The sequence below is a fragment of the Leifsonia sp. 2TAF2 genome, from assembly GCF_052115085.1.
Lineage (GTDB): Bacteria > Actinomycetota > Actinomycetes > Actinomycetales > Microbacteriaceae > Leifsonia.
Genome location: NZ_JBFRFY010000002.1, coordinates 223,158 through 335,934, shown reverse-complemented (window position 1 = coordinate 335,934; position 112,777 = coordinate 223,158). Strand labels below are relative to the sequence as shown.

Here is a 112,777-nt window from a genome sequence, read left to right as displayed (position 1 = left end):
CGCATCCGCGCCGAGTTCCTCACCTGGATCGATCTCGCAGACCTGTAGGCACCAACCAGGAACACCCACGAGCGGTAACACGCCGGTCCTCATCCTTCTCCGCGTGGCCGCTACCCGGCTTTCGGTGACCAATCCGCTCCCGAGCTGCTGTACTTCCCAGTCGCGATAGGAACCGGCTTGACCGTCGGAGCAGACGGGATCGACATCAACCTTGATGGGCACACCCTGGCCGGCAGCGACACCAGCCCCAGCGTCGGCGTCGACATAGGCAGCCACTCGGGCACAGCAATCCACGACGGGACGGTCCGTGGGTTCGCGGCCGGCGCCTCCCTCAACGGTGCGCACAGCAGCACCATCAGCCGGACGGTGTTCATCAACCCGGTCGTCGTCGGCATCCAACTAGTCAACTCGGATCACAACACCATCCGCAGCACCCGGGTGACACGGGACGATACGGGGGACCCGGACTACGCCGGATTGCTGCTGTTCCACTCCGACTACAACGTGATTACCCTCAACAACCTGACACGTAACGGCGACGGCGTCTCCCTCGACGCAGCAAGCCACAACACAATCGTCGGAAACACGTCCTCGGACAGCGGCTCCGGGATAGCGCTCGTGAACAACTCCACCAACAACACCCTCACCGCCAACCGCACCGACCGGAACTTCGACTCCGGCATCCTCCTGGACCAGCACGCCGACGCCAACCGAATCGCACTCAACACGGCTGCCAGCAACGGCTTCGGCGGCGTCGTCGTCGGCGCCTCCGACCACAACTCGGTCCTCCTCAACACCACGAATCAGAACGCCGGATCCGGTGTAGTCATTACCGACAACGCTCAAGGCACGACCGTCCAAGGGAACCGAGCGAACGGCAACGGGTTCACCCCTCCCGGATGCACCCCCGACTGCCCGCTCCTCAACGACGGCATCCACATCGACGCAGCACCCACAATCGTCCGGCTGAACTTCGCCGACGGAAACGCCGACCTCGGCATCGACGCGGCACGAGGAGTCATCGACCGCGGCGGCAACGAAGCGCACGGGAACATGAACCCGCTGCGATGCGTGAACGTCCTCTGCCGACGCTGACCCGCAGGTAGAGACGATACTGCCGGTCCTGTTAGTTCCCGCTTCGGTGACGGATCTAGGTCGGGCTGCAGTAGTCGCCTAGCTGTCCGACACCCAGGTGCGCGTTCGTCGCTGCAGAGTGTGGATAAGGGGGTTGGTGTCCAGCGGATCCGTGATCAATTCGTCGACCTGGTCCAGCCCTATGATCGGGTAGCGGGAGATCGCCCCGATCTTGTCCTGGCTCGCGCGCTGCGGCCGTGATGCGAAGTCAACTCTACCGGAGGACCTCACAGCCCCGGCTTCCGGCCGACATTGTTTGATTGCGCGCTGCCCGTGCGCAGCTTGGTCGGTACCGCGAGCGCCATACCCAGGTAGGCATCCACCGCTTCTGATGCGGTCGCTTCGTCCAAGTACACGCCGATCACCTCGGGGAAGATGTCGCCTGGAAGGACGACAACCCAAACGTCAACATCCATGGACTCAGTCAAGTCGACATACGCTGTCGCGTGTACCCGTTGACGAACAAGAAAAGGGGGATACCCCACCGGCGACCCGAGCCGATACCGTCGCAGACCCGGCGACGTGGTCGTCGTGCAGTTCTTCGATGAACTTCTTGGGCCTATCTCTCATCCCGCTCGCGGCTTCCCGGACACGGTGGACTCACCGACGGGCTGGTGGAAGTATCTGTCTCTACGAGCTGCCAGAAGGGATCGCGCAGATGACGTCGGAAGACACCCCCCATCAGGAGCGGCGAAGGAACCCTGTGATGGTCCTGCTCGTTGCCGAATTGGTCGCGTTGGTGATCCTTTTATTTGTCTTTGTGTTTACAGTCAACGCTTCTGTCACGTATTTCGGCGCTGCAACCGGGTGGGTCGTGCTGCTGAGCTTTCTGGTCGCGGCTGTGGCGCTGGCCCTCTTGTTCACATTGGTGGTCGTCCGAACACGCCGAAGAGTGTGGGTGAGGGTGCGGGATCTGGCGCAGCGCTTTCCCGGCGCGGAGGTAATTCCGGCCTACTGGAGCGCAGCACTTCTGCAGCCGTCGTTCGTCCCGGGCCCTTGGCTCCGCGGTGTTGGCTCTCGGGGATTCCCGGTAACACTTGTCCAAACGGACGAAGGTGTCGCCTTCTGGCGAAGCAAGGGCGACTCACCGCTGGCCAGTATCCCGGTCAATCTCATCCAAGAGGTAACAGCAATCACGGTTAGAGCGCCTATTGGAGGGCGGCAACTGCCTGCCATACAGATGGATCTGCGTCAGCCGACAGAGCGAGTTCTGGAGCGAGTCCAGCTTTTCCCGACGGACAATGTGGGCACTGATTTGCGCGATCCTGCACTCGTACAGCGGGTGGCAGCGAGTCTTCACGGCTCGAGCAGCCACTCGGGCCTGCCAGACTCCCTCTGATCTTCTTCAGCAGGTGAGACAGATGGGATTTCATACTGCACGCTGATCGATCGGCGACTGTAGCGTCCCAAGCCCGAACGAACTATTCGGGCCACCCTGTTGCCACGAGCGCCAGGATCCGCCCATCGGCTACCGGATAGTGACGAATTGCTCGAGCACCACCAGGGACGTGTCGGTTAGCTCGAAATCCTCTCCGAGTTCGGCGCGCATGGCCGCCGCGGTCCAATAACGGGTGTGACCTTCGCGCCAGTCCGACACCGAAGAGAATCCCTCACCCTCGGCAAGCGCGTGTTCCAGCGGAACGTCTTGGAGGATGACGATCTCGACTGCCGTGATCTCAATCACGGCCAACCGGTGTCCGTTTGAGTCGCCGACTGCGCCTCGGTCTCGAACAGCAGGCAGAGCCTCAGCACCGACCTCGTACTGGCGCAGGAGCGAACTTGTGGAGGTCTTTGCTACGACTGGATGGCAGTGATCAAGAGTCACGCAGCGGGCCGGGAAGGGCGAGTTCGATGGAGGTGCTCGTCATCCATCGCAACAGTTAAGCAGGTTCTGGTCTGCCGCGAGCCGATCCGCTTTCGCTCTCTGCCTATCAGTTCACGGGCCGTGCCATGCTTCCTCTCATGCATCCAGCGCGCGTCGTCGCACTCAGCTTGGCCGGCCTTTCGTTCGCTGCGATCATCGCTGGCTTGATTTATGGCGCAATGACCCCGAGCCCGCAGGACGAAGCTGGAGGGTGGACGATTGGCATGATCGCAGCGGTCTGCGCCGTCGGCGCCGCCATTTCTGCTCTCATTTGGTGGCGCTCGCGAAAATCGCCGCCGAGATAGCGCCCCGGCTTGCGCGGGTTGTGAAGGCGTCTCAGCGAAGGTTTGGCGTGTCTGCAACCTCATCGGTAACAGGCAGTCTCGGTATATCGTCCCCATACCAATAGACCTCAAGCGAAGAGATCAAGCCAGATTTGACCCACAGCATTAAGCCACCTCGTTCGCGCGACGCCAAGGTGAAGTACTTGTCTGAGGGCTCGTAGATTCCATTTCGGTCGGAAGCGGAGTGACACCCTTCCCCGGCTCGATCTCGAAGCTTTGATCACCCGAACCCCAGTAATCAAGGAACTTGGCTGCGTCGACTTGTACTCGCGCGAGTCTCGCTGTCCAATCCTCGCCAGCGGTGAGAAAGCGAAGGAGTATTCGCTCCTCGTCTGTGAAGTCACGGGACACACGGGCATCGTAGGAGGCGGTTCCTCTCCGGTCGTCTCGGATCAGCGGTCGGATTCGATCGCGAAGGTGTTGCCGTCTGGGTCTTGGAACCAGGCGATCCGCCCGCCGCCGGCTCTTTCGGTGATGCCTCGCGCGTCGTGCTCGAGTCGGTAGTAGCGGGCGAATCGCACGCCGGCCGCGGTGAGTTCGTCGACGATCGCGTCGAGGTCGTCGACGTACCAGGTCGCCATCGTCGCCTCGGACTTTCCCGCGGTGGCCGACTGGAACACGTTGAGGGCCACCTCGCTGCCGGAGCGATAGACGCGGCTCCCGTCGGCGATGTTCGCGCTCGGTCCGGAGTGCACCAACGGCAAGCCGAGCTTCCCCTCGTAGAACTCGACGGCCTTTCCGATGTCGGACACGGCGATGGAGGTGCGCACCGGAAAATCACTGAGCGGCATGGTGAGTGTTTACTCCCCCGGCCCCCACGAGGCAATGGCAACGTGCGGCAGGAGTGTCAGCGCTCGCTCGCTCGGCGGTAGGTCAGCAGGAGGCAGCCTCCCGAGCGCTCGCACGCCACTAGTTCGAGGGCGCGCAGCGGTGCATCGTCGGAGAATAGGCGCTTGCCGTGTCCGGCTAGCGTCGGGGCGACGACGAGCCGGAGTTCGTCCACCAGGTCGGCCTCAAGAAGGGCGCGGGCGAGGCTCAGGCTGCCGTGGACGCCGATGTCTCCGCCCGGTCGTGCCTTTAGTTCGCTCACGAGGCCGGCCGGCGGTTCCGTGACCTGCGTCGCCCTCGACCAGCCCAGCTGCAAGGGTCGGGATGAGAAGACCAGCTTGGGCGTGGAGTTGATGAAGCCTGCGAATGGCTCGACGTCGGCGGTCGGCCAGTACGGCGCCCACTTCTCGTAGGTCCGCCGGCCGAGAAGGATGGTGTCCTGGGTGGCGATGGTGTCGCTGAGGAAGCCGCCGAGCCCGTCTCCTGTGTCGCGGAGCCATTTCCCCTCGCCAGGATCGTCTGCGAACCCATCGAGGGACATCAGTTCGTAGAGCACGACCCGCCGCGTGCTGTCTGAGTGGGTCTGCAGTTCCGGTTCTTCCATGGGTACCTCCTCCGATCGTGCCGCCCTCTGCGGCTTCGATCGGACGCTACCGGTCGGTATCCGCCTCCGTCTTGTACAGCAACGACAACGGCCGCGCCTCTCCTGCTGCCGTCGCCAGCTCGGTCGCTGACCGCCCGACGAAGCGGCGGAGGGCATGGGCGAGATGCGGCTGGTCGAAGTAGCCCAGTTCGTGGGCGACCATCGACGGAGAGTCACCTGCCTGCAGGCGCACCGCCGCATGCGCGGCGCGCTGGATCTGACGGCGAGTGCGGTGCGGAAGCCCCGTCGCCGCTAGGGTGCGCCGCTGCCGCGTTCGCTCGCTCGCAGCCGCGTCACGTCGCGGGTCCGCCCGGGACACGACCCCGTGACGTGCGAGACCGAGAACCACATCCTCGGCGGTCTCGAACCGCGGGAACCGTACCCGTGTCCCTCCCAACCAGAACGAGCGTCCGTCCCCGGGCAGCGGCGCGAACCTGTCGACGAGCTCCGGCACAGGAAGCTCAGGGAGGAAGGCGCCCAGGGTCAGGCGCACGCCCAGGAACTCCGCCTGGGCCGGAACCGGAGCCTCCGACGCTCGTGACTCGGGTCCCTGAATGCCGGCGTGCATTCCGTCGGCGTCCTCCCAGAACACCAGATCCCAGTGGATGCGGGCAATCGACGTCATCGCCGTCGTGTCGGTACTGCGGCTGCGCCAGACCCGCTCCACCCACGCGGACTCGGACGGCCGGTGCTCAAATTCGAGGGTCATGCGCGCCCTCCTTGGTATCCCGGCGACGGTCAACAAGGTGTCACAACGGCTGGCAATTCTGCAACGTTCGCCGAGCTACGCCGCGGGACTCCAGGCTCATACGGATAGCGGACCTTACGACCGTTTGGGGGCGGGCTGATCGTTTCCTGGGTGTTTTTCGCGGTCCTCCGGGCGGTTGTCATAGACCGCCAGCCGTCGTGCGGACTAACCGATTCAGGGCCGTCCCCATCCGCGCGATGGACCACGAAGGTTGCCTCAGTGTGATCGCCGTTCCGCCCGAGGAACGTGGCCGGATAGGCATGCGGAAGTTCGTACGAGGCCTGCACCTGCCCTCGGCGCGCAACTCGCTCCACGGCACCGTGACCGGCCGGAAGGAACTGCTCTTGGTCGGCGACGCGAGCGACGAGACCTGTACGACCGCGAACCGTACGTCGGGGTGGCCATGGAGCGGCGCACCAACTTCTTCGGCCACAAACTCACCGCCGGGAAGTAGGCGAGGGGCGATTCAGCGGGTCGCCCGGCCAGAGGCTGATGTCACTCTTTGCGACCCTTGCGGACGGCACGCTGTGGCAGTAAGGACACTGTCGGCGGCATCTAACCGGACTTGTATGGAGATGCCTTACGGCTGCCCGAGTGCACGCGGCGCATCAGAAGCGCAGCGCGGTTACCCATGATCTGCATCAATGCGCCGGGCCGGCCTACGTCGCCCACACAATCTCCACGCGAGTCGGGTCTAGAACGCGTGCACCCCTCGGGCGCGGTTGGATGACCACAGAGCTTAGGATCGTCCGTGCGACTTCTCGTTGCCGAGCCAGTGGGAGCCGTTGCCACGCTGACATCTGAGCCGCATCCTCACTGGCCCAGCCATTAAACAAGCGGGTGCCGGCAACCCCGTCAAGACGTTTCAACGCCCTGGTGTGGCGGACATCGCCTGCCTTACGAGCTGCCAAAAATTCGGCGCGAGTAATCTCCCCCGCCCCCAGCATCGTTGCAAGGTCAAGCATTGCCTGATGCGCGCGCACGACTTCTCCCAGCTGCTCGGCATGTTGGCCGGGATCTGCTCGGGCAACGAGGAGAGGCCCGATCTCGGGTGACTCCAGCCGGAGCACGATGGCCGGGGCGATGAAGTCTTCGAGCATGGAAGCGTTGATGGAGAGCTGCCCACATCCGCTGGATCCTGGTGATCTCGTGCACGTGTAGCGGCGCACGCCCCGTGGCGATGTAGTTACTAGGGTGTTGCCGCAGCGGCCGCACCGGAGCAGGCCGCTGAGAAGGTACAAGTGCGGCGGCCGCCGCTCGACGTGCCTAGAAGCGAACGTGGCGAGCACCGTCTCGTGCTCCTCAGCAGTGATAACTCCCGGCCACACCGCAGGCCCCACCGTTATTCCGTGGTGGTCACGCAGCCCGGCGATGCGTCCACTAATCAAGATCGGACGCAGGGTGCGGACACTCCATGACCTCGCCACCCCGGATGTCGGGATTTCCTTCTCATTCATCCAGCGGGTCAACGAGTTCAAGGACTCGCCAGCGAGGTAGCGGGAGACGACTTCCCGGATAATTGCCGCTTCGCCGTCCCGAATGGTGACCCGGTCAGATTCGTATCCGAACGGTCGATTGGCCCCACCGTTGGGTTTACCCATTTGTGCGTTTTGCAGCATCTTGCGACGGATCCGGGCTGACTTCCGTCCCGACTCCGCCGCCGCCATGGCACTGGTGATCCGGGCAATCAGCAGCCCGTTGTCGTTTTCCAGCCCAACATCCCCGGTAACCGTGGTGACATCCACGCCCGCAACGGTGCACACGTCGATGAAGTGCTCTAATTCGACCGGCCGCCTTGTGAGCCGGTCCAAGTGATACACCAGAACCGCGTCGATGCGCCGCTCGACAATATCTCCCACCATTCGCTCGTACGCGGGGCGCGGTTTCCCCGAATAGGCGGATACATCGTTGTCGACGTACTCGCCGGCGATCACCCAGTCCCGGTCGCGGGCTAACCGGCGACAGTCCTCAAGTTGACGTTGCACACCCAACCCTTCCCCCGTTTGGTCGGAGGAGATCCGCGCGTAGATCGCTGCGGCAGTCATCTTTGTCATGGCCGCACGGTAAGCGACCGCCATCCACGGAACATCGGTCCCTGCGAGCACGGCAGCCCCCCGTGACCCTGGCGCGCGGCACATGTCTTGTCTATCGCGGGCGACGCGCCCGGTCGTAGAGTCCAGCCACCCCCGACCGAGGCAGCTGATGCGCGAGATAGTCGCCATCCTGGTCTCCCCAGACCCGGACGGTGAAGCAGAAATCGTCACCCTTCAATCGCCGGACGCCTTCGACGTGCCGCCGATCGTGATCCGCCGACCCATCGACGCCCCCGACGGGGCCATCTTAGAAGTCTGGGAGCGCTGCAGCATCGCCGATAATCACACGGCGATGTACCGCCTGGCTCGCATCGAGCCACGTCGCTGACGCGCTGCGAAATCGGACCTTCCCGCAGGCGGCCCGTCGGGTGCACCATATGCCCACCGCTGGAACTAGGGTGCGGTGCACCCGCCGGCGGGGAAGGGGGACCTAATGGCTGATGACGTGGACTACCTCCACCCGCCCCACCCGCCACGGTTGAGGGAGCACATCGGTTTGATCCGGTGGGTGCATGAGTCCGATGGCGTCTGGGTGAGTGAAACCGTCACCGGACAGTTCGCCGGCGGCGATTCACACCGATGGGTGGTGCGGCTCTACTCCGGGGAGGAACTGGAGTACGACCTCGGCTGCTGGTCAGTGTTCCAACCACACTTGTGAGGAACGGGGGCCATCCGCACTAAGAACACTCGGCGCCCCCGTTCGCCCTGAACGGCTCGGGATAGACGACCGCCTTCCGAACGCAAACCCGTCGAGCCATCGCCTCGAACGTCACACTGTTGCAGATCACGGATCGCCGCTGGCCTCGGGTTCGGCTCTCACCGTCATCCCTTGGCCTTGGCTGGCGGAGTCCAGCAAGGCCTCGACCCATTCGCGATTCAGGGTGGGATGCCGGGAACCCGTGTAGTGGAAATGCAGCGGAACCCCGTTATCAACCCAGACTGTGTGTCGCCCGCTGCCCATCTCATGCTGCACGGGCCAGGTGAGGAAGAAGTTCTCCCGGCGCCGTAGCTTGGTGCTGATGGCGATCTGCAGGTGAAACAGGGTTCGGTCTTCGAGCTCGTAGCTCTTGCCGTCGTACTCCAGCGTTCCCACGTCGGCCTCTTCCGGTCCAATTTCGGCAACTCCTGCCGGAAGGATAAGGCTCTCGAGGCAATGTGGCGCTAGCGCGCTCGATGCTCGCTGCCGTCAACGACGCATCCACGCCCGGTCACTCCTCCTCACCCTGATCGAGGCTGACCTGCGTCGAGGGCCGAAAGCCACCGTTCGGGCCAGTGTCAAGGGCCTCACCTGCCCCCACTCCGAGAGCACGCTCGGAGCATGCGCAGAATCACCTATGCCGGCACGTGATTCGATACCGGCGACGACATCGCAGACAGCATCCTGGAGTACTCCAAGGCGTTGGCCCACAACAACACCGCCCACACCATCAGCGTCCCCGGCAGAAGCTGCACCGGAGACGTCTGGATGGTGGAAGTCATCATCGGGCCTGCCAGCCAGATCGTGGCCGCCCCAATTGCGTCGTGCACCGGTGAAGACCAATTCGATGACGCAGCGGTGGTCACCCAGCTGAGACAGAAGACCGCTCACTTGCAGCCGCGGCGCCCGCTCACAGAGCCGCATCCGGAAACCGCTCACACACACCTGGAATAAGTCGGGCCCCAAACACAGGCCTATTCACCTCAGGCCTGGAACCTTCCATGGGACCCGCGCGCATACCAGCTGCTGCGGTTACTGACTGGATGGAGCCGCGAGCGGCACCCTGCATATTGAGGTTGTCCGCCTGCCTGGCCAGCTGATCGTAGGTCGCTGCGGCGGCTCCGTTCCGGGCTTTCGCGGCATATCCTCGCTGCGCTGCGGTATTCCACGGACCCGGCACTGCACCGTCTCCGCTTCCGTTCCGATCCTCTTGCCAAACAGGCGAACCAAACCAGTTGATCGGAAGAAGCAAAGACCATGAACGACACCACAAGCGTCACCGGGACCATCCAGCACCTGGACCCGCACACCCTCCTGTTGGAAGAGAACGTGCGACTCACCGCACCCATCACCCCCGCGTTCGTACAATCCATCCGCGAGAACGGGGTCCTCACCCCCGTCCTCGCCCACCACAACCCCGACGGGACCATCACCGTCCGGGCCGGGCAACGGCGCGTCTTCGCCGCCCGCGAAGCAGGGCTCGCCACCATCCCCGTCTATCTCGTGGAAGCGGATGACGTGGCGACGGAGCGCATCGTGCAGCAAATGGTGGAGAACGACCAGCGCGAATCGCTCAGCGACGGTGACCGGGCGGCCGCGTTCCAGCAGCTCGCGTTCGAAGGGCTCACGATCACCGCCATCGCCCGCCGCACCGGCTCCAAAACCCGGGAAGTCAAGACCGCGCTTGCGGTCACCGAGAACCCCGCCGCCGCGTCCGCGCTGCAGGAGCACCCGCTCACCCTGGACCAAGCGGCCGTGCTCATCGAATTCGACGACAACGAAGAGACCCGTGCCGAGCTGATCCAGGTCGCGACCACCAACCCGGCGCAGTTCCCGCACGCGGCCCAGCGGGCACGCGACGAAAAAGCCCGCGCCCAAGCCAAGGCAGCCGCCGAAGCCGACCTGATTGGGCGTGGGTACGAAATCCTCCACACCGACTCCGGCTACAACGACACCCAGTACACCCGGATCAGCGAACTGCTCACCGCCGAGAACGAGAGGGTCACGGTCGAACACATCGAGAACGTCGCAGGGCGTGCCGCGCATGTTCGCGTCTACGCCGACGGCGAGCCGAGCGTCACCTACTACCTCCACGACGCCAAAGCCGCCGGACTCCACACCTACGGCAGGGCCGCGTCCCAGAGCGGGCCGATGACCGAGGAACAGAAGGCCGAACGGCGCACCCTGATCGCCAACAACAAGGCCTGGGCCTCCGCCGAAGTCGTCCGCCGCGACTGGCTCACCACCCTCCTCACCCGCAAAACACTCCCCAAAGACACGGGACTGGTCATCGCACGAGGGCTCACCGTGCACCGGCAGGCGATCAGCAGCGCCACCCGGGACGGCAACGAACTCGCCCACCAACTACTCGGTGTCGAACCCTCCGGCTACTTCCAAGCCGACAAGCTCGCGGCCCTGCTCGAGCAGACGTCGGGCAAAGCGCAACACGTCGCTTTGGCGATCGTGCTCGGGGCGTGCGAAAGCGTCACCAACAAGCAAACATGGCGCACCCCGTCCCCGACCGATGCCGCCTACTTCACCCAACTCGCGGCCTGGGGCTACACCCTCAGCGACGTCGAACGCATCATCACCGGCACCGACAACCCGAGCGCAACGGACAACCCGGACTCCAAGCAAAAGGTCGCCGACGGCGGCGAAGACTGAAACGCGGGTAGTGGGTCCCGCCACGGAGGGCGGGGCCCACCACCGCGTCTCGGCGCCCAGGTCAGTCGAGTCCGTGCAGGTGCGCGCCGGCCGTCGGCGCTGCGATCACCGCACCGCCAGCCCGACGAACCCGATCCAGTGCCAGGAACGGAACGCACGCCGTCTCGGCGGTCAACGCTGCAAGGTGCCCGATGGCGGTGTGAGGGTCGGCGGCGATCGCCCACCCATCCACCGCATACCGGGACACCGTGTCCACGCATTCCTTCTTCTCTTCCGGTGTCGGGGTGGTGGAGCCGACCACCCCGATCAGCCCCCGTTGCAGTTCCGGGCCCATGTGCGTGGTGTCGATGATGAATACCCGCATGATCGTTCACTCCCCTGCTCGATCGTTTTGTTTGCCTTTCCGGCGGAGAGATCGAGAGCGAGTGGGAGCGGCGTGAGTGCCGGGACCGTGGAATACCGGACTGGAGCGAAGCGGAGGGAGGATATGCCGCGAAAGCCCGGCACGGTAAGCCGCGGGAACGAGCTACGATCGCCCCGCGGAAAGACACACAAACCACAAGGAACAGTGCCGCCGTAGGCGGCTCAACAGGTTCCAGTCGGCGGACGCCTGGAGTGGTTGCAGCTGATCCCCGACGCCCCACGGCGCTTATTTCGGGCGAGATCGGCTGGCGCTGCGGGACGCGGAAAGAGCGGCGGTAGCTATCCAATTGCTCCTGTGATTCATTGGGGAGGAAGTCGACGTTGGGGCGCAGGACTCGGCGTTGCCGCGCGCCGGCTGACGGATTCGCTTGCGGGAGTTGGCTTGCGAGACGATGGGAACGGTCGTCGAGTGCGCCAATCAATCTGTGTTCAGAGCGCTCGCCTTAGAATGTCTTTCGTCCGCCCTAGTCCCCCGTGTAGGGTTCGATTCCCGTCACTTACTGCAGACTAGGGTCCCCACCATCGCGGAGCGGGTCTATCTCGCGCACCATGGCGGAGACCTGCGCATCCAGCAACCCGGTAGCCTCTTCAACGGAAAGGCCTTCCCTCGGCGCGATGAGGATGTCGAACAGACCCCCCATCCCGTAGGCGCGCGAACGGGCCTCCAACGCACGTTCGCGGAAGCCCGATCGATCGCCCGAGGCACGAGCATCCGCCAACTCCTGGCGAATCGCGCGCATTCCGTCGGCTTCGAGTGCGCGATCGAGGTCTGAGAGGGCGTCGACCACCGCATCGACGGCGGCGATGATGGAGTCCTGGCTCAATGAAGCGCCTCTTTGGACCGTTGACGCGGTCGAGATATCACTGATCGTCGTTGCGTTCGCGGATGTTGTAGAACTCCCAAAGTCCGATCTCCCCCACCCTCATAGCCACGCGTTCCCAACTCGTATCTTCGATGTCGTTGATCGTTCGCGTGAGGAATCGTTCGACATCGTGATAGTCCCAACTGTCGACGATCAGAGTGTGATTGACGAGCTTCAGCGAAAAGTTGGTCAGCTGCGACGCAAGCCACGGGATATTACACACGAGCAGCTCGAATGACTCCTCGCCGCGCTCGCCGGCCGGACCAACGTACAGTTGAAGAGGCAAAACGAACGGTTCGCCTTCAGCAGGAGCGAACGTTTCGAGATCGGCGTCCGTTGTGTCGATCAACCGCAGTTCCGCCCTCACTTGCCACCGCCCACGATGTTCATGTGTCCATTGTTGACGTACTTCCCGCTCGATGCCTCACGCCAGCCGAAATTCGCTTGAGTGACACCCTGCCGTGGCTTGAAGGATGGAGGCCTGAAGGTTCGCAACCCATCCGCGCTCGTGAATGCCACTCCATTCTTGGAAAGTGTCGCGCCGGGGCCGACCCAGGCCTCACCGATGGCCATCGCCTGCCAGTAGGTACCCTGCTGCAGGTCGAAGTTTCCTGTGCCCGCGCGGATGTCACGGAGGGTTCCGCTGACATTTGCCCAGTCGGAGCTCGCCTCCTTGATTGCGGCCTCTGCCCCACTTGCGCGCAGCGCCCCACTTCCCGTCTTCGCCAGGGCGGCGGCCGTCTCGATGTCGCCGCACGCTGGGCTCGTGAAGTCAGCCATGCAGACGGAGAACAGCATGTCCCCAGCTCCGGCAGCGGCGTCCAGCAGCCCCGCGATCTGCTGGTCGGAGGCCGCACGCTCAGACTGATTGCATGAACCTACCGGTCCGTAGACCCGCGCAGCCTGGCATAGGGCGCTCGTCAAGCCGCCGCCCGAACCCTCGCCTGGCGACGCCGAACCCGAGAATATGTCGCTCAAGTCCAACGTGTTTGCGAGGTTATCGACGACGTCCTTGATGACCTGGGCCACCACTCTCTGGAGTTTGTTCCAGGTCGGGTAGTAGCTCTGCTTGTTGTTTCCCCCTGCGGAGGGTCGTTGGGGCGCCGCTCCGCCCTTTCCGCCACCGCAGTTGTTGTTCATGTTCAGCGCGTCCGGCGACCCCTTACCTGAGACGTAGCAGTCACCTCCCGGGTCGCTGCTCGTGACCGGATCATTCGCGCTGTAGCTGTATCCGTTGTTCTGCGCGGGGTTGAGGGGAGCGAGGATGGCATCGACGGACAAGAAGCGCCCGAGGTTCGGGTCGTAGGCTCGGACACCCAGCTGGAGCAGACCAGTCGCGCGTGATGTCGACGCGTTGAGGTAGCCGTGATCGTTGTTCCACGGGCTGGCGGTGCCTCGCGAGAGGCCAAACGGGTCGACGTAGCGCCGGGTGAGGGCACCGCCGGACGAGCCGATAGCGATGTCCTGCGTGCGGTTCGCATCCCCCGAAACCCAGGTCAACGTCGTTTGAGCGATTCCAGCTTTCGTCGCTCGCTCAGCGACGGGAACTCCTCCGAGCGAATATGTGCGAAGCGCGGAGGTCGTCCCTCCAGGTGCGACGCGCAACTCCGTATCACCAAGGTCAAGGGTGGTACCACTCGTCGGGTCGCTCTGAAGGAGCAATGCGCCGGACGTGTCATAGACACTCGTCTGAGTGGTACCGCCAACCAGCACGGAGGCCAAACTCCCCCTGGCGTCCCAGTTCAGGGTCTGCCCCGGCCGCGCCACCGTGTTCCCGCTCGCGTCGTACGCGTAACTGTCGGTAGCCCCGGTCCCCGCGGACCGGGTCACGGTCTGCACGGCGTGCGGGTGCGGCGCCTTGCTTGCCGGGTAGGTGTACGTGTCGGTAGTCGCCGACGCTGCCGCATTGGTCGGGTTGTGTGTCACCGAGGTGCGGTTTCCCGTCGCGGGATCGATCGCATATGACGTCCAATATGGCGCGGCCCCGCCAATCGTCGACGCGGTGGGCGTCGCACCACAGTCGTTGCTCGCGGGCGTCCACGCCAGGGTGAGGTCGTGCAGATAGTCGTAGCCGAAGCACTGGGTGTCCGTTCCCGCCGCTCCGGTGGTCTTGATGGCGGTCACGTCGCCGGAGTCGTTGCGGCTATAGGTGCGGTCCGCTTGGACCGTGAACGTTGTCCCCGCCTTGGTGGTGTCCTTGATGTCCAGGAGAGCGGTGGTCGCCGGGTCGTACCCGAACCCGGTGTAGAGGCTCGTTGTTCCCGTCCGTGTGATTTGGGCTAGCTGACCGATTGGCGTGTAGTTCGCGACGCCGTAGACGTCGAGGCCGTCGATGCTGGTGAGGTTGTTCTCGCTGTCGTAGGAGTAGAAGAGCGTCTCCTCGGGGATCCCGCCCATGGCGGGCAGAGTCTTGTTGAGGATGGATCCGTCGATGTCGTAGTAGCTGCTGGTCGTGAAGCTACTGCCGCCGAAGGCTGGCGCACCGCTCGGGATGCTCACGGTGTTCTGCGTGACGTTGTAGAGGTCGTCGTAGGAGTCCACCGTGGATCCGTATGCCAGGCCGGGCGTGCCGGGCACGGATCCTACGTACGAGGTTGAGCTGGCGAGCTGCCCCTTGGCGACGGTGTCGTAGGTCCAGGCGGCGAGCAGCGAGCCGGCGGTCGTGCCCTGGTACTGCGCAGTCTTCCGGTTCAGTGCGTCGTAGGTGTAGCTCACCGTCACGCCGCGGGCGTCTGTGGTCGAGAGGAGGTTCCCGGCGTCGTCATATGTGCTCGACGTCGTCCCGCTGTCGGGATCGTCGGCGCCGACCTGGTGGCCGAGGACGTCGAACCGCCACGACCAGCTGTTGCCGGCCGGATCGGTCATGGACGCCATCTTGCCCTGGGCGTTGAAGCCGTATGTAGTCGTTTCCGTCTGGGCACCAGACGCGGGAGCCGCAGCCAGGTATTGCACGAGGGCCGTCTGCTGCCCCTGACTGTTCGTGAGCGTCGTGGTCGGCGTCCCGCCCGAGGGCGGCGTAGTGTCAACGCGGTCGGCGCCGAGGTAGGCGATTCCGGTGTGGTAGCGCTCCGCGCCCAGCGAGTTCAGGGTGGTCCTTACCGTGCGATCGACCGCGTCGTAAGCCGTGACGGTTTGCGATGGCACTTGAGAGAGCGCGGTCGGCACGAACAACTTGGTCGACGGGTCAACCGACGGAGTCCAGTATGGGGCGTCGGTGAAGGCTACGCGACCGTGCGCGTCGTAGGCGTTGTCGGTGACGACTGTGCCCCCGCCCTCCGCGGGCGCTTGCGTCTGGATCGGCTGACCGAGTCCGTCGAACAACGCGAAGGTGCTGATGCCGCCTCCGGCTGTGAGCGTCTTCGTGGTGACCGCCGATGCGGCGGTCTGGGAGACGAGATAGCTGTATGAGACGGACGGATTGTTCGGCGCGCTCGCCTTCGGGTTACTCGGTAGCCAGACCGCGGTCCGGCGCCCCAGCGGGTCATAGGTCGCGGTGGTGACTTCGCCGTTCTGGTCCGTGCTGCTGAGCTCGCTTCCCCGTGTGGGGTCGAAGGTCGTCGTCGTGGTCCAGCCGAAGGGAGCGGTGGCCGTGGAGACGACCTTCGTCGTGCCACCCGAACCGGCCGGAGCCCCGGCGGCTGGCGTGTACGCCGTTCCGGTTGTGTGCTGAAGGACATCGACGACGGAGGTCGGACGGCCCATGCTGTCGTACGCGGTCGCCGCCTGGGTGACCCAGTGCGCGGACGCGAGCGTTCCGGCCGGGTAGCCGTCGACGATCTCGACCTTGGTGGCATCCCCCTTGGTGGGCGAAGCTCCGTACGCCTGGCCGTCGTAGCTGGTGCGCACATCGCTGATCGCATCGCCCGGAAAGTGAGCGTCGGGCAGAGACGCACAGGCGACCCCAACCTTGGACACTTCTGCCAGTGCTCCGACGATGCCGGCGCCCGTGTTCGACGTCGCGTAGGTCATGGTGCTGCAGGTCGCCGTCGCATCCGACGGTTCGACGCTCGTCTGCGTGATCAGACCGGTGGCTGCGTCGAACGAGCTCTTTGTGTGGACGGAGCGTGTCCCACCGGTCGATACCGGCTCAGTCTGCAAGGTATCGGCGTCACCGGTGAAGCGCGCAGCGTTGACGCCGTTGCTGGCGGTCGGGTTGGACGCCCACGGTGTCGTCAGCACGTCGGAGACGATCGGGCCGGCGACGCCATTGAGCGTCTTGGCCTCCCGCGTGTGGCCGGCCAGCCAAACGGCGTCGACGATGCCTCCGACACTCACCGACTTGGCGCCGCCGCTCGCGGACGCGCGATCGCCGTCCATGCCCTGAAAGAAGGTGTAATCGGTCGTCTTCTGGCTGGAGGGCGAATCGTGGTCACCGATTCGGACCTCCACACTGCTGTAGCCGGCGAAGACGGACCAGGTCTTCTTGTCGTCAGGGACGAGGGGCGACGTGTCGTAACGCCACGCGGGCGTCCCTGTGTAGACGTAGTCCGTTTCCTGCGGGGCGTCGTTGCCCCCACCGGTCTTGGGGTCGGCCATGACGGTTGTGACGACGTACTTGTGGAACAGGTCCTTCTGGGCCGGCTGCGGCGGGGCCACTTTAGGCGTCCACCACTGGAGGAAGCACCGATTGGTGTTCGACTCGGGTGCCGCCTCGATTGCGGCAGCGTTTGACGGCGTGCACTGCTGCGGTGAGTAGCTGACGCTGAGGAGTCCGCCCAGGGACGTCTGGATGCTGGTGATGCGGTACTTGTCGAGCGGCGCCAGGCCGTCGAAGGCCCAGACGCGGTTCTGCATCGTCAGGCCCCCAAAGGTGGTCGTCGGCTCGGCCAGGCTCGTGCTCCCGCTGTAGCCCGTGTGGTCGATTTTTGTCAGCCAAAGGGCTGCGGCGGTCGTGTCTCCCGGGTCTGGGAAGGAGTGGCCGAGCGTCCACGCATCGACAGTGGCGTAGGAGCCGGACACCAGTGCCTTGGTGGTGACGGTCGACAGCATGGAGGTCGTCCAGAAGGTGGGGGAGATCAGGCCGGGGCAGGTGGCCGCCGTGCACGACTGGTCGAACGGCACATCGGGGTACGCCGTTGGGTGGGCCGGGGCGGTGGCGTTGCCGCTGACCGGTTGCGCGGTGCAGTTGGCGTGGGTGGCGTCCGAGCAGCGGCCGTACGGGTCGTAGCCGAATTGGACGCGCCCACTGGCCGCGTTTGCCGCGTAGGCGTTCCCGGTGACGAAGCCATAGTCGATGTGGTCGAGCTCGCCGCCGCGCGTGTACCCGCTGACGGTCGTGTTGTTTGCCGTGTACTTGTTCGTCTGGGCGTTGTAGTAGAACGCTTCTGCGTTGCCGTGGATGTCGACGATGTAGTCGAGGTTCCAGCGCCACGCCTGCGCGCAGGACGATGCGGCGAAGGTCGCTCCGTGGCACGGCTCGCCTGCGTCGTTGCCGTATACCGGTACCGTCCATGCCGAGTTCGTTGTCGGCTTTCCGCTGCTGAATCCTGGGAGCTGGTTGAGGCCGAAGTAGTACTTCGTGCCGTCGGTCGTCGTCATCCGCCAGCAGTCGGTGTCGTAGGTGCCGTTCGCCGCGCATCCGGCAGCGGTGCCCACGAGATGCTCGAATCTGGTGCCGTCATCGGACTGCAGGCGCCAGGTACCGCTCGCCGTGTCCTTGATGATTTGACCCGAGTGGCCGGCGAAGGAGATTGTGGCGTTGTCGGTCTTCCAGCACAGGTCGCCGGAGGTGGTCACGGGGCCCGAAGCGCCGTTGTCGGTGGCGCAGGACACGTAGGTGCGCTCGATGAAGCCAGCACCCGCGAGACTCCAGCCTTCGCCGACCACGGAGGGCTGGTTGTTGGTGGAGCCGGTCTCGCCGTCGACGGATTGGGAGTCGTAGGAGAAGGACAGCTGTGGGGCCGGGCCTGCGGGAGCCGGCGGCACCTGCAGGGGGTACGACCAGGAGAAGTCGCCGGTCTGCGCAGAAACATCCCACGTCGACGACGGCTTGAGAGAACTGGCGGTGAAGGTGCCGGTTCCGCTGGCGGAGACGGGGGTGGCAGTAGCCGCGAGGAGGACGCTGTGCTCGGAGAGCGTCGGAGTGAGAAGTGTGGCGCCGTCCGCGTCGCGAGCGGAAGGAACCTCTGCGGTTCGCGCCTTGGCACCGGATGCGTCACCGTCGAGCTGTCGCCATTCGACGCGCGAGCCGTAATCCGCTCCGTACACCGAGTCCAGCAGCGCGCGCGGGATGCGGACGGCGACTGGGGCGCCGTCGGTGCCGGCGTCCGCTCGGCTCAGCGAGAGCACGAGTCCCTTCAGACCCTGCTTCTTTGCCGTCTCCGGGGCCACGACCTCGGCCGTCACCCGGGTCACGTCGGCATGGACCGTGCCCTTGGTCTTGGAAACGAGCGCTTGGCCGCCGGCCTGAGCGGCGGCGACCTGGATGCCGGTCGCCCCGACATCGTGCCAGTCGCCCGCGATCGTCGCCGACTCTTTTCCACCGGATTTCGTGGTGAATGGATGCGGGATCAAGTGCGCCGGGATCGCCACGGCGTAGCTCCCGGGACCGGGAAGGCTCCCCAGGTGGGGCGCGACGGACATCGAAGAGGCCGGGTCCTTTGACGGTGCGAGCTCGGCGGCCGATCGCCCGTGGACGGGGATGCCTCGGTCTGGGTGGGGTGGTGCAGCGGCCGCGGTCGTGCCGAGAAGTGCGGTCGCCGCCACGGCGATCGCCGTTGCGACGGCGACCAACGGCGAGGCGGTGCGCGTGCGGGCGCTCTTGCTCCGAGTGCTCATGACTTTCCCCAGGGTCGATCGAACGAGAAGAGAAGTGGCGCCTGGGCGTAGTCCAGGCGCCACTCGGCTTATGGCAGGTTGGACAGTACGTCCGCCGGCAGCGACTTCAGATCGGCTGCCTCGGTGGCCCAGGGATACTGGATGACTACCCAGTACTGATCCTTGAACACCTGGAGTTGGCCGTTGCTGAAGTAGGCCAGGTCACCGATGCCCGGAGCTGCCGTGCCGGTTGCCGCAGCGGTCTGCAGCTGCGTCATCGTCCCGAGGTCGACGATCTTCGCGACGGAGATGTCCAGGCTGACATTGCCGGTCTCCCGGAGCCAGCGGCAGGCGACACCGTTCCACGCGAGCGCCCTAGCCTGCAGGCTTCCCGCAGCGGGGACGTAGCCGGTTTGCCCCGACAGGTTCGGGTCGAAGTTGTACATCTGCTGCGGAGTGGCTACCTGGTCGCAGCGGAGGTTGACGACGCTTCCGATCGACGTGTCCGGCGGGGCAACCTCGGTCGGTGCCCTCATCAGCGAGAGATTGAGCAGTTGTGCCGTGGAGACCACGCCGGGAAACACCGACGGGCGAGCGATCTTGCCGACCCACGGCGCGGACGTGGTCAGCGATCCGGCGAGGGGCCACGTGCATGCCCCTCCGACGCAAAGCGCCCCGTTCGCGCTGGAATCGTTGGCGGCCGATGGTTGCGAGGTGAGGACTGCAGCGGAGATCTGGGCGTTGGTCAGGACCCGGAGGTTTTGGTTGACGGAATCCCAGATTCCGGTGAGGAGGGTCCACTTCCCCGTCGGGAACGACGTTGCGGACGCGGTCGCGCAGCCCTTTGCTCTAGTCACGACGATGGTCCGGCAGAACTGCGCGTTGCCGTTGACGTCGGTCCCCAGCGTGAACGCCGCGATCGAGTCGGCGCTCTGCGAGAGCGCGCTCGAGTATTCGGAGACTGCGACGTGCGCACCAGCCGGAGCGAGCGGGTCGAGGTAGAGGTATGCCGAGACTGTGAAGCTGCCCTTAGTGTCCACCGCCTGCCGCTCGGAAGTGCTCACTGTCGAGGCGCTCGAGTAGCTCAGGAAACTCGTCGGGATCCCGCGGTAGCTCCTGTCGTTGACGATCGTGAGCGGTCCGCCGAGCAGCTGCCGGGTGGTCGTCCCAACCGATCCGGCGTTGACGTTCAAGTCCGGTACGGCCGTGGCCGAGGTCGCCAGTTTGGCGGAATCCCAGATGTGCCCGTTCGTCGTGCTCACGTTCGCGTTGTCATCGTTCGCACTTACCGCAAGCCCGGCAGTAGAGAATCGCCCACTGCTGTCGAGCGAGGGACGACCGGCCTGGTTGTAGCTGACCACCCACAACGTTGAGAGCGAATCGATCGGAGCGACAGGGAGGTCGGCCGTCTTCAGGCTCCCCGCGACAGGGCACGCATAACGCACAGGACCGGATGCCGAGTTGCAGGGCGGGAGGGGCTGGTTCTCCACGACGGGTGTCAGAGCCGGGCTGGCCGCAGGGGCGGGAGCACTCGACGGCGCCCACCAATAGGCGAACAGAACCGCGCCGTCGCTCGCCGCACCACCGAGTTGCACCGTCATCGGCGCACCAACGACCGGCGGGGCGGTCGACGTCTGCGTGATCGTCGGAATGCTCGGACTGGCGTTCGTGGTCCGGAAGTAGCAGCTGACCGAGACCGGACTGACGCCCCCCGTGTTGTCATTGGTCTGCGAGTCCCACCGATAGTCGCCCGGCGGAAATGCCCCCGCCCCGAAGGAGACGGCTGCTGCAGTCGATGTCGACGGACCGAAAGACTTCGTCGTCGCGAAACCGGTGTTCGTGATCCCGTGGACCCCGAAGAACGTCGTCAGGCCCTGGCCCGCGTCCGCGTCGCCCACCGTGTCGGCCAGCGTGATCGGCTGAGTGCTGTCCAGCAGGGTGGGGTTGTTCTTGTCCGTGGAGCAGGTGCGCGGCGGGCTGGTGTACTTAAGCGCGCCCGGGGTGTTCGGGATTGTGTCGTAGGTAACGGTTAGCGATGCATCCCACCGGTAGTGCTTGCGGGTGTACTGGTTACCCTCGTTGGCGGGGGCGATTCGGAGCCCCAGCTGGATGTATGCCGAGCGGTTGGCTGCGGCAGATTGCGCCGCGTGGGTCGCCGTGAAACCGACCCGCGTCGCGTTCGGTGCGCACGGGCCCCCGTATGGGTTGCCCTGCTGATCGATCGCCTGCCACCACTGGTTGGGTTCCTGGTTCCAGCTGAAGCCGGGCGTCGTAGAGCCGCCGTACTCCCATAACTGGACCAGCGTCGTGTCGCAGCTGTTCGCGTAGGTCTGCGTGATGTTGAAGTGCGCGCTGCTGACGATCTTGCCGGAGAGGAAGTCGGTCTGGAACTGGAAGAACGCGCGAGAGAGGTAGCCGACTCCACCCTGGATGCCATATCCCACGCTGTCCTCGGGGGGGTCGAGGTAGTGCTGGTCGGGGAATGCTCGGTCGGTGTACCAGTCGGCTTGCAGGTAACTGCTCCAGTCGGGGTCGATGTACAGCGGATACGTCGGATTAGTCGCGGTGATCTGCTGGACCTTCAGGGCGACGCTGCTGTCGGTGCTGGTCATCGGGACCGCAGTGGGCTCATCTGCACCCGGTGAGTCTGCGTCCGCCGACTTCTCGGAGGAATCCCACCAGAGGGGCGTGGCCGAGGCCACAGGCTCTCCGGACTTCGTCGCGGCCGTCAGAGTGCGGGTCCCGGCCTTCTGCTCGATGACGGCCCCTTGCACGGCGAGCGTCAGATCTGCGAGCTTCCGGTTCTTCGCCGCTTCTGCGGTCTTGACGATCAGGACTTCCGACATGCCGGCGTTCGTGGCGGTGAGCCGGAGGTCGACGCCTGGGAAGACGCCAGGGTAGATCGCGTGCGAACCGGAGACTGTTGGCCGCGGCAGCTTTCCGTACGGCCACGTCTCTGTGAACCACTGCCCGGACTCGGACTGCACCTGAGCGATCGTGCTCGAGCCGCCGGCGGTGAACTTGACCCCGGCCGCGGTGACGCGTGGGGCGAGCCAGCCATCGTCCGTCGCTCGAAGTGAGGTGTCGATATCCGTCCAGAGCCCGGATACCTTCGCGCGTTGCGGCACGATACTCGACGTGGCCTGCATGCTGCCGTCCGGCAATGCCTCGATCAGCTGCGTCGGCGTCGTCTGATCGTCCACCGCGACGCGGTGATGATGGGCGGCAGCGATGGCACGCGCCCCGGCTTCGGTAGCACTGTGATCTGCGTCAGCCGGAACCGATGGCGCACTAGCCACCGAGAAGGTCGGGCGCGGTGGCGTCGGCGCTGCCTCGGCCGGCGATGCGACCGCCAAAAGTCCGACCGCCAGAAGAACCGTTGTCGCGCCGGAGATCCCGATTCGCGCGCGCAGCGTTATGTTGTGCATTTCCCCCCAATTCAGCCGCCCCCCAGTGGGCTCGAACCGAGGTTATTGATGTGCGTCAGCTGAACGGAACCCATTTGTCTGAGCCTTCATACAGGAACGCGTTCTTCCTCTACCCCAATCTGGGGGGCGCTTTACGTGGGCGATGAGGCTCCGAGGTCCGCCTCCCTAGTCGAGTACTGAAGGTCGCCCACACGGTGTCGGAGACTCCTCCACATTCGTGACCAAGCACGCACGCAAGTACCCGACCCTCTTGGGGCGGGGCTCTCGTGGGTCGGGTCGAAGCCCCTTCTTTAGGACGGCCCAGGGGAAGACGAGCAAGAGAAGAAAAGTCAGCAAAAGATCGATCGAGAAAGGAGATAAGGAAAGAAAGACAGACGAGCGAAGAGATCAGGAGTAAGCGAGGGGTGATACGACACAAAGAGCAGACACAAGAGAAATGCGCGTAGGCGCCGGGCAAGTCGAGGGTCAAACGGACGAGTAAAGGCCAACGCGGCTGCGCTGAGCGGCGCGTCATCTCACCTTCTTGACCCGGGTGACACTGAGGGCGCCGAGCACGCCGAACACGGCACCGCTGAGGAAGAGGCCCGGGTACCCGAACGCGGCGATGAGAGCGGGCGCCGCGACCGGGATGAGCGACTGCGGCAGTGATTGGGCGAGGTTGGCCACGCCCAAGTCCTTCGCCGCCGTGTCGGGGCTCGGCAGCACGTCGGTGAGGAGGGCGAGCTCCACGGCGAAGAAGGCTCCGAGGCCGGCGCCGAGGACAAGCTCGCCGAGAAGCACGACCGGGATGGAAGGCGCTAGCGCGATGATCGTAAGACCGACGACGGCGATGATCGACGACAAGATGACGAAGGGCTTGCGGCGGCGCAGCCGGTCCGAAAGCCAGCCGAGGACCGGGGTGATGAGCAGAATGCCGACCGCGTTGGCCAGGATAGCCTCGAACACCAGCGTGGGGGCCTGAGAGTCTGCAACCCCGAACTGGGAGATCAGGAAGTACGCCAGGTAGCTGGTCGCAGTGAACTGCGTGGTTGTGAGGAAGAAGCGGGTCAGCCACGCCCAGCCGAAGTCGGGATGCTTTCGGGGGTTGAAGACGAAGGCGCCGAAGAACTCGCGTGCGTTGAACGGCTCCTTCGGGCCGCGCACGGCGATGCGGTCCTTCACCGGCAGCACCATACCGATCATGAGCGCGACGCCGATCAGGCTCGGAACCAGGCTCTGAACCAGCCCAACGGGGAAGAGCTGGACCAGGAAGGTCGCGGCGACCCCGCCGACGTTCTGCGCCAGACTGATGAAGGAGGCGGTGCGGCCGCGCCGTTCGGGGCTGATCTGGTCCGGAAGCATTGCGACCAGGGCGGCGAGCGCGAAGTTGAGGCCGACCTGGGCGATGATCCACCCGACCAGCACGAGTGCGACGTTGGGGGCGACCGCGATGACGGCGATTCCCACATATCCGACCAGGCCACCGGCGACAATCCAGGGTTTGCGCATCCCGAACCGGCTGGTCGTCCGATCGGAGATGCGACCGGCGATTGGGTTCGCGATCAGGGAGAAGAGCGCGCCGATGCCGAGGACGATGCCGAGATCGGCGGCCGAGTTGGCAAGGTCCAGCTCGCGAAGCCTCAGTGCGATCGTGATCACCAAGGGAGGAACCAGAGTAATCGAGAAGCCGAGGATCGCGAGAGGAATCGCGACTGTCGGGTAACGCGAAGCACGCCCCGGACCGGCCGGCGATGAGTCTGCCAGGCCGGAGGGGGCCACGTGTGCACCGGACGCGGCGGGGACAGTGAGGGGCTTGGGCTCGTCCACGTTGACTTCTCTCTGCAAAACGGTTCCAGGGGCGAATGCCCCCGACAGAGATCAAGATAACACCAAAAGCCCCACATGGAACTTTTCGGTGCTCACGAATGGATCGGCCGCAACAACTGCTCGTAGAGCAGCATGCCGGCATGGAGGTCGACCTGCGGGTCCAGCAGCCACTGTGTGGACAGCCCGTCCATCGCGGCAATCAGAAGCGCGGACGCAGACTCCAGCGAGATGTCCTCCCGAATCAGGCCGGCGCCTTGAGCGAGGTGCAGGATCTCGAGCGCATCGGCGCGAAGGTGCTGATATCGCTCCACGAAGAAGGCCCGCGAGAACTCATTGCCCGGCTCCAGCGCGCGCGCAACCATGCTGTGACGAAGCGACATCAGACCAGGGGCCCCTGACGCGTACGAGTCGAGGTGGCCGGCGAAGTCGGTGGACGGGCGGCCGCTCTCCTGGGCGTCGATTAACGCCTGGCGGTCTTTCTCGCGCAAGATCTCGAGGAAGAGCTCTTCGCGGGTCTCAAAGTAACGTCGCAACGCCGCGTGACTCACACCGATGGCTTCACCAATAGCCCGCAGACTCGTCCCCTCCAGGCCCAGCTGAGCGAAGACCTCGATGGTGCGGTCGATGATCTGCTGCCGCCGCATCACACCCTTGGGATAGCGGCCGCGCGAACCCGGCCCTTTAGCTGGGGTGGTCGTCACCGCGTCAGCCCGTTCTGCCCCCGCTTGCTTGCTTTGCATGGGCACAACGGTACCAATCAAAGAATGTTCCATGCGGAACTTTCTGTTACCCTGCCCCTCATGACAGACGATCTCGACCGGGTGGAGCATCGCATTGCGAACGCCGTCCGCGACCAGCTAGCGCCCTCGCTGCACCGCCGCAGTGCACCCCTCACCATCTCCGCTTGGGAGGTTTCGGACGAACCGGTCCCGTTCACCGAGGCGGTCCAGCAGGTTTTCGAGCCGTTCCAGGTCGGACAGAAATGGAGCAAGCCCTGGGGCACCACCTGGTTCCACCTCACGGGTGAGGTCCCGGCCGAGTGGAGCGCGGACTCGGAGGGGACGACACTGCAGGTCATCGTCGACCTCGGCTTCTCCGGCCTGGTTCCCGCATTCCAGTCAGAGGGGATGTTCTACCGGCCGGACGGCTCGATCATCAAAGGCCTCGAACCGTTCAACAACGGCATCGACATTGATCCACACGGGCGGGTGATCGACCTCTACGTAGAGGCCGCTTCTAACCCGAACATGCTGGCGCATTTCTTCGTGTCTCCCCGCATCACTTCCGACGGAGGCGCCGGGTTGCCGGGCCCATTCATGCCGGCCCCCAGGCCGCCTGTGTCACACTTCGGCGATAAGGCCACCGCCGGTTCTGAGCCGATCTACACCCTCCAGAACGTGGCACTGGTCCAGCGCAACCGGCACGTAAGCGAGTTGCTTTCGGATGTGTCCGTGCTAACCGGGCTTGCCCGCCAGCTCGACCCCGGGCTTCCGCGTCGCGCCGAGATCATCCGCGCCCTGGACCGAATGTGCGACGTTATCGACCCGGACGACGTTGTGGGCTCGGCGACTGCCGCTCGGGGCGCCCTCGCGGGGGCGCTCGGCGCACCGGCCTACGCCTCTGCGCACTCCATCGTTGCGATTGGCCATGCGCACCTGGATTCCGCCTGGCTTTGGCCGACGCGGGAGACGGTACGCAAGGCAGCCCGTACCTTCTCCAACGTCCTCGATTTGATGGACGAGGATCCCGAGTTCGTCTTCGCCGCCTCCAGCGCACAGCAATTCGCCTGGGTGAAGGAGCACTACCCGGAGCTGTTCGAAAAGATTCGAGCCCGGGTCGCCGAGGGGAGGTTCGTCCCGGTCGGTGGGATGTGGGTAGAGAGCGACCTGAACATGCCGGGCGGTGAGTCTCTGGTGCGTCAGTTTCTTTACGGGCAACGATTTTTTCTGGAGGAGTTCGGGCGTATTTCCCGCGAAGCGTGGCTTCCGGACACGTTCGGTTTCACGGCGGCCTTCCCTCAGATCGCACGCTCGGCCGGCGCCGACAGCTTCCTCACGCAGAAAATGTCCTGGAACGACACCAACACACTCCCGCACCACACCTTCCTCTGGGAGGGCATCGACGGCAGCCGCATTCTCACCCACTTCCCACCGAACGACACCTACGGTTCCGACCTCAGTGGCGCCGACCTGGCGAAGGCGCAGCGGCAATTCGCCGAGAAGGGGACTTCGGATGTTTCCGCCACTCTCTTCGGCTGGTCCGACGGCGGCGGCGGCCCGACCCGCGAGATGCTGGGAGCCGCTCACCGCGCCCACGACCTGGAGGGGTCGCCGCGGGTGACGCTCGGCTCCCCCGCGCAATTCTTCGAACGAGCCAAGGCGGGACTTGAGGATCCCGCGGTCTGGACGGGGGAACTCTACCTGGAGACGCATCGCGGCACCTACACCTCGCAGGCGGAGACCAAGCGCGGCAACCGCCGGAGCGAGCACCTACTGCGGGAGGCGGAGCTGTGGAGCGCGGCCGCCGCGCTTCGCGGTCTGGTGGAGTACCCGTACGACGAGCTCGAGGCGATCTGGCGCACGGTGCTGCTGCACCAGTTCCACGACATCCTGCCCGGTTCTGCCATCGCGTGGGTGCACCAGCAGGCGGAGGCCGAGTACCGGAGAATCGAACGCAACCTCGAGTCGTTGATCGCGCTGGCCCAGCGCGCGCTTGCCGGCGTGGGCGAGAGCTCGGTGCTGTTCAACGCGTCCCCCGTCCCGCTGGAGGGGGTCGAGCCGCTGAGCGCTGCCGCGGTCGCTCTTCCAGGGCGCGGCCGCCCGTCGCCGGTGCGCACAGGCAACGGGTTCGAGCTGGCGAACAATCGGGTGCGGGCCCGGTTTGACGCCGACGGCCTGCTCGTCTCGCTGCAGGACCTCGCCTCGTCCAGAGACCTCATCCCGGCCGGAGAAGCCGGCGCCCTGCTCCAGGTGTTTACCGACCGTCCCAATCTGTTCGAGGCGTGGGACATCGACCGCTCGTATGCGAACACCGTCACGGAGCTGCGCACCCCCGACAGCGTGGACACTGTGGGCGACGCGCTCGTCGTTCGTCACTCGTTCGGTCGCTCTGTCGTCACCCAGCGCTACCGTCTCGGGGCCAGCGCCGCGGATCTGCAGGTGGAGACCGAGGTGGACTGGCACGAGCAGGAGAAGCTGCTGAAGCTGGCTTTCCCGCTGGATCTTCGTGCGGATTCCTTCACGTCCGAGATCCAGTTCGGGCATGTGGACCGGCCGACGTTCGCTAATACCTCCTGGGACACCGCCCGCTTTGAGACCGTCGCTCACCGCTGGGTGCACGTGGCCGAGCCGGGGTTCGGAGCCGTCGTGGCCAACGCCTCAACGTACGGGCACGACGTCACCCGTACCGTCCGGCCCGACGGCGGGACGACCACGTTGGTGCGCCAGTCGTTGCTACGGGCACCCCTCTTCCCCGACCCCGCGGCGGACCAAGGCGTGCACGTGTTCAGCAGCAGCCTCGGGCTCGCGGCCACACCGCTCGACGCGGCCCGCTGCGGATACGCGCTCAACCTCCCCCCGCGGTCCGTGCACCGCGCCGCCGATGCCGTGATCGACCCCATCGTCGCCGTATCCACCCCCTCGGTGCTGGTGGAATCGGTGAAGCTCGCGGAAGATCGATCCGGCGACCTGGTCGTCCGCCTCTTCGAATCCCAGGGCGCCCGTACGGAAGCCTCGCTGAGGTTCGGAATCCACTTCCGTGACGCCTGGCGCACCGACGTGCTGGAGCGGGAGAGCGGCGAGGACTACTGGACCGGCGATGAGCTCGTCCACATCAGCCTGCGCCCGTTCGAGATCGTCACCGTCCGGGTTCGTCCGCGCAGCTGACCCAGACACAAAAAAGGCCGGCCCCGCTCAACACAGGAGCAGGCCGGCCTTCTCGTGTGGCCTCGTCCGTCCGTGCGATGCCCGGGAGCAATCCGGTGAACGGGTAGCGGTTCCCGCAGTCGCTGGAAGAAATCGCCAGCGCCTCGGGTGATATCGTGCCCGCGGTTAGCCGAGCCCCCAGCTAGCCGCCTCGAGCGGGGATGCTCCCAAAATCGGACCGCCACGCTGTGCTACCCGGTCGAACGCCAGGAACGGCACACACGCCGTCTCCGCCGTCAAGGCGGCCAGGCGGCCGATCAACGTGCGCGGGTCAGCTGCGATCGCCCACCCGTCCGCCGCGTACCGGCTCACCGTTTCCACGCATTCTTTTTTCTCTTCCGCGGTCGGGAAGACCGAGCCGACCACTCCGATCAGTCCGCCCTGCAGTTCCGGAACCATGTTGCTCGTATCGATGACGAATACCCTCATCACACTCACTCCCCTGTGTCGATCGTTTTTGTTTGCCTTCCGGCGGAGAGATCGAGTGCGAGTGGGAGGGGCGGGAGTGCCGGGACCGTGGAATACCGGAGGGAGCGCTAGCGAGCGAGGATATGCCGCGAAAGCCCGGAACGTGAGCACCGGGAACGAGCTACGATCGGCCGGCGGAAAGACAAACAAAACGGCAAAGGCAGCGCCGCCGCAGGCGGCTCCGGCCAACCGGTACGGGGCAACATCGGCCCACGGTGCCCATCGGATCACGCGACAACGACGTGTCCGACTCGGTTGTGGCGCTGCTGCGCAGGGCAGTGCTTTATCACTGCGGTGTGGGCTGTCCGACCGTTCATCGTAGGTCGCTGACGCACCTTGCCGTTCCAACCGTGCTCTGACGCGCCGTCCGGGCTTATTCCGCCAGAGCACGGTTGGCACTCCCGGTGCTCCAGCTCCCACCGACTCCCTCTATCGAACAGCCCACACCCAACAGGTTGACCACCAAGGAGCGGAGATCATGAACGACACGAAGGAGCGGACCGCCGAAGAGCGGAAGGCGCAAGCCGAGGCATTACACGCGTCGATCGTCGACCAGGTACAGCAGCTCGCGGACACCGGACAGTGGCGCCGTTTCCTCGACTTCGCCCGCTCCTTCCACACCTATAGCCTGAACAACCTCCTGCTGATCCTCGGCCGACACCCGGACGCGACAATGGTCGCCGGGTTCCGGCAATGGCAGACCAAAGGCCGCCAAGTGCGCAAAGGCGAGCACGCGATCAATATTTTCGGCTACAGCTCAGAGAAGACCACCAGCACGGACGTCGGGCCCGACGCCGACCCGGAGGAACGCACCGTGCACTACTTCCCCGTCCTTTCCGTGTTCGACATCAGCCAAACCGACCCGATCGACGGCGCGACGGTGCCAGAAAACCCAACCCAACAGCTCACCGGTATGCACGACCACGGCCTCATTAGCCCGCTCACCGCGCACCTCGAGGCCACCGGATGGACTGTCGCACACGAGCCGCTCAACCACGCAAACGGATACACCGAGCCCGAAAAGCACACGGTCATCTTGCGCCGTGGCCTCGCCCCTGAACAGGCAGCGAAAACCCTCATCCACGAGACAGCCCACATTCAACTCGGCCACATCGACGACCTCGACCAATACCGCCACCACCGCGGACGCATGGAAGTGGAAGCCGAATCCGTCGCCTACATCGTCGCCGGCCTCGCCGGATTCGACACCAGCGCTTACAGCATCGGCTACATCACCGGATGGGCCAACCAAGACAGACAACTCATCCGCGACAGCGCAATCCACGTCCTCAAAGCAGCACATGCCATCGCTGGCTACATTGCCGCCTAAGGCTGGACCATCCACATGCAGCTTCAGCATGCTGCCGGGGGCCGTGTTCGACACCGGGGCACGGAGCCCCGTCACGACTGAGGCATCCGCTTGGAACATCGGCCACGACAGCGACCCGTTCAACTCCTCATCCGGACAAGCGCGCATTCGCGCGACTTGTTTTCGAGGACCAGGCCGCACTTGAACCAGTCCCGGAGACCAAGAGCACCCGTCCACAATTTGTGGACGCACGCCGCGTCATCTGCAACCGCGCGACGGGCCGCCCAGCCGGGAGCTGACACCCCATCAGCCGACGCCCATCGATCGTGGACGACGACATGGAGGCCTTGCCGCCGGAAGCGTTCACCGGCGCCCCGACGGCCTAGTGCTTGCGGCAGCAAGCATTCTAATGGTGCGGACAGACAAGCCGGGCCCGCTCCCTATATGGGAGCGGACCCGGATTCGTCGTGGTTGGTTGGTTCAGACCTGGGCGATCTCCGAAAACAACCCGGTGAAAGGGGTGCCGGTTGCCACCAGTCGCTGGAAGAACTCGCCGGCGACCGGAGTGGCGACTGCGGCGGAGGCTTCCTCGTAGCTGTCAAAGTACAGGTCGAGGGTGCGGTGCGCGGGGGTCGGGCTGCCGTCCTCCTTCGGCCAGACCTTGGCCGCCTCCACTCGACGCAACCCCGGGAGACGGCGCGCGAGGGTCTCGACGTCCAAATAAGCGTCCTCGAACGCGGCGGCGTCCGCCGGGTTGTCGATGATGAGAGTGATCTTTGTAGGCATGACGCTTCTTCCTTCTGTTATCGGTTGCTCGTGACGAGCTGTTCGGTGGTTCGGGCGCGGGTGTCGCTTCCCGCGGTTTCCAGCAGGCGCAGCCACAGCTCGCTCATAGTCGGGTACGCCGGGACGGCGTGCCAGAGCCGCTGGATCGGCACCTGCCCAGCGATGGCCACAGTGGCGGCGTGCACGAGCTCGGCAGTGTCGGGGCCGACGGCGGTGAAGCCGACGATGGTGCCTGCGTCCTCGTCGATCAGCATGCTGACCCGGCCGGCGTAGCCGTCGGCGTGCAAGGATGCTCCGGCGACAGCCCCGAGGTCGTACTCGACCGGGCGCACCCGCAGACCGGCCGTGTCCGCGCTTGCGAGCGTGTGGCCCACTGACGCGATCTCGGGATGAGTGAAGATGACCTGCGGCACGGCAAAATGATCAGCGGTCGCGGCATGGCGCCCCCAGGGGGCGTCGTCCACCTCGCCGCCGAGAGCGCGGGCGGCGATGACGTCGCCCGCGGCACGGGCCTGGTACTTGCCCTGATGGGTCAGCAGGGCGCGGCCGTTCACATCGCCCGCCGCGTACAGGCCGCCGCCGGCGACGGGGGTGCCGGATTCGTCGACCACACGGAGGGTCTCGTCCACCGTCAGCCAGCTGCCTGGCGCAACGCCGACGACCTCCAGCCCGATCTCGCCGGTGTTCGGCCGGCGGCCGGTCGCCACCAGCAGCTCGTCCGCGTGGATGGTGTCGCCGTCGGCAAGAACAATTCTCACGGTTCCGTCGTCCTCACGGGCCACCTCGGTCGGCTCGCCGCCGATGAGGAGCCGGACGCCGTCCGCGGTTAGCGCGCTCTCCACCTGTTCTGAGGCGAAGGGCTCCACGCGCGGCAACAGGCCGTCGCGGGCGACGAGCGTCACGGCCGTGCCGAACGCGCTGTAGGCCGCCGCCAATTCGGCCCCGACCACACCGCCCCCGATGATCGCAAGGCGTTCGGGGATCCGCTCAGCCGCCACCGCCTCCCGGCTCGTCCACGGCTTCGCCTCCGCAAGGCCCGGGATCGGCGGGACCGCGGCGCTCGTGCCGGTCGCGATGACGACGGCATGCCGGGCCTCCAGCACCGTGGTGGTTCCATCGGGTCTGGTCACTGCGACCGTGCGCTCCCCGACCAGCCGGCCGTGGCCGCGGACTAAGGCGATGCCGGCGCTCTCGAGCCAGGAGACCTGTCCGTCATCGTGCCAGTGCGAGGCGAACCGGTCGCGCCGCCCGAGCACGGCGGCGGTGTCCAGCCTGCCGGTGATCGCCGCGGACGCGCCGGGCAGGCTGCGAGCGGCTCGAAGGGCCGCGGCATCCCGCAGGAGCGCCTTGGTCGGCATGCAGGCCCAGTACGAGCACTCGCCGCCGACGAGCTCGGCTTCCACGATCGCCGCGGCCAGGCCGCCCTGTACCGCCCGGTCGGCCACGTTCTCTCCGACCGGGCCACCGCCAATCACGACGACGTCATACACGTCGCCGCTCATCGGGTCCCCGCCTTCGCGGCGCGGGAGAGGCGAATGGCCGACACGAGGAAGAAGATTCCGCCGAGCGTGGCGTAGCCGGCGAGGCTGACGAGCGACGCGGACGAACCGGCAGACTGCAGCGCGAACCCGGCACCGGCGAAGACGGAAATCCCGCCGCTTAGGATCATCGGCCACTGGCCGCCGAGGGAGCGTCGGGAGATGCCGACGATCAGCTGCACGATTCCGGCCGTGATCGCCCACAGTCCCCAGACCAGCAGCACCGCCGACCGCCCGGACCCGGCCGCGAACGCCAGGCCGACGGCAGCCAGCAGACTCAGCGCCATGTTGACGTATAGCAGACCGGCCGACCGGGTGCCCCGAGAGGCCCGGTGGTCGATCACGGCTGCGACGAGGTCGAAGACGGGATAGAGCACGAGGAGCGTCGCGCTCAGCGGCGTAATGGCCGCTGCGGTAAGGACGATGATGATCGCCCACACGATCGCGAAGGCGAAGCGGACGAAGTAGAGAGCCCGCAGCGACGTGGCGATCGTCGCGCGCTCCGAGTCGGGGATGGTCGTGGTCATGTGCAGTCCGTTCGTCGAGGGTCGATGTAGAGTTACTAGTAACTCTACAAAAAGTGACCATAGTAAACATTTCACGATCGCGCAAGCACTGCGGGCGAAGAATTCCGGTAGACGAACCAGTCGGTACGCGTCGGTGTAAACTGTTGGTCAGGTGCGTGGAAGCGACACGGACGGACGGACGACATGGAGAACACAGTGGCGGACGCACGAACAAACAGCTCAGGGGCGTCGACTGACGGCGCGGCCCGATCGACGCGCACACGCATCCTGGATGAGGCGGCCGAACTGTTTTACGCGCAAGGGATCCGTGCGGTAAGTGCCGACAAGATCATCGAGCGCGTGGGAATTACAAAAGTGACCTTCTACCGCTACTTCCGCACCAAACACAGCCTGGTCGTGGCCTATCTGGAGCAACAGGGCGCCCGGGAGCGCGGACAATTCGACCGGGTCCTCACCTCATCGAACGACGCCGCCGAGGCGTTTCGCGTATTTGCCGAAGCAATCGGCACCGCGAGCTGCCGACCAGGCTTCCGCGGGTGCCCCTTCATTAATGCGGCCGCCGAGTACGCCGACCCGGACAGCCCCGTTCGGAAGGTGATCGCCGATCATCGGGCCTGGTACCGAGATACCTTCGCCGCGATGCTGCAGCAGCTGGGCGTGACCGATCCCCAAGCCGCGGCGGGTGAGGTGATGATGTTGCGCGACGGGGCGATGGTGGCCGGCTATCTCGGCGACGCGCAACAGGTCGGACAGGAACTGACGGCGTCCATATTCGCGGTAGTGAAAGCTCACCAATCCGACCCCGGCGTGTAGTTCCGATCGCGCACCTGCGGTATATTCGCAGCCCCCAGGGCCCGCCTCCAGTGTGGAGGCGGGCTCTTTTGCATGGCAGCGCGTTCTGCAAGAAGCGCCGATTTGCACATCCGCCGACTTTCGCCCTACCGTGAACGAACTAGTTCGTCTACATGCGGACTCTCTACTGAAAGGAACCCTGTGAAACTCAAGTCTTCGAAGCGGCGGGCGCTCGCAATCGTCGCCGGCCTGGCAGTGAGCACGACGCTCGCACTCGGCGCCGCGGGCACGGCACAGGCCGCTACCGGCCTCCATCACGTGCAGGACTCGTCTACGAAGCCCACCGTCGTCCTCGTGCACGGTGCGTTTGCCGATTCCAGCGGTTGGGGCGGGGCCATCACCCAGCTCGAACACGACGGCTACCCGGTCATCGCAGTTGCCAACCCTCTGCGCGACCTGGCATCCGACTCCGCCTACGTTCGAAGCGTGGTCGACTCCATCCATGGGCCCGTTGTTTTGGTGGGCCACTCCTACGGCGGCGGAGTGATCACGAACGTCGCCACCGGTGCCCCGAACGTCAAGGCCCTCGTCTATGTTGCTGCGTTCGCGCCGGACCTGGGCGAAACGGTGGGCCAGTTCAACGACCCGGCCAAGTACCCGGGCAACGAGCTCAAGCCGGAATCCCTCGTGCTCCGCCCGTACCCGGGCGGCGTGGACGCCACGATCGACCCCGCGAGCTTCCGCGCGATCTTCGCCGCAGATCTGCCCGAACGACAGACCCGCATCATGGCCGCAACCCAGCGCCCTGCCAACGTGGCGGTCCTCGAAGAGAAGTCGGGCGAGCCGGCCTGGAAGACCATCCCCAGCTGGTACCAGATCTCCGCCCAGGATCACGCCCTCTCCCCCGTCGCACAGCGCTTCTTCGCCAAGCGCATGGGGGCACACACCTCGACGATCAACGCCTCGCACGCGGGGTACATCTCGCACCCGATCGAGACGGCGAACGTAATCGAGTCCGCGGCCCGCGCGACCCGCTGACCGTCACCAGCTTCCGCGGCCAACACGGAGCCCCTCCCCCATTGCAGTGGAGGAGGAGCTCCGATACACCGGGTTGTATGACGAGCTACTGCCTCAGAATTTCCGTCGACCTTCGGGCGCAGGCCGGCGCGTGACCCCACAGGCGACAGCGACTCCACTGTCGAGGACGTAACCGACAAGGAAGACTGCGCACTGCGTTCACGTGGCCCACGGAGCGCCGCTTGACAGCTTCGATCGCCCTAGAGCCACTTGTCGGCGAGGTGGTCAGCGATCACGCGACGGATGGTGCCCGACTTGGACCGCATCACGATCGACTCCGTGCGGATGATCGGGCCCTTGCGGCGGACGCCCTCCACGAGGCCGCCGTCGGTCACACCGGTCGCCACGAAGAACGTGTTGTCGCCCTGCACCAGGTCGTCGACGCTCAGGATGGTGTCCATCTTCAGACCGGCGGCGAGCCCCTTCGCCCGCTCGTCGTCGTCGCCGGGCGCCAGCGTCCCCTGCATGAACCCGCCGAGCGCCTTGACGGCCGCGGCCGTGATGACGCCTTCCGGGCTGCCGCCCACGCCGACGCACATGTCGATCCGCGACTCGTAGCGGGCCGCGTTGATACCGCCCGCGACGTCACCGTCGAGCAGCAGTCGCGTCCCCGCGCCCGCAGCGCGGATCTCCTCGATCAGCCCCTCGTGCCTCGGACGGTCCAGCACCGCCACCCGGATCTCCGAGACCGGCTTGCCGAGGGCCTTCGCCAGCGCACGGATGTTGTCGCCGATCGACTGCGACAGGTCCACGACCCCGCGTCCGGCCGCGCCCGTCACGATCTTGTTCATCCGGAAGACGGTCGACGCGTCCAGCATGGAGCCGCGGTCCGACACCGCGATTACCGACAGCGCGTTCTGGCGACCGGCGGCCGTCAGCGACGTGCCGTCGATCGGGTCCACCGCGATGTCCACCGCGGGGCCACGGCCGTTGCCCACATGCTCGCCGTTGAACAGCATCGGCGCGTGGTCCTTCTCACCTTCGCCTATGACGATGATGCCGTCGAAGTTCACCGTCCCGAGGAACTTGCGCATGGCATCCACCGCCGCACCGTCGGCCGCGTTCTTGTCGCCGCGTCCGATCCACGGCGTCGCGCGGATCGCCGCCGCCTCCGTCGCCCGCACCAACTCCATCGCCAGGTTGCGATCGGGATGCGTGAAATGGGGTGCACTGTCACTGCTGGCCATGTTGGGCCCTTCGGTTGGTGGGCGGTGCCGGGCCCGCACGGGGACGGGGTGCGGGCCCGGCGCGCGGGAGGGGGAATCCCGCGGATCGCTTCGACCGCATTGAGATACGGCGAAGCGAACTATTCAGGCTTGGATGTCGGCTCGTTCAGCTCTGGCAAAGGGCTGGAGGCGGGTCAGCTGGGTGACGTGCGCCGGAGTCAGTTCCGCCAGCGACGACACCTGGAGGAGCTTCATGGTGCGGGTGAGCTGGTCGGTGAGAATCTGGATGGTGCGGTCCACGCCCTCCCGGCCGCCAGCCATGAGACCGTACAGGTACGCCCGTCCGATCAGCGTGAACTTCGCGCCGAGCGCGTGTGCGGCGATGATGTCCGCGCCGTTCATGATGCCGGTGTCGATCGCGACTTCGGTGTGGTGGCCGACCTCGCGCACGACCTTGGGCAGCAGGTGGAACGGGATCGGTGCCCGGTCCAGCTGCCGTCCGCCGTGATTGGACAGCACGATCCCGTCCACCCCCGCATCGACGAGCCGTCGGGCATCCTCGACGTTCTGCACACCCTTGATGACCAGCTTGCCCGGCCACATCCCGCGGATGATTTCCAGGTCCTCGTAGTTGATGGAGGGGTCCATCGCCGCGTTCAGCAGGTCACCGACGGTGCCGCCGGTCGCGGACAGCGAGGCGAACTCCAGTTTCGGGGTGGTCAGGAAGTCGTACCACCACCACGGCCGCGGGATCGCGTTCACGATCGTCCCCAGCGTGAGCTGTGGCGGTATGGAGAACCCGTTGCGCTTGTCCCGCAACCGGGCACCGGCGATCGGAGTGTCCACGGTGAAGAACAGGGTGTCGAACCCGGCTGCCGCGGCCCGCTCCACCAGCCCGTAGCTGATCTCCCGCTGCCGCATCACATACAGCTGGAACCAGTTCCGGCCGTGCGGGTTCGCCGCCTTCACGTTCTCGATCGAGGTCGTCCCTAGGGTGGAGAGGGTAAACGGGATTCCCGCCGCCTCGGCCGCGCCGGCCCCGGCGGTCTCGCCCTCGGTCTGCATCAACCGGGTGAACCCGGTCGGCGCGATCCCGAACGGTAACGCCGACGGCCCACCCCAGATCCGGCACGACGTCTCCACCGTGGACACATCCTTGAGGATCGACGGGTGGAACTCCACATCCTGGAACGCCTGCCGCGCCCGCGCCAGCGACAGCTCTCCTTCGGCGGCACCCTCGGTGTAGTCGAAGGCGGCCTTCGGCGTGCGCCGCTTGGCGATCCGGGCGAGGTCCTCGATCGTGAGCGCCGACTCCAGCCGCCGCTTCTTCAGGTTCAGTTCCGGCTTCTTGAACTGCAGGAGCTCTAGAAGCTCGGTCGGGCGAGGGAGTTGACGGGTGACCATGGGGAGGGATCCTAACGGGGGTCGTAGCGGATAATTTGGGTGGTGCGGGCGACCAGGGCGCGGAGGGACTCCAGGTCGCCGGACAGGAAGCCGGCCGCGCGGGCCTGCACCAGCACGTTGCCGATCGCGGTGGCTTCGACCGGGCCGGCGAGCACGGGCAGCCCGCTGCGGTCGGCCGTGGCCTGGCAGAGCAGCGCGTTGCGGGCGCCGCCACCGACGATGTGGATGGCCTGGACCGGCACTCCGGTCAGCGTCGCGACCGTCCGCACCGTCTCGGCGAATGCGGCGGCCAGACTCTCTACGATGACGCGGACGACGCCCGCCGGGGATGCGGGCGCCCGCAGTGCGCGCTCTTCGAACCAATCCGCGATGCGCGCGGGCATGTCACCGGGCGCAAGGAAGCGCGGGTCCTCGGCGTCGAATACGTCGGTCGGGCGGGACAGCTCGGCCGCCTCCGCGAGCAGGCCGGCGAGCTCGACATGCAGGCCGCGGCGTTGCCACTCACGGATGCTCTCGCTGAGCAGCCAGAGCCCCATGACGTTGTGGAGATAGCGGATACGCCCGTCCACTCCACCTTCGTTGGTAAAGTTGGCCGCTCGGCCGTCGTCGGAGATGACGCGATTTTCGAGCTCGACGCCCACGAGCCCCCAGGTGCCGCAGGAGATGTAGGCGGCGCGGGAGGCGTCCATCGGCACGGCGACGACCGCCGAGGCGGTGTCATGCGAGCCAACCGCCGTGACGGTGGGGCCGCTGCGACTGAAACCGAATTCGTGCGAAGGGAGAAGCCGGCCAAGACGAGTCCCGGGTGAGACCAGCGGAGGAAAAACCCGCCATGGAAGCCCCAACGCATCGATAAGCGCCTCGTTCCAGGAGCCGTTATCCAAGAGAAGTCCCGTAGTGGACGCGTTGGTCCGCTCCGAATATTGAGTACCGGTAAGCCAGTACCCAATAAGGTCTGGCACCAGCAGGAAGCGGTCCGCGGCCGCGAGCGCCCCCTCCGCCGCATCAACTGCCAGCTGGTACAGCGAGTTGAACGGCAAGAACTGCAGACCACCCTCGCGATACAGTCGCGCCGGCTCGACAGCCGCGTGCACGACCGACACCCCACCCTCGGTGCGCTCGTCGCGGTAGTGGTACGGCTCGCCCACCAGACGTCCGCCACGCAGCAGCCCGTAGTCGACCGCCCACGAGTCGACGCCGATGGACGCCAGCCCCGGGTCCGACCGCGCCACCGACGACAGCCCGTCGAGCACGCTCGCATACAGGCCGGTCACATCCCAGTGCAGCGCGGCGCGGTCCCCCTCCCACACCCGAACGGGCGTGTTCGGGAACCGGGCGGCCTCGGTCAATTCCAGCGTGTCCGCGCCCACGCGGGCGTGCATCACCCGGCCGCTGGTCGCGCCCAGGTCGACCGCAGCGACGGTGCCCGTGCTAGTCATCGCAGGAAGGCGGCGGCGACCCCCGCGTCCACCGGGATGTGCAGCCCCGTCGTGTGGTCGAGGTCGGCCGAGGTCAGCACCGCGACCGCGTTGGCCACGTGCTCCGGCAGCACCTCGCGCTTGAGCAGCGTGCGCTGCGCGTAGTACTTGCCCAGCTCCTCCTCCGGCACCCCGTAGACCGCCGCGCGCTTCGCGCCCCACCCGCCGGCGAAGATACCCGAGCCGCGCACCACACCGTCCGGGTTGATGCCGTTCACCTTCACGCCGTAGTCGCCGAGCTCGGCGGCCAGCAGCCGCACCTGGTGCGCCTGGTCGGCCTTCGTCGCCGAGTAGGCGATGTTGTTCGGGCCGGCGAACACGGAGTTCTTCGACGAGATGTAGACGATGTCGCCGCCGAGTCCCTGCTCGATGAGGACCTTCGCGGATGCTTTCGACACCAGGAACGAGCCCTTGGCCATGACGTCGTGCTGCAGGTCCCAGTCGGCCTCGGTCGTCTCCAGCAGCGGCTTGGAGATCGAGAGGCCGGCGTTGTTCACGATCAGATCGAGGCCGCCGAACTGCAGCAGCGCCTCCTGGATGCCCGCCTGGATGTCGGACTCGCTGGTGACATTGGCCGCGACTCCGATCGCTACATCGGTTCCGCCGAGCTCCGCCGCCGCAGCCTGCGCCTTCTCCAGGTCGAGGTCGGCGATGACGACGCACGCGCCCTCGGCTGCGAGCCGGGCCGCGATGGCCCTGCCGATACCGGACGCGGCGCCGGTGACCAACGCGATCCGCCCGGCGTGCGATTTGGGCTTCGGCAGCCGCTGCAGCTTGGCCTCCTCCAACGCCCAGTACTCGATGTTGAACTTCTCCAATTCCGGGATGGGCGCGTAGGTCGAGAGCGCCTCGGCGCCGCGCATCACGTTGATGGCGTTGATGTAGAACTCACCCGCCACCCGCGCCGTCTGCTTGTTCGCTCCGTAGGAGAACATCCCGACGCCGGGAATGAGCACGATCGCCGGGTCCGCGCCCCGCATCGCCGGGGTGTCCGGGGTCGCGTACTTCTCGTAGTAGGCGGTGTACTCGGCACGGTACTGCCCGTGCAGCTCCTTCAGCCGCTCGATCGAGTCCTCGATGGAGGCGTCGGCCGGCAGATCGAGGATGAGCGGCTTGACCTTCGTGCGCAGGAAGTGGTCCGGGCACGAAGTGCCGAGCGCGCCGAGGCGGGCGTGCTCGTCCGACGCGAGGAAGTCGAGCACCACATCCGCATCCGTGAACGAGCCGACCTGCGGCTTGTCCGTCGACGCCAGCCCGCGGATCGTCGGCGCGAGAGCCGCGGCCTTCGCCCGACGCTCCGCCGGGTCCAGCGGCTCGTTCGCCGCGATGCGTGCGCCGAACGGCTCCAGACGCCCGTGCTCGGCGATGTAGTCCGCGGCGGTCTGGATGATCCACAGCGAGTTCGCCTCAGCCTCGTCGCTGGTCTCGCCCCACGCCGTGATGCCGTGCCCGCCCAAGATGGTGCCGATCGCGTCCGGGTTCACCGCCTTGATCGCGGCGATGTCGAGCCCGAGCTGGAACCCGGGACGCCGCCACGGCACCCACACGACGCGTCCGCCGAAGATCTCCTGCGTCAGCTGCTCGCCGTCGGCCGCCGTGGCGATGGCGATGCCGGAGTCGGGATGCAGGTGGTCGACGTGGGCCGCATCCACCAGGCCATGCATGGCCGTGTCGATCGACGGAGCCGCGCCGCCCTTGCCGTGCAACGTGTAGTCGAACGCAGCGACCATCTCATCCTCGCGCTCGACGCCCGGGTAGACGTTCTGCAGCGCACGGAGCCGATCGAGGCGGAGCACGGCGAGGCCCTGCTCGGTGAGCGTGCCGAGGTCTCCCCCGGACCCCTTCACCCAGAGCAGCTCGACCGGCTCACCGGTGACCGGGTCGGTCTCGTTGCCCTTGGCGGACGTGTTGCCGCCGGCGTAGTTCGTGTTCCTCGGGTCCGACCCGAGACGGTTAGACCGAGTCAACAGGGACTGAATCGTTTCATTTGTCATTGTCGATTCCCTTGAGAGATGGTGATTTTGATGATGGGACTGGGCGACAGCCGCTGGACTAGGCTCCCCATCCAGCCTGGGTGCCGCCCACACGATCGGCCTCGATCTTCTCCTGGTACCCGCTCGCCTTATATGCCGCCATCGGGTCGGCCGGCAGGCCGCGCGACTCGCGCCAGGCGGCCAGGTCGGAGCGCACGTCCGTGTTGAACGCATCCATGAACACCGTGTTGGCCGCGAGGACATCGTTCGCGCGCTGCGCAGCGTCGAGAGCATCCAGATCCACCAGCAGGGCCTTCGCCGTGGCCTCCTGCACGTTGAGCACCGAACGGATCTGACCCGGGATCTTCGCCTCCAGGTTGTGGCACTGGTCGAGCATGAACGCGACCTCGGGGTTCGCGTAGCCGCCGCCGCGGATCACCTCGAAGATGATGCGGAACAGCTGGAACGGGTCCGCCGCACCCACGATCAGGTCATCGTCGGCGTAGAACCGGCTGTTGAAGTCGAACGACCCGAGCTTTCCGAGCCGCAGCAACTGCATCACGATGAACTCGATGTTCGTGCCCGGCGCGTGGTGGCCGGTGTCCAGGCACACCACCGCGCGGTCGCCGAGCGCCGCGGTCTGCACATAGCTCGTCCCCCAGTCCGGCACATCCGTGTGATAGAAAGCCGGCTCGAAGAACTTGTACTCCAGCACCAGCCGCTGACCCTCACCGATGCGCTCGTAGATCTTCGCCAGCGAGTCCGCCAGGCGGTCCTGCCGGGCGCGCATGGAGTCCTGACCCGGGTAGTTCGTGCCGTCCGCGAGCCAGATCTTCAGGTCGCGCGACCCCGTCTCGTTCATCACGTCGATGCACTCGAAGTGGTGGTCGATGGCCTTCTGCCGGATCCGGTCGTCGGCGTGGGTGATCGAGCCGAACTTGTAGTCGTCGTCCTGGAACGTGTTCGAGTTGACCGTCCCGAGGTCGACGCCGTTGTCCTGCGCGTGCTTCTTCAGGTCGGCATAGTTCTCGACCCGGTCCCACGGAATATGCAGGGCGACGGTCGGCGCGAGCCCGGTGTGCTTGTGCACCTGCGCGGCGTCCGAAATCTTCTCAAACGGATCCCGCGCGGTGCCCGGGGTGCCGAACACCTTGAAGCGGGTGCCCGAGTTGCCGAACGCCCAGCTCGGAAGCTCGATCGCCTGCAGCGCCAGCCGCGAGCGGATGCTAGTAGTGAGGGTCATCCATTTTCCTTAGTCTTCTATGCGGGCTATTTGCCCGGGTGAGATCGGCCGGCTCTCGTCCGCTTGAGGACTTGACGAGCGGTGGAGACGCAACAGTGCTTGCGCGGATCACCAATTCCGGTTGATACAGGACATGTCGTGGCGCGCGGCCGGAATCCTCGGCTTCCTGGAGGAGAAGGTCGATCGCGGCGCGGGCGATGAGCTCAGTTGGTTGTCGCACGGAACTCAATGGCAGGGTCGACGAAGCGGCAAAGGTAATGTCGTCGTAGCCGACAAGCCCCATCTGCTCGGGGGAAGCCGCTCGTGTTTCGGTGAACAGCGATGCGGCGAGGCCAATCGCGAGGAGGTCGTTCGCGGCGAACACTCCGTCCGGGCGATCCGCTGCGGGGCGCTGGGCTAGCCCGCGCCCAGCTTCGCGCCCCTCCTCCACCGTCATCTCGCGTAGATGAATGTGCTCTATCGACACCGCCGCATACTTGCGCACCGCTCGGCTGGCGCCAGTGAAGCGATCGCTCACCTGCCGCATCGTGAGCGGCCCTCCGACGAACGCCAGCCGTCTGCGACCGGTGTGCACGAGGTGGTCGACCGCAATTTCGGCCCCGGCGGCGTCGTCGACGGATACGGAACTGCAGGCGGCGTCGCTGCTCGTTCCGACAAGCACGGCGGGAGTGCCTCGCTGTCGCATCTGTGAGAGTCGGGGGGTTGATTCGCCAACCGGAGAGACAAGAACGCCCCTGACCCGAAGCTTCTCGAAAAGCTCGAGGTAGCGCGCTTCTCGCTCGTCGCTGCCGTTGCTGTTCCCCACGATGACGGTGTACCCAGCCTCCGCGGCCGCTTTTTCAGCGGCTACTGCCACATCGGCGAAGAAGGGGTTGCTCGCGTCGGGAGTGATGATGCCCAGGGTGCGGCTGCGCCCAAGACGGAGTTGGCGCGCGGCCTCGTTGGGGACATAGGAGAGCTCCTCCATGGCTGCTTCGACACGTTTCACTGTCTCCGGAGCGACGAGCTGGGGTCGATTGAGAACGTTCGAGACGGTGCCGATCGACACGGAAGCTAGTGCCGCGACATCTTTTATCCCCGCGGAGTTCACCTCGCCTCCGATCTGCGTCGATGCTGTATCGCATGGATGTTGGTTGCTTGCGTTTGAATCGCGCTCACTGCGAGAGCGTGATCCTCCTCCTGGGAGAGTCCCGAAACGATGACGAACGCCTGGATAGCGTCCGTTCCCGCTTCCCAAACCGGGACTGCACCGCCGAAGGCGGCATAGCCGGGCAATTCAAGTCCGGTCGCTTCCTCGAAGGTGGTGCCGCGATCTAGCCAGAGATTGCGTTCATACAAACTTGAATGGCCAGAACGCCTGGCGGTATTCCACTTCGCGGTCACCACAACGTCGTTGAGAGAGGTCGAACCGGGCAGCCCGGCGTGGAACACGCTGCGCTCGCCCAAGCGCACCGAGATCGTCAGCGGCTGATCTTTTATTAGCCCGACCTCGGCGATGTGGTGCCCGAGCGAATAGCAGGTGGCTTCGTCCACGTGCTGGAGAACGAGGCTCTGTTCCTCCCGGAGGAGCTCCATCGGGGAGAGAAAGGTTTCATCAGACACGGCTCACCGATCCTTTCCGGGTGCCGAAGTCTTCATGACGGCAGTGACGGGCCGCGTGCTAGATCGGCGTGGATGCACCGTTGCCCCGCGGCGACGGATACGTCGGATGCTTGGTGCGAGAAGGTAGTACGCATCGATGAGAGCAACCGCGACGTTCATGGCCACGGACGGCCACACCGCAAGTGCAATGTTGTAAGCGATCAAGAGCAGCGCGGCGACAAGATTCAGCACGCGAAGTGCGAGCATGCGTGACTGTAGAAGCGACACAACCAGGAGCACACTTCCCGCCCATCCGAGGGCTTCGCGTACGATGTCGATTACCATGCCTGTTCCTGCCGTGGGGTTCTACCTGCACTCATGTGATCGCGAACCCTGCGTTACCCGCATTGATGGCCGCGTCCACCTCCGTCCACACGCTCTCCATGGTCGCCAAGGTTCGAGCAGCGCTTTGCAGGGTGGACTCATTCGGCACGTCACCAGCGGCGACGTCCCGGAAGTGCTGCAAGGCCGGGATGAATCCCATCGTTGTCAGACCGAAGTTCTCCGGCGTCGGCAGCGTGTAGTTGGGGCGCCAGACTTGCGCAGGACCGTCGACCGGGCGGTGGATGCAGGTATCGACGTTGTCGACGCGCACCGCTGATCCGTGCCCGTAGATTTCTGCGGATTCTCCTTGGTGGGCGAAGGAGGCGGTCGTACAAAAGTCGAAGGAGCAGGTGGCGCCCTCGTCTGCCTTGGCAAGAACACTCACGCTCAGGCCTACGTCCGGTACGACGTTGACCCGGGCTGTGAGCTGGCTTAGCTCGCCTAAAAAGAATCGGGCCAGGTCCACCATATGAACGGGGTTGTCGATGAGGTAGTGGCGCGGGTCAGCGAGGTACTCCTCAACGCGCCCCATGGTGAAGGAAAAGTGGGCGAGCGTGGGCGTTCCGAAGTCGGTCGAATGAATCAGCCGCCGGGCACGCTGGTATGCGGGGGCGAATCGTTTCATGTAGCCAACCACCACCGGGGAGCCGGCGGCGTCGGTTAGCGCGGAGAGTTCGAGAAGCTCACGGGCGGAGGCGCCAGCGGGTTTCTCACAGAAAACCGGTGCACCGGCAGCGATACATTGTTCGATTAGGGGCCGGTAGGCGCCGGCTGGGACCGCGATGATCACGCCGTCCAGGCCGCCCGCGGCGAGCATCTCTTCGAGCGAGGTGTGATGCCGGCTCGCCCCCCACCGTTGCGCCGTGAGCTGCGCGTGCTCCGCCGAGCGGGCGCACACGGCGACCAGTTCGAACCCGGCCTCGACTATCGCCGGGTACAGCGCACTGTTTGCGTGGCGGCCGGCGCCCAAGACCCCTATCTTCATAGTGAACGCGCGATGCTTCCGCTGGAGAGTACGTCGATTTCTGATGCCGACTCGATCAGAATGCTTTCGAGCGCGTCGGGCGCACCGTAGCCATCGACGAGGGCGCGTGACCACCGCGAAGCGACATCGAGATACTCGGGCATAGGGGTGGGAAGAACACGCGAAGTGGTTCGTAGAAGCTCCAGGCTGTTCTCCATGAAGCCGCTCCACCGGGCCGCGTCGGCGCGGAACTCTTCGTTGCTGAGCGTGCTCAGCCGCGTCGGGTTCATGTTGCCCTCGGCTACCGCTCGCGTAAGGAAAGCCGAGGAACTCGCCCATTCGATGAAGCGCCAGGCGGACTGCTTTTCCTGGGACGCGCTGTTCATCACGAGCGACCACGTCCACATGTTCGCTTCGCGCAGACCGCCTGGGCCGGCGGGCGGCTGGGTGTACGCCACCTGCCCACGCACCGCGGAATCCGGGCCCTCGAAGAAGGCAACGTAGTGGTCGGAGTCAACGATGAGACCGTAGTTTCCGGCGGCGAAGTCGCGAGCGACATCCAGCCAGTGCCCGTTCGGCCATGCCGTCGGACCGGACGCGCGAACCGCCGTAAGGAAGTCGCTGGTGGCTGCCAACGCGGTGCTGCTCGCGATAGCGCTCTGCCCATCCTGGTCGAAGTCGACCGCGCCGTACGACCAGAACTGTGTTGCGAAACCGGTATACATGGTGTGCCACGTGTCCGTACCGCGCTGGGCGAAACCGCGCACGCCAGGCACCCGCTCGGCGATCCGCGCCGCCGCCGCGAAGTACTCCTCCCATGTCGCGGGCGGCTCACTGAGGCCGGCACGCTCGAGCACCTCCGGAAGGTAGGCCATGTTGTAGGTCTCCCAGTTCACGGGGATCTCAAGCAGCGGTCCCGCGCCGAGGGCGTCACCACGGCGGCCAGTCCAACGGTTGATCTCGAGGAGCTCTGGAACGAAGTCCTCTGGGTCGTAGGCCAAGGACGCGTTCGAGACGTAGTCGTCGAGCGGCTCCACAAGCCCTTCGCCGGCCAGTTTCCACATTGAGACAGGGCCTGAGACGTAGACATCCGGCGCAGACTCGCCGCGCAGCCGCGCCCGGAGCGCATCTAACGAGTTGGTGACATAGTCGGTCTCCGCAATGATTTCAAGCGTCGCCGGCAAGCCTGTGAGCTCTTCGAACTCGTCAATGTGGCGGGCGACGCTCGCGACGTAAGCGTCGTTATCAGGGCCGATAAAACGGACCATTTCTGTACTCTCCTTATCTGCGGGCATGACCGTGGCGCCTCGCCCGAGTATGTGATGGATGAAGGTGCGGTCTCAGCCCGCGAATCGCCGTCCCGCGCGCTCGTGGAGTAGCGCCACGACCTCGTACAGCACGATCACTGTCACTGTCACCGCAACGACGTCGGCCCAAAGGCGGGAGTAGTCGAACGTCGTAGTCGCGGTCGTCATCGCCTGGGCGATACCCGTGCCCGTTACCAGCCATTCGGCCACCAGTGCCCCGAACAACGCGAGCGGAATGCTGATGCGGGCGGCGTTCAGAATGCCGGGAACTGCGCCGGGGAGTCGAACGAAGCGGAGGACCGACCAGCGTCCACCGCTGAAAACAGTCACGACGTCGATCGACGAGCGGGACCGTTCCTCCAAGGCGGTGACAATGATGATCATCGCGGGGAAGAAGACCACCAGAAGCCCGGTGACGATGATGAAAGCCGGCCCCCGACCACAGATCGCAACCAAGAGGGGAATGAACGCAATCTGCGGCACGCACTGCGAAGCGATAAGCAGCGGCAGCCCAAGGCGCAGCAGCACCGGGAAGCTGACCAGCAGACAGCCGGCAATGAGGGCGGCGGCCATCCCGACGACAAAGATCATGCCCGTATCGAGCATTGTTGTCAGCCAGTCCGAGAGCAGCGCACTCCGATGATCGGCTGCCGCATCGTTGCTGACGAGATAGTTCACGACATCGATGGGCGATTTGAATACAAGCGGGCTTGCCCCACCGAATGTGATCAGCGCGAGCCAGATCACGATCAACGCCAATGCCGGGGTCAGGAACTCAAGCGCACGCCGCAGCGGGTTGACGCCCGGGCCGGCGCCGAACGAGGCCTGTGCCTCGACCGGCTCTGCTCGCAACCAGCGCCCAACAGCGGTGATGACAGCGTACAAAGCACCTCCGAGGACGGTGGCGACAATGGCGATCCCCCACGTCTGGGCGGTTTGGAGCTTTTGCTGGCTCACAACCAGGGCCACACCGAGCCCGTTCTCGGCACCGCTGAACTCGGCGACCAGCGCGCCCAGAAGCGCTCCTGGGCCGGCGATGCGCATCCCTCCGATGATGTACGGCAGCGCGGATCGCACCCCCACCTTGAGCAGGATCTTCAGCTTTCCGCCGCCTGCGCAATAGACGATCGCAGCAGTGTCGGCAGGAGTCGCGCGGAGGCCGGCAAGAGTGCCGATGAGCATAGGGAAAAACGAGAACAGGAAGGCCATCGTTATGCGAGTGGGCTGTCCGGGACCCTGGAGGCTCGAGATGAGAGGGAGGAGCGCAGGAAGGGGCAGGCAGTAGATCGCCAGGCCCACCCGGGACACGGACCGCTCCAGCAGGCCCGTCAGCGAGCCAATGGCCCCGAACACGAAACTGACCACGACGGCGATAGCAAAGCCTTCGAGGGCCGTTACGAGGGTCGGCGCGGCGTTGCTGAGGTAGAAAGGGAAATTGGCGACCAGGTCTCCGGCAACCGCTCCTGGGTTCGGAACTGAGGCAGCGGGAAGAACACCGGAGATCGAGACGATCCACCACAACGCGAGCGCGAGCGCAAAGCCACCAACTGTCCACACGACCGCCGGCACCTGCCGTTCCGCCCGACCGTGGCGGGAAGCCTTTGGCCGGCGGGGCGAGCCGCTCGTGGCAGCTCCCCGCCTGCGTGTGGTCTCGATCGTTGCCATCAGGCGCTCCGCGTGACCGGCTCGGTGGGAGCAGCACCTGCGGCGTCCTCGAAAAGCAGCTCGCTGAGCTCATCGACCAAGCGGTGGAACTCCGGCGTTCGCATCATCTCAGGCACTCGCGGTCGCGGCAGATCGATGGGCACCATACGCAGGATGCGGCCGGGACGCGGCGTCATCACCACCACGACATCTGAGAGGAAGATTGCCTCCGACACGCCGTGAGTCACCAGCAGCGTGGTCGCAGGGCGTTCCGTCCAGATTCGCTGGAGCTCGAGGTTGAGCCGCTGCCTGGTCATATCGTCAAGCGCCCCGAAAGGCTCGTCCAAGAGCAGGACTTCCGGTTCAAACGCGAGGGCCCGGGCAATCGAGACGCGCTGGCGCATGCCGCCGGAGAGCTGGTTCGGCCGGGACTTCTCGAACCCGCGGAGGCCGACGAGGTCAATGATGTCCTGAATAGTCGAGCCGTCAGGTTTCCGCCCGGCCACTTCGAGTGGTAAGCGGATGTTGTCGGTCACCGTGCGCCAGGGCAGGAGAGCCGAGTCTTGGAAGGCGACCCCCAGTCGCCCACTCTTGCGGGCGACTGAGGGGCTACGGCCGTTGATCAATACGTTTCCCGACGTCGGGCTGTCGAGGTCGGCGAGGAGCCGGAGAATGGTCGACTTACCGCAGCCAGAACGCCCAATGAGGCTTACGAACTGATTACGGTCCACTGTCAGGCTCACTCCACCGAGTGCGTCCGTCCGCTTGCCGCGGGAAACGAAGGCCTTCGTGACGTCCTCGAGCTGGATGCCGGCGGGCGTCGTAGCGGGTGATTGGTCTACCTGTGCAGACATGACGAGCTCCTTCACTCCGAATGTGGGGACGGTCAGGGCAGCTTCTTTAACTCGGGGTGCTCCTTGTACACCTCATCGAGCAAAGAAAGGTCGAACAGATCCTTGGCACTCGTCTTCACCCCGCTGAGCGCGAGGGTTTTCACGGTGTCCTTTTGAAGTTCATCGGTGACCGTGAGGATGCCGTTTTTCTGCGTGTCGGCCGTTTTCATCAGGGCAACCTCCGCCTGGTTTGCGGCCACCTGGTTGTCCAGGTTCAGCTTCAGCGACTTGCCGTACTTGTTCACAGCCAGCTCCGCGCCCTTCTTCGGATCGGCGATGTCCGCGCGCCACCCCTTGATGTCAGCGAGGAGGGCGGCCTTCAGCACCACGCGGTTCTTGGAAATCTGATCTGTCGATGCGACGTACGTTTGGGTGACGGTGGCCCAATGGAAGTCGGAGAACATCATCACCACCGGCTCCTGACCCGCTTCCTTGAGGCTGATCGGCGAGTTCGTCGAATAGTCCAGGATGCCGTCGACTTGTCCCGCAACGAGCGGGGCCGGGTCGTACTGGAACGGGACGATATTCACGTCACTGTCCTTGAGCCCGTTCACCTCCAGGAAGGCCTTCATGAACGGTTTGTCGGCATCGGATACGGCGATCGTTTTGCCCTTGAGGTCATCGGGAGTCCTCAGCGGCTTGCCGGCGAGTGACACGATCGCACGCGGGTCCTTCTGATACATCGCTCCAATGACCCGGAACGAGGCGCCGTTCTTGTTGGCACCGACGATCTCTGTCGGCGAAGACACGCCGAATTGGGCAGTCCCGTTGGCGAGCTGTGTGAGAACCGAGACGGCCGACGGGCCGCCAGAGATGAACTTCACCGAGGAGAATCCCGCCTTCGTGTAATAGCCCTCCGTGTCAGCGATGTACGGGCCCGCCTGGGTCACGTCGTTGAGCCACGAGAACGCGTAGTTCAGCTGCCCTAGCCCTCCGTTGGAGGCTGCGCTGGAGCCCGAGGATGCCCCGGAACACGCTGAGAGCGCGACGGCGATCGCCGTCACCACACCGAGGCTGAGTGCCGTTCGGCGCATCTTGCCCCATCGGGAGCGAGCGGACTTCATTGTCATTACCGTGTCCTTACTTATCAGTTGGCGCCGTAGGCGACCGGGCGGAGGCGATCGAGTTCAGCAGTGAACTCGTCTCTGAGGCGTGCGACTGTGGCGTCGTCCGCAAAGCAGGCGTCAAGGCCTGAGAGTGCATATTTCTCCGCGTCCTGGACGGACCAGCCGAGATGCGCGGCTGCATCCACGAAGCATTCATCGAGTTCGGGCCCGATCAGGGCTGGGTCGTCCGAGTTAACGGAGAGGTTGAGCCCCGCCGCGGCCATCGCGGCAAGGTCACGACGGCGACCTTCCACTTCGAGGGCGGGCTCGTCGACGAACCAGCAGGCGGAGTAGGGGATCTGCGACGCGACCGTGCGGGCCAGGAGTTCTGGATCGAGCAAAGCCGCATACCCGTGGTCGATGCGGTCGACCTTGAGGAGGTCCAGGCACTCCCCCATCTCCGTGGAGTCACCGTGCTCCCCAGCGTGAGCGGTGAGCCGGAGGCCAGCATTTCGAGCCAAGTCGTACGCTTCGACGAACTCGGACGGCCTCCCGGCCAGTTCGTTCGAGTCCAGTCCGATGGCCACCACTTCCGGGTGCGGGTGAGCCAGGACCTCGCGTACCAATTCGACGGCGGCGGCGCCGCCGAGCTCGCGGTTGATCGCGACGACAATGCGCGAAACAACTCCGGCGTCGGTCTCTGCCGCCCGGGCGCCGGCCAGAATTCCGCCGATCATCTCCTCGTACGTCAGCTCCGGATGATTCTGCGGGTTGAATGCAATCTCTCGGTATCGCAGACCTCCGCGCGCGCCGATCGACAGGCTTTCGTACGTGACCGCTTCGAAGTCCTCGGGAGTCTGCATAGAGCGTGACACGGCTACGTAAATTGCTAGGCCCTCGTCGAAGTTCAGGAAGTGGTACCGGCCATCCCCTGCCCGTGCGCCGGCTGGAAGGGTCACCCCGTTGCGCTCAGCCAAGGCGACGGCCGTACTCGGCGGTACACACCCCTCCAAGTGACAGTGCACCTCGGCTTTGGGTAGCTGGCGAAGGTATTCGGCGGTGAGCGTCGTGGGGGCCATGCCGGAAACATTGACACGTATTTTGAGGCGTGTCAACACAATTGCGCGATTGATTTTGTGTTGTTGCGTGCGCAACAACGGCGGTATAGCCTATTCGTGACGCAATGCGCGGCGAATGGGGAAAGGTCGAGATTTGTGAGCATCCAGCAGGTAGCGAAGAACGCTGCAGTAGCGCCGTCCACCGTTTCCCGGTATCTCAACGGGACCCTGACACTCAAGGGCGAGACCAAGGACAGAGTCGACGCTGCGCTCGAGTCGACCGGCTACGTGCACCGCCCCCGGGCCAAGCGGACGCCGCCCAAGCGCCGCCCGATCGTAGGCATCATCGTTCCAGAACTGACGAACCCATACTTTGCTGTCCTCGCCGAGGAGATCATCGCCGCGGCTGATCAGCAGTCGTTGTCGACTGTAATCTTCTCGGCAACCAACCTACCCGGCAATGAACGTCAGTATGTAGAGCTCACACAGCGACTAGGTTTGGATGGTTTGCTCTATCTCGGCACCACCTTCCGCAACGAAGCACTTGATGAGGCCATCCGCTCGCAGTTCCCTCTCGTAGTCGTCGACGAGCCACAGGAGTCGGAGCTTGAGACTCACACAGTCTTCCAAGACGACTACTCCGGTGCGTTTCAGGCGGTCTCTTACTTGGTCGCGCAGGGTCACCGCGACATCGGTTTCATCGCGGGCTCCAACATGCGCACGACACAAGATAGGCTCCGGGCCTACACCGACGTCCTGCGGCAGAACGGTATCGACCCGGACCAGCAATTTCGCGGGCTCGGCTCCTTCACGGAGGAGTACGGCGCCACGGTACTCGCACAGATCATGGCGTCTGAGCGAAGGCCGACCGCCGTGTTCGTGGCTAGCGACATCATCGCCGTTGGTCTCATTGTATCGGCCTCATCGATGCGCATCCGGATCCCCACCGACCTCTCGGTCGTCGGCTATGACGACATCCCCGCGGCACACCATCTGACCCCGCCATTGACCACCGTCCGTTCACCGTTGCCGGAGATGGCGCGAGCGGCAGTAGACGTTTTGATCGAGGCCATGAACCATCCGGAAATGCCGGCGCGTCACGTCCTCGTCCCCGTCGGCATGGTCATCCGCGACTCTGCAACTGTTGTTGCGCAACCAATGGCGCAGGTCGCACCCGCGTGAGATCACCGGCGCCGGCACCTCAGAATGGGATCGCGATGCATCGGAAAGCCACAGTCGACGACGTACAGGAGGTGATAGCGATCAAACGGGCCGCCGCCGCCCTGTACGCGCAAGTAGACCTGCCCTTACAGGTCGACGAGGACCGGGCCGTGCGGCATTGGGCGGCAGCCGTCGAGTCCGCCGAAACGTACGTTTGGGAGATCGACGGACGCGTCACCGCCTATCTGGTGCTGACCGAAGTCGACGGGGCCCTCCACATCGAACAGGTCTCCGTCCACCCCGACTTCGCGGGCAAGCGGATCGGCGCCCAGCTCATCCAGTTCGCCGATCAGCTGGCGCGCGAACGGGGCGCGGGCTGGCTCACGCTCACCACCTTTGAGTCCGTTCCCTGGAACGCGCCGTACTACACCCGCCTAGGATTCGTAGTCGTGCCCGAAAGCGAGTGGACGCCCGGAATCGCTGAGCTCATGCGCACGGAGGCCCTGGGGTACCCCCCTGAGCGGAAGCGGGTCGCCATGAAGCGTCGGGTCGAGCGCGAAGGCTGAGGGCTATCCGCGCAGGCTGCTCGGAACCATTTCGCTTCGCGGTAATCCGGGGGGGATGCGGCGGTCAGACGGGTACGGCCGGCCACCACCAGGAGGGTGCTTCCAGCGCGATCCGCTGAGGATCGAACGACCACCGTTCCCTTCTGCCCGCACGTCGCGGGTGGCATCAAGCATGCCGCGCTTGTTCGAGGTGACGATCACCGCGCCCGGGGTGCTGAGGATCGCCGGGATGGCGCGAGAGGGGTCTTACCGGTTCGCGGCCCTAACCCATCCACGTGCATATCTCCCCTTCAAGGTGCCGAAGAACACGGGAACGGGTGAACAGCAGCCCGGGGTTTAGCCCGTCGATCTTGGAGCCGAGGGGTGAGGGGTGAGGGCCACGCGCTCGCCCAGAGACCTGGACACGGAAGCTCGAGTAACTACGAGGAAGGAAACCGAGACAGAGAAATAGACGAAAAAGCAGACAGGCGGAAGGAAGCCAGGAGACGGGAAGGAGCAAGAGAAGAGACGTCCGGGAACCATAAGCGAACAAGCAACCTAAAAAGCCCATACAAGCAACCTAAAAAGCCAATGCACGTAGGCACTCTTTGAGATGCGCGCGCGCGATGCGCGCCAAAAAGCGCGCGTAACCGGAAGTTCTAAGTGTGAGAGGTGGAGTGGCGCGCTGGAAACGCGGGCAGGCGGCCCAAGGAGTCAAGCAGGCGGTGCGCTACGCCTTCGGCGGGGTTTGCGACGCCACGCTCACAGCCAAGACCGCCGACGGCGCACGGGCCGCGGCCGGCTACGCGGACGCCGTGATGACCCGCTACATCGTTGAGCACGGCGCCATCCGGGACGACCTGCTCACCCGATCCCAGCTAAAGGATTGGGTCGACGGCGTGGATCCGTTGACCGGTGAGCGGCGCGGGCGGGATCTGGAGTCGCCGGTCGCGGATCTGATCTTGGATGCAACGATCAATGCGCCGAAGTCGTTCTCGATCGCGGCGATGCTGGACCCGGAGTTGGCTGCCGCATACGAGGATCTGCAGGACCGGTTGCGCGACCGGATCATTAAGCTGTGGCAGACCGAGCTCAACGCACGACGAGGAAAGCAAGGATCTATCCGCGAAGATCTGGCTCGCATCGAAGTCGTAGAGCTTCGACACGAACGGTCGCGCTCGCTGGACCCGCACAAGCACCGCCACCTCTGGCTGAACGTCAAGGTCCAGGGACTCGACGGAAAGTGGTCGAACGTCGACACTCGCGTCGCGCTCCGATTCCAGAACGTGGTGAACGCCGAAGGCGATCTCGCTTCGCGAACCGACCCAGGATGGATTTCCGCGCTGGGCGCCAAGGGCTTCACCTTGAACTCGGAAGGGGAGATTGCGCAGCTGCAGCATTTGGTGCGGCCGCTGTCAAAGCGCTCCGCGCAGATCGAATCCAACAAGGCGGCACACCTCCGACGATGGAGGGAGCGTCACCCGGACGAGGAACCCTCCCCAACCGTGTTGATGCAAATCGATCAGTGGGCGTGGGCTGCTGGCCGGCCAAATAAGCCGACGCAATTGGATGAGGAGGATTGGACGTCGTTCGTGAGGACAGAGCTACTCACTGCTGACCCGGATCTTGAGCGATCACTGCCCGAGGTTACTTTGAGGTCAACGGCCATAGGGAACCTCGACATCGAGTTTCTCGCCGCGAAAGCTATCGTCGATGCGGACGCTAGATCGACCAGCACGGGCGGGCGCTTCAGCGACCTAGATGTGCGAGCCGGAGCAATCCGCGCGGTCGCCGCGTCCGGGCTGATCGCAGAGCGCGCTCAGCTTGCGGATGTGGTTGACAAGGTGACCTCGCGGGCAATCGGAACACTCACAGTCACGCTACTTTCAGATCCAGAGATACCAGCGCACGTCAAGCGAAGAATGGCGACCTCCACCGCGGTGCTCAAAACAACCGTCGCCCAACGAACTGACTCGCTTGCAGTGCCTGGCGAAGTGGTTCCCGTCGCCGAGATCGCAGCTACTGCGAACACGATTCAGCCTGGTCGCCCTCTTGATGAGGGCCAAACGAAGGGCGCTTCCGCGATTGCGGGCACAGATAGAGTCGTCGCCATCGCGGGGGCGGCTGGGACTGGCAAGACCACAATGCTGAAGGTGGCCGGCGCCGCGCTCCGCAGTAGAGGTCGCAACATGATCATCGTTGCCCCGACGAAAAAGGCCTCGGCTGTCGCGGGTCGTGAGACTGGAAGCGCTTCGTCGTCTCTTCATCAGCTCTTGCACGACCGCGGGTGGCGATGGAAGGTCAGCCCTGCTGGCGCGATCGAATGGTCTTGCCTCAGGAGCGGTGACGTTGACCCGTCGACCGGCGTGCAATACGTCGGCCCGCGGATTGCGATACACCCCGGTGACCGGATCGTTGTCGACGAAGCCGGAATGCTTGACCTTGAGGCCGCACATGCTCTCCTGGGCGTTATAAATGAGACCGGAGCTTCGCTCGCCGTCGTGGGCGATCAACAGCAAGCTCTGCCAGTCGGACACTCCGGTGCGATGGCACTCTTCTGGCGTCGAGCCGCTCGTCAGATCGAGCTTCTAACGATCCATCGGTTCAAGGATCCGTCATGGGGCGCTCTGACCCTGAAGCTTCGCAAGCCAAGAGGTGCCGACGAAGTTATGCGCGTCGCGAAGGAATTGGTTAGAACGGGCCATGTATTGGTCGCGAACGGTGAAGTCGAGGCCCGGGTGAGAATGGTAGACGCGTGGTTCGAGGCGACGCGCCAGCGGCAGTCCATCGCGCTAGTCACAGCCACCCACGGAGAAGCTCAAGCCGTGAGCGAGGAGATTCAAGCTCGCCGCATTGCTCACGGATTGATCGACACGCGGGAGTCCCTGACGGGACAATCGGGGCAGTCGATCTTTGTCGGTGATATCGTCCAGACTCGCCGCAACGATGGGGCGTCTGACGTCCAGAATCGCCAGAACTGGGTGATTAGAAGCGTCAATGCTGGCCATGTGATGCTCGCCTCGGTTCACGACTCGAGGGACCTGAGGAGGATCACTCTTGAGTACGCCGGTTCTCACCTCCATCTGGCTTACGCCACAACGGTCTACGGCGTTCAGGGCGAGACGACAGACTTGTCGCTCGTCGGTCCTGGCGTCGACGCCGCTGGCCTCTACGTCGGCATGACTCGAGGCACGGATTGCAATCGAGCGATCGTGATTGCTACCACCGAAAGGCACGCAGCAGATCAGCTCGTCGAGGCAATGCAGCGGCAGACCGTCGAGGAAACCATCGAGAAGTCCCGCGCTGCTGCGATGGCTGAACTCAACCGTGCAGCCGGCGCGCAAGCCGGCATCATCCCAACGTCAGCTCCCCACCGCGCCACCGAGCCTGCATATAGCTGATGCTCCGCCATGTCAGCGCAGACCACTTGAGCGAAGACGACGTCCCAGCATGTTCGCGCCGTCGAGATCCCCGCCGTAGGGGTCGAAACGAAGGAGTCCAACGCCCAACGTGTCGGCATCGTCCTGAGCATCCGGGAAAACCCCTCCGGTCACGAAGATTAGGCCTCGACGCCCGTCGGACGCACAGACGCGAGCGGCCCGCTGGACCATCTCGATACCCAGGTTGCGATCGCGATTGTGCACCCAGGCCAGATACCCGCCGCTGTAAAGTTCGCAGATGTTCCGAGCATCGCCTGACGTCGCGACAGAATCAGCCGCGCCGAGGTAGACCATCCATTGACGACACAACTCGATAGCTTCTACGTCTGAGGCACCTAGCGGCCTGGGACCGGGAGCTTGCGCATTCACGACTTCAGTTTGCCTGGGTCCGCTGACGCACAACACCGGCTTCTTGGACGCCGTCCTCTGCCTGCGCGATCCTCACGCGTAGCTTCAAGACATCCGGCAGATGACGCAGGCGACCGGAGCAGCGAGAGCGATCCGGAGGCTTCGTTGACGCTGTCAGGGTGTCCAAGTGCGGCCGGTCATCCCTTAGCAGTCCGGACCCATCCATATCGTTGGCAGCGTGGAATGCATACTCGAAGAATCGCGAACCTTCATGAACGCCATCACTGAGAGTTTCCACTTGATCAATACCGCTCGCGCCGGATTGGCGCTTCTCGACACCCAGGTCGCTCGCGTTGTTGCCGCCGGCGCCCATGACAAAGTCATCGAGGCGTTGTACTCGATGCCCGATGGAGCTACAGGGCAGAACCTTCGCGCTCATGCCGCGCAGCAGCAGACGATAAAGGATCGTGCCCTCGCCGAAATGTGGCTCATGGTCGTGTTTGCACGCTACGAGGCGTGGGCAGAGAGCCTTGAGACCGAGCACAGCATCCGCGATGCCAAACGCGGTTGTCAGTTCCCGCTCCAGACTTCGGGCGGTCTCGGCTACGTCCAAGTCTTCTCGGTACTCACGCCGGACGCCCTGATGCGGGACATCTATGAATCATCGGTTGTCGCAGACCACCTGTGGTTGCGAACAGACAGCGACGCCCAGGCAGCGTTGGAGGTCTACCGCTATTACAAGGAGGTAAGAAACTCGCTCGTCCATTCAGACGGTCGGGCCAACGCGCGACTCGCTTCGGCCTCCGCTACTGCTCAGGGTGCGTTGGTCACGCTGCGCAATAACACTACCCTTCGTACAAGCTCGGTCCCGTTGGTAGCCCTAGGAGATCCGATCGTGATCGACCTGGGTCTGGTCCGCGATGTCATAGACCTACTGCGGCGCCTGGTCTTCACTATCGATGCAAAGATCCTGCTCAGCACGATCGGTTTGGACCAGTTCATCAGTAGGTGGCGTGAGAAGTACGGAAGCCAGCCACTAAACGTGAATATCGGAAAACTTGGGCGGCCAGCGTGGTTCCAAGCTGCAGTCTCCAATGCGCTCAGTGTCCCAGCACCGGCGGTAGCGGGGAGCACCACCGGAGCAACTTGGCCCGCCACATCTCGTCGCGCTCTCGTCGACTATGGCGTCAGCAATTGGCTAATTCGGAAGCTGCTCTAGCCGACGCGCCGGCCACGCGGAACTCGCTCACTTATCGAGTTCAACCCGGCGAGCGCGGTGCGTGACGATGTCTAAGAGCGAACCACGGCCTCGGGTGCGTCAAGGGTGGGCTGATCAGTGCCCTCGAGGGTCCTGCGGGTCCAGATGCGCCGAGGTGCGCGCTTGAAGGTAAGCGGTAGCTGCCTCTTGCATTCTCCCCCGCCGCACATCACTCGTTCAGCCGAGACGTGAGGATTGGGGCAGAGCAGTCGTATCGCCCCAAGTGCGGGCACTCGCGACGATCTCCTTGATCCCGGGGCTCCGGTCCCACTAGCGTACGGTCATCGCTCACGCCGCACGCACGGGTGAGTATGACGACCTTCCCGAGGCTCGCGGAATGAGGTGCAGGATGAGTGGGGACGCAAACCGGCCGTGGTCAGAGTCAACCTCTGACGCTTTTGGGCAGAGAGCGATGAACTCGACGTTCTATGAGGTCGAGGAAACGCGCATCCGGTTCTGGGGAGCGTGCCCGGCCTGTTCCCACGACTTCGTGTACTTCTGGCCACTTGAGGTGATCCGGCTCGAGTACGTGGAGGAACCCGTCGTTATGTGCCGCTGCGCCGCGGACACTCACGCTGGGCGCCCGCAGGGCGCCGAGCCCGGGTGCGGGGCCTATTGGATTTCGGGAGTGCGCGGGTGACCGGCCCACAGCGACCGGCTTCCGGCGGTGCAGCCAGCCAAAGTGATCTGGACTTCACCAAGAGGCTCCTCGCTGCTCGTGAGGCAGGCCTGGACTCAGCACGCACGAGCGCCGCGAAGTGGCATGCGGGGCTTTCGGGTCTCCTCGGAGGCGTCATCGGTGTCATCGGGATCGGTCTGCGCGATACTCTCGCCGAAATGGAGGCGGGCTGGGCAGCCAGCGTCGCGATCATCCTGATGGCTTCGTTCGTGCTCGCCTTCGTCGGCCTCTACTTCGCGCTCCGCGCTGCCGGCGGGGTGCCGAGCCTGATCAAGACGGCAGACTGGCATGACGCGGACGGCCACCTTGCTGCTACCGCGGCAATCCGGCAGCTTAGGGCGGCTCGCTGGCTGACGGCGTGCGCTATCCTCGCGTTCCTGCTGGGCATGGCCGCCACGTGGTTCGCGCCAGCGCGGGCCGAGATCGCCTCGGTCAGCAACGACACCAAAAAATCGTGCGGCTCTGTCGAGGTGTCCGGGGGCAATCTGGTACTGACGGATGCCCATGATCAAGTTCACGTGTTCAAGATGGACAACATTAAGAGGTGGCAGAAGCTGGAGTCCTGCCCTGCGCAGTGAGGACCAGTGCGTGACCTGCCCAGCGGTGCGGCGACACCTCGGCGCTGCCGCTCTCACGCCAACGCACGGCCTGGGCCTGTTGCCACGCACGAAGGCCGTCAGTAAGCCCCCATCTGTCAACGGCGGCCACAAGCTCCAAGTCGAGGTCCTCCTGTTCTGGTGCATCAACGATCGGCCATAACGTGACAATGAGGCGCTCCGCACCGCCGGACCCTAACGCCACCGGCAGGCCCGCCCATTCGTCGCCGACTCCAGCCCCGGCCGCATCGCAACCGAGGATCACCCATTCCTGCGGCACTGTCCCAAGCGCAGCTTTGAGTTCGTCGGCCCCAATCGCGGCGTCCGCGAGGACAAGCGCAGCGGCTCGAGGCCGGTGTGCGGTGCCAGGCCGAACATGTCCGCGTACGGTAACTAGCGCGCAGTCGCGGAGTGCCTCGATCACATGGTGTCGATCGGTCGTGCTCGATTCGCTGGAAAGAACCCGCCAACCGGGGAGGGTTCTGCGGCAATATCGAAGATCTCCCCTCGGGTCAGCGATCCACACTCGCTCGCCGTCGGGAACACGAGATGAGGCCGGGCCGATCGTGCCCACAGGTGGTGCGAGAGCGAGCCGGGCCTGTTCAATCCAGAAGGAACCGTGTCGTTGAAGCGCCGCCCACGGGATGCCGCCCAGCCAAGAGGGCGGCGCGAGCACCACCGACTCGGCTGTCCACGCTCGCTCTGGCAGCAACGCGGTGGCAAGGCTCTCAAGCAGGTCCCCCGTATTCGTAGTGTGACGCCCAACCCATTGCTGCGCCTCTCCGTGGAGCAGAGTGGTCTTGATTCGGGCCGCGAGCCCGCTGTCTGCGAGCATCGGTCCAGTCGCGATCCGGAAGAGCGCCGCCCGGCGCGGTGCTGAGGCGGTGGATCCGTCGGTGTCGAACAGCGTGGCGTCGGCAAGATCTGCAAGCAGGTCCGTCGGATAGGCCACCGAAGAGACCTCCACTATGTCGTCGGCGACGACGACTCTGAGCAGGGACTCGCGGTGACGCACCCAGCTCACCCAGACCGTCCGGTCGCCCCCTAGCGAACGAGCCATCGCGCAGAGGGTGCGCACCTCGCCTTCGCCGCCGATGACACGAGACCCGAATCGGGCACGCACTGGCACAGGCGGGGCGAGCTGCTCGATTCCCGGGAGTCCGGCGTCACCAAGAGTGGTTTGGGTGCGGGCCCTCTCGGCGATTGCCGCGATCACATCCGCATCATCCACCAGCAACGCCGTGTCGATAACGAGATCGTAGAGGTGCGGGTAAGTCACCTTCAACACCCCCGCACGGTCGCCGGCGCTAGCAAGTTCGTGCCGATGCCGGTCAAGGATCTCGAACGCGCTCAGAGCATCCTCAAGTGCAGCCGGATCATTTTGGTCACGGCGATTCAGACCAATGTTGAAAGTAGCCTCAGCAACCTTCACCTCCAGCCCCCACTCGCGATACCTGCGCCGCACCGCCTCGAGAATCTCCAACGCTTTGCCGGCATCTCCGCGGCGCCGCCAGATGACCGCCTGCGCGTGCCGGGCACGTTCCACGTCCACCTCCCGTCCCAGACGGGCGAACCCCGCCTCGGCCTCCAAGAAGTAGCGTTCAGCGACATCGACGTCCTGCTCGATCGCGATGTTGCCCAGGTTCATCAAGAGCTCCGGAACCCGGTCGGGTCGCGAGCGACTCAGGGCCGTCAGGACGTCGTCCTGCTCCTTCGCGGTCGGCGTCTGACTTGACAACTGCATCGCCATAATCAGGCCAACGGCCGAAGTCGCCGCCTCATCAAGGCTGCCTGCCCGCGCGAACAGGTCTCTCGATTTGGCATACCCGGTGATTGCGTCCTCGAGCCGGCCATTCCTTCCCGCGTCGGCCGCACGGGCACGGTGCAGGATGGCGAGATCAATCGGATCACTGCCCGCGGCGATGAAGAATTCCTCCGCGCGGTCATACGAATGCGATGCTAGGGCGCTCGCGCCCGTTGTGGCGTACAAGTACCCGCGGTTGTACCAGATAGTACCCAGGCGTGAAGTATCACCAGCGGCCGCGGCAACATGCTCCGCCTGCGCCAGGGCATCCAGCCCGGCTGAGCGCCCAGTCTGTGCGAGCTGGCCGCGGTACCGGGCCCGATCGAAGTGCAGTGTTGCAAGGTTCACCAGGGCCGGTACGAGCAATGTCGGTTCTTCACCCGCGGCATCAATCGCCTCATGGATGACGGTCTCTGCGTCCTCGTACGCCCCCTGTTGCTTGAGGAAGACGCCGAGATTGTTGAGCACCGCCGCCCGTTCCCGAGCCTCGATATGGCGTGCACCTTCCCTCAAGGCGGTCGCGCGCATCATGACGGCGCCAGCATCTCCCATGCGCGAAGCGGCGTCGACCGCGAGCTGAAGGAGTTCGAGGGAGGTCCCATCACTGTCCAGAAGGCGGTTCAACACGCCTAGTGCGAGCTGCGGATCGATCGGGACCAGTGCGTCGGCGAGGTCACGCCCCATTCGCGCCACCTCCCCGAGGAGCAACGTCCCTTTGGGGAGCCCGACAATCCAGTCAGCGACCACATCAAGTTCGTGCTCATCCCAGCTCCGCTGAATATCGGCCGGGATTAATTCGCTGGAGTCGGTCGCTCCCTCTGACATGCCCACACAATAGCGGTCCGCCTTCATCAGGCAGAGAGCGCGGAATACACCACCGTCATATCTCTCGGGTTCGACGGGTCGGGCGACGGACGGAGCATTACTCGACCTAAGTCTTCCAGGACCAGTTGAGTCGCGAAGCAGAGGCGGACGCGTCTTCGGGAGTGCTTCTACTGAGCGCCGCGCTCGCGACGCTGAGCGCATCACATCAGTGAGCGAGTGACCCTCGCGCGGTTTTGGCCTGATCGTCAACACTCGCTCTGGTCCACATTCGGCCATGGACCTCAAACCTGATTGTGCCGCCGTAGCTCTGCAAAGGTCGGCCGCTGAGCTCCCCACCAGTGATCGGCACCGGCACGACCTCAATCAGGTCCTCCCAGTCCTCTAGGGGCTTGATGCGGATTGGCGTTGCCGGGTGCCGGCGCAGCACCAGAGTCGGATCCAGGGTGATCTGTTCGACGATGACCGGCAGGTCTGTGTCGTTGTGGACGGCAATACGAACGCTTGTGAGTTCCAACTCACCCGCGCTTCCCTGTCCAGCACCGCCAAGCAGGACAAGATGCACGCGATTCGCGTCAGCTCGGATTCTTCTCTCTTCCGAGTCAAGAGCCGCCGCCCGATCAGCGTCGACCCGCTGCCTCTCTGCTTCACGGTGCGCCTGATCGGCACGAAAAGTCTGCACCGCCCACAGAAGCGCCAGAACTGTGGCGACGGCGCCAAACCACGTTCCCGTGGCTTCAACCCAGTCCGGCGTGAGACCGCGCACCCATACAAGAGCGATCGCCGCTCCGACCGCGATCCCGGCGAATGCCCACATCAGATGCACCAAGAGTGCTTTGCGTCGATTTCTCATGCTCGCAAAAGGCTATCGCCCTCGTCCTTCCCTGCACGTCGTGTCGGAGCATAGTCATGCTGTCGAGGCCGTACTGCACGCTCTGTGGACGACGGCGATTCACGACTCCGGCCCGCTGCCCCCCTTTGCAGGCCGGGCTGCTTCAGGGGAGGCGGCTTCGGTGCCGTCCAGTTCGAGGGTTCCCAGGTGTTCTCGCGCCGGCTTGTACCCCAAACTGAGCAGCCGACTCCAGATTTTCTTGGCGAGTTCAGTGTCCTGTTCGCTCGCTTGCGTGGCGGCCTCGACGAGGAGGCTTAGGAAGGGCGGCAGGGTTGTCCGACCCTCCAGCAGGTGCATGCCCACCTTGAGGAAGGCGGTGCTCTCCTCCCGGGGAAAGTCGTCAAAACCGTAGTAGTCGAACCCTCCTTCATCCGATGTCACAGCAGGCCCACGGATGAACAGGTCCACGGCACGATCCAGATCAATGTTGGGCAGGGTGAGCCAGTCGAGGAGCGCACGCTGTTCAGCGCCGTGTAGCGGGGGTTGATTGTCGATTCTGTGCTGCCAAAGTTCAAAGAGAAGGTCTTGGAAGTCGGGGTCGTTCCCGTCAAGGTGTCTCGCGACGGATCGGATCCAGCGTGCTCGTGTGGTCACGGGTGCAGAAGCGATGAACGGGTCAGCCCATGCGTACTCCTCTGCGGGTGTGTAGAACGCGAACTGCGCCGAGTGGACCTTGATGAAGGCTTCGGCCGAGCCGGGCAAGGAGCGCGCGACGGCGGGCCATCCAGTTCGCAGCGCCTCGCGCATGCGCCCCATCAGCGATCGGGTGAAGTAGTTGGCGGTCAGAACGCCGGCCCAGAAGCTTCGCGAACGAGGCGAATTCGTTAGTGAGGACAAAAGCGGCTGCAGGTTGCGATCAGACCATTCCGGAGCCATTTCGACAATATGTCCGGCGTACCGGGCCAGCATCATTGTGCTGGGATCTGCCGATTCGAGGCTCTGTGCCGCCAACAGTTCGTCGAAGCCGTCCAGCAGCACAGGGTCTATTGCGGCCGGGTGTTCTCCTTCCTGTGTTGCTCGCAGCGCCGTCTCGACGTACGCGTAGGCGAGCGCCCCGCGGGCCGTTGAGTGTGCTTGTGAGGGATCGGTTGGAGTTTCGTCAGGGGCCTCGAGGGTACTTGTCCGCCAGAGGCCCAAGAGGAGTCGGCACCGTTCCGCAGCGTTCTCCAGCAGTTCGCCTTGTTCATGCGACGGTCGCGTGATCGAAAAGACAATTCCGTATGCGACGGTGTTGACGTCCAGCGTGAGCCGTTCGAGCCGTGCCAGGAGGGGTTCGGCCTGCCACGTGGATCCCGGACGCACAGCGCTTTGCAGAACCACCGTCCACGCACTTGCGGAGGACAAGCCCTCAGCGAGGAACGCATCCAGCAGCTCCAACTCATGACCGGGGTGATGGTCTAGGTAGTCACGAAGCTCTCGCAGGATCGGCCCGTTGTCGTACGCGTCGTCCAAGCTCGAATCCGCCGCGAGTATCGCAACCACGTCGCAGACCGGTTTGCCGCGAAACAGCCCTTCGGCTTCTGCGGTGGCCTCCTCGAAGGCATTTACGCTGACCCAGAAATCGAGGTCGGGGTGCTCCCGCGGCCCATAGTCAGGATGTGCAGTCTGTGCTGCTGTCAATGCAGCGTGCACGGGGTCCGCACCCGGCTGACCGCTACTGAGCCACACCAGCACGTTGTAGCGCTCATAGTCGCGGATGTCGTTTCCGTTTTCGCGAACGTCAGTTTGCTCGATGTGCGCCAACAAGGCCGCCTTGACGTGCGGCGATGCATGCCGGTACGCCGCCCTGAGCAGTCGAAACACCTCCGGCTTGTACCGGAGGTCGAAGATGAGGTCGCCGTCGAGGAGCATAAGGAGATTGGCATCCGCGTACCCGCTGTGCGCCTCGCCGAGAGCATCGATTGAGAGGCGGCGGATCAACTCCGACGAACTCCTCAGTAGCCGGAGTGCTCTGTCGGTGCCCTCCCGGCGCACGAACTCACGGAGGAGGTCACGAGCAATGTCCACGACCAGGACGTAGGGATCCTCAGGGCCGTACTCCTCGACTCCGTCGACTTTCTGGCGTCGAGCAGACAGGGAGCGTCGACGGTCGCGCCCGCTGAAAAGGGCGTCCGTTGACTCGGCGCCGCGTATCAGGTCGAGAACAACTGAAAGCAGATGGTCAGGGTCCGCCAAGCTCGGCAGCAACGTAGGCCACGCATCACGGATCGACGACTGCCGCCACGCAAGAACCAGGTCGGAATCCAGCGAGTCCTGCTCACCAAGCCAGCCCCGGCGGGGACGGAACCGCAGCCGGGGGATCAGCATGTGATGCAGCAAAACTTCTGCAGCCGGTGGGTCCTTCTCGGCTACCTGGTGGAGCAGACCCGACAAGCGATCATCGTCACGAGAGGGCTGATCGGCAGCAAGCAAAAGCAGCCACTGCCTGTGGTGCTCGATGGGCTGATAGTACTCATGCAGGTGCAGCCAGATATGGAACCAGAGAGTCCCCGCCAATCTCCCGCCGTGGCGAGCCGCCACCCCTAGAAGCGTCGCCCCATGGTCCGCTGCAAAGGAGCTAACCGCCCACTGCGCCCAACCGTAGTTTCGGTCCGAATTGGCTGCGGAGGCGTCGAAGAGTTCGTCGAGCACGCCGAGCCCAGCCAGTCGCGGAATCCAGGCTGCTGCGTCGGCGTCGTGCCAGAAGTGCCGTGCGTGCTCGGTGTCGCCCATCATCCAGAGAAGTTCATGTTCTGGGACTTCTCCGCCATCTGGCCCACCAGACAGCACTGTTTGCACCCGGTCGAATCGGTCCGCCGGAGTAGCGGTGACGTGCATGCGCCAGTTCTCGATGAACAACTTCAACGAGGCATGCCGGTCCTTTTCAGGAGAGGGGTACGCGATCGGGGTGACGCCGAGGCGCTCCCACCTGACCGCCATTGTGTCCGCTTGTTCCTCTTCCATGAACGCGAACCGCGTCTTGCCGTCCGCGGGCAGAGCGCGTGCGAGATAGCGCATGACGGTGTCGTCGGCACTGTAACCAACGAAAAGAGTGACGTAACGCTCGAACATGCGGGTAAGGAACTGCGTTGCCCAACCCTCGGTGATATATGCCTGCCCGAAGTCGGTATCCGTCACTACCATCCGTTGGCCGATTGTTGGGTCGATCGTTCCGTGTAGATGGACCAACCCGCTGAAATCATTCCCTAACGGCAAGGCCGGGGCGGCGTATACAGGCATGGGTACGCCCAACTCTTCAGCACCATGCTCAAACAGCAGATCGAAGTTAGTGGTGACGATCCGGGCAGCTCCGCCGAAACTTTGGGAGATCTGGATGAGGTCCCGGTGATAAGAGTTGGGTTGTGTCGTTCCCCGGAGACGCGCGCTCACACGCGCATGCACATCATGTTGGAGCTCGTTGAGTTCGCCCATAATGGCATCGAACTGAACCTGGGCATTAGGGTCATCCGGGAGGAGGTCCGAGCGACCGAGTTCGAGGGCCACCGCCTCGACTAAGCCACGGAAGCCCGGCAGCCTAGATGGCGCTTCTGCGGAGATTCCCGCACCACAGAACAACACCAGCGTGTCTGTCTGAAGCGCCTGTTCTATTGTGGCGGGCAACGCTATCCCGTCGGACTGCCACTGTGCCCTCACACATCCCCCTACGATCGCTCGTTCGATCATCCCACCGGTCTGATGAACGACGGACCCTGCCACATCTGCGAGCGTCGACGCCGCACTGCGGTCCACGACGAATCCGAAACCAACCCGATCGCCGCCGCTCCGCCGGTCACCATATCGCGGTCGCGAAACCACCGTTGATGCGTGCGCCGCCGAGAGAGTCGAGTCACCCCTGCTAAAGGAACACTCGCCGGTCTCACACTCGCTCGACGGCATCCACCTAACGCGGTCGATCTCAGATAGCGTCCGCACATGAGCGGTGGCCACGAAGGACGCAACGTTAGACCCGCCGTGAGTGCCCGGCTCGCTCAAAGCCGACTTCGGCGAACACGCTTACATGAGCGAAGCCGGATTGCTTTGGCGTGCGATATTTGCGCGCGGCCCGGTCGCTGATGCGTCCGGGCCGTCAGCTTTTGGGGCGCGGCGGGTGACCTCTGCGGTGGTGTAGCGGAGGGAGGGGCCGACGCTGTCGGCGACGACTTCGGTGGCGGCTCGGGGTTCGCCGGTGGCTTGGTCGGTCCAGTGTCGGAACTCGAGGTTGCCGTTGACGATGACGGTGTCGCCTTTGGCGAGGCTGGCGCGGACGTTCTCGGCGGTGCGGCCGAAGACGGTGGTGCGGTGGTACTGAGTGTCGCCGTCGACCCACTTGCCGTCTTCGAGTTTACGGTCGGTGACGGCTACGGTGAACTTGGCGAATTTGGTGCCGTTCTGTGATTCGCCGTAGTCGGGGTTGGCGACGAGGTTGCCTTCGATGCTGATCGGGACTCGTGTGCTCATGATTCTGTTCCTTTCCTCTCGCGCCCGTCGGTTGGGTCGCTTTCACTTAGAACTTCCGGTTCGAGGTCGGAAAATGCGCGCAGACGGCGCGCAAGTCGCTCCGATGGGGGCTAGGGATTGGCGTGGCTTTGGCGAATCCAATCGGCCCACTCGGCCGGGACGGCGTCGTCGCCGGTTTGCGAGAGCTCGGTGTGGCTGTTGTGGCATTCGCCGTTGTACCAAGTCGCCAGGCGTGGGATGGCGACGGCGAGGCGTTCGTGCCAGCCGACGGGTCCGTAGCCGGCGTCGAGGCTGTCGTAGGAGACGAGCCATGCGGTGTAAAGGGCGGAGAGTTCTTCCACCAGGGCACCGTGTTTGAACCAGCAGGGCGGGATTTTCCGCGTAGCGATGTTGTAGCGGTGAGTGAACCAAACCACCCAGTCGCGCAGGTCGGTCCAGACCTGCGGTGCGTGTTCGTCCTCGAGGCTGCGCCAGTTGATGACGCGGATGCCGAGCATCCCGGGACTCTGTCGGGGCGCTTGGTCTTTCCATTCTTCGGCGAGGGAGGCGACGAGGTCGTCGAGTGGGGTGTCGTCGTTCACTGCTGCCCCAGGGACGCTTCGATGTAGTGGGCGATCTTGGCCTGTAGCCGGGCGATGGCCTGAATGGAGGCGGTGCGCCGGGAAACGCAGCCGGAGAGAGCGCGGTCGCGGTCGATGAGTTGGTGCACGTATTCGTGGCAGCGCGGGTGCAGCGCTGTCAGGTCCTCGTGCGGTTCGTGGGCGGTCCACCCGTGGGGGGTTTGGGTGACGCCGCGGTAGTCGAGGTGATGCAGCTCAAGGCTGCGCGGGCTGCCGGCGCCGAGACACAGCGCGCAACGTACGTGGCCCGTGCGGGTTTCTTCGTCGGCGAACCAGCGGTCGCGTCGGGCGAACCAGGCTGTCGAGTGCAGGTAGCGGCTGCGGTAATTGTTGTCCCGGCCGGGACGGCGACGGTTGGACATCAGTGTTCCTCCCCCGCTGGTCCGCGGCGGTCAAGCGCGTCTTGATACTGCTCGGCGAACACGACCTGCTGGTCGAGCTCGGTGAGCTTCTTGCCCTCACTGACCTGTCGGGCGTCGTCGCGGTCGGTCCATCCGCGCAGGTCGAGGAGGATCCCGCGTCGGTTCCGGTAGGCGAGGAGGCCAACCGTTTCCGGCATGCGGCGGATCTCGTCGATCGTCATCACGGGCACCTTCTCGTTCTGCACGTTCGTCGAGGACCCGTTGTCGTTGTAGGAGTGGCCGGTGTTCCGGACCCGGCGGAGTCCGAGGAGCGATTCGATGTCGCGGAGGTGGTCGACGTCGGACGCGCCCCCGAGGAGCAGCTTGGCCGTTGCGGCGGACCAGATTGTGTCGGCCTCGGAGCGAGACCAGGCGGTCTCGGCTTGGGATAGGGCTTGGAGGACGACGATGGTGGAGATCCCGATGCCTCCTCCGTCGGCCATGATCCTCGGCAGCGCCGGCCAGGAGAACATGTTCGCGATCTCGTCCAAGATCACAGCCAACGGGAGGCCGAGTCGGGAACCGGGCGAGGCTAGCGCTTTACGGCGTGCGGTCTCGACGATGTCGTCAAGGACAGCGCCGAGGAACCCGCCCACGGAGCCGGCGCCGGCACCGGTGCCGACGAGATAGAGGCTGTTCGAGCCGGCGAGGAACGCGTCGAGGTCGAACTGCTCCCCCGGCCCGGGCGTCATAGCGCTCCGGATCGTGGGTATGGAGAGCGGGCGGAGGGCGCCGAACACACCAAACCAGGAGTTGGCGAGCAGCTTCTCATCGCCGTTGATGATCGCGTCCAGGTCCTCTGACCAGCCCGGCGTTCCTTGGCTGGCGAGCACGCTGACGGCTTCCCGCGCGATCCGTGGATTGGATCCCCACCGCGCCAACGCGTCCGTGCCGCGGCCCGAAACAGCGGCAGCGTGCAAGAGCCGGGACAGCACATTCGAGGACACCTGCGCCCACTCCTGGTTGGTCTTGGACGCGCCGAGGGCGGTGCCGGCGATGATCGCCTGACCCCGCTGGTCCGCGACGAGCGGATCCTCACATCCGGCAACCGGCGAAATCCGCAGGCCCGAGCGAATACCGGTGAGCTCTTGAGGGTCGAAGACCGTGACCTCGCCGACCCGGGCGCGTTCACGCATCGTGGCGGAGAGATTGTCGTTGCGCGTGGAGGTCGTGATCAGCGGGCCGTCCCAGTCGAGGATGGCGTTAATGATGAACCGGTAACCCTTACCGGAACGGGGCGCGCCCTCCACGACGATCGAGTCCTCGATCGACAGGTACACGTCCTGCCCATGGGCGGTGCCGACCTTCCACCCCGCGGCGGACGGCGACGGATCAACTAGCGACGGGCGGAGGGTCTTGGCGCGGTGCAGGGCGGTGCGGGCGGACGTGTGCTTGCGGACTTCGCCCGGCTTGGCGAGCCCGTCACGCCCCCGGAGCTCGTGAATGAAGTACCGGTCCGACTGCCGGTAGCGAAGCCACCAGATCACCCCGACGGCAATCGCGCTGAGAAGGACGAATACTGCGAGCAGATCCAGGACACGGATCAACATCGCGGGTGCCGTGCACCCTGGCAGCAGAAAGAATCCGCTGGGATCGCCGCCTATCGCGAGTTGCAGGCCGGCGAAGACGCTGCCGGGCCGTCCGCCACCGCCGCAGCTGGCCGAAATCGTCGCGCTGGCGATACCCGTAGCAAGCGCCCCCGCGACGACGATCGCGAACAGGCTGTAGAGGGCAGCGTGTGTCCAGGAGGAGCCGTGGGTTCTCATGCTCGTTCTCCGCCCATCGCGTCGGTGCGGAAGATGCCGAGTTCGTAGTCGGTGCAGATGTTGCGGACCTTCGCGACCCGGTCCTGCCCGATCTGCCAGAGCCCTTCACCCTTGTGGAGCTTGCGCACGAGGTCGGCCTGAGTATCGTTCCAGCCCAGGATCTCCCGCGACCTCGCGATCTCACCGGAATGCTGCGCGTACGAGATCCGGGTCTCGCAGTCCGCAAGGAGACCCAGGGCGCGGGAGTGGAGGGCGCTATTGCGGTCGCCGAGTGCATCGAGGTCGGCGACCCGGTGGAGGAGGTACCAGTTGGAAGTGCCGAGGTGGCGGGCGACTTTCTCGTCTTCCACCCGGTCGGCGAGCCCGTCACCGCCGGAGACATCGTTGAGCAGCTCAACGGCGGCTTCCTCGTGGATGATCACCCGGGCCTGTCGGTTCGCACCGAGAGAGGACCGGCGGATCCAGTTCGCCGTCGCCAGACGGGCCAGTGCCTGCGCCTCGGGCGATGCGCCTTTCAACGCGGACGTGTCGACGACCATCATCGGGGCGTCGGCGTCGAAGCGGACGGTGGAGGGACCGTCGAAGAACCCGGTGAGGTCGCCTGAGACCATCCGGCGCAGCGAGTGCGCGAGCCGGTGGCCGGCCTCGACCACCTCGAGCGGCTGGCTCTGATGTGGGTCGACGAGACGGTCGTACACATGGGTGATGGTGACGGTCGAGTTCCCGCGGAGGGCGTCGAGGGCGACATCGAGTGCAGTGTGCTCGACCGGTTCCAGGTTCCCGCCCTCGCGTAGGCGGCGGATGATCGTCTTCACGGTCGCCCGCCGGTACTGGAGGACGTTCTGGTTCCAGTCCTCATCGGAGAACGACGCGTCCCGCGGTCCTTCGTCGAGGAGGTTGATGCGGGCGGCCTTGCCCGGGCCGACTGAGATCGAAGTGCCGCCGACATACGCGGCGACTCGCACCCACTCCCCATTCGGATCGTGCGGCACGGCGATCTTCCTACCCAACCGTGCCAGCCGCGAAGACCAGGACTTGGCCAGCATCGACTTCCCGGTCCCCTTCACCCCCAGGATCGCAACCGAGTGAGACCGGACCGCCTCAGCGGAGTACGCGTCCCACGGGTCGAAACAGAACGGCGCACGGGAGAGCAGATTCTCCCCGATGTACGCACCGGTGAGGATGTCCCCGGTCTCGGCCAGGAACGGATACGCACCCCCGAGGACTTTAGAAGAGCAGCGGTGCGCTGGCGGGGTGGCGCGCAGCGGGCCACGCAGGTTGTGCGGCTGCTTCCATCCCCAGGCCGGCATCTTCGACGTCGGCAACTCTGCAGTCTGGAGCTTCCAGTTGGAGGTCTTGTCCTCGGAGGTGGGTAGGCGGAGGCGGCCGTTGGCGCCGGGTTTCTCGTTCGCTGGGATGCGGCCGATGACGGCGGAGTGCTTCATCCTCATTCCCCTTCCAGCGGGACCGGCAGCGCCGCGGTGACAAACCCCGCGGCCTGCTGGCCTGACATGGACGCGAGCACGAGGCGGGCGGGGTGCGAGGCCTGTTCGAGGTCCGTGCGTGCCTTCCCGAGGGCATCCTTGGACTCGGCGGAGATGGTGACGAAGCCGCGGTACTGGACGTCGCCGAACCCGTCGACGAGGTCGTGCTCGCGCACGGCGAGGTCTTCCTCTTCGCGGAGATGGGTGAGCGGGATCCGGGAGGACAGCTTCATCCGGATGGTCGCGGCGGTTTCCATGTCGGACTGGGCCCGGTTCAGCTGGGCCAGCGCCTTGTGCGTGGTGACCGGGCGAACCTGGAGCGTGATCACCCGCGTCGCATCCCCGGCGTAGAGCAAGGGCTCCAGGAACCCGGTGCGGACATCGGTGCGCGGCCATTCAGCGACCCAGAACGTCTGATGCCAGGACTCGTCCACGCGCAGCGCATCCCAGCCCTCGTCGATGCCCATCACCGGCGACGGCGCGGACACAACGTTCGAGTCTTGTTCCCTCCGGGTCGCGGCTGCGACCGGGTCGGCGGACAGCGCGTTGAGCTCGTCCAGCTCGTCGGAGGTGAGCCATCCGGCGGGGGTGAGCCTGGCGTGCTCCATCGAGGTCTCGATGCCGGCGACCCGCTCCCTGAGTACAGCGGCGATGCCGACGAGGCCTTTGCCAGCGTCGCGGATGGCGCTGTTGAGGGCGGCGGTGTCAAAGGTGATCGTGATGTAGTTCGTGAACCCCATCGAACGCTTTGACGCCGCCTGCGTGAGTGCCCAGTACTGCTCGCGTAGCTCGGCGGTGACCTGCGGGTCGTGCTCGTTCTGCCGAACCACCAGGTAGTCGCGCAGCTCGTTCGAGGAAGCTCGGTCGACGCGGATCCGGATTGTGGTCTCCCTTACACCTGGGAGGTTTTCCAGTGAGCTGAGCCATTCGACGAACCCGTCGTAGGCGGCCTCCTGGGTACCTTTGTCGCGGAGTGCCCATGCGCGTGAACCGACCTTGACGGTGACCGCTGCTAGCCGTCCGCGTGCGTTGTAGACGAACGCGCCAGCGTTGGGAATCTGGACGACCTGAACGTCGCCCAGGGCGCCGGGAAGGAGGAAATTTGAGGTGACGACGGGTGCGACTGCGGCCACCTGGGCTTGGCCGACGTTCAGGGATGCCATGGTCACCCGGAGCCAGACGTCGCGGCGGAAGGCGGTCTGGCCGGTAAGGCTGCGGTAGGCGTAGCGGGCGGCCTGTGCTGCGATGACGAGCACGGGTTCGCGCCGGTAGGTGGCGAGCGCGAAGAAAACCACCACTGCGATAAGCGGGAGCATCACCCAGAACGCGTTGGGGTTGATGAGCAGCGTTGCTATCAAGATGGCGACGGCGGCGCCGATGACGACGAGCTGCAGGAAGGTGAGGCCAAGGAAGATCCCTCGTCGTTCCCGGGCGGCGAAGCGGACCCGGGGTGCGCCTTCGTCGGTGAGGATCTGGTTAGCGGTGAAGGTGGTCATGAGTTATCTCCCAACCTTGATGACGCGGGCGGCGGAACGGACCGGAGCGGCGGCGGTGTTTACGCGCGAGAACTGGTCGCGTACGGAGAACCGGTGGTGAAGGGCTGTGCCGACTTCTGCGCCGGCGAAGGACACGAGCTTCGTCGCCCACAACGGGGAGAACGAGGCGGCGATCACTGCTCCGGCAGCGACGAGGATGACCCCGATGCTGAGGCTTGCCTTTGTCAGCTCAACAGCGAGGAGCACGACGCCGGCGGCGAGAGGTTTGGCGATCAGCAGGCCGATGGTCAGGTTCATCCATCGTTGTGCCCAGGCGGTGAGCTTGGGTTGGCCGATCATCATGAGCCCGACCGGGGCCATCGCTGCGAGGGCGAGGAGCCCGAATTCGCGGATCGACATGGCGATGAAGAGGAACAGCGAGGCGATCATCATCAGCCCGACCACGAGTAGCGCCATCACGTACTCGCCGACCGAGCCGGGACCTTGGGCGCCTTGGCTGGCGATGGTGAAGATGACGCCGCCTTGGGTGAATTGGGCGTTGTGCATGACTGCGTTGGGCGCTTGCTTGGTGATGTCGAGGAGTCCCACGACCCGAAGGAGCCCTTTGCTGAGGTCGCCGCCTTGGACGGTGAAGGTGAGGCTGGTGGTCACGGCGTCGGTGACTCCCGAAGCCTTCTGCATACCCCACACGCAAATGGCGGAGAACGGGATGGCGAGCGCCGCGCCGGTGGCGGTGCGCCCAATCCGAGACCAGTCCTGCAGGATCATCGCGATCCCGATTTGCACGAGGGCCACGATCAGGATGACGGGGGCTGTAACAGCGATCCAGAAGAGGAACTGTGAGTGGGCGATCTCCCAGCTGCTCTGGTCGATGTTGGTGTTGAACGAGCCGGCGATCATGGTGGCGATGAAGTCGCCCAGGTTGCGGATGGTGGAGCCCATGAATTGGGCGAGGGTTTGTGAGGCTTGGCAGCCGAAGTCGGCCATGAAGCAGCCGTAGTTCGGCGAGAACGGATCCGGCGTAGCAGCCGCGGCGAGCACGAGCATCAGGATCACGCCACCTTCAGCGACTGACCCCAGTTGATCAGTCCCGCGATTCCGGCGGCGACGGCGACCCCCGCGACGCAGCTCACCACACCGACGATGCCCATCTTCTGAACTCGTCCGTTGCTGGAGATGTGGCCGACGACGATGAACCCAGCCGCAATGAGACCGCCGATCACGCCGAGGGTGAGCACGATGGCGAACACGACGTTCGCAATCGACTGGAGGGCGCCGACGCCGGGGCCGGAGAAGTCGGGTGACGGGTTGTTCACCGTCAGCACGTTGATCGCGCGGGAGTGCGCGGTGACAAGAGCTTCGTTGAGTGCGTTCATGAGTGAGTCTTCCTTTCGGTGCGATTGGTTCTTGGCTGAGGTTCTTGGGTCTCGATCATCCGTTTCGCTGTCAGCAGCCCGGAACCGACGATCCCGAGCAGGGTGATGCCGATGATGAGCAGGAGGCCGAGCACGTTCAGCAGGAGCTCCATAGGGTTACTCCCCGCTCGCATTCGCTGCGTCCGTCGCGGACGTGGGCAGCGGCACGGTAAGACGCAATGGCTGCCCCTCGGAGGGGACGTTCATCGTGAGCAGGAGCCGGTCGACCCCAGCCGGCAGATACCAGGCAGCGCCGAAGGACCGTGCCTTGTCGTTCGGAATCGTCCAAGCTGTCTCACCGTGGAAAAGCCCGCCCGGCAGCCACGCAAGGCCGGCGGCTTTGGCCGCGGCGGGTCCGTCGGCGGTGTCGAGGACGGCCGGTTCGGGACGTCCGTCGAACTGCGTGCCTTTGAGCGTGGTGCCGGTGACGTCCTGGTAGGTCTGGTTTCCCTGTGAGGGCTTCCATTCGCCGGTCATCGTGAACTTCACGAAGATCACGGGCGTCCGCATCGGGAAGAGTTCCTGGTTCGAATCCGGGAGGGTGCAGCGGCAGCCGTGCTTCGCCTTGAAGGTCCTCCCCGGGAAGACCTGCACGTAGACGGTGTCGACGATGCCGTCAGCTGCAGGAGTCGCGTCGCTGGACGGAGTCGCGGTCGGTGTGGCCGGTGCGACGGTCGTGAACGAAGACTTCGCGGCTGGAGCACTTGCTGCACAGCCCGTCAGGGCAAGGGATGGGAGGAGGGCCGCGATTGCGATCAGCTTCTTGTTCATCTCGTTTCACCTCGGTTTCGTATGCGCCTTCACTTGGAACTTCCGGTTCGGCGTAGCTTTTGGCGCGCACCTCCTGTCTTCGTCGGTCAGGGCAGCTGGATGTGTTGGTGGTTGCAGGTATCGGGGAAGTCGCGGGTGATGTTCGTCAAGACGCCCAGCGACACGTGGGCGCGTGCGCGGCAGTCGCTTTGCCCGGCCGATGACCCGTGTAGGGCGTACGGGTCCAGCACGTGGATCAGCTGCACCGAAAGCGTGTCTGCCCCGGTGAGGGACTGCCGGTTGATCGCGTAGAAGTCCACCGCCTTGCCCTTCCAGTGCGCGGACGCGGTACCTGCGCCGGGGGTCATGCCCGTGCAGCGCCGGTTGAGGTCGCTGACCCCGACCTGCTGGAACGACTGGACGGCGACGACGATCAGCTGGAGAACGTGGGCGTCAATGGCGCAGTCCGGTGTCGCGGTCCCGTCGGCCATGTTGATGACCTGCTGCTGGTAGCGCGGCTCGAGGAAGTTCAGCTTCTTCGCCTGGATCGCACCCACCAACACCGCAGCGGCGGCACGGGCATCCGCCGGCACCTGACAGGTTCCCGCGCTCGCGCCGGTCAGCGCCGCCAACACGTGCTCGGCGGGTGTCCAGAACGGCGCATAGTGGTTCGGGTCTGCGTTGATCTGGACCGCGTGCGCGACCAGGGTCGGAGCGAGGCTCTGCCAGTCCGGGACGTGCAGCATGCGGGTGTAGAAGGCGGCGGCCGCGGTCGCCGGGTCCATCCGCTGGGCAGGAGTGCCGTATCCAGCGCCCTGTTGGAAGACGCCGATGGTGGTGTTGTCGACAGCGTCCCCGTGATCGAGGTTCCGCAGCCCGGACTCTCCGATCGCGGCCATCACCGCGAGAGTCTGGCCGTGCAGGGGCACGCTCATTTGCTGGCCGACGGTAATGATCGTCGCCGCGATCTTCAACTGCTCCGGCCCGTACCCGTCCACCTTCAGGCCAGCCTCCGCGGACGGGGCGGACCCACCGCACACTCCCCCACCACCACCAAAACCGCTCGCGCCCATTGCAAGCACCAGCGACACCGGGACGGCGACGAGCGCGACAGGGACGATCAGGACGATGACCGCGGCGACGATCAGAAGGTTCCGGGTCGTTTTCGGATGGGCAACGGCCCGCGCGGTAGCCGTACGGACTCCGATCATGCCGCCACCTCCTGCTCTAGGACAGCCCGAGCGATCATCAGCAACCGCTTCGCGGTCGCGATCCGTGCCCGCGCCGAGCCTGGATGGATGTGAAGGTTCGCGGCAATGGTGCCGGCGTCGTCGCCGATCATCTCTGCGACCTCACGGAACCCACCTGTCTCGGGAACGCACGACACGATCACGGATCCCGTCAGCGGCAGTCCCGCGTCCGAGGCCGCGAGGGCGGCGAGCACGGTTCGTGCGGTCTGGCACACGCGGTCATGAATCGTGCGGACACTCCGCCTGGACAGCTGATGGGCTGCTGCCACCCGCTCGGCGTCACCGTCTGCCAGACTCAGGTCGCTCATCACGTGCCAGTCAGATGGGCCGACGAAATCGGCCACCAGCACCATCCACCGGTGCGCGTCGAACCGGCGGATCATCACCTCCAACGGGTCGATATCCGAGGCGGACTCGACATCGTCCGGAACGTCATCCATCGGGACGTGCTTCCGCTCGATCTCCCTCAGCACAACATGACGAGTGATGCCGAACACGAACGCGTGAGGCGACCCACGCTTGGGGTCAAACGTGGAGGATCGGTGCCAGACCGTCTCCCGGGCTATCTGTAGAACGGCGTCGACCTCATTCGGCCAGCCGCGCAGTTGAAAACGGACGTACGGCCGCAGGGTGTCGACCTCACGGAGCAACTCCGTCAGCCGGGCATCCGCACGCGTACGGACTTGGGTTCCTTCAGCCACAAGTTCACAACCTTCCTTGAATGGAGGTGGCTTTTGCGAAGGGCTCGGGTTCGGGTCAAAGACCCATTGGGACAAGCAAGCGCAGGGCGCGGCCGTGTTCGGGACGGCCTGGCTGGGTGAAGAGGTGGTGAGAGCGGTGTGGGTGGCGGCGCCAGCGAGCTAGGTCATCGGCTGGGATCGCCTGGGTGAAGCGGAGAGTGCAGCGACTTCGACCCTGAGCGCGCGGAGTCGTAGTCACGATGCGTTACCGCCGCCCTGACTCAATCTTTGAGCCGGGCGCCGCGCTCAGGCAGGTGAGAGACAGCCGCTCCATTTGTTGCCGGACGCTACCCCCGGACGGGGGCCAACTTCGGTGTGCCACGCCGGAGTGGACGGCGTGTTCTACTGACAGCTCTCGCACTGTAGGTCGTCCATGGGATCGACGGGCACTAGATAACCGTCGATGGCGATGCCGGCAGCCGAGCGGGCTCCACCATTCGCGGTCGTCACGCCAGAACTGCCGTCCCCGTCTGCACACTCGATTCCAGCCACGCGATCACCTCCGCCCGCTTGTAGATGACGCTGTGCGGCGTGGGCTTGTAGTAGCGGGGTCCCTTGCCCTTGTAGCGGAGCTGTGCCAGCGCAGCTACGGAAAGGCCGGTGATTTCGGCCACCTCGGTGGGCCGAATGAATTCTCCTGTCATCTCTTGATCCTCCGTTTCGACAACTAGAAGACTGCCTTTTTGTTGTACCGACAGTACAGCTAGTTCTCTGGTTTGACAAGCGGAAAGGCGATACTCTGTCGAAATGGCGGACTTTAGATCAGAGACGAGCGTCGGAGCGCGCATCAAGATGGCGCGCAGAGAGCGTGGATACAGAACCACCCGCGAACTCGCGGATGCCGTCGAAGGCGGAAAAGTCACGTCGGCGATCCTCGAGAACATCGAGTCCGGCCGAAAGGCCGACATCAGCGTCAGCCAGCTGTTGAACATTGCACGAGCGCTCAACGTGCCGCCATCGTTTCTGCTGGCTCCCATGGGCACTCCGGAAGCCGAGCTGGACCTGCCGAATCTCAGCGCCGACTTTCAGGGAATGACCGCTGCCGAGTTCGACTGCTGGCTTTCCGCGACGCCGGCAAGTTTCTACCGACCGCGGCTGGCGTCGGAACGCACCGATATCAACCTTCTCGGAACGCTCAGGGAACTGGGCATGCTCCAGCGCGAGCTCGAACGCTTGCAGATTGTGCTCCAGGTCCAGCTGTCCTCCGGCAGCCCCGAGTTGGTCAGCGGCACAGACGACCTGCGGGGCCGCATCCACCAGACAACCGAAGAGGCCCAGCGCCTCGTCACTCTTCTCACGTCCGCCGGTGTCAGCGGCGTGAACATCGAATCTGCAGACCGCACGGACTAATTGCGATGGGCAGCATAACGGCCTACGAGTCGGCCGCGGGGAAACGCTACCGCGTCCGCTACCGCAAGCCCGACCACTCCCAGACAGACAAACGGGGCTTTCGAACCAAGCGAGAAGCCGAGCTGTTTCTCGCCTCCGTGGAGACCAAGAAAGCCACGGGAGAGTACATCGATCCAACGGCTGCCCGAGCCACGGTTGACCGGCTCGGGCGCGCCTGGCTCGTGTCGCGCTCACATCTCAAGCCGTCCTCCGCATACGTCTACGAGTCCGCATGGCGCCTTCATGTGGAGCCGCGGTGGGGAACGACGATGATCGGAACCATCCGCCACAGTGAAGTGCAAGCCTGGATCACCCAACTCAGCGACGGCACCGATACGCAGAAGCCGAAGTCGCCGACCATGGTGCGCCGATGTCACGACATCCTCGCCGGCGTACTCGACACGGCCGTTCGCGACCACCTCATCCCTTCGAATCCGGCCCGCGGAGTCAAGCTTCCCCGGCGCAACTCGCGCGAGCATGTCTACCTCAGTAACGAACAGGTCGCCGCGCTACTGGCCGCCTGCGGTCCGCATGCGCTGATTGTCGCAACGCTCGCATACACGGGGCTTCGCTGGGGGGAAGCGACCGCGCTGAGGGTCCGCGATGTCGACACGAAGCGGCGTCGGTTGTCCGTGGTCGAGAATGCCGTCTATGTCAATGGGGCGATCGTGGTCGGCACTCCTAAGACGCACGAGCGCCGAAGCGTGCCCTACCCCCAATTCCTCTCCCAACCACTGGTCGAGGCATGCTCGGACAAAGGCCGGGATGGGATCGTCTTCGACGACGGGCGCGGCGGCTACCAGAAGACGCCGACGATGGTCACGAACTCGTGGTGGGATCGTGCACTGGCAGAGGCCGGCCTACCGGCGATGACCATTCACGACCTGCGGCACACCGCGGCGTCTCTCGCGGTCAGCGCCGGCGCCAACGTGAAGGCGGTTCAGCGCATGCTCGGACACGCGTCGGCGGCGATGACCCTCGACACGTACAGCGACCTATTCGATGACGATCTCGACGCTGTAGCCGACCGACTTCACGCGGTCGCGATTTCAAGTGTGGGCAAAATGTGGGCAAATCGTCCCGGAAACGAAGAAACGGCGGTCCGATAAGGACCGCCGTTCCCAGTGTTTATAAGGCTTGTAGCGAGGGCGGGACTCGAACCCGCGACACCACGATTATGAGCCGTGTGCTCTAACCACCTGAGCTACCCCGCCGTGGCATCTCCACGTCGCGCGACGGGGAGACGGAGCCCCCTGTGGGAATCGGACCCACTACCTCTTCCTTACCAAGGAAGTGCTCTACCAATGAGCTAAGGGGGCGTAACCGGGCGCCGGCCGGTGGGCCAGACGTTTTCGGCAACCGTAAGAGAATACCATCCGCCGCGGTGTGCTCCGTACCACTGCGGCGGGCGACGGCGCCCGGCCTCGTCCCCTCGGCTCACGCCGCCAGTGCGGCCTCCGACGCGCCCGCAAGCGCCTCCAGCTCGTCGGCGGAGAGCTCGAGCTCGACGGACGCGAGGAGGTCGGGCAGCTGCTCCGTCGTGCGTGCGCTCGCGATGGGCGCAGTGATCGTGGGCTGCGCGGCGAGCCAGGCCAGCGCGACGGACGCCACGGAGGCCCGGTGCGCGGCAGCGACCTCGTCGAGCGCGGCCAGCACGGAGCGCCCGGTCTCGTCCAGGTACTTCGCGGCACCGCCGGCGCGGGCGCTGTCGACCGTGACCCCGTCGCGGTATTTGCCGGTCAGGAACCCGGCTGCCAGCGCGAAGTACGGCATGACCCCGAGACCCTCGCGCTCGGCGATCGGGCGGTATGAGGTCTCGAACGCGCGCTCGACCAGGTTGTAGTGCGGCTGCAGCGCGACCGCGCGGTGGAGACCCTCGCGCTCGGTGATGCGGAACCACTCGTCGATGCGCTCGGGCGAATAGTTCGAGATGCCGATGTAGCGGATCTTTCCGGCGTCGACCAGCCCGGAGAGGGCGGCGACCGTCTCCTCCAGCGGCACGGTCTCGTCGTCGAAGTGGGCGTAGTAGAGGTCGATGTATTCGGACTGCAGGCGCTCGAGCGACGCGTCGGCGGCCCGGCGGATGTTGTCCGCTGCGAGGCCCTTGAAATCAGGATGCTGGGAGACCTTGGTGGCGAGCACCACCTGGTCGCGGTTGCCGCGCGCGTCGAACCACTCGCCGAGGATGCGCTCAGAATCGCCCCCGGTGTTGCCCGGAACCCACGCCGAATAGCCGTCCGCAGTGTCCACGAAGTTGCCTCCGGCGGCGGTGTAGCCGTCGAGGACGTCGAAGGACGTCTCCCGGTCGGCGGTCCAGCCGAAGACGTTACCTCCGAGCGAGAGCGGATAGACCTCGAGGTCGGACGAGCCGATGGTGCGGCGCGGTGCAGTCATTCTGATCTCCTTCTTTGTCTCTTTCTCACGGTAACGCGGTCGTCTGGGCCGTATTCCGGCTCTCCCTGAGGATGTGGAAAGAGTCCTTGTGGGCCGTACTGTGGACGGGTGCGCACCGACGAGGACACCCGCCGCGACCTGAGAGCGGACTGCTCGCGCTGCGTCGGGCTCTGCTGCGTCGCTCTCGCCTTCGCCCGGTCCGCCGACTTCGCCTTCGACAAGCCGGCCGGCGATCCGTGCGTCAATCTCGACGGCGACGACCGCTGCAGCATCCACCCGCACCTGCGCGAGAGTGGGTTCAAGGGCTGCACGGTCTTCGACTGCTTCGGCGCGGGCCAGAAGGTCACTCAGCACACCTTCGATGGAGCCAGTTGGCGCGACGATGATTCCACGAGGAAGGCGATGTTCGCCGTCTTCCCGATCATGCGTCAGCTCCACGAACTGCTGTGGTACCTGGAGGAGGCGCTCACGATCGACGCGGCCGAGCGACTGCATCCCCTGTTGCGGCGGGCTCGCGACGAGGTGCGGGCAGTCACGGAAGCACCCCCGGCGACGGTCCTGGAGACGGATATCGAGGAGCTCCGCGCACCGGCCGCCCAGCTGCTGCGCGACGCCGCGCGCCTCGCACGGGAGTCGGGCGCGATCGGCGCCGGACCTCAGCGAACGGCCCGCTCACGCATCCGCCCGGGTGCCGAACTGCTCGGAGCAGACCTCCGCGGAGCGGACCTGCGCGGGGCGGAGCTGCGCGGGGCGCTCCTGATCGCGGCAGACCTCCGCGACGCCGACCTCTCCCGGGCAGAACTGATCGGAGCGGACCTGCGCGACGCTCGTCTGGCCGGCGCCGACCTCCGCGACGCGCTCTACCTCACCCAGCTGCAGGTGGACGCGGCCACCGGCGACCGCCGCACACGCCTCCCTTCCGCACTCATCCGTCCCGGTCACTGGCGCTGACCGCTAGTACCGGCGGCGACACCAGTACGGCCGACGTAACATCTGCAAACGCTTCCACCAGAATCGCTATACTCCCCCTTGTGCACGGTCACATCCCGGCACCGGCGGACGCAAGCGCTTCCACCGAGCATGAGTGCGCAGGAGGTCGGATGCCCGGCATCGATGACGTCGCGCGCCTCGCTGGGGTCTCCACCGCCACCGTCTCGCGCGCGCTCAGCGGCAACGGACCCGTCTCGGCACCGACACGCGCCCGCGTCGTGCAGGCCGCATCCCAGCTCGGGTACGTCGTCTCGTCGAATGCCTCCGGTCTCGCATCGGGTCGCACCCGCAACATCGGCGCGGTCGTGCCGCACCTGAACCGCTGGTTCTTCACCTCGGTGATCGAGGGCGCCGAGCGCGTCCTCCTCCGCCGGGGCTACGATCTGACCCTCTACAACCTGAGTGGCGAGGGCGACGAGCGCCGACGCGTGTTCGAGCACCACCTGCTCCGCAACCGTGTGGATGCCGTGTTCGCTGTCTCTCTCGAGCTGGCCGAGGACGAGGTCGGTCGCCTGCTCGCGATCGGCAAGCCCGTCGTCGGCGTCGGCGGCCCCCTCCCCGGGGTGCCCACGCTCCGCATCGACGACGTCGGCGTTGCTCGCCTCGCGACGGAGCACCTCGTCGCGCTGGGGCACCGCCGGATCGCGCACGTCGGCGGCTCTCACGAGTTCGACCTCGACTTCCACATCCCCACCAACCGGCGCCTCGGCTACGAGCAGGCGCTACGGGACGCCGGCCTGCCCGTCGAAGAGCAGTTGCATCGCGCCTCCGATTTCACGATCCCGGGTGGCTACGACGCCGCGAAGCAGTTGCTCGGCTCGCCGCACGATCGCCCGACCGCCATCTTCGCCGCCTCGGACGAGATGGCGATCGGAGCCATCCTGGCTGCGCGTGACCTGGGGCTGAGCGTGCCCCGTGACGTGTCGGTCATCGGTATCGACGACCACCCTCTCGCCGACTTCTTCGGATTGAGCACGGTGGCGCAGCATCCGGTGCGCCAGGGCGAGCAGGCCGCAGCACTGGTGCTGGAAGCGCTCGAGACTTCTCGTGGCGCGGCAGCGGCAACTCTGCCGGAGCCCGTCAGCCACACCGCCGAGGCCGACCTGATCGTGCGGTCCAGCACCGCCGTCCACCCCTGACCACCACCGAATCGACACGAACACGAGGTGACCACCATCGCCACAACGACTCCCGTCTCCGGGACCACCCCCGACACTGCGCTCACGCCTTCGGCCCCCGGCCGCGAGTGGTGGCGCTCCGCCGTGATCTATCAGGTCTATCCGCGCTCGTTCGCCGACTCGGACGGCGACGGGATGGGCGACCTCCCTGGCATCACGCGGCGGCTGCCAGCCCTTCGCGAGCTCGGCGTCGATGCTGTCTGGCTGTCTCCGTTCCAGAGCTCTCCGCAACGGGACGCGGGCTACGACGTCTCCGACTACCGCGACGTCGACGAGCGGTTCGGCACACTCGCCGACTTCGACAAGATGCTCGCCGAGGCGCACGGCTTCGGCCTCCGGGTGATCATCGACATCGTCCCGAACCACTCGTCGAGCGATCACGCCTGGTTCCAGGAGGCCCTTGCCGCAGGTCCCGGCAGCCCCGAGCGCGCGCGGTACATCTTCCGCGACGGCAAGGGCGAGCACGGAGAGCTCCCGCCCAACAACTGGGAGTCCATCTTCGGCGGCGCCGCGTGGACGCGGGTCACCGAGGCGGACGGGCGGCCCGGTCAGTGGTACTTGCACCTCTTCGACAAGTCGCAGCCCGACCTCGACTGGGAGAACCCTTGGGTGTGGGAGCAGTTCCGCGGCATCCTGCGCTTCTGGCTCGACCGCGGGGTCGACGGGTTCCGGGTGGATGTGGCACACGGCATGGTGAAGGAGGCCGGCCTCCCCGACTACACCCCGCCCGCTCACATGGGCAGCATGGGTGGCGCGGCACCGAGCCTCGAGACCGGCGGGATCGCTCTCGAGCCGGAGATCGCCGCGCACGCCGGCAGCGAGCCGCCGACACCGCCTTATTTCGCGCAGGACGGCGTGCACGCGATCTACCGCGACTGGCACACTGTGCTCGACGAGTACGAGGGCGATCGGGTCCTGTGCGGCGAGGCCTGGGTCGAGCCGCTCGACAAGCTCGCGCGCTGGGTGCGTCCCGATGAGATGCAGCAGACGTTCAACTTCGCGTACCTGGAGACCCCGTGGGATGCGGCCGCTCTTCGCAGCGTGATCGACCGCTCCATCGCCGCGTTCAGCAGTGTCGGCGCACCCAGCACGTGGGTGCTCTCCAATCACGACGTCGTCCGGCACGCGACCCGCCTGGCGCTGGAGGGCGAGAATCTCCAGGGCCACGGCATCGGTCCGAAGACGAAGGGCCTGCCCGACCCGGTATTCGCGCTGAACCGCGCCCGCACCGCGACGGCGTTGATGCTCGCGCTTCCCGGCTCGGCCTACCTCTACCAGGGCGAGGAGCTGGGCCTCCCCGAGGCGATCGACCTGCCCGACGAGGCGCGCCAGGATCCGACCTGGTTCCGGACCAACGGCGAGCGGTACGGACGTGACGGCTGCCGTGTTCCGATCCCGTGGGAGGGCGACGAGGCGTCGTACGGCTTCGGGCCCGGCTCTGCGAGCTGGCTGCCGCAGCCGTCGGCCTGGGCGGCGTACACGCGCTCGTCGCAGGAGGGCGTGCCCGGTTCGACGCTGTCGATGTACCAGCAGGCGCTGGAGCTGCGTCGCCGCTACGACCTCGCGTTCCACGATCCCGAGTGGATCGACCTCGGCGGCGACACCCTCGCGTTCCACTCCGGTGACGTGACCGTCGTTGTCAACTTCGGTGCGGACCCGGTCCGCCTGCCCGAAGGCGACCTGCTGCTCGCGAGCGGCGCCGTGCTGGAGGACCGAATGCTTCCCCGCGACACGACCGTCTGGCTGGCCTGACCGGGCACACCGCGGGCCTTGGTCACTGTCCATCGTCGAACCGCTCGGCGTAGAAACGCTCGGCTCGCGGGTGGAGATGTTCGAAGAGGTCCGGCGCGGCCGCCACAAGTAGGCGGCGGTCGGCCGGACATCCTTCGATTCCGGCGACGCGCGCGCCGGCTTCCTGAGCGATGAGTGCGCCGGCCGCGTGATCCCAGGGGTTCAGCCCGCGCTCGAAGTATCCGTCCAGCCGGCCGGCAGCCACCGAGCAGAGGTCGAGCGAGGCGGCCCCGATCCTGCGGATGTCGCGAACATCGCCGATCAGTTCCTGCACGAAAGTCGCTTGACGCCGGCGCACCTCGGCGTCGTAGCCGAAGCCGGTCCCGACGAGAGCGAGCGAGAGACCGACGCCCTCGTTGACGTGGATCTCGGCGCCGTTGAGGTGAGCCCCTCCGCCGACATACGCGGTGTAGGCCTCCCGCGCGACCGGGTTCACCACTGCTCCGGCGAGTGCACGCCAGGTCGAGGGCTCCGGGTCGCCCTCGACGACGGCGATGCTGACCGCCCACGCCGGGATGCCGTAGAAGTAGTTGACCGTCCCGTCGATCGGGTCGACGACCCAGGTCAGGCCGCTCTGGCTCGTGTCGCCCCCGGACTCCTCCCCGAGGAAGCCGTCGCGTGGGCGGGCGGCCGCGAGGGCGTCGCGGATCAGCTGTTCGGTCTCACGGTCGGCCCGGGTCACGATGTCGCTGAGCGACGACTTCGACGCCGCGATCTCCACTCCGTCGCGGCGGCGCTGCAGCGCGAAGGCGGCAGCCCGGCGGGCGACGGTGGTGGCGATCTCGAGAAGCTCGGCGTGAGAGGTCATGCGCCCAGCCTGTCAGACGTCACCGCGCCGGAGGCCGCCGCACGGAGAACTGTGGATAACCCGGAAAACAGAACGAGCCCGGCCGTCAGGCCGAACTCGCTGCGTCGGATCCGCAGATCAGTGTGGTGGCGAGTGAGGGATTCGAACCCCCGAATGCTGAGCAGTCTGATTTACAGTCAGATCCCTTTGGCCGCTTGGGTAACTCGCCGTAGGCGCACCCGACCACCAGTTTTCTCGTGACCGAAGGCGCCAGCCAAGAATACTCGCCGCGCGCCCTCACGCGAAATCAGCGGGCGCTCAGCCGGCGCACGGGACGGTTCTCAGGCCGCGATTGCCACCACGCCCGAAGACGTGGACCCGACGGCCGGCTGCAGTTCGGCGGCCGTCCGCTCGTCGCGCCGGTCGTTCGGGCCGGGAACGAGGCTGAGCACCTGTGCGCCGTCGAACTCGGCGGCCACGTGCGTCAGCAGCTCCCCTTCGCTCAGATCGAGGACGCGGCACAGGGCGGCGAGGATCTCGGACGAGGCTTCCTTGCGCCCTCGCTCGATCTCCGACAGGTACGGTACCGACACGCGGGACGACTCCGAGAGCTCGCGCAGCGTCGTGCCGCGCTCCGTCCTGATCCGGCGGAGCACCGAGCCGATCGCGTGCCGCAGAAGCATGGGGTCAGCCTATGTCGGATGCGAGGAAAGCGCGCGTGCGGATGTTGACCGTTCTGCTCTGGGCAGAATCCCGCATCCACCGCCCCGTCATCGCGACACCCCGGCCGACTTGCCGGCGATGTCAGTGGTCGGGCGCACAATCATGGGCATGAGAACGTTGGAGATTTGCGAACGGTGCGACGGTACGGGTGCCGACCCCACTCAGCACAGCGAGGAGATCACCATCTGCGTCGAGTGCAACGGCGACGGCTGCCACGTCACCTACTACGCCGAGCTCGCGCAGACGGCCTGACCTCCCCTTCTAAGGGATGTCGACGCCCCCACTGGACGCTGCGAACCCCGCGAACGTCGCGCTGCGGTTCTGCGACACCGACTATCCGGGGGCGACCACCGTCGTCCTCGGCGGAAGTTCGTCAACCGGGCGACGAACGGCGACCAGCGATATCGACATCCTGCTGATCGCGCCGGCGGCGACCTTCGCGGATGCCGACCCGGCCGACGGCGACCGCGCTGTGTACGGCGAGGCCCGCGTCGCGCACCGTGATGGGGAGCGCATCGACGTCTTCGCGTACACCGTCGAGGGCTATCGCGATTGGGCGGACCGTGACTTCGCATCCCTGCGCCCGGTGCTTCCGTACCTCCTCACCGAGGGAGTGCCACTCCGCATCGGCACCGAGTTCGGCGAACTCCGACAGTGGTCCGCCGAGCGGCTGGCGCGCGGCCCACGACTGTCCGCCCACCAGCTGGAGCTGCGCCGCTACGCCGTGACGGACCTCATCGACGACCTCGCAGACGCCACAGACCGGCTCACTGCGGCGGCCATCCGCGCCGACCTCTTCCGGGCACTCGGAGAGCTGGCGCTCCTCACCGCGAATGCCTGGCTGGGAAGCGGAAAGTGGCTGGCACGCCGGTTGGCGGCAGCCGATCCGTCAGCGGTCGCTCAGCTGACCGACTTCGCCGCCGAGCCCGGCAACACGGAAGCAGCGGCCATCGCCTCCCGTCTCCTCGAACGGCTGGGCGGCCGAGTCGACGAAGACCTGACCCGGTGATCGAGGCGAGTGGATGCGCTCAGGCGGCGCTCTTCGCCGCCGCCAGGTCGTCGAACAGGTCGGTGTTGAAGCGGAACGCCAGCGCGACCTCGCCGATCACCCGGTCGCGCTCCTCTTCCGTCCACCCGACCGCGTCGAGCTGCGAACGGTAAGTGTCCTTGAACAGCTTCGGTTTGGCGATGTCCGCGAACAGGTAGAACCCGATGCCGTTGGTCTCGAACCCGTACTGCCGCTGCAGCAGCGTGCGGATGATCTGGCCGCCCGAGAGGTCGCCGAGATAACGCGTGTAGTGGTGAGCGATGAATCCACCGGGCCAGGTTCGACCGACCTCCCGGATCCGCGCGGTGTAGGCGACAGTCGACGGTAAGGGCGAGATCCGGTCGCGCCAGTCGTCGCCCAGAAGGAACCGGAGGTCGGCCTCGATCGCTGGCAACCGGGTCAGCTTCGGGCTGATGAACAGTGCGGCGACGGGATCGCTCGACATCCACCTTGCTGCTTCTTCGAGCGCTTCGTAGATGAAGTAGTGCTGGGACAGCAGGGAGATGTAGTCGTCACGGCAGCCGCGACCGCTCATCAGGTCCTGCATGAAAAGCGCGCCCTCGCTCTCCCGATGGACGCCGCGTGTTCCTTCGCGTAGCGCTTGGGAGAACGGGATCAGTTCAGCCATCGGGTCTCCTGACTTAGGGGAGGCTTACCTAAGCCTGGCGCACAAGTTCGCACCCGTCAAGGCGCACAGAAGGACCCATCCCGCCCTCGTACACTGGGAGAAGCTCTCTACGGGAAGGACCGAAACCATGGCAGACTCCTCATTCGACGTCGTCAGCAAGGTCGACAAGATGGAGGCGGACAACGCCGTCAATCAGGCCCGAAAAGAAGTCGATCAGCGCTACGACTTCAAGAACGTCGGCGCTTCGGTCGAGTGGAGCGGCGAGAAGATCCTGCTCAAGGCCAACACCGAAGAACGCGTCAAGGCGGTGCTGGAGGTGCTGGAGTCCAAGTTCATCAAGCGCGGCATCTCGCTGAAATCGCTCGACGAGGGCAAGCCCTACCCGTCGGGCAAGGAGTTCCGGCTCGAGCTGAGCCTGAAGGACGGCATCGAGCAGGATGCCGCCAAGAAGATCTCCAAACTCATCCGCGACGAGGGCCCCAAGAGCGTCAAGGCGCAGATCCAGGGCGACGAACTGCGGGTCAGTTCCAAGAGCCGCGACGATCTGCAGGCAACCATGGCGCTGCTCAAGGGCGCCGACCTCGACGTCGCGCTGCAGTTCGTCAACCTGCGCTGAGGTAGCCCCGCATCCACCGCGTGACTGCGGCGTACGCCGCCTTGCGCACCGGCTCGCGAGACAGAAAGACGTCGTGGATGGCGTCCTCCACCCACGAGACGGCGACGTCCGGCGCCAGCTGGAGCGAGCGCTGTGCGATGTCGCGCACGACGAGAACGACGTCGGCGCGCGCCATGTCCGGCGTCCAGAAGGGCAGCAGTGCGGAGCGCGCCGAGAGCAGCGTGAGCACCGGGGCGTCGATGTGGAGGCCCGCGGCGACGCGCGCGTGCCCAGTGAGCACCGCTGTCAGCCACGCCGGATGCACGGTGAAGCCGCGCACCGGACGCCACGCCAGGTCGTAGTCCCACTCGCCGTCCATCGTGCGGGAGACTGTCCGCGTGTAGAACCCGAGATCCACGTTCGGCATCGCCGCCTTCGGGTCGATGCGCGCACGCAGGTCGACGAGCGGAGTGAGCGCCAGGCGCCCCGCCGAGTGCGCCTGGAACTCCAGCCACGGACTGTTCAGGATCAGCGCGTGGGCGCGTCCGGGATGCCGGTCGGCCCAGAGACTCAGGGTCAGGCCCCCCGTCGAATGGCCGAGCAGGATGAGACGGCGCGAACCCGTGGCGCCCTCACCGTGGCCGATAACATCCAGCGCCGCTTCGATGTCCTCGTCGTACACGGCGAGGTCGTCGACGAAGCCCGGTGTCTGATGCTCTCGGAGGCTGCGCCCGTACTTGCGGAGGTCGAGAGCGTGAAAACGCGCGCCCTGATCGTGCCAGTACTGGGCCAGCTCCTTCTGGAAGAAGTAGTCGGACCAGCCATGGACGTAGAGGACGTCGGCGTCGCTCGCCGGCCCACGGTGGAGGCGTAGACGAGGCGGCGGCGAGAAGCGCACCAGAGTGGCGACGACGTCGCCTTCCGCATCGGGACGCAGCGGCAGCGTCAGCTGCTGGAAGGGCTCCCCGAGGACATCGGGCTGCCAGTCACGATCCCCCGTCATGTCCTCAGCGACCGGTTACTCGCCGGCCGGACCGCTCACAACGGTCTCCGCGTTGGACACGCGGACCATCTCGTCGCGAGGGACCACCTTCACCCGCACGCGCCCCCGCTCGGCGCCGAGCGCCTGCTCGTGGGAATCGAGGTTGTGCCAGCCGTCGAGCGTTGTGTACTCCACACCGCGGTCACGCAGCAGGTTCTCCACAGATTGCTCATCAGGGTCGGTGGGGGACCACCAGTTTCCCTGATCGTTGATCACATGCTTGATCGTCTCCATCGCATCCGACTTGGTGTGACCGATGAGTCCTACCGGACCCCGCTTGATCCACCCCGTCGCATACACGCCGTACATCCGCTCGTTGTCGCCCTTGCGCAGCACCTGGCCCTCGTGATTCGGGATCACGCCGTGCTTCCGGTCGAACGGAATGCCGGGAAGCGGCGAGCCGAAGTATCCGACGGCACGGTACAGCGCGTCGATCTCCAGCTCGCGGATCTCGCCCGTGCCGCGCACGCCGCCCTCGGCGTCCGGTGCCGTCCGCTCGTAGCGGAGGGCACGAACGTGTCCGTTCTCGTCCCCGACGACTTCGAGCGGCTTCGCGTAGAAGTGCAGGTGCAGCCGTCGGGAGGCGCTGCCCACCTCGCGCTGGCGCCACTGCTGCAGAACGCGGTCGATGACCATGACCTGCTTGTTGCTCGCGACGGCCGCCTTCGACTGCTCGTCGTAATCGAAGTCCTCGTCGTACAGGATCATGTCGACGTCGCGCAGTTCGCCGAGCTCTCGCAACTCGAGCGGCGTGAACTTGACCTGGGCGGGACCGCGTCGTCCGAAGACGTGCACGTCGGTGACTGGAGACTGCTTCAACCCCTCGTAGACGTTGTCCGGGATCTCCGTCGGCAGGAGGTCGTCGGCGTGCTTGGCGAGCATGCGGGAGATGTCGAGGGCGACGTTGCCATTGCCGATGACGGCGACGGTCTTGGCTTCCAGCGGCCAGGTGCGCGGTACATCGGGGTGGCCGTCGAACCAGCTCACGAACTCCGCTGCTCCGTACGAGCCGTGAAGTTCGACGCCAGGGATGTCGAGGTCGGCGTCGCGCACCGCGCCCGTGGCGAAGATCACCGCGTTGTAGTGACGCTTGAGGTCGTCGAGGGTGATGTCGCGCCCGTACTCGACGTTGCCGAAGATCCGGATGTCGCCGCGGTCGAGCACGTCACGAAGCGCCGTGATGATGCCCTTGATGCGCGGGTGGTCGGGCGCCACGCCGTAGCGGACGAGCCCGTACGGAGCGGGCAACTGCTCGAACAGGTCGATCGACACGTCGAAGTTGCGCTCGGCCTTCAAGAGGATGTCGGCGGCGTAGATGCCCGCCGGTCCGGCGCCGACGATGGCCAGTCGCAGTTTGGTCATACGTTGCTTCCTTCTGGGGTTGCTGTTCGCTCAGCTCGAGCGTTCCACGATCGTGTCCGCGAAACGGACGAGAGCCTTCTTCACGGCGCCGTCCGGCAGGGGCGCCAGCGCTTCGACGGCTTCCCGTGCCCAACGGTGCGCTTCGTCCAGCGTCTGCCGGGTCACCTCGTGCTCGCGCAGGGCGGCGATCGCCTCCACAGCGGCCGGGGTCACTTCACCGTCCTCGGCCGAACCGATGACGTCCTTCTCGAGCCGGTCGAGCAAGGCGGCCGCATCAGGATCGGTGGATGCGCGCTCGCGCAGACGGAGCACGGGCAGGGTGGCGACGCCGGCCCGCAGGTCGTTGCCCGGCGTCTTGCCGGTTTCGGCGACGCCCTGAGACGAGAGGTCGATGACGTCGTCGATCAGCTGGAATGCGACGCCGATCTTCTCGCCGAAGACGACGACCGGCTCCTCATACTCCTTCGGGGCGTTCGAGAAGACGACACCCATCTGCGCGGCGACGGCGATCAACGATCCGGTCTTGTCCTGCAGGACGCCGATATAGTGCTCGACCGGGTCCTCGCCGTCCTGCGGCCCTATCGTCTCGTGCAGCTGCCCGAGGCAGAGCCGTTCGAAGGTGTCCGCCTGCAGCTGGATGGCGCGCTCGCCCAGGGCCGAGACCAGCTTGCTGGCGCGGGCGAAGAGGAGGTCGCCGGTGAGCACCGCCACCGAGTTGCCCCACACGAACTGGGCACTGGGGACACCGCGCCGCATCTGGGAGTCGTCCATCACATCGTCGTGGTAGAGCGAGGCGAGATGCGTGATCTCGACAGCCTCCGCCGCCTGGATCACGTCAGCATTGGTTCCCGTGCCGAGCTGCGCGGCGAGCAGCGTCAGCATGGGCCGCACCCGCTTGCCGCCCGCTTCCAGGAGGTAGCGTGCGGTCACATCTGCGAGGTTGTCCGCGAAGCGCATCTCACGGTGGAGGCCCTCCTCGACCTGGCCGAGGCCGGCGTCGACGGCGTTCGCGAGCTCGCGATCCTCACCCCGGATGAAGATCCGCTCGGTGAAGCCCAGTTGACCGGTCAGCGACGCTCGTCGCACCGCCGGGACAGTTCGTGGCACTACTCCCCCTCGGACGGGACGATGGACGCAGAATCTTCGGAGCCCGCGGGTTTGGCGGATGCCGGCTTCGCCTTCGCCTTTGCGCCTGCAGCAGGCTTGGTCTTGGGTGTGGCAGGCGTGGCCGTTGTCTTGGTCTTCGCAGCGGCGGGCTTTGCGGATGCCGGCTTTGCGGCGATCCGCTTCGCGGCCGGCTTCGCAGGCACCGCAGGCCGCTCCGGTTTGAAGCCCCGATGAAGCGCGACGATACCGGCCGTGAGATTGCGATACGCGACCCGTTCGAGTCCGGCTTCGCGCATCCACACGGCCAGCGCCCGCTGGTCAGGCCAGGCCTGGATCGACTCCATGAGGTACTCGTAGGCGGCCGGATTGGAGCTCGCCAGGCGGGCGAGCACGGGCATCCCGTACTTCAGGTATGCGGCGTAGCCGGCACGGACGTGAGCCAGCGGCGGCTGCGAGAACTCGCACACGACCACCCGGCCGCCGGGCTTCACCACGCGGGTGAATTCCGCGAGCGCCTTGCGCGGGTCGACGATGTTCCGCAGGCCGAAGGAGATCGTGACGGCATCGAACGAGTCGTCATCGAAAGGCAGCTCCATCGCGTCCGCCTGCACGAAACGGATGAACGGATTGCCCTCCTGGCGGCTGCGCCCGACCGCGATCATCCCCTCCGAGAAGTCAGCGGCGACGACCGATGCCCCATTGTGGGCGAGCGACGCACTCGAGGTGCCGGTCCCGGCCGCGACATCGAGGATCGTCTCTCCGGCACGCGGCGCCACGGCTCGTGTCGTCGCCACACGCCAGAGGGCCGCGTTGCCGACCGACAGGACCGCGTTCGTCCGGTCGTAGCGCGTCGAAACCTGGTCGAACATGGCGGCGACCTGGGCGGGCTGCTTGCTGAGGTCGGCCTTACTCACTCCACCAGCTTAGGCTGCGGCGTCGGCGGCTGCATTCCGCCGCCAGGATGCACGCCGAACGGTCAGCCACCAGGGGCACCGGATGTCGGAGGGTCCCGCTCAGAACCGCTGCCCGAGCGCCTTGGCGCGCAAGGCGTCGAACTCGCCCTGACTGATGACGCCCTGGTCGAGAAGAGTCTGCGCCTGCTGGATGTCCGCTGCCGGCGTTGCCGACCCTGTCGGATGCTGCCCCCAGCTGTCGTCCTCTGCAACCGTCCCCTGGCGTGCGCGATTCCGCTCCGCCATCCCCCGACCGCGCGCGATCAGGTACACGAGCGCCCCGAGTACCGGGAAGAAGACCAGGAAGATGATCCACAGCGCCTTGCCCCACCCGCCCAGCGACGGATCCCGGAACATGTCCACCAGGATGGTGAACAAGATCATCAGGAACGCGACGAACGCGAAGATCTCGAAGGCGAACCAGAACGCACTCCAGAAAGTGTCCATCTCAGTCCTCTCTCATCGGCCACACCGTAGTGGGGGCCGACAGTTCATGGCTAGAAGGCATTTCCTGACGGCGACGGGTTTACCATGGGCGCTCCGAGAGGCCGCGGGCGAGGACGCCCAATCGGCCGGACGAGGAGGCGACAGTGGGCGACGACACCAATTGGACGGCAGACCCTTACGAGCTGCTCCGGGTGCATCCGGGCTTCCGGCTCTCCGACCAGGCGACCGACGCCACTCCCGGCTTCGACGGAGACAAGAAGGCGGGGGCTCGGGAGCTCTCCGAAGGTTCAAGCCTGCTCGCCGACCTCCAGGAGCAGCTGTTCGCGTGCGGCCGCCTCGGCGAACCGCGCTCGGTGCTGCTGGTGCTGCAGGCGATGGATACGGCGGGCAAGGGAGGCATCGTCTCGCACGTGATCGGGTCGATGAACCCGGGCGGCGTCCACTATGCCGGCTTCGGAAAGCCCACGCCGGAGGAGCTGGCGCACGATTTCCTGTGGCGCGTCTGGCGGGAGGTGCCCGCCGCAGGGCAGGTGGGCGTGTTCGACCGTTCCCACTACGAGGACGTCCTGATCGGCCGCGTGCGCAAGCTGGCGACCCCGGAGGAGATCGAGAGGCGCTACGGGGCCATCGCCGCGTTCGAGAACGAGTTGGCGGAATCCGGCACGGCCGTCGTCAAGGTGATGCTGCACCTCGGCAAGGACGAGCAGAAGCGGCGACTGGCTTCGAGGCTCGAACGACCGGACAAGCTGTGGAAGTTCAATCCGGCGGACGTCGACGAGCGACTCCTTTGGGACGAATACCAGGAGGCATACCAGATCGCGCTCGAGCGGACGAACAGCCTCCAGGCCCCGTGGTTCGTCGTGCCGGCCGACCACAAGTGGTACGCCCGCGCCGCCGTCCAGCAATTGCTGATCCGGGCCATGCAGGAGCTCCACCTCGAGTGGCCGCCACCGGACTACGACATCGAGGAGCAGAAGCAGCGACTGGCCGCGTCCTAGCCGAACGCCGCGTCCTAGCCGAACGCCTCCACGATCGGCCGGAACTTCATCGTGGTCTCCGCGAGCTCGCGATCGGGATCGGAGTCGGCGACGATTCCTGCGCCGGCGTACGCGGTCAGGTCGCCGTCCGCCTCGATCTGGGCGCAGCGCAAGGCGATCGCCCACTCGCCGTCCCCGTCGCCGCCGACCCAGCCGACCGGCCCGGCGTAGCGCCCCCGGTCGAACGGCTCCAGCTCGCGAATGAGCGCCAAGGCGTCCGTCCGCGGCGTTCCCGCGACGGCGGCAGTGGGATGCAGTGCGGCCGCGAGGTCCAGCGAACTCGAACCGTCGCTGAGCATCCCGGCGATATCGGTGGCCAGGTGCCACAGGTTCGGCAGCTTGAGCGTGAACGGCTCGTCGCTGGCCGCCAGGTCGGCGCTGTGCGGACGCAGAGCATCCATCACGCTGGTGACGGCGAAGCGGTGCTCGCCCTGGTCTTTCGCGCTCGCCACGAGCTCTGCTGCGGCCGAGGCATCGCGGGCTGCGTCCGCACCGCGAGACATCGTGCCGGCCAGCACGCGGGCGGTGACCGTGCCGTGGTGGACGCGAACGAGCGTCTCCGGCGAGGACCCGACGAGCCCATCGACGGCGAACGTCCAGCAGTCCGGGTAGCCGAGAGCGAGTTCGACGAGCGCCCGCCGGAGGTCGGACTCGAGCGGCAGGTGGCCGCGGAGGTCCCGCGCGAGAACGACCTTCGAGAGGTCCTGCTCGCGGATGCGCTCGACGGCTCCCGCCACGGCCGACCGGTACCCGTCGGCACCGAGCTCGCCCGGCAGGAGCGCCAGCCGGTACTCGTCGCCGAACGGAACAGGGCGGGGCAGCGCGCTGGGCGCCGGCTCGCCTGCGCGGCGGATCCGGGTGATCCAGCTCCGGCCGCCCCGCCGGCCCACCACGGTCTCCGGCACGATCAGCGTGCTCGTCGCCGTGCTCGCGTCGTCGAACGCGAAGGTTCCGAAGGCGACCAGGCCGGTTCCCGGCGTGCGCACGTCGTCATCGACGACCGCCGCCTCCGCGGTCGCACGCCATGCGGCGGCGGCCTGCTCGATACGGTCCGGCCCGGTGAAGTCGAGTCGGAGCACTTCTCCGATGCCCGCCATCCCGTCGCCTTTGCGCAGCCAGAGGAGGGGCGTGCGGGAATCGAGGAACGGGATGAGCTGGCGGACGTCATCGAGCGGTGTGGTCTCGGCCTCGAGGACCGTCACGCCAGTCTCCCGCCGAGCGGTCGGGGCTGATCTCACAGGTTCAGCCTACGCCCGCGACGCTGTGCACCCGTTGGGCACCGGATGTGCACTCGATGGGCGCCGGAACGGCGGCGATACAGGCCCGATACAGGGCCGATACAGCAGGCATTACCGGCGTTCGACACTCAGTACATCAACCGCTCCATCCCAGCGCCCGGATGTAACATTCATCTATGCCCGTGCCCGTGACCGGCGCCGCCAGCCCGCGCCGACTCATCCGAGATGAAGTGTTCCTTCGCCTCCTCGACGCCATCGTCGACGGCGACCTTCTGCCCGGTGAACAGCTCTATGACGCAGAGATCGAGCGATGGGTCGGCGTCTCGCGCACGCCCGTCCGTGAAGCGCTCAACCAGCTCGCGGCGATGGGACTCGTCGAGATCCTTCCTCAACGGCGCACCCGGGTCACCCCGATCGAGTCGGCCCGACTCCGCGACCTCATCGCCACCGTCGGCGTGCTCGTCGCCGGCGTCGTCCGGGATGCGACCCCGCTCCTGACCGATGCAGACCGCGAGGCGCTGCGAAGCGGGCTCGCGGACGACGCGGGATCCGCCGTCAGCACGGGCCTCTCGGCCGACGGTTTCCTCGGGGTGTTCGTCCGCCGCCTCGACAACGGCACCATCGCGCGGCTGCTGAAGCGCCACCTCCCGGAGGTGCAGCGAGCGCTGAACGCCTCCTCGTCTCCGGCCCGGCTCGAGAAAGGCCGGCCGTTCGTCAAGGCGCTGGTCGACGCCGCCGTCGCCGGAAAGACCGAGAAGGCCACACGCGCCGCCACGGATCTGTTCGACAAGGCCCTCGTCGCGATCGCCGACGACTTCGCCGCACCCACGAAGGAGACCCGCTGATGCCATTGCCAGTCAGCGACACCGCACCCGTCGAACGGCGCCTCCTGCGGGACGTGGTCTACAACCGCCTGTACGACGGCATCCTCGACGGAACGCTCGAGCCCGGCGAAACCCTTCTCGACGAGAAGCTGACGGCCTGGCTCGGGGTGTCCCGCACGCCCATCCGCGAGGCACTGATGAAGCTCGCCGACATCGGCCTGGTCGAAATGGCGCCGAACCGCTACACGCGGGTGGCCCCGATCGACCTGAAGGCCATCGACGAAGCGATCTACACGACCGGGCTGCTGCACGAGCATGCCGCGCGCACCGTCGTCCCGACACTCGACAACGCTGCCGTCTCGCGCCTCGACAAGGCTCAGAAGGAGCTCAAGAAGGCTGCAAAGGCCCGCGACCTTCCGGCCGTCGGTCACGCGTTCAACGACTTCTTCCTCGAGCTGGCGCGCGCCGGCAGCAACGACGTGCTGGTGAGCGTCAGCGAAGGCCTCAGTCCGCAGCTGCTGCGCTACATCTCCGTCTGGGAGAAGCCGTTCGGTGTCGACGACCTGCCCGGCGCGCTCGCCGGCATCCTCGCGGCTGTCAAAGAGCGCGATGGGGAGCAGTCGGGCGACCTCGTCAAGAAGCTGTACGCGAGGACGCTGACGCAGTTCCTCGAGGACTACCGTCGCAGCGACGCGAACATCGCGCAGAACCCCGTCTTCTGAGGCCCGAACTCAGACCTCGAAGTCGACCGCTGCGCGCGACGCGACCACCGAGCGGATGAACCCGGCCACCTCCAGGTGGGCCGGGTGCTCCTGGTACAGCTGGATGTCGTCAAGGCTGTCGAAGTCACTGATCAGCACCACGTCGTAGTCGTCTCCGGGTACGACGCCGATGCCGACCTGAAGTGAACGCAGCTGCGGAATGACGGCCGGCAGTGACTCCAGACCGCGCTTGATCCGGGCGGCGTGCTCGGCGCGTTCGGTCGCGTCACCGGTCGCGAGCTTCCACGAGACGACATGGCGGATGGTCATTCGGCCTCCAGGAGAGCGGTGCGCAGGCGGATCGGGTCGACTCGCCAGTACGTGTGGACACGGCCGTCGACGAGCACGACCGGGATCTCCTCCACGTACTTCTCGTGGAGCTCCGGCTCCTGCAGGATGTCGCGCTCCTCGACGGTCACCGATGGCGACCCGTCCGGAAGCTCGGCGATCACCGAGCGGATGACATCCCGAGCGTCATCGCAGAGATGACAGCCAGGCTTGCCGATGAGGGTCAGGGCGACGGTCGACACCCGTCCACTCTAGGCGCACCGCCTAGGCACGGCGCACCTCGTACGGCGCGCAAACAAGACAAGCGCCGGACCGGGTGGACCGACGCTTGAACCGCAGACTCGGGGTCTACTTCTTGTTGCGACGCTGGTGGCGCGTCTTGCGAAGCAGCTTGCGGTGCTTCTTCTTCGCCATACGCTTGCGACGCTTCTTGATAACGGAACCCACGTAGACCTCACAAAGATTCAGGGGTAAGCCGCGGGGCGCGCGGCGACACAAGGTGTCAGTCTACCCGACGTCACGCCGAGTCCGCGACGCCGCCCTCATGGACGGTGGCCGCTTGCAGCAGATGCTCGACGGCGGACTCCGGAACGCGGAAGGACCGACCGAACCGGATCGCGGGCAATTCGCCCGAGTGGACGAGCCGATACACGGTCATCCGGGAGACACGCATCATGTCGGCCACCTCGGCGACCGTCAGGAAGCGCACGTCCCGCAGATCGTGTGGCATGGTCCCGTTCCTCCCCTTTCCGGTCATCGTACTCGGGAAGGTCAGTCCTTGCGCCACTTCTTCGGGGTCACGCGCTCGGTCGCCGACGAGACCCGGTGGCGCGTGTCAGCAAGGACCTTGCCAACGGTGCTCGCGAACTCGCGCGTCTCCTCTGCGATGCGCACGCTCAGCTCCACGTCCTCTTCGGATGCCGTGAACGGAATGACCCAGTCCTCGACAGCCTCCAGCGGGCCGGCGTCGAGCCGGTAGTAGCGGTGCTGGCCTTCCTCGCGGACGGACACGAGCCCCGCCTCACGCAGCACTTTCAGGTGCTTGGACACCGTCGGCTGGCTGAGTTCCAGGGTCGCGACGATCTCCGAGACGGATATCTCGCCAGCGGAATGCATGCCATCCGCGTTGCGATCGAGGAGCACCCGCAGGATGTCGCGCCGCGTCGGGTCGGCGATCACGTCGAAGATGTCGGCCATGTCCCCAGGCTAGCCATTCCCCCGTCGCAGTACCATGTCCGAAGCCCGCCCGACATCGGAACTCCACGGGAAGGACCAGACATGAGCGCCACACGGGCGGTTCGCGGCACGGTCGTATCGCCGGTGGGACGCGTCCGAGCCGTCATCAACGGGTTCGCCGCGCGCAGCCCCTCGCGGTTCGCGATCCTCGTGTTCGCCCTGCTGATCCTCGTCTTCACGCTGCTCTTCTCGCTTCCGATCTCGTCGGCGAACGGACGCTGGACTCCCCTCGCCGACTCCCTCTTCACAGCGGTCTCGGTCATCTGCGTGACGGGCCTCGCGACCGTCGACATGGCGACCCACTGGTCGATGTTCGGACACCTGCTCGTCTATATCGGCGTGCAGGTCGGGGCGGTGGGGGTGCTGACGATGGCATCCATTCTCGGACTCGTCATCTCCCGCAAGCTCGGCCTCCGGGCGAAGCTGATGGCTGCGAGCGACAGCAATCCGCTGCGGATGCACGCCGGACCGGTTGCCGAAGGGCAGGCCGTCCGCCTCGGCGAGGTGGGCAAGCTGCTGACCACCGTCGCGATCAGCATGGTGGTCATCGAGGGCGCGGTCGCGCTCCTCCTCTTCCCCCGGATGCTCGTCGCGGGCATCGATCTCGGCACCGCCGCCTGGGAGTCGATCTACTACTCGGCCATGGCGTTCACGAACACCGGTTTCACGCCCAACCGGGAGGGCATCCAGGCGTTCGCCACGGACTACTGGTTCCTCAGCGCGCTCATGATCGGCGTCTTCCTGGGCGCGATCGGGTTCCCGGTCATCCTCGCGATCGCCTCCAATTTCCGCCAGCGTCGCCGCCGGTGGTCCATCCACGTGAAGCTCACCGTGATCACGTCCGTGATCCTCTTGGTCGCGGGCGCGGTGCTCTACATCGTGCTCGAGTACGACAATCCGAAGACCTTCGGTCACCTGGATGCGGGGCACACCGTGTTCCAGTCCTTCTTCCTGTCCACCATGTCCCGCTCCGGCGGCTTCTCCACCATCCCGATCGACGACCTCAACGGGTCGAGCCTGCTGGTGACCGACATGCTCATGTTCATCGGCGGCGGCTCCGCGTCGACGGCCGGCGGCATCAAGGTGAGCACGCTGGCCGTCCTCTTCCTGGCCGCATTCGCGGAGGCGCGCGGAGTGGAGTCGATGGATGCCTTCCGTCGCCGCATCCCGACCGACGTCCTGCGGCTGTCCGTCTCGGTCGCGCTGTGGGGGGCCACCATCGTGGCCGTGTCGACCATCCTCATCCTGCAGATCACCAAGGCGCCGCTCGATCACGTGCTGTTCGACGTGATCTCCGCGTTCGCGACCTGCGGTCTCTCGACCGGCCTGACCGAGCGCCTGCCGGACGCGGGCGTCTACGTGATGGCCGCGACGATGTTCTGTGGGCGCGTTGGTACAGTGACTCTCGCCGCGGCGCTGGCCCAGAGCCAACGCCGTCAGCTGTACCACAACCCGGAGGAGAGGCCGCTCGTTGGTTGACCGGATCAGACACAACGCCCCCGTCCTCGTCATCGGACTCGGGCGGTTCGGCGCCGCGACGGCAGGGCAGCTCGACCGGCTTGGCCGGGAGGTGCTCGCCATCGACACCGACACGAACCTCGTGCAGAAGTGGGCGGACCGCGTCACGCACACGGTCCAGGCCGACGCGCGTTCGATCGAGACGCTCCGTCAGATCGGCGCAGAGGACTTCTCGATCGGCGTCGTCGCGGTCGGCTCGTCGATCGAAGCGAGCGTGCTGATCACGGCGAACCTGGTCGACCTGAAAGTCCCGCAGATCTGGGCGAAGGCGATCTCGAAGTCGCACGGCAAGATCCTGGAACGCATCGGCGCCAACCACGTCATCTACCCGGAGGCGGAGGCGGGCGAGCGAGTGGCCCACCTGGTGTCCGGACGGATGCTCGACTTCATCGAATTCGACGACGACTTCGCCCTGGTGAAGATGTACCCGCCGAAGCCGATCCGGGGGCTGCCGCTGGGCGCATCCGGTGTCCGTTCGAAGTACAACATCACCGTCGTCGGAGTGAAGAGCCCCGGAAAGCCCTTCACTTACGCGACGGCCGAAACGGTGGTCTCCGACCACGACCTGGTGATCGTCTCGGGCTCCTCCGCCGACATCGAGCGCTTCGCCGCTCTCGAGGCCTGACCCGCCTCCCCCTCCCCCTCCCCCTCCCCCTCCCCAGCCAACAGCTCCTGAGTTTTTCCGTCTCTTCGACGCATTTCGAGCGAAAAACTCAGGAGCTGTTGGCTTGGTTGTGCATAGGTCCCGTAGCGGCGAGAACGGCGGGCAGGATGACGGCATGCAGGAGAGCTACACCATCCGGACAGCGGTGGATGAGGGGATGTCGAGGAGCCGTCTTTACCGGGATGCGGACTCCCGGCCGTTTCGCGGAGTACGGTGGCGCTCCGGCGAGCGCTTAGAACACGTGGCGAAGTGTCGCGCGTACGCCCTTCTGGAAAGGGAAGGCCACCTCTTCAGTCACCACTCCGCGGCGCTCATCCATCGACTCCCCTTATCTCACGCGCACTTCCCCAGCGAAGTCCACGTTGCAACCTTTGCTCCTGCGAAACCGCCGCAGATGAAGGGAGTCGTTGCTCATGAACTTCGGCCGGCCGGACATCGCATCGTCGACGTGGATGGTCTGCGCGCCTTCTCGCCTGAGGATGCCTGGGCTCAGCTCTCGTCGACGGTGTCCGTGACCGAGTTGGTCGTGATCGGTGACTTCATCGTGACCGGCAATGAGCCCTTCTCCGGTGATCGGAGCCACGGGACGAAGGATGACCTGGCTCGTGCGCTCCGCCACCATGCGAGACGACCAGGCATCCAGCGGCTTCGCCAAGCAATCGACCTCGTGCGGTTCGGGTCATTGTCACCACAGGAGACGCGGCTCCGACTTGCGCTTGTCGACGCCGGCCTCCCGGAACCGGAGTTGAACTTCCGAGTGCTGGATCGCGGCCGCCGGATCGCCATGGTCGACCTCGCCTACTCGGCCGAACGTGTCGCGATCGAATACCTCGGGGATCACCATCGCACCGACCAGGCCACGTATCAGGAGGACATCAACCGTCGAGAGCGGCTGACCGCCGGCGGATGGGACACCGTCTTCATCACCGCCGCCGACCTTCGCGACCCCGTTCCCCGTGCGGTGCTGCTGGTCCGTCGGGCACTCGTTCGCGCCCCCTCCCCGCGCCCAATCCAACAGCTCCTGAGTTTTTCGGGCTGAATAGGGCGTTTCGAGCGAAAAACTCAGGAGCTGTTGGATTTGGGCGGGGGAGGGGGCGGGGTCAGCCGGCGGCCAGCTCGCGGGAGCGGGCGAGGGCGGCGTCGGTTGCGCGCGCGAAGAGGGCGGGGAGGTCGACCTCGGCGAGGACCGCGATCGCACGCTCGGTGGTGCCGTTGGGGCTGGTGACGCGGCGACGGAGCTCGGCCGGGTCCTCACCGGAGGAGACCAGCAGTTCGGAGGCTCCGAGGAACGTCCCGTTCACGAGCGCCGTCGCCTGCTCCCGGGAGAAGCCCTTTCCGACCGCGGCCTCTGTCAGCGCCTCGATGAGGAAGAAGACGTAAGCAGGGCCGGACCCGGAGATGGTGCCCAGCGCATCCAGCTGCGACTCGGGCACTTCGACCACGTCGCCAACGGTCTCGAACAGCGCGCGGACGACCGCGAGGTCGTCGGGGTCGGTCCGGGACCCTGCGCTGATCCCTGTGACGGCCTTGCCCACGACCGCGGGCGTGTTGGGCATCGACCGCACGACGGAGACAGTGTCGGGCAGCAACGACTCCATGGTCGCCGTCGTCACGCCTGCCGCCACGCTGACCACGACCGTGCCGGGCCCCAGCGAGGCGCCGATCTCGGCCAGCAGGTCACGGACCATCGCCGGCTTGACCGCGACGATGACCACCTCGGCGCCATCGACCGCGAGTCGGTTGGCATCGGGCTGCGTCTCCGTCGCGTACGCGGTCACCCCGGGCGTTCCGGCGAGCTCCGAGGCCCGCGCCGCGGACCGATTGGTCACGCGGATCCCCGCGACCTGCACTCCCGGGGCGAGCAGTCCGCTCAGGATGGCGCGGCCCATCGAGCCCGCACCGAGCATCGCGATGGTCGGAAGGGTCACGTTCTGCGCGTCGTCCATGCGGCCATCCTAGGATGAGAGGCATGAGCGCATCCGGCGGAACCAAGGCGATCATCGCGGCCTTCGCGGCCAATCTCGGGATCGCCGTCACCAAGTTCATCGCGTGGGCGTTCTCCGGTTCGTCGTCGATGCTCGCCGAGGGCGTGCACTCGCTCGCCGACTCGGGCAACCAGCTCCTCCTGCTGCTCGGCGGCAGGCAGTCGCGCCGCAAGGCGGACCGCGAGCATCCGTTCGGTTACGGCCGCGAGCGGTACGTCTACGCGTTCGTCGTCTCGATCATCCTGTTCTCCGTCGGCGGCGTCTTCTCGATCTACGAGGGCATCGAGAAGCTGACCCACCCGCACCCGCTCGAGAACGCGTGGCTGCCCATCCTGGTGCTGCTGATCGCGATCGGACTGGAGTCGTTCTCGCTGCGCACGGCCGTGCGTGAGTCGCGTCCGCACAAGGGCGGCCTGTCGTGGCCGCAGTTCATCCGGCGGGCTAAAGCACCCGAGCTGCCTGTGGTGCTGCTGGAGGATGTGGCCGCGCTCACCGGCCTGGTGTTCGCTCTCCTCGGCGTCGGCCTCACCATCATCACCGGCAACAGCGTCTGGGATGGGGTCGGCACGGTCCTGATCGGAGCTCTGCTGGTCGCGGTCGCTGTCGTCCTCGGCATGGAGACCAAGAGCCTCCTGGTCGGCGAGGGTGCGACCGACACCGATCTGGCTGCCATCGAGCGAGCGGTCACCGCGGGTCCGGAGGTGGAGCGCATCATCCACATGAAGACCCTCTACCTGGGCCCGGAGGAGTTGATGGTCGCCGCGAAGCTCGCGTTCTCGGGCGAGCACCGCCTTGCTGACGTCGCGGCCGCCATCGATGTCGTCGAGCGACGCATCAGGGAGGCCGTCCCCGCAGCTCGCGTGATCTACATCGAGCCCGACGTCTGGATCGACCCCAACGAGCAGGCTCCTGCCACCGACACCATCGTCATCAAAGGACTCGAGTGACCCGCACCGCCCTCATCCTGCAGCACGACCCCAGCATCCACCTCGGGAACATCGGGCCCGTCCTCCTCGAGCACGGATACGAGCTGCGAATCGTGGATGCGGCGACCGAGGATGTCGCGACCATCGACCCCGCGGAGGCGGACCTCGTCGTCGTCCTGGGCGGCGAGATGGGCGCGTACCAGACGGACGAGTTCCCGTTCCTCGATCACGAGAAGTCGCTGCTGCGCGCCAGGCTCGAGGCCCAACGGCCCACGCTCGGCGTGTGCCTGGGCGCCCAGTTGATGGCCGGGGCGCTCGGTGAGCGCGTCTACAAGGGCGACACCATGCAGATCGGTTACAGCCCCGTGGAGGCGACCGAGGCGGGAGCCTCCTCGCCGATCCGGCACTTCGACGGGGTGCCGGTGGTGGAGTGGCACGGCGACACCTTCGAGCTGCCCGCGGAGGCGACCCTGCTGGCGTCGTCGAGTGCCTACTCGAACGAGGCGTTCGCGATCGGGGACTTCGCGCTCGCCGTCCAGTTCCACCCCGAGGTCACCGACGAGATGCACGAGACGTGGGTCGCGGACGGGTACAACGAGTTGGACGAGTACGCGATCGACCCGGACGCCCTGCGACGGGAGCGGGAAGCCCACTCCGCGCGGATGCAGGCGGCGTCGCGCGCGGCGTTCTCGGAGTGGCTGGAGAGCCTGCCCGCCTGAGCCGACTGCGCGCCGACCGAGACGTCTCAGCGCTTGGCGCGGAAGAAGTCGAGCAGCACCTCGCCGCACTCCTCCGCGAGCACCCCTGCGAACACCTCGACCGTGTGGTTGAGCCGCCGGTCGCGGAGGACGTCGTAGACCGACCCGCCGGCGCCGGCCTTCTCATCCCACGCACCGAACACGACCGTCGGGATGCGCGCCGCGAGCACCGCCCCGGCGCACATCACGCAGGGCTCCAGTGTGACGACCAGCGTGCAGCCCTCCAGGTGCCAATCGTCGCGGGTGGCGGCGGCATCCCGGAGCGCGAGCACCTCAGCGTGTGCAGTGGGGTCGTGGCGTAGCTCTCGCTCGTTGCGGCCGCGCCCGATGACCTCTCCCTGCTCGTCGATGACCACCGCCGCGACCGGCACGTCGCCGGTGTCGAAGGCGAGCCGGGCGTCCTCGAGCGCGCGGCGCATCCACTGCTCGTAGGCGGCGGGCACGGGCAGGCTCACGGGGCGGTCCTCCGGGGCTGGGTCGGGGTTACGGCCGAGGATGTTCGGCTAGCCTTGAGCCTATGCGAGTGCACGTTGCGGACCACCCACTCATCACCCACAAGCTGACGGTGCTCCGCGACAAGCGCACCCCGTCGCCGGTGTTCCGCCAGCTGACGGAAGAGCTCGTGACGCTGCTCGCCTACGAGGCGACGCGGGGCGTGCGGGTCGAGCCGGTCGAGATCGAGACGCCGGTGACCACGACGACGGGTGTCGCGCTGAGTGAGCCGCGCCCGCTGGTCGTGCCCATCCTGCGTGCGGGCCTCGGGATGCTCGAGGGGATGGTGCGGCTCATGCCCACCGCCGAGGTCGGGTTCTTGGGGATGGTGCGCAACGAGGAGACGCTCGAGCCGACCACCTACGCCGAACGGCTGCCGATGGACCTCTCCGACCGGCAGTGCTTCGTCCTTGACCCCATGCTGGCGACCGGCGGTTCGCTCGGCGCCGCGATCGAGTTCCTGTTCGCACGCAACGCAGTGGACGTGACCGCCATCTGCCTCCTCGCAGCGCCCGAGGGCCTGGAGGCGCTCGAGAAGGCGACCGAGGGCCGCAACGTCACCATCGTTCTGGGCTCCTTGGACGAGCGCCTGAATGAGAACGGCTACATCGTCCCGGGCCTCGGAGACGCCGGCGACCGCCTCTACGGCACGGTCTAGGAGCCTCGCAATATTACGTAATGATTTGACACGTCGAGTCATCGTCGGTTTTACTTTCCTCCATGACTGACAATTCGCGTACCCTGACCTCCTTCGAGGCCCTTGGGGATGCCGGCATGATGATGGCCGGCCGCGACTCCGTCATGTGTTGCCGAATGTGTCGCTGATCTGACGACCCTTCGCCGAGCAGCAGCCCTCCGACGTATCCCGTCGTGATCGGGCGCACGCTCCCCGGGAGCGCCACACTCACGCTCCCGCGCACCAGGCCCGCTCTCTAGGGGCACAACACAACACTTCCCGCAGAATCCCGCACCTCCGCCGTACCCGCGGAGGCTTCAGCACAGGGATGCGGAACATCATCACTAAGGACTCGATTCCCATGTCTCTGGCCACCATCGACACCGCCTTCCCCCGCACTTCCGCCGTTTCGCCCGTCAGCCCCATCCGTGCCGCCGCCCCCGCAGAGGCGGCCCCGGCACCGGCAGCCGCCGAGTCGGCACCCCGCATCCGCGCCGTCCCCGAGGGGACCGAGGCGCGAGGCTTCGTCCTCTACGTCGGCATCGACGAGGCGAAGGCCGCAGAGGCGGGCACCGACCTCGGCCGCATCGTCGAGGCGCTGAAGCGCCTCACCGCCGAGATCGCACCCTCGGCCGAGACCTACGCCGCGGTCGCACTTGCCCCGGCCGGCGCCGGCGGACGCGATGTGGATGTGGTCCGCCTCGCGCTGCAGGACCCGGCCGCGATCGCCAAGCACCGGCACGCGGTCACCGTGGATGAGGACGAGGACCGTGCCGCCTCCGGCGTGGTCGTGGATATCTCCCGCAAGCGCCTCGTGCTCGACAACCAGACCGTCGCGCTCACCTACAAGGAGTTCGAGCTGCTGCAGTACCTGGTGCTGCGCGAGGGGCGCACGATCGAGCGCTCGGAGCTGATCAGCTCGCTGTGGAGCGCGGCCGACGAGGACGAGATCCCGAACGAGCGGACGATCGACGTGCACGTCCGCCGGCTGCGGGCGAAGCTCGGCCGCTACGAGGACATCGTGCGGACCGTGCGCGGCGTCGGCTACCGCTTCGACCGCCACGCCGACGTCTCCATCCGCTACGCGAGCGCCCCCTCCCCCGACCTCTTCTGAACCCGTCCCCCACGCACGCACCAACAGCTCCGGAGTTTTTCGACCGATTCGGCTGAATCAGACCGAAAAACTCCGGAGCTGTTGGCTTGGGTCTTGCGTCAGGCGGAGCGCTGGTAGACGCGGAAGGCGCTGGTCGCCCACGCGGCCATGACGACCGCGAGGGCTGCGAGCAGACCGGCGTGGGCCCAGAGCGTCGCCCAGTCGGGATGCGCGCTGAGCGCCTCGCGACCGACGATCACCGCCCACTCGAACGGGTTGTACGCCGACACGTTCTGCACCCACTCCGGCGACAGCTTCGTGTTCATGATCGCCGAGCTGAGGAACATCAGCGGCAACGTGATCAGCTGCGAGATCCCGATCAGCGCCGTCTGCTCACGCGCGAGCAGTGCGACCGCGTTGGACAGCGAGCAGAACACCGCGGTCAGTAACACGACGCCGAGGAGCAACAGCAGGATGCCGACCGGCCCGCCCTCGAACCGGGCCCCGGCCCAGAACGCGATCCCCACGACGACGAGCGACTGCACAACGGCGAGGATCGACTGGTACACGAGCGTCGACACGATCATGGATGCGCGATTCGTCGGCGAGGTGAGGAACCGGTCCATCACGCCGCGGTCCATGTCCTGGATGTAGACGGTCCCGGACCACGCGCTGCCGAAGAGGGCGAGCATCATCACGACGCCGGGCGTCAGGTACTCGAGGTACGTCTGCCCGGCCCCGCCGAAGCCGGGGATGTTGATCACCGACTTGAACAGCTCGCCGAACAGCAGCAGCCAGATCACCGGTTGAACCAGGTTCATCACCAGGAAGACCGGCATGCGCCAGGCCGCGCGCAGCTGACGCCCGGTCAGGAGCAGCGTGTGCGTGAGGAAGGTCGGGCCGCTCGTGCGGCGCCGGGGTGCGGTCAGTGCGGTCGTGGTCATGATGCGTTCTCCAGGACGAACTCGGCGGACTCCTGCGCCCGCGTGAAGGTGCGGCCGGTGTGCCGCAGGTAGACGTCGTCCAGGCTCGGCCGGGCGACCGTGGCGGAGGCGACCCGGATGCCGGCGGCGTCCAGGGCGGCGAGCGCGAGCGGAAGCGTGGCCGCACCGCTGTCGGCGCGGGCACGCAGTGTGCGCCCGTCCCCGCCGATCTCGCGCAGCGCATCCACTCGCTGGAGGGCAGCGAGGCCGGCGAACGGATCCGCGTCCGGCCCCAGCTCGACGATGACGGCGTCGCCGCGGAGGTCGTTCTTCAGCTCCTCGGGCGTCCCGCCGGCGACGACACGACCGTGATCGACGATCGCAAGCCGGTCCGCGAGACGGTCGGCCTCGTCGAGGTAGTGCGTGGTGAGCAGCACGGTCAGGTTCTCGGCCGTGGTCATCCGTTCCAGCTCCAGCCAGAGCTCGGTGCGCGCCTCCGGGTCGAGCCCGGTCGTCGGCTCGTCGAGGAAGAGCACCTCCGGCCGGTGCATGAGGCCGATCGCGACATCCAGCTTGCGGGCCATGCCGCCGGAATACGTCTTCACCTGGCGGCGCGCGTGCTGGGTGAGCCCGAAGCGGTCGAGCAGCTCCCGCGCGCGAGCGGCGGAATCCCGGCCGGACATCCCCTGGAGGCGGCCGGCGAGCACCAGGTTCTCGACGCCGGTGTCAGTGGGATCGGACACGGGCTTCTGCGCGACGAACCCGATGGCCCTCCGCACACGAGCCGGGTGCCGGGTCACGTCGATCCCGGCGACGAAGGCGGTACCGGAGTCCGCGCGGGTCAGCGTGGACAGGAGTTTCATGGTGGTGGACTTGCCGGCTCCGTTCGGGCCGAGCAGCCCGAAGACAGTGCCCGCCTGGGCCTCGAATCCGAGGTCGTCGACGGCGCGGATGGGCGGCTTGCCCCTCCCGCCGCTGTATGTCTTCACGAGGTGGTCGGCGGCGAGCGCCGGAGATGTTGCGGTTGCCATGGTGGCTTCTCTCTTTCTCATTCGGTCAGCCACCGGCGCGGGTATCCTTGAAGAAGCCCTCGGTGACTGTTGACGCAGGTTCCTTGACGGAACGACTGAAGGTGTGGATGGCCGGAGAGTTGCCGCTCTCCGGCCATCGTTCATGATCGGCCATCGTTCATGTTCGGTACAGGTCGGCCGCCTCCTCCCCGAAGGCACCGGCGGCGATGCGCGCGCTCAGCTCCTCCATACCGATTCCGTCGGCCAGCAGCTGATGCAGCTGCTCCCACGAGTCGTAGCCACCGATCGAGTGGTCCCGGATGCGGGAGGCCAGGTCGGCGACGAAGGCACGCTCCGCTTCGAGCACCGCCACGCGGTAGTGGAACTCGACCATGAACAGTTCCGGCAGCCCGGCCGCCTGCGCTTGCAGCTCTCTGCGCGCGGCAAGGTCGTCGTCGATCCGGTCGCGCCTGCTCTCGAGCAGGCCTGCGGCGACGTCGGGCGGCAGCATCGGGAGGAGCGAGAGGCCCGTCTCGATCGCCGGGTACTCCTTCACCGGCACCTCGATCAGTTCGCGGAGCCATTCCTCGGCCTCGCGCCGCCCGGCGGGGGTGATCGTGTACACGACGCGTTCCGGCCGATTGCCTTCGCGCTCCGTCTGGGCGACCTCGATGAAGCCGTTCTTCTGCAGAGACTTGATGACCGCGTAGAGCGAGCCGAAGTTCAGCCGGATGCTGTCCTCCTTGCCGCGGTCCCGCATCGTCGTCGTCATCTCGTACGGGTACATCGGTCGCTCCCAGAGGCAGGCCAGCACCGCGAGCGCCAGCGGGTTCGAGACCGCACGTTTTGCCATGGCCACTCCCGTCTGTCCCTGATGATCGACTACTCTGAGCAGAGTACTCCATTCAGAGTATTGCGTCCACTACAGATGTGCCTCGCTGCCAGGGCCGCCCCAGCTCAGGCAGGCAGGGCCGGGTGGGTCGCCAGGACTTTGTCGAGCAGATGGACGAGTTGCGCACGCTCGGCACGCTCCAGACCCGCGAGCAACTCGCCCTGGACGGCATCGGCGTGCTCTTGGAGTTCCGCGAGCCGCGCACGACCCGCCGGCGTGACGGTCACGACATTCCGACGCCGGTCGGCGGGGTCCGCCTCCCGGGCGACCAGGGCATCCGCCTCGAGCCGCACGACGATGCCGTTCACGTTGTTGCGGTCGAGCCCCAGCAAGCGTCCCAGGTCGGCCTGGCTGAGCGATCCGCTCTCCTCGAGGCTTGCCAGCACGGCGAAGTCCGACCTCCCCTCGAGAGGCATGTGCTGCGCGGTCAGGCGCGCCCCGATCGTCGCGACCCGGCCGGCCTGCCAGCTGACCAGGTGGCGGAGTGCGGCGGGCGGACGCGTGCCTTCTGTCATAGCTTCAGGGTAACAGTTGGCTTAACCAACGAATAATGTATTGTTGGTAGAACCAACATTGGCTCGACCAAGGAGTTTACATGTCCACCATCATCCCCACCCACCCCCTCAGAGGGCGTCGTGTCCTCGTCCCCGGCGGAACCGGCGGCGTCGGGGAAGGCGTCGTCCGCGCCTACCTTCACGCCGGCGCAGACGTCGTCGTGCCCACGCGCTCCGACGAGCGCGGCGCCGAGCTTCGCGCCGCGCTCGGCCCGATCGGCGACTCCCCGCTCCTGCACCTGCCGACCCACGACTACACGTCCTTCGCCGGCGCGGATGCACTCGCCGGCGAGATGACCCGACGCCTGGGCGGCATCGACGACGTGGTGGTGCCGGTCGGGGGCTGGTGGCAGGGCGGACCGCTCACCGGGATCACCGAGGAGGACTGGTCGACGGCGTTCACGTCTCTCGCCACGACGCACATGGCGCTCGCGCGGGCCGTCGTTCCGCAGCTGAGCGGGGTCGGTGTCTATGCGGTGATCGTCGGCCAGTCGGCCGAGTTCCCTGTCCCAGGCAGCGGGCTCGTCAGCATGGAGCAGGCGGCGGTGCTCATGATGCAGCGCGTCCTCGCGGCGGAAGAACCGTCCAAGCGCATCCACGCGATGATGCTCGGACCCGTGCGAACCCGGTTCGTGGAGGGTCAGCCTGACTGGGTATCTGCCGAGGAGGTCGGCGCCGTCGTCGTCGCGTCGTCGCTCACCGCGGACGTCGCAGGCGGCACCATCCCGCTCGGAACGAGCGCCGAAGCGCAAGCCTTCCTCGACCGGCACGCCCCTGCCCCCGTCTCCTGAAAACAGGAGCCGGCACCGTCCGCGCGAATCCACTGGAGGTGCACCGACTTCGGCCCGGCGAACCGAAAACCTGCGCATAGCGAATTCGCAGAAAAAATAACGACTTGATAACTAGATGCCGTTACCTCTTCGTTATATAGTTCAAGAGCAATGGTTGTTTGCTGTGGCAGCCATCGCGGAATGTGATTGCAGGACACTCTTGGTGCAAGGGAGAGGGCCGGCCGCTAGCCTCTGCGGTCGGCCCTCGATCTTTTCCCCGGGAGCCGCTTCCGATCACCTCCGACTCCGCCCGTGCTGGCACGGATGCCCGCCTCTCGCGCATGATGAGAAGATGCGAATGCATTGAGCTCGCTGAGGGAGGACGGGTCATGACGGAGAGCGCGGCAGCGGCGTCAACACCCACGAAGCGTGCGCGCGTCAGCGCCGTGACCGCCTGGGAGTCGCTCTTCCGGGCCCAGGTCGCGGTGATGCGGACGCTGGCTGCGGAGTTCCCGACGAGAGACATCTCGTTCAACGAGTACGACGTGCTGTTCAATCTCTCTCGGCAGCCGAACCGCGAGTTGCGGCTGCGCGACCTCAACAAGCACGTGCTGCTGACCCAGCCCAGTGTGAGCCGGCTGATCGATCGCCTCGTCGCGCGCGGCCTCGTCGCCAAGTGCCCGGAGCCATCGGATGCCCGCGGCACGGTGATCCGTCTCACGGACACCGGCTTCGACATGTTCCGGCGTGTAGCGGTAGATCACATGAGAACCATCACAGATCGCGTGGGCGGCCGGCTGACCCCGGAAGAACTGGAAACCCTGGTGCGGCTCTGCGACAAGCTGCGGGACGCATCCTGACCTTTCTGTCCACAGGCCCAGCGGGTCTTCGCTCACCCCACAAGCTGAGCGTCGACGTCCCGGGGCCGTCACACCGGCCGCGTATCATTGCCGCCACGGACGAATGATTACTCGGCGAGGGAGAAGACGCATGAGATGGGGATGGGCGCCTGCCTTGGTCGGCTTCGTGGCACTGAGCGGGCTGGCCGGCGTGCTGGCAGCCGCGGCCGTGACGCCGGCTGTGGCCCTGACGGGCAGCGCGGCAGATTCGACCATCAGCGTCTTCGACGGCCTCCCCGAGTACATCAAAGTCGAGCCGCTCGCCCAGGCCTCCACGATGTACGCCCTCAGCAACGGGCAGCAGGTGCCGATCGCGACCTTCTACTCCCAGAACCGCATCGAAGTCGGCTGGGACGGCATCTCCCAGAACCTCAAGGACGCTGCGATCGCCACGGAGGACCCCCGGTTCTACGAGCACGGCGGCGTGGATGTGAGCGGCACCCTGCGCGGAGCCGTACTGACCGCGCTGCACAAGTCGGTCCAGGGCGGCTCGTCGATCACCCAGCAGTACGTCAAGAACATCCTCGTGCAGCGGTGCGAGAACAAGCAGCCCGACCCGACCGCGGCGGCGGCGGTGCAGAAGAAGCAGCTCGCCGCGTATGAGACCTGCTACGACGACGCGACGAAGGTCGACCCCTCCCGCAAGCTCAAGGAGATGCGCTACGCCATCGGGCTCGAGAAGGAGTACTCGAAGAACGACATCCTGCAGAGCTACCTGAACATCGCGCTCTTCGGCGGCCGCGTCTATGGCGTGCAGTCGGCCGCGGAGTACTACTTCGGCGTGGCGGCGAAGGATGTGAATGTACAGCAGGCGGCGACCCTGATCGCCATCCTCAACAACCCCGACAACCTGCGCATCGACCGGCCGGCCAGCAAGGAGAACGGCGCAGCGAACGGGTACAAGGAGACGCTCGACCGGCGCAATTACGTGCTCGACCGGATGCTCGCCAACGGCAAGATCACCCCGGAGGAGCACGCTGCGGCCCGCGCCACCAAGGTTGAGCCGAAGATCACGCCCACCCAGAACGGCTGCATGACGGCCC

Annotated in this window: 106 protein-coding genes, 3 tRNA genes and 1 pseudogene (2 of these 110 only partly in view); 36 read left to right on the top strand and 74 right to left on the bottom strand. The window is 65.9% G+C overall.

What is annotated here, in order from left to right; genetic code table 11:
• Positions 1 to 48: the 3' portion of a hypothetical protein gene (locus tag AB4Z18_RS13895; protein ID WP_441783320.1), read on the top strand. The gene continues 99 nt to the left of window position 1, outside the view; 48 of the gene's 147 nt are visible here — the last part of the coding sequence; its start codon lies beyond the left edge, outside the window; its stop codon occupies positions 46 to 48.
• A gap of 129 nt (positions 49 to 177) precedes the next feature.
• Entirely contained in the window at positions 178 to 1,095 is a 918-nt protein-coding gene (locus AB4Z18_RS13890) for a NosD domain-containing protein (RefSeq protein WP_441783319.1), read from the top strand.
• Positions 1,096 to 1,361: 266 nt separating this feature from the next.
• Here AB4Z18_RS13890 and AB4Z18_RS13885 read toward each other — a convergent pair whose 3' ends face one another.
• Positions 1,362 to 1,550 (bottom strand): hypothetical protein, encoded by a 189-nt coding sequence (locus tag AB4Z18_RS13885; RefSeq protein ID WP_441783318.1) that lies wholly within the window; start codon positions 1,548 to 1,550, stop codon positions 1,362 to 1,364.
• Positions 1,551 to 1,840: 290 nt separating this feature from the next.
• Here AB4Z18_RS13885 and AB4Z18_RS13880 point away from each other — a divergent pair, with 290 nt between their 5' ends.
• Positions 1,841 to 2,473: a hypothetical protein gene (locus AB4Z18_RS13880; protein ID WP_441783317.1), complete on the top strand. Its 633-nt coding sequence runs from the start codon at positions 1,841 to 1,843 to the stop codon at positions 2,471 to 2,473.
• Between the two features lie 129 nt (positions 2,474 to 2,602).
• On the opposite strand, the gene AB4Z18_RS13875 is transcribed toward AB4Z18_RS13880, so the two are convergent.
• The 5 genes from AB4Z18_RS13875 to AB4Z18_RS13855 all read right to left on the bottom strand — a co-directional run bounded on the left by AB4Z18_RS13875 (position 2,603) and on the right by AB4Z18_RS13855 (position 7,615).
• On the bottom strand, positions 2,603 to 2,959 hold the full coding sequence (locus tag AB4Z18_RS13875) for an ASCH domain-containing protein (RefSeq protein ID WP_441783316.1): 357 nt from the start codon (positions 2,957 to 2,959) through the stop codon (positions 2,603 to 2,605).
• A 775-nt stretch (positions 2,960 to 3,734) separates the two neighbouring features.
• Positions 3,735 to 4,133, bottom strand: a complete 399-nt coding sequence (locus AB4Z18_RS13870; protein WP_441783315.1) for a VOC family protein — start codon at positions 4,131 to 4,133, stop codon at positions 3,735 to 3,737.
• A 56-nt stretch (positions 4,134 to 4,189) separates the two neighbouring features.
• Positions 4,190 to 4,774, bottom strand: coding sequence for a dihydrofolate reductase family protein (locus AB4Z18_RS13865; RefSeq protein ID WP_441783314.1), 585 nt, complete (start codon positions 4,772 to 4,774; stop codon positions 4,190 to 4,192).
• A 46-nt stretch (positions 4,775 to 4,820) separates the two neighbouring features.
• A complete protein-coding gene (locus AB4Z18_RS13860; protein WP_441783313.1) occupies positions 4,821 to 5,522 on the bottom strand; it encodes a helix-turn-helix domain-containing protein in 702 nt (233 codons plus the stop codon).
• Positions 5,523 to 6,220: 698 nt separating this feature from the next.
• Positions 6,221 to 7,615, bottom strand: coding sequence for a recombinase family protein (locus AB4Z18_RS13855; protein ID WP_441783312.1), 1,395 nt, complete (start codon positions 7,613 to 7,615; stop codon positions 6,221 to 6,223).
• Between the two features lie 148 nt (positions 7,616 to 7,763).
• Between AB4Z18_RS13855 and AB4Z18_RS13850 the strand changes: the two genes are divergently transcribed.
• Positions 7,764 to 7,982 carry a hypothetical protein gene (locus AB4Z18_RS13850; RefSeq protein ID WP_441783311.1) on the top strand — a complete coding sequence of 73 codons (219 nt, stop codon included), beginning with the start codon at positions 7,764 to 7,766 and terminating at the stop codon, positions 7,980 to 7,982.
• 105 nt (positions 7,983 to 8,087) lie between these two features.
• Positions 8,088 to 8,312 carry a hypothetical protein gene (locus AB4Z18_RS13845; RefSeq protein ID WP_441783310.1) on the top strand — a complete coding sequence of 75 codons (225 nt, stop codon included), beginning with the start codon at positions 8,088 to 8,090 and terminating at the stop codon, positions 8,310 to 8,312.
• 126 nt (positions 8,313 to 8,438) lie between these two features.
• On the opposite strand, the gene AB4Z18_RS13840 is transcribed toward AB4Z18_RS13845, so the two are convergent.
• Positions 8,439 to 8,747 carry a DUF7882 family protein gene (locus AB4Z18_RS13840; RefSeq protein ID WP_441783309.1) on the bottom strand — a complete coding sequence of 103 codons (309 nt, stop codon included), beginning with the start codon at positions 8,745 to 8,747 and terminating at the stop codon, positions 8,439 to 8,441.
• Positions 8,748 to 9,608: 861 nt separating this feature from the next.
• On the opposite strand from AB4Z18_RS13840, the gene AB4Z18_RS13835 reads away from it, so the two are divergent.
• Positions 9,609 to 11,015 (top strand): ParB/RepB/Spo0J family partition protein, encoded by a 1,407-nt coding sequence (locus AB4Z18_RS13835; RefSeq protein WP_441783308.1) that lies wholly within the window; start codon positions 9,609 to 9,611, stop codon positions 11,013 to 11,015.
• 61 nt (positions 11,016 to 11,076) lie between these two features.
• On the opposite strand, the gene AB4Z18_RS13830 is transcribed toward AB4Z18_RS13835, so the two are convergent.
• From AB4Z18_RS13830 to AB4Z18_RS13795, 8 genes and pseudogenes are all read right to left on the bottom strand, one after another.
• Complete coding sequence (locus tag AB4Z18_RS13830) at positions 11,077 to 11,379, bottom strand: hypothetical protein (protein ID WP_441783307.1); 303 nt, start codon at positions 11,377 to 11,379, stop codon at positions 11,077 to 11,079.
• A 556-nt stretch (positions 11,380 to 11,935) separates the two neighbouring features.
• Positions 11,936 to 12,262: a hypothetical protein gene (locus tag AB4Z18_RS13825; RefSeq protein WP_441783306.1), complete on the bottom strand. Its 327-nt coding sequence runs from the start codon at positions 12,260 to 12,262 to the stop codon at positions 11,936 to 11,938.
• 37 nt (positions 12,263 to 12,299) lie between these two features.
• Positions 12,300 to 12,668, bottom strand: coding sequence for an Imm8 family immunity protein (locus AB4Z18_RS13820; protein ID WP_441783305.1), 369 nt, complete (start codon positions 12,666 to 12,668; stop codon positions 12,300 to 12,302).
• Positions 12,665 to 19,078, bottom strand: a complete 6,414-nt coding sequence (locus tag AB4Z18_RS13815; RefSeq protein ID WP_441783304.1) for an RHS repeat domain-containing protein — start codon at positions 19,076 to 19,078, stop codon at positions 12,665 to 12,667. The genes AB4Z18_RS13820 and AB4Z18_RS13815 overlap by 4 nt, the downstream gene beginning before the upstream one ends.
• Positions 19,079 to 19,146: 68 nt before the next feature.
• Positions 19,147 to 22,260 carry a hypothetical protein gene (locus AB4Z18_RS13810; protein ID WP_441783303.1) on the bottom strand — a complete coding sequence of 1,038 codons (3,114 nt, stop codon included), beginning with the start codon at positions 22,258 to 22,260 and terminating at the stop codon, positions 19,147 to 19,149.
• Positions 22,261 to 22,995: 735 nt separating this feature from the next.
• Entirely contained in the window at positions 22,996 to 24,243 is a 1,248-nt protein-coding gene (locus AB4Z18_RS13805) for an MFS transporter (RefSeq protein WP_441784009.1), read from the bottom strand.
• 140 nt (positions 24,244 to 24,383) lie between these two features.
• Positions 24,384 to 24,839, bottom strand: coding sequence for a TetR family transcriptional regulator C-terminal domain-containing protein (locus tag AB4Z18_RS13800; RefSeq protein WP_441784027.1), 456 nt, complete (start codon positions 24,837 to 24,839; stop codon positions 24,384 to 24,386).
• A pseudogene (locus tag AB4Z18_RS13795) lies at positions 24,840 to 24,935 on the bottom strand (TetR/AcrR family transcriptional regulator); the annotation flags it as partial.
• 120 nt (positions 24,936 to 25,055) lie between these two features.
• Here AB4Z18_RS13795 and AB4Z18_RS13790 point away from each other — a divergent pair.
• Entirely contained in the window at positions 25,056 to 28,175 is a 3,120-nt protein-coding gene (locus AB4Z18_RS13790; RefSeq protein ID WP_441784008.1) for an alpha-mannosidase, read from the top strand.
• 165 nt (positions 28,176 to 28,340) lie between these two features.
• Here AB4Z18_RS13790 and AB4Z18_RS13785 read toward each other — a convergent pair whose 3' ends face one another.
• Positions 28,341 to 28,643 (bottom strand): hypothetical protein, encoded by a 303-nt coding sequence (locus AB4Z18_RS13785; RefSeq protein WP_441783302.1) that lies wholly within the window; start codon positions 28,641 to 28,643, stop codon positions 28,341 to 28,343.
• 517 nt (positions 28,644 to 29,160) lie between these two features.
• On the opposite strand from AB4Z18_RS13785, the gene AB4Z18_RS13780 reads away from it, so the two are divergent.
• On the top strand, positions 29,161 to 30,012 hold the full coding sequence (locus tag AB4Z18_RS13780) for an ArdC family protein (protein ID WP_441783301.1): 852 nt from the start codon (positions 29,161 to 29,163) through the stop codon (positions 30,010 to 30,012).
• 459 nt (positions 30,013 to 30,471) lie between these two features.
• On the opposite strand, the gene AB4Z18_RS13775 is transcribed toward AB4Z18_RS13780, so the two are convergent.
• The 3 genes from AB4Z18_RS13775 to AB4Z18_RS13765 are packed head-to-tail and all read right to left on the bottom strand — an operon-like array spanning position 30,472 to position 32,842.
• Positions 30,472 to 30,777: an EthD family reductase gene (locus tag AB4Z18_RS13775; RefSeq protein ID WP_441783300.1), complete on the bottom strand. Its 306-nt coding sequence runs from the start codon at positions 30,775 to 30,777 to the stop codon at positions 30,472 to 30,474.
• A 17-nt stretch (positions 30,778 to 30,794) separates the two neighbouring features.
• On the bottom strand, positions 30,795 to 32,279 hold the full coding sequence (locus AB4Z18_RS13770; RefSeq protein ID WP_441783299.1) for a dihydrolipoyl dehydrogenase family protein: 1,485 nt from the start codon (positions 32,277 to 32,279) through the stop codon (positions 30,795 to 30,797).
• Positions 32,276 to 32,842: a hypothetical protein gene (locus AB4Z18_RS13765; RefSeq protein WP_441783298.1), complete on the bottom strand. Its 567-nt coding sequence runs from the start codon at positions 32,840 to 32,842 to the stop codon at positions 32,276 to 32,278. The genes AB4Z18_RS13770 and AB4Z18_RS13765 overlap by 4 nt, the downstream gene beginning before the upstream one ends.
• A gap of 183 nt (positions 32,843 to 33,025) precedes the next feature.
• Here AB4Z18_RS13765 and AB4Z18_RS13760 point away from each other — a divergent pair, with 183 nt between their 5' ends.
• Positions 33,026 to 33,655 (top strand): TetR/AcrR family transcriptional regulator, encoded by a 630-nt coding sequence (locus AB4Z18_RS13760; protein WP_441783297.1) that lies wholly within the window; start codon positions 33,026 to 33,028, stop codon positions 33,653 to 33,655.
• 180 nt (positions 33,656 to 33,835) lie between these two features.
• Positions 33,836 to 34,672 (top strand): alpha/beta fold hydrolase, encoded by an 837-nt coding sequence (locus AB4Z18_RS13755; RefSeq protein ID WP_441783296.1) that lies wholly within the window; start codon positions 33,836 to 33,838, stop codon positions 34,670 to 34,672.
• Positions 34,673 to 34,911: 239 nt separating this feature from the next.
• Here AB4Z18_RS13755 and glpX read toward each other — a convergent pair whose 3' ends face one another.
• The 14 genes from glpX to add form a co-directional block, all read right to left on the bottom strand.
• Positions 34,912 to 35,898, bottom strand: coding sequence for a class II fructose-bisphosphatase (gene glpX, locus AB4Z18_RS13750; protein WP_441783295.1), 987 nt, complete (start codon positions 35,896 to 35,898; stop codon positions 34,912 to 34,914).
• A 123-nt stretch (positions 35,899 to 36,021) separates the two neighbouring features.
• Positions 36,022 to 37,281 (bottom strand): alpha-hydroxy acid oxidase, encoded by a 1,260-nt coding sequence (locus AB4Z18_RS13745; RefSeq protein WP_441783294.1) that lies wholly within the window; start codon positions 37,279 to 37,281, stop codon positions 36,022 to 36,024.
• Positions 37,282 to 37,292: 11 nt separating this feature from the next.
• Complete coding sequence (locus AB4Z18_RS13740; protein WP_441783293.1) at positions 37,293 to 38,720, bottom strand: rhamnulokinase; 1,428 nt, start codon at positions 38,718 to 38,720, stop codon at positions 37,293 to 37,295.
• Positions 38,717 to 40,753 (bottom strand): bifunctional aldolase/short-chain dehydrogenase, encoded by a 2,037-nt coding sequence (locus tag AB4Z18_RS13735; protein ID WP_441783292.1) that lies wholly within the window; start codon positions 40,751 to 40,753, stop codon positions 38,717 to 38,719. Before AB4Z18_RS13735 ends, AB4Z18_RS13740 begins: the two co-directional genes overlap by 4 nt.
• 58 nt (positions 40,754 to 40,811) lie before the next feature.
• Positions 40,812 to 41,975 carry an L-rhamnose isomerase gene (rhaI, locus tag AB4Z18_RS13730; protein WP_441783291.1) on the bottom strand — a complete coding sequence of 388 codons (1,164 nt, stop codon included), beginning with the start codon at positions 41,973 to 41,975 and terminating at the stop codon, positions 40,812 to 40,814.
• The gene (locus tag AB4Z18_RS13725) at positions 41,959 to 43,065 is read right to left on the bottom strand and encodes a LacI family DNA-binding transcriptional regulator (RefSeq protein WP_441783290.1); all 1,107 of its coding nucleotides are present in this window, start codon (positions 43,063 to 43,065) and stop codon (positions 41,959 to 41,961) included. Before AB4Z18_RS13725 ends, rhaI begins: the two co-directional genes overlap by 17 nt.
• On the bottom strand, positions 43,062 to 43,577 hold the full coding sequence (locus AB4Z18_RS13720) for a heme-binding protein (RefSeq protein WP_441783289.1): 516 nt from the start codon (positions 43,575 to 43,577) through the stop codon (positions 43,062 to 43,064). The genes AB4Z18_RS13725 and AB4Z18_RS13720 overlap by 4 nt, the downstream gene beginning before the upstream one ends.
• Positions 43,578 to 43,580: 3 nt before the next feature.
• Complete coding sequence (locus AB4Z18_RS13715) at positions 43,581 to 43,901, bottom strand: hypothetical protein (RefSeq protein WP_441783288.1); 321 nt, start codon at positions 43,899 to 43,901, stop codon at positions 43,581 to 43,583.
• Between the two features lie 31 nt (positions 43,902 to 43,932).
• Positions 43,933 to 44,910 carry a Gfo/Idh/MocA family protein gene (locus AB4Z18_RS13710; RefSeq protein WP_441783287.1) on the bottom strand — a complete coding sequence of 326 codons (978 nt, stop codon included), beginning with the start codon at positions 44,908 to 44,910 and terminating at the stop codon, positions 43,933 to 43,935.
• An 11-nt stretch (positions 44,911 to 44,921) separates the two neighbouring features.
• Positions 44,922 to 46,199: an ABC transporter substrate-binding protein gene (locus AB4Z18_RS13705; RefSeq protein ID WP_441783286.1), complete on the bottom strand. Its 1,278-nt coding sequence runs from the start codon at positions 46,197 to 46,199 to the stop codon at positions 44,922 to 44,924.
• 45 nt (positions 46,200 to 46,244) lie between these two features.
• Positions 46,245 to 47,876 (bottom strand): ABC transporter permease, encoded by a 1,632-nt coding sequence (locus tag AB4Z18_RS13700; protein WP_441783285.1) that lies wholly within the window; start codon positions 47,874 to 47,876, stop codon positions 46,245 to 46,247.
• Positions 47,876 to 48,709 (bottom strand): ABC transporter ATP-binding protein, encoded by an 834-nt coding sequence (locus AB4Z18_RS13695; protein WP_441783284.1) that lies wholly within the window; start codon positions 48,707 to 48,709, stop codon positions 47,876 to 47,878. The genes AB4Z18_RS13700 and AB4Z18_RS13695 overlap by 1 nt, the downstream gene beginning before the upstream one ends.
• A gap of 32 nt (positions 48,710 to 48,741) precedes the next feature.
• On the bottom strand, positions 48,742 to 49,818 hold the full coding sequence (locus tag AB4Z18_RS13690; protein ID WP_441783283.1) for an ABC transporter substrate-binding protein: 1,077 nt from the start codon (positions 49,816 to 49,818) through the stop codon (positions 48,742 to 48,744).
• Positions 49,819 to 49,835: 17 nt separating this feature from the next.
• Positions 49,836 to 50,873, bottom strand: a complete 1,038-nt coding sequence (add, locus tag AB4Z18_RS13685; RefSeq protein WP_441783282.1) for an adenosine deaminase — start codon at positions 50,871 to 50,873, stop codon at positions 49,836 to 49,838.
• A gap of 135 nt (positions 50,874 to 51,008) precedes the next feature.
• On the opposite strand from add, the gene AB4Z18_RS13680 reads away from it, so the two are divergent.
• The 3 genes from AB4Z18_RS13680 (at position 51,009) to AB4Z18_RS13670 (ending at position 55,959) form a co-directional block, all read left to right on the top strand.
• Entirely contained in the window at positions 51,009 to 52,034 is a 1,026-nt protein-coding gene (locus AB4Z18_RS13680; RefSeq protein WP_441783281.1) for a LacI family DNA-binding transcriptional regulator, read from the top strand.
• 35 nt (positions 52,035 to 52,069) lie between these two features.
• Positions 52,070 to 52,579, top strand: a complete 510-nt coding sequence (locus AB4Z18_RS13675; protein ID WP_441783280.1) for a GNAT family N-acetyltransferase — start codon at positions 52,070 to 52,072, stop codon at positions 52,577 to 52,579.
• 656 nt (positions 52,580 to 53,235) lie between these two features.
• Positions 53,236 to 55,959, top strand: coding sequence for an AAA family ATPase (locus AB4Z18_RS13670; RefSeq protein WP_441783279.1), 2,724 nt, complete (start codon positions 53,236 to 53,238; stop codon positions 55,957 to 55,959).
• 12 nt (positions 55,960 to 55,971) lie between these two features.
• Here AB4Z18_RS13670 and AB4Z18_RS13665 read toward each other — a convergent pair whose 3' ends face one another.
• Complete coding sequence (locus tag AB4Z18_RS13665) at positions 55,972 to 56,292, bottom strand: hypothetical protein (RefSeq protein WP_441783278.1); 321 nt, start codon at positions 56,290 to 56,292, stop codon at positions 55,972 to 55,974.
• Positions 56,293 to 56,617: 325 nt separating this feature from the next.
• Here AB4Z18_RS13665 and AB4Z18_RS13660 point away from each other — a divergent pair, with 325 nt between their 5' ends.
• A complete protein-coding gene (locus tag AB4Z18_RS13660; RefSeq protein ID WP_441783277.1) occupies positions 56,618 to 57,565 on the top strand; it encodes a hypothetical protein in 948 nt (315 codons plus the stop codon).
• A 675-nt stretch (positions 57,566 to 58,240) separates the two neighbouring features.
• Complete coding sequence (locus tag AB4Z18_RS13655) at positions 58,241 to 58,861, top strand: hypothetical protein (RefSeq protein WP_441783276.1); 621 nt, start codon at positions 58,241 to 58,243, stop codon at positions 58,859 to 58,861.
• On the opposite strand, the gene AB4Z18_RS13650 is transcribed toward AB4Z18_RS13655, so the two are convergent.
• From AB4Z18_RS13650 to AB4Z18_RS13575, 16 genes are all read right to left on the bottom strand, one after another.
• Positions 58,821 to 61,508 (bottom strand): CHAT domain-containing protein, encoded by a 2,688-nt coding sequence (locus AB4Z18_RS13650; protein WP_441783275.1) that lies wholly within the window; start codon positions 61,506 to 61,508, stop codon positions 58,821 to 58,823. The two genes, AB4Z18_RS13655 and AB4Z18_RS13650, sit on opposite strands and share 41 nt — an antisense overlap.
• Positions 61,509 to 61,713: 205 nt before the next feature.
• Complete coding sequence (locus AB4Z18_RS13645) at positions 61,714 to 62,358, bottom strand: hypothetical protein (protein ID WP_441783274.1); 645 nt, start codon at positions 62,356 to 62,358, stop codon at positions 61,714 to 61,716.
• 99 nt (positions 62,359 to 62,457) lie between these two features.
• Complete coding sequence (locus AB4Z18_RS13640) at positions 62,458 to 66,030, bottom strand: SIR2 family protein (protein ID WP_441783273.1); 3,573 nt, start codon at positions 66,028 to 66,030, stop codon at positions 62,458 to 62,460.
• 360 nt (positions 66,031 to 66,390) lie between these two features.
• Entirely contained in the window at positions 66,391 to 66,834 is a 444-nt protein-coding gene (locus tag AB4Z18_RS13635) for a single-stranded DNA-binding protein (RefSeq protein ID WP_441783272.1), read from the bottom strand.
• Between the two features lie 110 nt (positions 66,835 to 66,944).
• A complete protein-coding gene (locus AB4Z18_RS13630; protein WP_441783271.1) occupies positions 66,945 to 67,415 on the bottom strand; it encodes a hypothetical protein in 471 nt (156 codons plus the stop codon).
• Positions 67,412 to 67,816 carry a hypothetical protein gene (locus tag AB4Z18_RS13625; RefSeq protein WP_441783270.1) on the bottom strand — a complete coding sequence of 135 codons (405 nt, stop codon included), beginning with the start codon at positions 67,814 to 67,816 and terminating at the stop codon, positions 67,412 to 67,414. Before AB4Z18_RS13625 ends, AB4Z18_RS13630 begins: the two co-directional genes overlap by 4 nt.
• Positions 67,816 to 69,621: a type IV secretory system conjugative DNA transfer family protein gene (locus tag AB4Z18_RS13620; RefSeq protein ID WP_441783269.1), complete on the bottom strand. Its 1,806-nt coding sequence runs from the start codon at positions 69,619 to 69,621 to the stop codon at positions 67,816 to 67,818. The genes AB4Z18_RS13625 and AB4Z18_RS13620 overlap by 1 nt, the downstream gene beginning before the upstream one ends.
• Complete coding sequence (locus AB4Z18_RS13615) at positions 69,618 to 71,066, bottom strand: hypothetical protein (RefSeq protein WP_441783268.1); 1,449 nt, start codon at positions 71,064 to 71,066, stop codon at positions 69,618 to 69,620. The genes AB4Z18_RS13620 and AB4Z18_RS13615 overlap by 4 nt, the downstream gene beginning before the upstream one ends.
• Before the next feature lie 2 nt (positions 71,067 to 71,068).
• Positions 71,069 to 72,601 carry an SCO6880 family protein gene (locus AB4Z18_RS13610; RefSeq protein WP_441783267.1) on the bottom strand — a complete coding sequence of 511 codons (1,533 nt, stop codon included), beginning with the start codon at positions 72,599 to 72,601 and terminating at the stop codon, positions 71,069 to 71,071.
• A gap of 3 nt (positions 72,602 to 72,604) precedes the next feature.
• A complete protein-coding gene (locus AB4Z18_RS13605; protein ID WP_441783266.1) occupies positions 72,605 to 73,657 on the bottom strand; it encodes a hypothetical protein in 1,053 nt (350 codons plus the stop codon).
• On the bottom strand, positions 73,654 to 73,977 hold the full coding sequence (locus AB4Z18_RS13600) for a hypothetical protein (RefSeq protein ID WP_441783265.1): 324 nt from the start codon (positions 73,975 to 73,977) through the stop codon (positions 73,654 to 73,656). Before AB4Z18_RS13600 ends, AB4Z18_RS13605 begins: the two co-directional genes overlap by 4 nt.
• The gene (locus tag AB4Z18_RS13595; RefSeq protein WP_441783264.1) at positions 73,974 to 74,129 is read right to left on the bottom strand and encodes a hypothetical protein; all 156 of its coding nucleotides are present in this window, start codon (positions 74,127 to 74,129) and stop codon (positions 73,974 to 73,976) included. The genes AB4Z18_RS13600 and AB4Z18_RS13595 overlap by 4 nt, the downstream gene beginning before the upstream one ends.
• A 4-nt stretch (positions 74,130 to 74,133) precedes the next feature.
• The gene (locus AB4Z18_RS13590) at positions 74,134 to 74,787 is read right to left on the bottom strand and encodes a hypothetical protein (RefSeq protein WP_441783263.1); all 654 of its coding nucleotides are present in this window, start codon (positions 74,785 to 74,787) and stop codon (positions 74,134 to 74,136) included.
• 86 nt (positions 74,788 to 74,873) lie between these two features.
• A complete protein-coding gene (locus AB4Z18_RS13585) occupies positions 74,874 to 75,977 on the bottom strand; it encodes a hypothetical protein (RefSeq protein ID WP_441783262.1) in 1,104 nt (367 codons plus the stop codon).
• A complete protein-coding gene (locus tag AB4Z18_RS13580; RefSeq protein WP_441783261.1) occupies positions 75,974 to 76,717 on the bottom strand; it encodes a hypothetical protein in 744 nt (247 codons plus the stop codon). The genes AB4Z18_RS13585 and AB4Z18_RS13580 overlap by 4 nt, the downstream gene beginning before the upstream one ends.
• A 485-nt stretch (positions 76,718 to 77,202) precedes the next feature.
• A complete protein-coding gene (locus AB4Z18_RS13575; protein WP_374008543.1) occupies positions 77,203 to 77,400 on the bottom strand; it encodes a helix-turn-helix transcriptional regulator in 198 nt (65 codons plus the stop codon).
• A 103-nt stretch (positions 77,401 to 77,503) separates the two neighbouring features.
• On the opposite strand from AB4Z18_RS13575, the gene AB4Z18_RS13570 reads away from it, so the two are divergent.
• Together AB4Z18_RS13570 and AB4Z18_RS13565 are read left to right on the top strand one after the other, a co-directional pair.
• Entirely contained in the window at positions 77,504 to 78,106 is a 603-nt protein-coding gene (locus AB4Z18_RS13570; protein ID WP_441783260.1) for a helix-turn-helix domain-containing protein, read from the top strand.
• 5 nt (positions 78,107 to 78,111) lie between these two features.
• Positions 78,112 to 79,254 carry a tyrosine-type recombinase/integrase gene (locus AB4Z18_RS13565; protein WP_441783259.1) on the top strand — a complete coding sequence of 381 codons (1,143 nt, stop codon included), beginning with the start codon at positions 78,112 to 78,114 and terminating at the stop codon, positions 79,252 to 79,254.
• Between the two features lie 31 nt (positions 79,255 to 79,285).
• Here the strand turns inward: AB4Z18_RS13565 and AB4Z18_RS13560 are convergent.
• The 3 genes from AB4Z18_RS13560 to AB4Z18_RS13550 form a co-directional block, all read right to left on the bottom strand.
• Positions 79,286 to 79,359, bottom strand: a tRNA-Met gene (locus AB4Z18_RS13560).
• 33 nt (positions 79,360 to 79,392) lie between these two features.
• A tRNA-Thr gene (locus AB4Z18_RS13555) sits at positions 79,393 to 79,464 on the bottom strand.
• 118 nt (positions 79,465 to 79,582) lie between these two features.
• Positions 79,583 to 80,539, bottom strand: a complete 957-nt coding sequence (locus tag AB4Z18_RS13550) for an aldo/keto reductase (protein ID WP_441783258.1) — start codon at positions 80,537 to 80,539, stop codon at positions 79,583 to 79,585.
• 108 nt (positions 80,540 to 80,647) lie between these two features.
• Between AB4Z18_RS13550 and AB4Z18_RS13545 the strand changes: the two genes are divergently transcribed.
• The 3 genes from AB4Z18_RS13545 (at position 80,648) to AB4Z18_RS13535 (ending at position 84,459) form a co-directional block, all read left to right on the top strand.
• The gene (locus tag AB4Z18_RS13545; RefSeq protein WP_441783257.1) at positions 80,648 to 81,490 is read left to right on the top strand and encodes a pentapeptide repeat-containing protein; all 843 of its coding nucleotides are present in this window, start codon (positions 80,648 to 80,650) and stop codon (positions 81,488 to 81,490) included.
• Positions 81,491 to 81,639: 149 nt separating this feature from the next.
• Positions 81,640 to 82,668: a LacI family DNA-binding transcriptional regulator gene (locus AB4Z18_RS13540; protein WP_441783256.1), complete on the top strand. Its 1,029-nt coding sequence runs from the start codon at positions 81,640 to 81,642 to the stop codon at positions 82,666 to 82,668.
• A 27-nt stretch (positions 82,669 to 82,695) separates the two neighbouring features.
• Positions 82,696 to 84,459 carry a glycoside hydrolase family 13 protein gene (locus AB4Z18_RS13535; protein ID WP_441783255.1) on the top strand — a complete coding sequence of 588 codons (1,764 nt, stop codon included), beginning with the start codon at positions 82,696 to 82,698 and terminating at the stop codon, positions 84,457 to 84,459.
• 22 nt (positions 84,460 to 84,481) lie between these two features.
• On the opposite strand, the gene AB4Z18_RS13530 is transcribed toward AB4Z18_RS13535, so the two are convergent.
• The 3 genes from AB4Z18_RS13530 to AB4Z18_RS13520 all read right to left on the bottom strand — a co-directional run bounded on the left by AB4Z18_RS13530 (position 84,482) and on the right by AB4Z18_RS13520 (position 85,968).
• Entirely contained in the window at positions 84,482 to 85,306 is an 825-nt protein-coding gene (locus AB4Z18_RS13530) for an inositol monophosphatase family protein (protein WP_441783254.1), read from the bottom strand.
• Positions 85,307 to 85,429: 123 nt separating this feature from the next.
• Positions 85,430 to 85,514 (bottom strand) — tRNA-Tyr (locus AB4Z18_RS13525).
• Between the two features lie 112 nt (positions 85,515 to 85,626).
• Positions 85,627 to 85,968, bottom strand: coding sequence for a helix-turn-helix domain-containing protein (locus AB4Z18_RS13520; protein ID WP_441783253.1), 342 nt, complete (start codon positions 85,966 to 85,968; stop codon positions 85,627 to 85,629).
• 148 nt (positions 85,969 to 86,116) lie between these two features.
• On the opposite strand from AB4Z18_RS13520, the gene AB4Z18_RS13515 reads away from it, so the two are divergent.
• Both AB4Z18_RS13515 and AB4Z18_RS13510 read left to right on the top strand, forming a co-directional pair.
• Positions 86,117 to 86,260 (top strand): hypothetical protein, encoded by a 144-nt coding sequence (locus AB4Z18_RS13515; protein WP_441783252.1) that lies wholly within the window; start codon positions 86,117 to 86,119, stop codon positions 86,258 to 86,260.
• Positions 86,261 to 86,276: 16 nt separating this feature from the next.
• A complete protein-coding gene (locus AB4Z18_RS13510) occupies positions 86,277 to 87,017 on the top strand; it encodes a nucleotidyltransferase domain-containing protein (RefSeq protein WP_441783251.1) in 741 nt (246 codons plus the stop codon).
• Positions 87,018 to 87,036: 19 nt separating this feature from the next.
• Here the strand turns inward: AB4Z18_RS13510 and AB4Z18_RS13505 are convergent, their stop codons facing one another.
• A complete protein-coding gene (locus AB4Z18_RS13505) occupies positions 87,037 to 87,684 on the bottom strand; it encodes a heme oxygenase (biliverdin-producing) (RefSeq protein WP_441783250.1) in 648 nt (215 codons plus the stop codon).
• Positions 87,685 to 87,811: 127 nt separating this feature from the next.
• Between AB4Z18_RS13505 and AB4Z18_RS13500 the strand changes: the two genes are divergently transcribed.
• Entirely contained in the window at positions 87,812 to 88,300 is a 489-nt protein-coding gene (locus tag AB4Z18_RS13500) for a YajQ family cyclic di-GMP-binding protein (RefSeq protein ID WP_441783249.1), read from the top strand.
• On the opposite strand, the gene AB4Z18_RS13495 is transcribed toward AB4Z18_RS13500, so the two are convergent.
• The 5 genes from AB4Z18_RS13495 to AB4Z18_RS13475 form a co-directional block, all read right to left on the bottom strand.
• On the bottom strand, positions 88,287 to 89,282 hold the full coding sequence (locus tag AB4Z18_RS13495) for an alpha/beta hydrolase (protein ID WP_441783248.1): 996 nt from the start codon (positions 89,280 to 89,282) through the stop codon (positions 88,287 to 88,289). The genes AB4Z18_RS13500 and AB4Z18_RS13495 overlap by 14 nt on opposite strands.
• Positions 89,283 to 89,297: 15 nt before the next feature.
• Entirely contained in the window at positions 89,298 to 90,683 is a 1,386-nt protein-coding gene (locus tag AB4Z18_RS13490; protein ID WP_441783247.1) for an FAD-dependent oxidoreductase, read from the bottom strand.
• A 30-nt stretch (positions 90,684 to 90,713) separates the two neighbouring features.
• Positions 90,714 to 91,769, bottom strand: a complete 1,056-nt coding sequence (locus AB4Z18_RS13485; RefSeq protein WP_441784007.1) for a polyprenyl synthetase family protein — start codon at positions 91,767 to 91,769, stop codon at positions 90,714 to 90,716.
• Positions 91,770 to 91,789: 20 nt separating this feature from the next.
• Positions 91,790 to 92,704, bottom strand: coding sequence for a class I SAM-dependent methyltransferase (locus AB4Z18_RS13480; RefSeq protein WP_441783246.1), 915 nt, complete (start codon positions 92,702 to 92,704; stop codon positions 91,790 to 91,792).
• Positions 92,705 to 92,803: 99 nt separating this feature from the next.
• Positions 92,804 to 93,190: an SHOCT domain-containing protein gene (locus AB4Z18_RS13475; RefSeq protein ID WP_441783245.1), complete on the bottom strand. Its 387-nt coding sequence runs from the start codon at positions 93,188 to 93,190 to the stop codon at positions 92,804 to 92,806.
• A 143-nt stretch (positions 93,191 to 93,333) separates the two neighbouring features.
• Between AB4Z18_RS13475 and AB4Z18_RS13470 the strand changes: the two genes are divergently transcribed.
• Positions 93,334 to 94,188 carry a PPK2 family polyphosphate kinase gene (locus tag AB4Z18_RS13470; protein WP_441783244.1) on the top strand — a complete coding sequence of 285 codons (855 nt, stop codon included), beginning with the start codon at positions 93,334 to 93,336 and terminating at the stop codon, positions 94,186 to 94,188.
• A gap of 14 nt (positions 94,189 to 94,202) precedes the next feature.
• On the opposite strand, the gene AB4Z18_RS13465 is transcribed toward AB4Z18_RS13470, so the two are convergent.
• Positions 94,203 to 95,429, bottom strand: coding sequence for an isochorismate synthase (locus tag AB4Z18_RS13465; protein ID WP_441783243.1), 1,227 nt, complete (start codon positions 95,427 to 95,429; stop codon positions 94,203 to 94,205).
• A gap of 212 nt (positions 95,430 to 95,641) precedes the next feature.
• Here AB4Z18_RS13465 and AB4Z18_RS13460 point away from each other — a divergent pair, with 212 nt between their 5' ends.
• Complete coding sequence (locus AB4Z18_RS13460) at positions 95,642 to 96,310, top strand: GntR family transcriptional regulator (RefSeq protein WP_441783242.1); 669 nt, start codon at positions 95,642 to 95,644, stop codon at positions 96,308 to 96,310.
• The gene (locus AB4Z18_RS13455) at positions 96,310 to 97,011 is read left to right on the top strand and encodes a GntR family transcriptional regulator (protein WP_441783241.1); all 702 of its coding nucleotides are present in this window, start codon (positions 96,310 to 96,312) and stop codon (positions 97,009 to 97,011) included. The genes AB4Z18_RS13460 and AB4Z18_RS13455 overlap by 1 nt, the downstream gene beginning before the upstream one ends.
• Before the next feature lie 9 nt (positions 97,012 to 97,020).
• On the opposite strand, the gene AB4Z18_RS13450 is transcribed toward AB4Z18_RS13455, so the two are convergent.
• From AB4Z18_RS13450 to AB4Z18_RS13430, 5 genes are all read right to left on the bottom strand, one after another.
• On the bottom strand, positions 97,021 to 97,320 hold the full coding sequence (locus AB4Z18_RS13450) for a Dabb family protein (RefSeq protein WP_441783240.1): 300 nt from the start codon (positions 97,318 to 97,320) through the stop codon (positions 97,021 to 97,023).
• Complete coding sequence (locus tag AB4Z18_RS13445) at positions 97,317 to 97,580, bottom strand: glutaredoxin family protein (protein ID WP_441783239.1); 264 nt, start codon at positions 97,578 to 97,580, stop codon at positions 97,317 to 97,319. The genes AB4Z18_RS13450 and AB4Z18_RS13445 overlap by 4 nt, the downstream gene beginning before the upstream one ends.
• 106 nt (positions 97,581 to 97,686) lie before the next feature.
• Complete coding sequence (locus AB4Z18_RS13440; RefSeq protein ID WP_003792170.1) at positions 97,687 to 97,785, bottom strand: 30S ribosomal protein bS22; 99 nt, start codon at positions 97,783 to 97,785, stop codon at positions 97,687 to 97,689.
• Between the two features lie 70 nt (positions 97,786 to 97,855).
• Entirely contained in the window at positions 97,856 to 98,068 is a 213-nt protein-coding gene (locus AB4Z18_RS13435) for a helix-turn-helix domain-containing protein (protein ID WP_441783238.1), read from the bottom strand.
• Between the two features lie 41 nt (positions 98,069 to 98,109).
• Entirely contained in the window at positions 98,110 to 98,535 is a 426-nt protein-coding gene (locus tag AB4Z18_RS13430) for an ArsR/SmtB family transcription factor (RefSeq protein WP_441783237.1), read from the bottom strand.
• An 81-nt stretch (positions 98,536 to 98,616) separates the two neighbouring features.
• On the opposite strand from AB4Z18_RS13430, the gene AB4Z18_RS13425 reads away from it, so the two are divergent.
• The 3 genes from AB4Z18_RS13425 (at position 98,617) to AB4Z18_RS13415 (ending at position 101,795) form a co-directional block, all read left to right on the top strand.
• Positions 98,617 to 100,053 carry a TrkH family potassium uptake protein gene (locus AB4Z18_RS13425; protein ID WP_441783236.1) on the top strand — a complete coding sequence of 479 codons (1,437 nt, stop codon included), beginning with the start codon at positions 98,617 to 98,619 and terminating at the stop codon, positions 100,051 to 100,053.
• The gene (locus AB4Z18_RS13420; RefSeq protein ID WP_441783235.1) at positions 100,046 to 100,717 is read left to right on the top strand and encodes a potassium channel family protein; all 672 of its coding nucleotides are present in this window, start codon (positions 100,046 to 100,048) and stop codon (positions 100,715 to 100,717) included. Before AB4Z18_RS13425 ends, AB4Z18_RS13420 begins: the two co-directional genes overlap by 8 nt.
• A gap of 184 nt (positions 100,718 to 100,901) precedes the next feature.
• Positions 100,902 to 101,795 carry a hypothetical protein gene (locus AB4Z18_RS13415; RefSeq protein ID WP_441783234.1) on the top strand — a complete coding sequence of 298 codons (894 nt, stop codon included), beginning with the start codon at positions 100,902 to 100,904 and terminating at the stop codon, positions 101,793 to 101,795.
• A 61-nt stretch (positions 101,796 to 101,856) separates the two neighbouring features.
• Here the strand turns inward: AB4Z18_RS13415 and proC are convergent, their stop codons facing one another.
• Positions 101,857 to 102,702, bottom strand: coding sequence for a pyrroline-5-carboxylate reductase (proC, locus tag AB4Z18_RS13410; protein WP_441783233.1), 846 nt, complete (start codon positions 102,700 to 102,702; stop codon positions 101,857 to 101,859).
• Between the two features lie 23 nt (positions 102,703 to 102,725).
• On the opposite strand from proC, the gene AB4Z18_RS13405 reads away from it, so the two are divergent.
• Together AB4Z18_RS13405 and AB4Z18_RS13400 are read left to right on the top strand one after the other, a co-directional pair.
• A complete protein-coding gene (locus tag AB4Z18_RS13405; protein WP_441783232.1) occupies positions 102,726 to 103,688 on the top strand; it encodes a cation diffusion facilitator family transporter in 963 nt (320 codons plus the stop codon).
• Positions 103,685 to 104,386 (top strand): glutamine amidotransferase, encoded by a 702-nt coding sequence (locus AB4Z18_RS13400; protein ID WP_441783231.1) that lies wholly within the window; start codon positions 103,685 to 103,687, stop codon positions 104,384 to 104,386. The genes AB4Z18_RS13405 and AB4Z18_RS13400 overlap by 4 nt, the downstream gene beginning before the upstream one ends.
• 26 nt (positions 104,387 to 104,412) lie before the next feature.
• On the opposite strand, the gene tadA is transcribed toward AB4Z18_RS13400, so the two are convergent.
• Complete coding sequence (gene tadA, locus AB4Z18_RS13395; RefSeq protein WP_441783230.1) at positions 104,413 to 104,880, bottom strand: tRNA adenosine(34) deaminase TadA; 468 nt, start codon at positions 104,878 to 104,880, stop codon at positions 104,413 to 104,415.
• Positions 104,881 to 104,942: 62 nt separating this feature from the next.
• Here tadA and upp point away from each other — a divergent pair, with 62 nt between their 5' ends.
• Together upp and AB4Z18_RS13385 are read left to right on the top strand one after the other, a co-directional pair.
• The gene (upp, locus tag AB4Z18_RS13390) at positions 104,943 to 105,575 is read left to right on the top strand and encodes a uracil phosphoribosyltransferase (RefSeq protein WP_441783229.1); all 633 of its coding nucleotides are present in this window, start codon (positions 104,943 to 104,945) and stop codon (positions 105,573 to 105,575) included.
• Positions 105,576 to 105,954: 379 nt separating this feature from the next.
• A complete protein-coding gene (locus tag AB4Z18_RS13385; protein ID WP_441783228.1) occupies positions 105,955 to 106,707 on the top strand; it encodes a winged helix-turn-helix domain-containing protein in 753 nt (250 codons plus the stop codon).
• 98 nt (positions 106,708 to 106,805) lie between these two features.
• Here AB4Z18_RS13385 and AB4Z18_RS13380 read toward each other — a convergent pair whose 3' ends face one another.
• The 4 genes from AB4Z18_RS13380 to AB4Z18_RS13365 form a co-directional block, all read right to left on the bottom strand.
• The gene (locus AB4Z18_RS13380; protein WP_441783227.1) at positions 106,806 to 107,630 is read right to left on the bottom strand and encodes an ABC transporter permease; all 825 of its coding nucleotides are present in this window, start codon (positions 107,628 to 107,630) and stop codon (positions 106,806 to 106,808) included.
• Positions 107,627 to 108,640, bottom strand: coding sequence for an ATP-binding cassette domain-containing protein (locus AB4Z18_RS13375; RefSeq protein WP_441783226.1), 1,014 nt, complete (start codon positions 108,638 to 108,640; stop codon positions 107,627 to 107,629). Before AB4Z18_RS13375 ends, AB4Z18_RS13380 begins: the two co-directional genes overlap by 4 nt.
• A 157-nt stretch (positions 108,641 to 108,797) precedes the next feature.
• Positions 108,798 to 109,472, bottom strand: a complete 675-nt coding sequence (locus tag AB4Z18_RS13370) for a PadR family transcriptional regulator (protein WP_441783225.1) — start codon at positions 109,470 to 109,472, stop codon at positions 108,798 to 108,800.
• Positions 109,473 to 109,576: 104 nt separating this feature from the next.
• Positions 109,577 to 110,026 carry a MarR family winged helix-turn-helix transcriptional regulator gene (locus AB4Z18_RS13365; protein WP_441783224.1) on the bottom strand — a complete coding sequence of 150 codons (450 nt, stop codon included), beginning with the start codon at positions 110,024 to 110,026 and terminating at the stop codon, positions 109,577 to 109,579.
• 80 nt (positions 110,027 to 110,106) lie between these two features.
• Between AB4Z18_RS13365 and AB4Z18_RS13360 the strand changes: the two genes are divergently transcribed.
• The 3 genes from AB4Z18_RS13360 to AB4Z18_RS13350 form a co-directional block, all read left to right on the top strand.
• Positions 110,107 to 110,856, top strand: coding sequence for an SDR family NAD(P)-dependent oxidoreductase (locus AB4Z18_RS13360; RefSeq protein ID WP_441783223.1), 750 nt, complete (start codon positions 110,107 to 110,109; stop codon positions 110,854 to 110,856).
• Between the two features lie 368 nt (positions 110,857 to 111,224).
• Complete coding sequence (locus AB4Z18_RS13355) at positions 111,225 to 111,695, top strand: MarR family winged helix-turn-helix transcriptional regulator (RefSeq protein WP_441783222.1); 471 nt, start codon at positions 111,225 to 111,227, stop codon at positions 111,693 to 111,695.
• 130 nt (positions 111,696 to 111,825) lie between these two features.
• Positions 111,826 to 112,777: the 5' end (the start) of a transglycosylase domain-containing protein gene (locus AB4Z18_RS13350; RefSeq protein ID WP_441783221.1), read on the top strand. 1,334 nt of this gene lie beyond the right edge of the window; 952 of the gene's 2,286 nt are visible here — the first part of the coding sequence; the start codon lies at positions 111,826 to 111,828; its stop codon lies off the right edge, out of view.

Coding starts and splice junctions, on each gene's coding strand:
- AB4Z18_RS13885 (WP_441783318.1), bottom strand. CDS start 1,550: ATGGATGTTGACGTTTGGGTTGTCGTCCTTCCAGGCGACATCTTCCCC.
- AB4Z18_RS13880 (WP_441783317.1), top strand. CDS start 1,841: ATGGTCCTGCTCGTTGCCGAATTGGTCGCGTTGGTGATCCTTTTATTT.
- AB4Z18_RS13870 (WP_441783315.1), bottom strand. CDS start 4,133: ATGCCGCTCAGTGATTTTCCGGTGCGCACCTCCATCGCCGTGTCCGAC.
- AB4Z18_RS13865 (WP_441783314.1), bottom strand. CDS start 4,774: ATGGAAGAACCGGAACTGCAGACCCACTCAGACAGCACGCGGCGGGTC.
- AB4Z18_RS13860 (WP_441783313.1), bottom strand. CDS start 5,522: ATGACCCTCGAATTTGAGCACCGGCCGTCCGAGTCCGCGTGGGTGGAG.
- AB4Z18_RS13855 (WP_441783312.1), bottom strand. CDS start 7,615: ATGACAAAGATGACTGCCGCAGCGATCTACGCGCGGATCTCCTCCGAC.
- AB4Z18_RS13850 (WP_441783311.1), top strand. CDS start 7,764: ATGCGCGAGATAGTCGCCATCCTGGTCTCCCCAGACCCGGACGGTGAA.
- AB4Z18_RS13845 (WP_441783310.1), top strand. CDS start 8,088: ATGGCTGATGACGTGGACTACCTCCACCCGCCCCACCCGCCACGGTTG.
- AB4Z18_RS13835 (WP_441783308.1), top strand. CDS start 9,609: ATGAACGACACCACAAGCGTCACCGGGACCATCCAGCACCTGGACCCG.
- AB4Z18_RS13830 (WP_441783307.1), bottom strand. CDS start 11,379: ATGCGGGTATTCATCATCGACACCACGCACATGGGCCCGGAACTGCAA.
- AB4Z18_RS13815 (WP_441783304.1), bottom strand. CDS start 19,078: ATGAGCACTCGGAGCAAGAGCGCCCGCACGCGCACCGCCTCGCCGTTG.
- AB4Z18_RS13790 (WP_441784008.1), top strand. CDS start 25,056: ATGTTCCATGCGGAACTTTCTGTTACCCTGCCCCTCATGACAGACGAT.
- AB4Z18_RS13785 (WP_441783302.1), bottom strand. CDS start 28,643: ATGAGGGTATTCGTCATCGATACGAGCAACATGGTTCCGGAACTGCAG.
- AB4Z18_RS13780 (WP_441783301.1), top strand. CDS start 29,161: ATGAACGACACGAAGGAGCGGACCGCCGAAGAGCGGAAGGCGCAAGCC.
- AB4Z18_RS13775 (WP_441783300.1), bottom strand. CDS start 30,777: ATGCCTACAAAGATCACTCTCATCATCGACAACCCGGCGGACGCCGCC.
- AB4Z18_RS13770 (WP_441783299.1), bottom strand. CDS start 32,279: ATGAGCGGCGACGTGTATGACGTCGTCGTGATTGGCGGTGGCCCGGTC.
- AB4Z18_RS13765 (WP_441783298.1), bottom strand. CDS start 32,842: ATGACCACGACCATCCCCGACTCGGAGCGCGCGACGATCGCCACGTCG.
- AB4Z18_RS13760 (WP_441783297.1), top strand. CDS start 33,026: ATGGAGAACACAGTGGCGGACGCACGAACAAACAGCTCAGGGGCGTCG.
- glpX (WP_441783295.1), bottom strand. CDS start 35,898: ATGGCCAGCAGTGACAGTGCACCCCATTTCACGCATCCCGATCGCAAC.
- AB4Z18_RS13745 (WP_441783294.1), bottom strand. CDS start 37,281: ATGGTCACCCGTCAACTCCCTCGCCCGACCGAGCTTCTAGAGCTCCTG.
- AB4Z18_RS13740 (WP_441783293.1), bottom strand. CDS start 38,720: ATGACTAGCACGGGCACCGTCGCTGCGGTCGACCTGGGCGCGACCAGC.
- AB4Z18_RS13735 (WP_441783292.1), bottom strand. CDS start 40,753: ATGACAAATGAAACGATTCAGTCCCTGTTGACTCGGTCTAACCGTCTC.
- rhaI (WP_441783291.1), bottom strand. CDS start 41,975: ATGACCCTCACTACTAGCATCCGCTCGCGGCTGGCGCTGCAGGCGATC.
- AB4Z18_RS13715 (WP_441783288.1), bottom strand. CDS start 43,901: ATGGTAATCGACATCGTACGCGAAGCCCTCGGATGGGCGGGAAGTGTG.
- AB4Z18_RS13705 (WP_441783286.1), bottom strand. CDS start 46,199: ATGCCCGCAGATAAGGAGAGTACAGAAATGGTCCGTTTTATCGGCCCT.
- AB4Z18_RS13700 (WP_441783285.1), bottom strand. CDS start 47,876: ATGGCAACGATCGAGACCACACGCAGGCGGGGAGCTGCCACGAGCGGC.
- AB4Z18_RS13695 (WP_441783284.1), bottom strand. CDS start 48,709: ATGTCTGCACAGGTAGACCAATCACCCGCTACGACGCCCGCCGGCATC.
- AB4Z18_RS13690 (WP_441783283.1), bottom strand. CDS start 49,818: ATGACAATGAAGTCCGCTCGCTCCCGATGGGGCAAGATGCGCCGAACG.
- add (WP_441783282.1), bottom strand. CDS start 50,873: ATGGCCCCCACGACGCTCACCGCCGAATACCTTCGCCAGCTACCCAAA.
- AB4Z18_RS13675 (WP_441783280.1), top strand. CDS start 52,070: ATGCATCGGAAAGCCACAGTCGACGACGTACAGGAGGTGATAGCGATC.
- AB4Z18_RS13665 (WP_441783278.1), bottom strand. CDS start 56,292: ATGGTCTACCTCGGCGCGGCTGATTCTGTCGCGACGTCAGGCGATGCT.
- AB4Z18_RS13660 (WP_441783277.1), top strand. CDS start 56,618: ATGAACGCCATCACTGAGAGTTTCCACTTGATCAATACCGCTCGCGCC.
- AB4Z18_RS13650 (WP_441783275.1), bottom strand. CDS start 61,508: ATGTCAGAGGGAGCGACCGACTCCAGCGAATTAATCCCGGCCGATATT.
- AB4Z18_RS13645 (WP_441783274.1), bottom strand. CDS start 62,358: ATGAGAAATCGACGCAAAGCACTCTTGGTGCATCTGATGTGGGCATTC.
- AB4Z18_RS13635 (WP_441783272.1), bottom strand. CDS start 66,834: ATGAGCACACGAGTCCCGATCAGCATCGAAGGCAACCTCGTCGCCAAC.
- AB4Z18_RS13625 (WP_441783270.1), bottom strand. CDS start 67,816: ATGTCCAACCGTCGCCGTCCCGGCCGGGACAACAATTACCGCAGCCGC.
- AB4Z18_RS13620 (WP_441783269.1), bottom strand. CDS start 69,621: ATGAGAACCCACGGCTCCTCCTGGACACACGCTGCCCTCTACAGCCTG.
- AB4Z18_RS13615 (WP_441783268.1), bottom strand. CDS start 71,066: ATGAAGCACTCCGCCGTCATCGGCCGCATCCCAGCGAACGAGAAACCC.
- AB4Z18_RS13610 (WP_441783267.1), bottom strand. CDS start 72,601: ATGACCACCTTCACCGCTAACCAGATCCTCACCGACGAAGGCGCACCC.
- AB4Z18_RS13600 (WP_441783265.1), bottom strand. CDS start 73,977: ATGAACGCACTCAACGAAGCTCTTGTCACCGCGCACTCCCGCGCGATC.
- AB4Z18_RS13595 (WP_441783264.1), bottom strand. CDS start 74,129: ATGGAGCTCCTGCTGAACGTGCTCGGCCTCCTGCTCATCATCGGCATC.
- AB4Z18_RS13590 (WP_441783263.1), bottom strand. CDS start 74,787: ATGAACAAGAAGCTGATCGCAATCGCGGCCCTCCTCCCATCCCTTGCC.
- AB4Z18_RS13585 (WP_441783262.1), bottom strand. CDS start 75,977: ATGATCGGAGTCCGTACGGCTACCGCGCGGGCCGTTGCCCATCCGAAA.
- AB4Z18_RS13575 (WP_374008543.1), bottom strand. CDS start 77,400: ATGACAGGAGAATTCATTCGGCCCACCGAGGTGGCCGAAATCACCGGC.
- AB4Z18_RS13570 (WP_441783260.1), top strand. CDS start 77,504: ATGGCGGACTTTAGATCAGAGACGAGCGTCGGAGCGCGCATCAAGATG.
- AB4Z18_RS13565 (WP_441783259.1), top strand. CDS start 78,112: ATGGGCAGCATAACGGCCTACGAGTCGGCCGCGGGGAAACGCTACCGC.
- AB4Z18_RS13550 (WP_441783258.1), bottom strand. CDS start 80,539: ATGACTGCACCGCGCCGCACCATCGGCTCGTCCGACCTCGAGGTCTAT.
- AB4Z18_RS13540 (WP_441783256.1), top strand. CDS start 81,640: ATGCCCGGCATCGATGACGTCGCGCGCCTCGCTGGGGTCTCCACCGCC.
- AB4Z18_RS13530 (WP_441783254.1), bottom strand. CDS start 85,306: ATGACCTCTCACGCCGAGCTTCTCGAGATCGCCACCACCGTCGCCCGC.
- AB4Z18_RS13520 (WP_441783253.1), bottom strand. CDS start 85,968: ATGCTTCTGCGGCACGCGATCGGCTCGGTGCTCCGCCGGATCAGGACG.
- AB4Z18_RS13515 (WP_441783252.1), top strand. CDS start 86,117: ATGAGAACGTTGGAGATTTGCGAACGGTGCGACGGTACGGGTGCCGAC.
- AB4Z18_RS13510 (WP_441783251.1), top strand. CDS start 86,277: ATGTCGACGCCCCCACTGGACGCTGCGAACCCCGCGAACGTCGCGCTG.
- AB4Z18_RS13505 (WP_441783250.1), bottom strand. CDS start 87,684: ATGGCTGAACTGATCCCGTTCTCCCAAGCGCTACGCGAAGGAACACGC.
- AB4Z18_RS13500 (WP_441783249.1), top strand. CDS start 87,812: ATGGCAGACTCCTCATTCGACGTCGTCAGCAAGGTCGACAAGATGGAG.
- AB4Z18_RS13495 (WP_441783248.1), bottom strand. CDS start 89,282: ATGACGGGGGATCGTGACTGGCAGCCCGATGTCCTCGGGGAGCCCTTC.
- AB4Z18_RS13490 (WP_441783247.1), bottom strand. CDS start 90,683: ATGACCAAACTGCGACTGGCCATCGTCGGCGCCGGACCGGCGGGCATC.
- AB4Z18_RS13475 (WP_441783245.1), bottom strand. CDS start 93,190: ATGGACACTTTCTGGAGTGCGTTCTGGTTCGCCTTCGAGATCTTCGCG.
- AB4Z18_RS13460 (WP_441783242.1), top strand. CDS start 95,642: ATGCCCGTGCCCGTGACCGGCGCCGCCAGCCCGCGCCGACTCATCCGA.
- AB4Z18_RS13455 (WP_441783241.1), top strand. CDS start 96,310: ATGCCATTGCCAGTCAGCGACACCGCACCCGTCGAACGGCGCCTCCTG.
- AB4Z18_RS13450 (WP_441783240.1), bottom strand. CDS start 97,320: ATGACCATCCGCCATGTCGTCTCGTGGAAGCTCGCGACCGGTGACGCG.
- AB4Z18_RS13435 (WP_441783238.1), bottom strand. CDS start 98,068: ATGCCACACGATCTGCGGGACGTGCGCTTCCTGACGGTCGCCGAGGTG.
- AB4Z18_RS13430 (WP_441783237.1), bottom strand. CDS start 98,535: ATGGCCGACATCTTCGACGTGATCGCCGACCCGACGCGGCGCGACATC.
- AB4Z18_RS13425 (WP_441783236.1), top strand. CDS start 98,617: ATGAGCGCCACACGGGCGGTTCGCGGCACGGTCGTATCGCCGGTGGGA.
- proC (WP_441783233.1), bottom strand. CDS start 102,702: ATGGACGACGCGCAGAACGTGACCCTTCCGACCATCGCGATGCTCGGT.
- AB4Z18_RS13405 (WP_441783232.1), top strand. CDS start 102,726: ATGAGCGCATCCGGCGGAACCAAGGCGATCATCGCGGCCTTCGCGGCC.
- upp (WP_441783229.1), top strand. CDS start 104,943: ATGCGAGTGCACGTTGCGGACCACCCACTCATCACCCACAAGCTGACG.
- AB4Z18_RS13385 (WP_441783228.1), top strand. CDS start 105,955: ATGTCTCTGGCCACCATCGACACCGCCTTCCCCCGCACTTCCGCCGTT.
- AB4Z18_RS13380 (WP_441783227.1), bottom strand. CDS start 107,630: ATGACCACGACCGCACTGACCGCACCCCGGCGCCGCACGAGCGGCCCG.
- AB4Z18_RS13375 (WP_441783226.1), bottom strand. CDS start 108,640: ATGGCAACCGCAACATCTCCGGCGCTCGCCGCCGACCACCTCGTGAAG.
- AB4Z18_RS13370 (WP_441783225.1), bottom strand. CDS start 109,472: ATGGCAAAACGTGCGGTCTCGAACCCGCTGGCGCTCGCGGTGCTGGCC.
- AB4Z18_RS13365 (WP_441783224.1), bottom strand. CDS start 110,026: ATGACAGAAGGCACGCGTCCGCCCGCCGCACTCCGCCACCTGGTCAGC.
- AB4Z18_RS13360 (WP_441783223.1), top strand. CDS start 110,107: ATGTCCACCATCATCCCCACCCACCCCCTCAGAGGGCGTCGTGTCCTC.
- AB4Z18_RS13355 (WP_441783222.1), top strand. CDS start 111,225: ATGACGGAGAGCGCGGCAGCGGCGTCAACACCCACGAAGCGTGCGCGC.